Source organism: Flavobacterium rivuli WB 3.3-2 = DSM 21788, from assembly GCF_000378485.1.
In the GTDB taxonomy this organism is placed as follows: Bacteria; Bacteroidota; Bacteroidia; order Flavobacteriales; family Flavobacteriaceae; genus Flavobacterium; species Flavobacterium rivuli.
The window spans coordinates 1-115,343 of the sequence record NZ_KB899976.1; the positions used below are offsets into that span (position 1 = coordinate 1).

Here is a 115,343-nt window from a genome sequence, read left to right on the forward strand (position 1 = left end):
CTTTGGGGAACGTCGAATTTGTTCAGCAACCCAAGGTACATGAATGGTGCCTCTACCAACCCTAACTTTGATGTAGTGGCCTATGCCGGTGCACAGGCTAAGATTGCTATTGATGCTACTATCGCATTAGGTGGAGAGAACTACGTTTTTTGGGGTGGCCGTGAAGGGTATATGAGTTTATTGAATACTGATATTCAGCGTGAGCAGGACCATCTGGCACAATTTCTTACCATATGCAGGGATTACGCCCGCAGCCAGGGTTTTAAAGGAACATTCCTTATAGAGCCTAAGCCTATGGAGCCTATGAAACACCAGTATGATTTTGATGCTGCTACCTGTATTGGCTTCCTTAATAAATACGGATTACAAAACGACTTTAAATTAAACCTTGAGGTTAACCATGCTACCCTTGCAGGGCATACTTTTGAGCATGAAATGCAGCTTGCCGCTAATGCAGGTATGTTAGGCTCTCTTGATGCTAACCGTGGTGACTACCAGAACGGTTGGGATACCGACCAGTTCCCAATAGATATTTATGAGGTTACACAGGCTATGCTTGTTTTCCTTCAGGCAGGTGGCTTACAGGGCGGTGGTATTAACTTTGATGCCAAAGTCCGCAGGAATTCTACCGACCTTGAAGATAAATTTATAGCACACATAAGTGGTATGGATATTTTTGCACGCGGACTTATCAGCGCAGAACATATCCTTAAAAACACAAAATATACCGAACTTCGCAAAGAACGCTATGCCTCTTTTGATGGCGGTAAAGGTGCGGAATTTGAAAAAGGCGGCCTTACCCTTGAAGATCTTAATATTTATGCACGCCAAAACGGCGAGCCTAAACAAATAAGTGGCAGGCAGGAGCTGTTTGAGCAGATTATTGCTAACGCGTATTAATAGAAAAACAGGTTATATACAAATGCCCTTTCATTTCCGGAAGGGCATTTTGCTTTATATACTCTCGCGTACTTTTTTGGTCAGGCTGTTAAACACCAGTTCGTAGGAATGGGTTATTAGCTCGTGCAACAGTTTCAACGGCACATCGCTATTAATGGTTACAGTATTCCAATGTACTTTACTCATGTGGAAACCCGGCTGTATACCCTCATACTCTTCTCTTAACTCTATTGCCCTTTCCGGGTTGCATTTAAGGTTTACAGCTGCCTCGCCACTTTCCCATTTGCTAAGTGACGAAAGTGCAAAAACCTTACCGCCCACTTTAAACACAAGGGTATCTTCATCAAACGGAAAATGTTCTGTAACGCCATTTTTAGAAAGGCAGTATTCGTAAAAATCCTGTATTGTCATTTTAATAAAAAGTCTTAATGTTGAAATTCTAAAGAACCGGTCTATTATTTCTCATCTTTTGTCTGTATTCTGTTAGTCTACTTCCCTATTTCCCCTAAATGGGTAAACTTAAAACCTTTCTCATACTTAAGTCCGTAACCCAGCATCCTGTCCATACTGGAATGTGCAAAAAGGATAACTCCGGCAAGCTGAAATTGCGGTAGTGAAGTATAGTATCCTGCAATATACAGAGCAATTGCAATGGCTTTATGGTGTGCCAAATTATAAACCCACGCCCCTGCTTTATTACCAAATGCGTATCCTGTAAACGACAGGTCGGGTACGAGGATCAATGCCGGAAACCACCACCACGCATACGGCAGAAGGCTAAAGAGGTAAATACCTAACAGTAACATGGCGGCTTCTTCAAGTTTTATAAGTGTATTCATGTTTATTCATTAAAAATATATTACAATAGACGCTAAGTTGCAACACACCCCCAGCCCCTCTCAAGAGGGGAGCCAGCTACACTAAACCTTGACACTCTGAATTAAATAATTTAAATCTGAAATAATATAGGTTTAGACGGTGAAGCATCATTATCAAAACTGGCAATTTGTAAATTAAGCAGATACCTTCCGTCGGGCACTGCGTCGGGCACAAAAACCATTTCGGTAATGGTAGCATTATGGCGTGCATCGGCATTCAGGTTGTTTACATCTTTTACATTCCAGAATGCTTTGTGGGCCACTAATTTACCTTCATCTTTCTCCTTATCTACACTTGGCAGGTCTATCAATAAATGTTCTATTCCGCATTCGCGGATGTAAGCAGCCGCAGCCTCTTCTAAATAAGCCGGATTGCTGTTGCTGTAATTTTTAGATTGTTTAACCGTATCGTTAGGCAGCGTGCGCAGTACAATTGCTTCGGGAGTTTTACCGTTGAGCGCTGTTTCTATCTGCCCTTTAGTAATTACCAGGTCATCGCCCTGAACTTCGGGCGCAATAGAAACAACCTCTGCCACAAAGAAAAACTTCTTTAAAGCAACGTTAATACTATAAAAGTCTTTAGTAATATGCCCCAGGCATTCGGTATGTGTACCGTGTGCATGCGGGTTAAAAAATATGTTATTAAAATTGGTAGAAGATCCTTCACTAACCCTTCCTATCCAGTCTCCCATAGTTACAGGCTCTATAGTTGGCTGGTCTAAATACCATGCAATTGGGTTAAGTCCATCAGCGGTTAACGGCAGGGATATATCTATAGGTTTGGAAAGATCGACAGTAAATGATTGGGAATTGTGTTGTATTGTAGCTTTCATGTTTTAATCAAAAAAACGATTGGTGTTCCATTCCGACCTAAGCGTAGCGCAGTGGAGGAATCTCAAAATAACCCGAGATTTCTCCTTCGTCGAAATGGAAATGAGAATGATTTATTGTTTATTATTATTCCAAATCTACAAAAAACAAGTCGCTTGCAAGTCCATCCGCAAGGAATTTTCCTTCGCGCGTCGTAGTAAGGATGTTATCCTGCAATGCCAGTAGTCCCTGCTCTATATATTTATGCGCTTCTGCGAGAAGGTAATTTTTAAATTCGGCACCAAACTCAGTGGCTACCCTGCTCACGCTAACACCCCAAATGGTACGCAGTCCCGTCATAACATATTCGTTATAGCGGTCGGCTACGGTAAGTTCTTCTTTCCCGGCAGGTAATTTACCATCCTGAATATCTTTTAGATATAGTGCATTGTTAGCAATATTCCAGCTCCGGAAAGTTCCGTCATAACTGTGTGCCGACGGGCCTATCCCAATGTATTTTTTGCCCAGCCAGTACGCCGTATTATTTTTAGAAAAATAATTTTGCTTACCAAAGTTAGACAGCTCATAATGCACAAAACCGTTAGCCTCTAAAACATCTACCAGGAGTAAAAATTGTTCCTGTGCAGCTTCATCGCTGGGTTGCGCCACGGTACCATTCTTTACAAATTTATACAAGGCAGTTTTAGGCTCTACCGTAAGGGCGTAGCTGGAAATATGGGGCACGCCAAACGACAGCGCCTTATTAACATTATGCAGCCAGCGGTCGTTACCCATGCCGGGAGTGCCATAAATAAGGTCGATAGATATGTTATCGAAATACCTAACAGCTTCGGTAAGGCAGGCTTCGGCTTCAAGGGCATTATGCGCACGGTTCATCAGTTTAAGGTCTTCCTCAAAAAAAGATTGTATGCCAATGCTAAGGCGGTTAATGGGACTTTTAGACAGTTGGATTATTCTGTCTTTAGAAAGGTCATCCGGATTAGCTTCGAGGGTAATTTCAGGATTTTCGGTTACCGAATAATTTTGGTAAACAGCATCGATTAAAAATTGTATCTCTGTATTACTAAGCACCGATGGAGTACCGCCGCCAAAGTAAATGGTCTCTACAACTTCGTTAGCAAATTCAACTTTGCGCATTGAAATCTCTGTCGCAATAGCAGCCACCATATCCTCCTTTTTTTTCATGGAGGTAGAAAAATGAAAGTCGCAATAGGTGCACGCCTGTTTACAAAAAGGAATGTGGATGTAAATACCTGCCATGCGGCAAAGTTACGACCTTTTTATCCTATTTTAAAAAGTCTTCGCGTATAGGGCTAAAGGCATCTATAAGCATACCGGCTTCAAGGCATACCACGCCATGCAGCAGGTTAGGCATTGCAAAAAAGGTATCGCCGGCTTGTAGTGTTTTAGTAACGCCATCTACCTTAACTTCAAACTTTCCTGAAGCCACAAAGCTTGCCTGCGAATGATAATGCTGGTGCACAGCGCCAATGCTTCCTGTCTCAAAAGCTACTTTAACCAACATAAGTGTGGTATTATATGCGGTTATCTGGCGTTTTACGCCTTCACCTACCGTTTCCCATTCGTTATCACTTTCTATAAAAAATGCACCCGACTGTATGTTCATAATAAATAGTTTTTAAAAACAAATCTACAATTTACACAACAAAAAATGCCTGCAAATAGCAGGCATTTAATAGTAATATATGAAATTTAATAATTAGTGTAAACCGATTTAAATGTACCATCAGTAACTGTTACCGTAGTACCATTTGTAGGATGCCTTGCCGTTAAGCTAAAAGTTCCCTCTATAATAGTATACAGAATATTTGTTGTCTTAGCAGTAATTTTAATTGTTCCTGTCGTACTTGTATATTCTACATCTTCATGAGTAGTTGTATTGTATTCTGAAAGTATAACTTTATTAGACGATACGGCCGGGCCAAAACTGTGTGTACCTACAGTACTGTTATCATGGTTAGTTATAATACCAATAGTGTACTTACTATCGTTAGATTCGTTTAGTGTAATATCTGATCCCGGGAAAAACCCACCAGACTGGGTAATATCCGTAGTATACCAATTTTCATTATTAATTTTTGCAAATACGCCAAGGCCTGCAACTTCCGGAACTACATCCCTGTAAGTTACCTGAAAGCTACCCTCAACTGTAGAATAGTCGCTGGTTAGATCATATTCTTCGTCATATACTTTACCCGAAAATGTAACCTTAACCTTTTTAGCAGTTGCATCTATTGCAACCAGTTCAAAATTAATATAATTCGATTTAAAATAATGATATTCACTACGTGTAGGCACATCAAAGTTGCTTATAGAGTAAGCAGTAATATCTTTAAGGTTACCAAATTCATTAAACTCAACGGCAATGGCGGTTCCGTCAGCGGCATATCCTGCTACAGCAATTGTACTCCCGCTACGTTGGGCAATCGTGTTGTTTATAGCTACAGTACGGCCATCTATTTTATAAGTAAAATTATCGGCACCGGTTATGGGTGTTGTGCCATCGTTAACAGCGTCGGCATCTTCAGAAGAACAAGATGCCATAAGAGCAGCAAATAAAAAAATAAATACTTTTTTAAGGTGTTTCATAAATAAAGGTTGTTGGTTATGTTAATTAACACCAAATATATCTTTATTTTTTTACCCTTTCTTCGTTTTGTTTAACAAATGCATCCCAGCCACTGTAACTTTTTCCTTCTACAGTCGGCTTTCCTGTATTAAAAAAATGGCACACGGCAGCGGCAAGTCCATCGGTACTGTCAAGGTTTTTAGGTAACTCTTTAAGCCCCAGTAATTGTTGCAGCATTTTTGCCACCTGCTCTTTGCTGGCAGCCCCGTTACCGGTAATGGCCATCTTTATTTTTTTGGGTTCATATTCGGTAATGGGTATCTGGCGTGAAAGCCCGGCGGCCATAGCCACACCCTGTGCACGGCCCAGTTTTAGCATTGACTGCACATTTTTACCGAAAAATGGCGCCTCTATAGCAATTTCATCTGGGTGATGGGTTTCTATAAGCTCTATGGTACGCTCAAAAATAATGCGCAGCTTTACATAATGATCGTCATATTTGCTTAACTGAAGTTCGTTAAGCTGCAGGAACTCCATCTTTTTATTCACCACTTTTATAAGGCCAAAACCCATAATGGTGGTGCCGGGATCGATGCCTAATATAATACGTTCGTTTGCCAATTTTATTTACTTTTGCAAGGATGTTTACCCTATCACGCAAAGCTAAACAATTCCTCGTTCTTACGGCCAAAATTTTAATTGTGGGCGGGGCATTTTATTTTATATACGACCGTATAGCACAAAACGACAACCTGGACTGGAGCCGCCTGGAAGAGGCCATAACCCGCAAAAATTCGGGGTGGTTGGTTGCCGTTATACTGCTGCTAAGTTTTTTAAACCGTTTTATAGAAATACTAAAGTGGCAAAACCTCATCTCATCTTTCAAAAAAATATCGGTAGCCCAATCTACAGACCAGGTACTGGCATCGTTAACCGCGGGTATGTTTACACCAAATGGTGTAGGAGAATATGCCGCCAAAGCACTCTATTATAAAAAAGCACAGGCTAAAAACATTGTTTTTTTAAACCTTATATGTAATGGCGCACAACTTATTATAGCAGTACTGGCCGGGCTTGCAGGCTTACTGTTTTTTAACCTGCGCTATGGGGTTATTCCTAACGGCCTTTTTGTATTGCTCCTTTTTGGCATTGGCGCTATTACTATTGCTGTTTTCCTTTCCAGAAAAATAGACATAAAAGGATATTCACTGCACAAATTCTTTAAAATCATAAATGAAATATCCAGGCCTGTAAACCGTAAAAACCTGCTGCTTGCCTTAGCACGGTACCTAAGTATTATCCATCAGCATTATTTTATATTCCTGCTGTTTGGCGTGCACCTGCCCTACCCTGTTATGCTAAGCGCCATTACAGGAGTTTATTTTTTAGGGTCATCATTACCTACATTTCAGTTTTTAGATTTTGCGGTACGTGGCAGTGTGGCTGTATTCTTTTTTGGGCTGGCGGGGGTAAATGAATGGATCGTAGTATTTGCTGCTACGCTACAATGGCTGCTAAATATTGTTATACCCGTGGCATTAGGCAGCTATTATGTTTTCAGGTTCAGGACAGAGAGAAATGACGAAACACAGGATGTTACTTTACATCGAGAATAACAGGTAATATAAACTCTGTAGTAACGGGAATACCTTCTTTTTGTGCCGGTTCTATTTTAGGAAAATCTACCAGGCGGGCTTTTATGATACTGTCTATTTTTACCGAATCGTACTTAACACTATCCCGCGGAATTTGAGGTTCAAATTTCAGGGTAGCATCCGGGTATACCGTAACCTTAACCTGTATGGTATCAATTTCGGGGTACAGCATTGCAATGGTATCGGTATCCAGCTTTTCCTGCACAAGGCGCGTCATGGTGCTAAAAAAGCATTCCTTTTTAAGGTCCTTATCAGTTATGGCATCGCACTCTGCGAGTGACGGATAGCTGCTTACCTTTTTCCAGTCAATTTCTTTTAGCCGCTGCTGCAAAAACTCATCTTCATCAGGCACCTGCTTATCAAAGTACTGGCAGGAAGCTAATAGCAAAGGTAAAAGTAATAATGTAATTTTTTTCATCAACTGGGAATGCGTTATCAACTCCCAAAAATAAGGAAAATATATTTAGTGGGCTAAATCAAAAAAAGACCCTCTTTACAGAAGGCCTTTAAACTTAATTATATCAGGAAACTTATGGCATATTTACTAAAAGCCCTATTGTTTAATAAACTTTCCGGTTTTATTATCCATTTTTAAAATGTACATACCTGCCGGTAATGCGCTTACATTAATTGTATTATTATTCAGTTTACTGTAAAACACCTGCCTGCCTGTAAGGTCATACACCTCTACAACTGTATTATTTAAGGCATGAGAAGCAGTAATATTTAACAGCTCTTTTACCGGATTAGGATAAATTGCCCATGCTTTTTCTACAGGATTTGCCTCTACACCAAGTGTCGAAAATCGAAATACAGCACTAACCGGCAAATGGTTTGATGTAGTGTTGTAATAATTAAAAATATTTTGTGGCACTGTTACTTCCTGCGCAGTGCTGTTAACTACATAATTATCGGCCAGTTCATCAGATATTATAATATTCTCTATAATGGGATGGATTCCAAAACGCGTATCTACATCTGTAAGAGTGCTTGTAATACCGGTATAATTATCATCATCATCCATAAAATTTTGAAACGGCGATGTAGTACACTGGCAGCTGTTGCTTGATGTGCCAATAAGATAATCGTTAAAATCGCCTATAACAATTACATTCTTCGTATTGTATGTTGCACCGTCAAGAATTGTTTTTAATGACTCGGCACCGCCTAACCTTCGCGTGTAACTTTCTGCAACGCCGTCTTCTGCTTTGGCATGGATGTTTATAAGCGAAACAGGTATTAGTGCGTTGCCAGCGATAAGATTTATAGTGTAAACTGCAGGATAACGCCCACCCGACCAGTTGTAGCGGTACGTGTTGCCCTGAGCCGCATTACCGGTGCTCATCTCAGACGAATTTACAAGCTGCACCTTAGATTTTTTATAAATAATCCCCTGCCTCTGGTTACAGTCGCCGGTGTTTACAGGCACAATTGCCCCACCCCACTGCTCGCTCCCTAAAAGCGCCACAATACTTTCTATAGATGGGCTTAAAACCGTATTAGAAACTTCCTGAAGGCAGTAAACATCAGAATTCATTGATAGCATTGCTGCTACCACATTATCTATTTGCTGACTTTCATCTTCAGGGCCAAACTGTGTACAGCCCAGCCATTCGGTATTCCAGTTCGTGATTTTAAAATCGCTTTCGGTACCGGGGTTGGTATTCTGTGTCTCGCCAGTAACTCTTACATTTTTTATTTCCCAGGTGGCACTTACTGTCGCACCGCTTATGTAACGAAAAGCAATGCGCGAAGATACAGATCGTGCTGCATCCGGAATACTTAGCTGCCCCGAAGAAACATATTGCCATGCTGTAGTTATATCCTGATTTAAGCCTTCAAGTTCTACCCACTCTGTAGTAGTCGGGACACCCGTATAATATGCTGTGGCATACACTTTGTACCAGCCCTGCTCTACCCCTACATTCATTACTGGTGCACTGCCACGGGTGTGGCTAAAGGTTAGCAGCACATTATCTGCCTGAGACAAATCCATGACCGGGCCTATAAGCCAGTCTTCATTCTCGTAGCTTTGCCCTGCAGCATACCCGCTGCATACAGCACCATAAGTAGCGCTAAAATTCCAGCCTTGTGTACCCGTTACACTAACCGGGGTAAATGTATTAAAGCTTTGTTGTGTTAGTAATGTTTGGTCAAGTATTGTGGTTTGTGCCTGTAACATGCTTAGGCGAAACCCCATTACTATAAGCAGGATAATAATTTTATTTAATTTGTGCATTTTGATGTAATTTGTTGCAACTGTAGTTATTTCGCTAACATACAAATAAAACAGTTTATTTTGAAATGAAATTTAAGACTACGTTAACAATTTAGATTTTTAAAAAACAGGGAAATGCTGTAGGCTTTTTTAACCCGGGAATTTAAAGTTATACTGGCTATAAAGCATTACACATATAATATTCCTATTATTTTTCTAACTTTCGGCAGGCTTAAGATTGTAACACATTAGTTCTTAAAATTACACATGAAAAAACTCACATTAATAGTAATATACTCTTTTATAGCCATGTGCTTTTTAAACTGCGAGCTTCGTAGCCAGGAAATTGGAGTTCCGTTTAGAGTAGGTAAAAAATTTGGCGTGTCAGACTTTAACGGTAAAATGCTTATTCCTGCTAAATATGATAAAATTGTACCAAATACCTATAATGGCTACAATTATATGTGTGCCTTTATTTTAAATGAAAACCCAATTTTATCATCGCTCATTTATAATAATAAAGTTATAATAGATAATCAAACTTATAATGATTATTACCTAAAAGGCGGTCTCGTACAGGCTACACAATACACTGTACTTAAAAATTATAATTATGCTGTAAAAGGAGATCATACCCAGCTTGTACACCTGTATGACTTAAATGGAAAAAAAGTTTTAAAAGGCGATTTTAAAGCAATTGATATATGTGATGATATTGATGAACCACGTAAAATAAATGTATCCCTTATATATGCTTATGATTTAAATGATAAGCTGTCATTGTATTTATATGACAAAAGCTTAAATAGTATTTTAAAAACTTTTATAGATGCCGGTAAGCCTGTAAGCATAAACTTTAATTATCATCAAAATTATAAAGACAGAACGATTACACATGTCTATGCAGATAAAAATGGTGTAGGCAAAAAAATAATCTTAAAGTTGAGTGATAACACTATCGTTGCAGAACCAGAAACGATAGTTGATATTCCTGCAGAAAAAAAGAAGGAAGATGAAAGGGAGGATTACGGTAGCTTATCTATTAATATGCCAAATAACAGCAAGCCACTACCGCCTTTAAACTCTAAAGACGAAAAAAAGATAACAACAGTTAGAAAAATAGATATTAAAAGAGATTTATATTACCATCCCGAAAAACAGAAGAAATAGGAATATCCAACTTTAGGTTACAAAGTGGCCAGGTTGTAATAAGCAAAAATAACAAACAGGGTTTGTACGATACTGAAAACAAAAAGTTTATAGTACCCGCAATATATGATGAAATTATATTTGCAAACTTTGATGGTTTTAATGGAGGTTATGTTTTAAGGAATGGCAATAAGTATGGCGTTTTTATTTACGACAATCCTAATAATACAACAATAGCACCCGTATTTGATAAAACTTTACTATTAGTAAACTATAACTATTTTGGTAAAAAAATGCCTCTATTTAAATTGTATGACAATAATGGCCAACTATTTTGCTATGCCAACCAAACCGGAAAACAATACTTTAAGCCATAAACAGCAGTAAGCAAGCGCCTAATAAAAATGCGAAGCAAGTTATAAATATATTTTACAAGAAATAATTTATGAATTCCAGAAAAGCAAGGATTGTACCCGGCAATAATACACAAAGCTAAATCACTTAAAATTCTTTAAAAAATCTTCTTTATAGGTGGGAGATATTTCTACTTCAGCACCATCTTCAAGGGTAATATAGCCGCCTTTATTGTAAAGTTTTACATAGTTTAAGTTTACAATATGCGATTTATGCACCCTTAAAAAAGGAAGCGGCAACATCTCAGAAAAATGTTTAAGAAAGCGGCATGCCATTTTTTTACTTCCGTTGTTAAGGTATAGATCAGTAAAATTGCCATTTCCTTTCAGCCTTATTATCTCTTCCATTTTCACGATCTCAAAGCCCTCCATAGTAGGCAGTATAACCTGCTGCTTTTCGGGTTTTGGTTCCCTGTAGTTTTCTACAATAACCTTATTGCGGTTAAATAATTCTTTGTTCATTACTTCCTGGTGTACCTTGTTTACAGCCACAATAAGCTCTTCTATACTAATGGGCTTAAGCAGGTAATAAGCAGCACTGCGATTAAGTGCCTTTAACGAATATTCAGAAAAAGCGGTAACAAAAATAGTTTCAAATGCAAGGTCGCCACAGGCTTCCAGCACATCAAAGGCATTGCCAAATGGCATTTCCACATCAAGAAAAACGAGCTGTGGCTCAAGCTCATGCAGTAAGGGTATTGCTTCCCTGCTGTTTTGTGCTTCGCCCACTATCTCTACCTGCGGGCAGTATTTTGTAAGGTAACTGCGCAACACTTCCCTGGCTGCAGTTTCGTCTTCTACAATTACACTTCTTATTTTAGAATAACTCATTATGGTTTGTGTATTATTGGGAATGTAATCTCTACAATAGTACCCGTTTGGGGGCTTTCTTTTTCGGTTACTGTAAAGTCTATTTTTGTTTTATACAATTCGTTTAAAAGCGTCATACGCTCTTTAGTGTTTGTAAGGCCGCGCGACTGGTGCGCCTTTTGGTTATGTGTTTTTAGCTCACTGCTCCTTGTAGGCCCTATACCATTATCATCTATAGTTATGTTAATTATTTTACCTAAAAGTGTAACCTCCATTTTTAACAGCCCTTTGTCTTCCTTGTAACGAAGCCCGTGCCAAATAGCGTTTTCTAAATGTGGCTGAACGATCATGTTAGGCACCCATATTGTCTCAGGGTCGAGCCTTTCGTCTACATTAATTGCAAAATTAAACTTGTCTTTAAAACGAAGGTGCTCCAGCTCAAGATATTTTGTAAGGTTCTCTATCTCGTTGCCCAGTGTTACAAAATCTTTGTTAGAATTTTCCATGGTATTGCGCATAAGGTTAGAGTATGAGGTAAGGTATTTATTTGCCTCAAGCTCATTATTTTGCGCTATAAACTGGTTAACACTATTAAGACTGTTAAACAAAAAATGCGGGTTCATTTCGCGTCTTAAAGATTGCAGGGCTATTTCTTTATTTTTAGTCTTAATAGAGTATAACGCCTTGATAATAAAACCTAAAAGCAATAATAGCAACACCATAGAGCCCAGCAAAAAATAATTAAACGTGCTCTTACGTGTAATTAATTCTTCTTTAAACTGTTTTTCATTTTCCAGCCGGCGTATTCTTTCTTCGGTAACTTTAAACGTTTTAGCATCGGTTAAAGAGTTATCAGATAGTATTATGCGGTCCAGGTTTTTTACAAATTCTTCATAAGTTGCCATACCCGCCTGGTCATCCTGTATCGACTTATAATAATCTACCAGCAGCATCATACTCTCCCTTGCCTCAAAAGTTTTTCCGTTAACAGATGCTATTTTATACGATTCTTTTAGAGAGTTTACAGCATTTTCGGGATCATCCATTTGTAAATAAACGGTAGCAAGGTACTGTAACTGTACAATCTCTGTATTGTAATCTTTATTTTTTTTTGCCTCGGCCACTAATTCCTGCACTGTTGCAACCGCCTGGTCATATTGTTTACCAATAACATACAGGTTTGCAATTTCGCTATATATTTTAATAAGTTTTGAAGGAATGTTTTTAGCATAAGGCAATGCTTCCTTATACTTTTCTAATGCAGCAACAGTATCTGTATTAGTTAGGTTTAATTCGGCAAGTTGTATATACGTATCAGCTATTTCTCCTTTTTTATTATCTTTTTTAAGCAAAGTAATATTGGCATTAAGGTACTTTTCTTCAACGGCGGCGTTACCCTTATTTTTTAACCTATTGTAATCGTTTAAATTTATGGTTTTAAATGTTTTATTGGTAGATGTTTCTTCTGCAACTTTATAATTCCTGCCTGCTGCGTCTAATTTATTTTTGTACTCCTGTACCCTGGCAATATTTCGTATAACCCTGGCCCTGGCAGTAATATTATTTGCGGCAGTGTATATTTCGAGCGCTTTAAATAAATATTTTTCTGCATTTGCAAGGTCATCCTTATCAACAAATTCCTGCGCTAAAAGTTCGTAATTACGTACAATTTTAGAGTTATCATTCTCAATTAACGACTTTTCCAAATTGTTAGCTGCCTTTTTTAATTCGGCAGGAGTTTCTTTCTTTTTAGGTACGGCATACTGAGCCTGTACTGGTGCCGCAACCAGTAACATAGTAAGCAATAAGGATATTATAATTGTATAAAGGCGCATCTATTTGTATTAATACTGTAAAGTAAATCAAATTTATATGCTTTTCCTATTGCCTTTACCAAGTGAAAAGCCAGTTTCACCACGTTTGTAAAAAAGGAAGTGTGTAACTATGTACATTTGTACAAGATAAAACATCGAAATAATAATTATTAAAAATATAACCATGAAAAAATTAATCGTACTAAGCGCTCTTGTATTAACTGCAACTTTTTCTTTAACAAGCTGTGGTGACAAAAAAACTGAAACTGAAACAACTGAAACAACTGCAGTTGATACTACTGCAACTCCGGAAGTTGAAGCTCCTGCTGAAGTAGATTCAGTTAAAACTACTACAACTACTACAGTTGAAACTGATACAGTAAAAAAATAATTAAAACATAATTTTAAAAATATAATATCATGAAAAAATTAATCGTATTAACTGCTCTTGTATTAACTGCAACTTTTTCTTTAACAAGCTGTGGTAAAAAAGAAGAAACTACTGTAGAAACTACTGAAACTACAGCAGTTGACACTTCAGCTACTCCAGAAGTTGAAGCTCCTGCAACTACAGACTCTGTTAAAACTACAACTACTACTACAGTTGAGACTGATACAGTAAAAAAATAATTTGATCAGGAATTAATTCCTAAATCAGAAAACTCCTTAAGCAATTAAGGAGTTTTTTTGTTTTAAAAATGTTTCACCCACAATTTTTACAGAAAAATTAGTTTCGTTAACCAGTAAAGTTGAAATTTTAGCCCCTTATTTTATAATACACCCAAATATAATTTTTTATGTAAACAGCTGTATGCCCGACCCTTTACTATAAGAGAATAAAATGCCGGATTTTTTTAATATGTTTTAATAAAAAAACCTTGAAAAATTAAAAACAAACACTATATTTGCACTCGCAATAAGGCACTGGTTTGGTAGTTCAGTTGGTTAGAATACGTGCCTGTCACGCACGGGGTCGCGGGTTCGAGTCCCGTCCAGACCGCCAGTAAGGTAAAAAGCTCTTCAGTAAAATGAAGAGCTTTTTTGTTTTATAATATGTCCGTTATTCTAAAATAAAGCTTTACTATAAAACAACATCAGTAAATACCTAATTCATCGTGACTTTTTTGATTAAAGTATATAAGTCAAAATGAGTTCACGATATAGTTGGGTATATTTAATATTTTTCAGCGTTTTGTTTTCAATTTCTAAATAGAAACCAGAATCATTTTGAAGGTAATCCTGTAAAATGATTTCTGCTTCAAAATTACTATTTCCATCAATAGTTACCGATATATCAAAACATTTAATCCATCAAACCATTCCTGCCCCACATTATAAGTTTTGTAATCAAAATTAGAAGTGTTATAAAAAGTTAGTAATTCATTTTTAATTTTGCCTAACCACTCAATATATTCAATTAAAGATTGAAGTAATATTTCATCCGGTTCATTTTCTGAATAAAAATTGCAACCAGGAAATCCTGACTGAGCTTTCAAATTTTTATTAAGTATAACAATATGCTTTATTTCATCTGAAATTTGCATATAGTAAGTATCGTCTATATCTTTTAAACATATAAAATCTTCAAGTTTTAATAGTGTAGGCTCATTAATTAATTTCGATTCACGTAAGTCTCTGTATATCTTAGTGTTCCATACATCACGTTCATTAATTTTATTTTGAAGAGCTTTAAATTTTTCAATTTCAATATCCTTAGCCGTCAATAACGCATTGTCAATTATTTTTAAAGCAAATATATTTTCGCCTAACATATTATAGATTTTCGCAAGAATATAATTTTCTTCAAAATTTCTTTTTTCAATATCTCTTAATATATAAACTATGTCGCAAAGGTTTTCTATACTCTTTTCAGAACCATTTGAACTGATAAACTCAGCTTCATATTCAATAAATTTATACCTAAGATTTTCCATTCCTTTTAATTGCTGATAATTAGTTTACTTTTTTTTATATGACGATTCCTGATGCCTTGCCTATACATTCTATGTGCGCAATGCATTTTTTTGATTCTGCTTAAAGTACTCGGGGTAAATGCCAAGATAAGAAGCTATCATAACATAGCGGAAACGCGTAAGGATTCCCGGATAGGATTTTGAAAAAGCATTATATTTTTTCTCGGTACTAAGGCTAATGTAACAATAAATGCGTTAATTGAAGAAGCTTACCAAGTTGAGCCGCGAGACACTATTTCTGTTAATGCAGCAGGTGGCGTGGACTCCTTAGTGAGCAAATGGAAAACTTTAGGGGCGGCCCTAATTGGCACAGTAGACCCTAATTAAATTCAGGCACTTTTTGACTGTAAGTGCAATAGTTAAATATAATAAATATGCCTGCTGTAAATTTAGTAATTTACGATGTAAAGAATTTTTTCTCTTCAGTCTTACAAGTTATACGCATAAATTATAAATTCCACAGATTTTGATATTGACCCTTTAATTCATGTAAAAATAAACCAGCATTGCATAAAACAAAAAAACTCCTCAGTTTCCTGAAGAGTTCTAATAATTTGTGGGCGATGAGGGATTCGAACTTAAACAGTCAAACCCGCTTCAGTGCTATCTTATATAAAGTTCGTTCTGATTGTGCCACGAACTTTCTACCAGGGAAGTAAGAAATCATTACTTTGCGCTACCTGCTAATCTAATTTTAAAGAACGATATAACTGTTAGTTATGAGCAAATGTAGCTGTTTTTTATTGAACATTTTACATATGATTCTAAATATGAAGCATTTTAACTACTATCTTTACCTTTGACACTCTTCAAGGTACATTGCAGAAAAAATATTGTTCGAACATTTATTTAATGCAAAACTGAAATTCATACATTAAGCTCTTTTCAAGATTGGTTTCCAATTCATTATTTGCAGTAAGAGCTAGTAATTGCAGATTTAGCTTGTTCGCTATCTATTACACATAATTTTCAAATTATTATCGAAACTCTTATTGCCGCAGATCGAAATGTTTCTATTAAAAACATTTTCCCATATTGAACTTTTGTCGTCCTGCAATCTTAGTTTAGCGACAACCAATCCATTAGAGATACTACTTTTGCCATAGTTTTATTACGTTTTCAATGTTTGCATCGTTCCAAGCTTCTTTCCAAATTTCAAAATATTTAATGTCTGAAGATTTTGGCTCCGGAGTGCAAAGGTTAATCTTTACCAATGATGGTAATGCAATAGCCTCACCTATTATTAATGCTTCGCCGGACTGCAAAGTTGATAGGGAATCCGTTAAATTGCCTAATGTGTCAGGTAAAAGCCTTTTAACATAATTTTGATCTTCTGGATTTGTCAAACGCATTGTTACAAAATTATTACACTGGGAAAAAATGGTATCTGATATCTCGGAAGGTCTTTGACTTACGATAGCCAAAGTAACACCATATTTTCTTCCTTCTTTAGCTATCCTTTCGATGGCGTTTTTAGAAGCTCTAAATTTAACTAAATCAGATTTTGGCACATACTTATGTGCTTCTTCGTAAACTAATAGCAATGGAACCTCACATTCATCCTTTTGACGCGAAAGTTTGGTAGCCTGGTACCCATATTCAAAAAGAATTCTTGAAATTAATGATACTGTAATACTTAGCACTTCAAAAGGAATTCCTCCCAAATCGATTATTGTGACATTTGATTCTGTCTTGTCAATATTGGCACCATTATTTTCAAGTTTGCATGGATACCCAATAAACTGTTTGATTGTATCAAAAAAAGATATTTTTTTTGCTGCTTCGCCAAGTAAAAAGTCAAGCCTCCTGTCATTAAGTTTAATTTCTAGTCTGCTGATGAAATTTATGAATTTAGCATTTTGAGTTCCCGTTGAAGTTCCTTTTTCAAGAGGCTTTAAAATTCCTGTAAATAATTTATGATTTGTTTCTTCATTGAAGATAAAAGGAGAACCTTCTAGATCATTCCACTCAATATCGTTGGATTTATTTTTAACCTCGTTATTTCTGTTTTTAAAATATATTAAGATTTCACTTAAGTCAAAAAATGTAGGCGAATCGTAATTTAGCTTACCCTTTAATTCTGAATAAAGATTACTTTTAATCTTCTTATTCGAAGTTATCGATTCCTGAAAAGCACTTCGCTGATTATGATCATTAGTTTCAGTTTCTATAAAAAGTTCTTCAAGTTCTTCACTATTAAGCAACCAATATGGCAAAATTAAATTATTAATGTCAATATAATTTGCAGAAGGAAAAGCAGTCTTATATTCACCATGAATATCAAAGATTACCACATGCGAGTTATTTAGACCTTTAAAGTCTCCAGCTTTAGCATTGATAGCCTCTTGTAGTATTTTCGCGACTGTATGAGACTTTCCAGATCCAGTGGAGCCAACAATTGCAAAATGTTTGTTGAAAAATTTATTTCCATTGACTGGAACATCTATTTGAATATTTTGAACTAATTTGGAAAAGCAAAACTTATTATTGGGACTAATTTTGCCAGAATAAATATTATTTAATTCGCCTTCATTTAGCAACTCAATTCCGTTATTTGGGGGCAAAGGTATTCCATGTCCACCACGTTCAAAAATATCATTTATGCCATTTTTGGATATAGTGCCTATCAATTTCACTTCAAGTACAAAGGAGGGATCCGACGTTGGAGTATCCTCTTTACCACCATTTGATTCTGTAAAATTTTTATCTTTAATATTGTAATTCTCAATTATTCCAACTACATATTTAGTATTTATATTCTTGTATGGGATTTTGATATAACTTCCAATATTGAATTGATTTTCGAACAATGTGGGGTCAATTACCTCAATTTTAATAAAATTGGAGGATACGCTTATAATTTTAAAATTTTCAGAATTCATTTGTCAGAATTAAAAAGGTTGAGTATTTGTTTTGTACTGATGTTGTTTATTTGTATAGATTGGTTGTCCTTGAGTTTATTGTGAAAATCTTCAGCAAAATAATACGCACGATTGGGATTAATTTCCTTACAGTAGTATTTGTCGAATGAAGATTTGGAAATAATCCTAAACTTAAATGAGATGATTGCAAGACTATCAGAAACTCTACGATTGCTTTGCATTTTACGGTTAATTACGGGTCTTTGAAAAAATAATTCAGGATTAAATTCAAGTGATTCAAAACCATCATTAAAACAAATATTTGATTTCAGAATCTCTTTCTTGATTTCATTTATTTTGTCACTCTGAATTATAAAAGTTGGTGGTTTTATATCGTAAGTGGCTCTTTCGTAAAATTTGGCAGTGAAGCTGACAATTAATTGAGCGATAGTAAATTCATCATTAATAGTAACTGCGCCTATGAAAATAAAATTTTCTTGATTTTTTAACGGTTTTGTAAAGTGACTTTTTAAATATTTTATATATTCAATTTCTCCTTTGTATTCTAAAAAGGACGAAGTAAAAACTAGTTTTCGACCGCTTTTTACATAATTAACTAACTCCCTCCTTGAGCAATTCCTATCTTTAACGTTTGTGTTATTTATAACAATCTTTCTAAAGTAGTCGGCAATATTGGAATAGTAAAATACGGCCTCATCATCTGAATTACAAAATGAAAAATTTCTGATTCTTGAGATTGTTTTTTCAAATTGGTCTTGAAACTTCGGTGCAAACACCAGAAAGAAGTTGTCCAAAAAAGCCACTTTATTAGTTAAAGTATAAGAATTGATTTTTACAGCTTGCGTCACTAATTTCTTTGAAGAATTGCTCTTAATTGTAATTTGAAAAATTTCGTTTAACTCTGTTATCGTCAGTTTGGAAGTAAGCTCAGGTCTATCTTGGAAATGACAAAATAGATAGTAATTCGAAGATGGATTTTTCTTAAACTCTTCTAATAACTGAATAATAGGTTCTCTGATTTTACTCGGATTATATTTCTGCGTTTCCCTATACTTTATTTGCATAACATAATCGGCCGTATTAATATCCTGAATTTGTTCCAAATTTATTCTATCATCTTCATCAACTGCTTCTAATACTTCTAGTATGGTTTTGTCAATCTGAAATTCAAATCCTTTAATTGCATAATAACCTCCGTCCATTTGTGTTAAATTTTATTAAGACTTGAAATCCTATTTTTATTATTCCAATAAATTTAACAAAAATTATTATGAATATTACATTTAACTGCAATTAAGTTTAAACCATATAATTTTTAGAGATAAGAAACTTAAGTATTTTAAATTTTATACTATACTACTTAAAATACCTTCCACAATTGGAAATTTTAAAATACGTTTCTGTTTTTTTTAGTTCATAATTCATAAACATATGCCATGGATGAATTCTTGGCATAGTCGAAGGATAAGAATTAAAGTATAATTTTAGAGATAAATTAAAGCCCTTACTATAATCTACAGCCACACTTAGAAATTATAATTTTTCACTTAAGGAATGCGATTTTAGCCTTTACAACCTCATCTTCTATTACTGAAACGCATGCTTTCAGGTTTTTCTTTATAAAGTTACCCCAAAACCGGATTACTATCCATCCCGATTGTATTAAAAACTCATTAACTTCTTTATCGCGTTGAATGTTTCTTTCAATCTTTGGAATCCAATAATCTTGATTAGATTTGATCCGAAATTTTCTTTCTTCCCAGTTGTAGCCGTGAAAAAACTCACCATCAACAAATATTGCTATTTTATATCTTTTAAAAGTTATGTCAGGCCTTCCAAATACACTTTTATTATTCTTTCGGTAGCGTAACCCTTTATGCCACAACGCTTTGGCAAGCATCAATTCTTCTGTGGTGTCTTTGCTTTTAATTGCACGCATTATATTGCTGCGCTCCTCCTTAGTAAATTTGTCCATCGACCTTTATGCTACGCTGAAAACCTGAATCTTTTGTTGAATACTTCTTCTCTGTGAAATGCTAAGTACTCAATTCTTTTTTCGTTAAGAAATACATCGCCTAACGAATATCCTGAAATTGCCGTGGCAACATCCAATGACAATCTCTCGGAAATTATTAAACTTCCATCATCATTAAATGATATATAGCCCAAATCAAATAATGAATCGAAATTTTTACTAAGCAATATTCCATTATTTGCATCATATGCCTCGTAATCGTTTGATCGATAAAAAGGTTTGATATGGCTGGCAATCAAGACCGGATAAGATAGATTTTCTACCATGCACATAGTGCCATTTAATACTCGAATGCTTTCCTCTTGAAGTTGATTTTTATAGAGCCTATGCAAATATTGATCTCTAACTCGTCTTTCTTCAATCTCATGCCCAAAAATTTGATGTGCATCTTCCCTGAAATAAAGCACGTCCTCCACAAAAATCAAGTCATCCAACTTTGCTAACAAGTTGTATAAATATCCCACCTGATTATATTTGCGGGTTATAAATTGGATTTGTGTAGCTTCTTGCACATAGTAAAGCAATTCTTCAGAATTAAGAAACCCCTTTGTCACTTCTTCAATATCTACAAGCATCAATGCAATAATCTCGCTTTTACTCAATCTACCATTTTCAATAAGTGTCTTTATCAAAAAGTTTAATTGTTGTAGGTTAGATTCTCTATTGATTGACCGATTAAAACTTGAATTTGAATAAACTATCTTCGATAAAAGACTTTTACGTTTTCTATTCGTCCTGGCATTTAAGTACTCCAATGAATCGAGGTTGTATGAAATCAAGTATGAATTAATGAATCCCAATTTTACTAATTGATTTATAGCCTTTCTAACAGATATCAGGCCAATTTGCAATTCAACTTGAAGAAGGTTTTGCAGACGATTATACTTTTCATTGGTATAATCTTCGTGCGCATACTCATCAATAAATGAAATGCAAATCCTAAGAGTACTTAAAAAACTGGCTCCATTGTAGTCTGTGAATGCATTCGTCAAACGCCAATAATCTTCGTAATTTTGCTCAGCCATTATTCAAATATTTCTTTTGTAATCGGCTTGAATGCTGAAATGGGAACATCATAATATGATGCGCCCATATTTTTATCTATTGGGTATTCTCTGATATCGTCACGAGTCAAATAGCCTAATATGTCTATGCAATTTGGCTCGACTGTTTCATCATACTTTGCGCCAACATATATATCTTTTGGCTTGTCATTGATATCGTGTATTTTAGGCATTATCTTCTTGAAATAATTTTTTGTTGCAGATTTTATTTCTACCTTTTTACTCCCAATAATAAGATCATAGTCGTCTGCTACGCCTGACGTATCTAATCCCTTAGCATCGTGAGTAACTGTATATTGTTCCGCAAGCCATTTTGCGGTCAACATTTCACAAACAATGCCTCGCCAGGCTTCAACACCTTTATATCTCCATGAACCAGCATCAGTTTTCTCAAATTCTGTAATTTGTTTTTTAGCGAAATCAATATCTTCCTGTTTTACTTGAAGCCTCATACGAATCATTTTTTATTAAGAAAAGATATTCGGTATTAGTCTTCTTTTTTTCCTTTCCGGTAATTTTATATACGTGAGGTTTTTCGATGACTTGAATATTCCTTGAATACTTTCCAATTATTTCTATTAATTGTTCTTTAGTAGGGTAGGATGAGTTGTTATAACTTAACATCCAGTACTTAAAGTTCTGCAATTTAGAGAATAATTTATCAAATAAATCGATGGATGTAGACTTATCTACAAAATTATTTTGGAATGGTTCAATTTTTTTAGAATTTATATACTCATCTATTACACCGTAGAAACCAAAGTAGTTATTCATTGTTCCAGTGTAAGGTGGATCAAGATAAATTAGGTCAGCATGTACAGTAGTTGCGACATCAAAAATATCACCTTTGATTGAAATATTATCTTGACCGTTATCAAATACCGCATTATTGTAAGCAGGAAGATTACTTAAAAAGTGAGCCTTAAAGGAATCGTTGTGATATGCTCGTTTTCTTTTATATTTTAAGTAGCTATAATCTTCATCTCTCAGCTGAATAATTTTCTCCCAATTAATTGTAAATCTGGAGTATGGCATTTTCCTTACCATTGCCCTTCTGATTAATATAAATGCTAAAGCCTTCTTATTGTCTGACGAAAGCTTTTTTATATTTTCTCTATAAAGATCTAATTCTTTGCATTCTTCTGGGAAGAAATAAACATTTGAATAATGTTTATACATAAAACCTTTGGTTGGTGTTCCTTCAAAAATCGTATCTATATCTTCATCGGACAACACTTCGTTATTATTCTCAATTAAAGCTTTTGAAAGCATATGATTAATCTCCAAGATGTCATTAGATATAACTTTTAATCCAAGAGCCTTCGCATGGTAACTAACTGAACCTCCACCTGAGAAAGCATCAAAAATACTGTTTACATCCGTAGGTATGTGGTTGGCAATCCAACTAGAAATTTTTTCTTTATTTCCTATAAAATTGACTTTAGGAAATCGATTCATCATGTTTCTTTATTTTAAGTATGGTATTAGCAATTGCTTGCGCCATTAATGGTGGAACTGAATTCCCAACTTGTTGCTGTTGAGAAATTGTTGAACCTGTAAATACGAAATCATTTGGAAATGATTGAAGCTTTGCTAGCTCCCGCACAGTTAAAGCCCTATTTTGGGAATAGTGGAAAACTTTCCTCATATCACCGGTTATGCAAATTGCAGGTTGGCTGCTATTGTACCTTATATATTTTCGAACATCGCCAGTTAGAGGTCGCAATTTTTCAGGAATTTGATAACGGTCGCCACCATCATTTACAAAGCTCATTTTCGTCAGCATCTGCTCAGAATGCTTCATAGCTACATGGTTTTGAATATCAGATAACTGCCCAGACTCCAATTTGGGAAAATCATCTATGGCATCTTTTACTGTCTTATATTTATTAATGCTTTTTTCTGGGAACTTAATGTAATCGGATAATCTGCTGCCAATAAAAATCACTCTTTTACGAATTTGAGGAACTCCAAAATCAGCAGAATTAAGTATTTGGCATTGCACTTGATATCCTAACTCTTTAAAAACAGAAATAATTTCGTCGCGCGTCTCACCTTTATTGTGAGTGTATAGCCTGGCAACATTTTCCATCACAAAATACTTAGGCTTTACTATGGAAACCACTCTAGCAAACTCTTTAAACAAGTGATTTCTAGGATCATCGACAAATTTTCGTCCAATATTTCCTGCAATGCTAAACCCTTGGCAAGGCGGGCCTCCTATAACAACATCTACATCTTTACCATCTAGAATATATCTGATCTCATCATTTGCTAGATTAAAAATGTCTTTTTCTATCAGAGTGTGGCTTGGGAAGTTCGCTTTATAGGTATTGCAAAAACTTGGCTCAATATCCAGAGAAAATAAATTTTCAAATCCCATTTTTTCGAAACCAAGTGAGAATCCACCTGCGCCACAAAATAAGTCTATGTATGTTAGGTTTTGCTCCATAATTATTGGATTGTAGCTTAGATAAATTGATGAGATAATAAAACGTCAAATATACACAACAAAAACATCTTTCTCAACCTACGGTGGTGTTAAAGAACGAAAGTGTCAAAGTTATACAACTAAGAAATGTTGATATGGTTTCAAATATGATTAAAAATGCAGTCATATTTTGGTTAATCTTTGGCAGCTAATCAATTACCGAAATTAACAATCTTAAAATTATCAAGGTTAGCAAATGTGTTCTATTTTTCCATCTTCATAAATCCAAAAGTGCTCAATTTCTAATTTTTTTAAAAATGGAATAAGGTGTCCAATTGCTGAAATAATGTCATTGTCAAAGGGGTGCGCTATAGCTACTCTACAAGCTGGATTTTTATATTTGTCTTCCAAGATTTTTACAATCGCTCGGCCAAAATGCGTTTTTATTTGTCCTCTGTCAAAATATTTCCTTTTCCTTGTGGGCGAAAGATCTCCAGCCCTTGAACCTTTAACTTCAATCTTTATGTTTTCAAAATTTTTATTCGCTGTAATGTCGCATCCTTTGGTTTGTCCCAAGCAGTAACCATCAATTTTCCAACCACGATTTTCTAAATAGTTCACAAGTAGAAGCACAGCTTTGTCCTCTGTCATTTTTTGATCTCCCATAGTGATAATCCATTCAAATACATTTTAAATATAGTATTTTGTAGTTAGTACATAATGTTTTTCAATTAAAATATTTTACTCAATTTCAAAATAATGTTGAAACAGATAAGTTACTAATTTTTAATGTTCAATATATTGCACTCTGATGTTTTTTTCTTAATTTTGATTGTTATAAATTTTTTCATTATGAACCCGGACAAATCAGGTCAGATAGTAAAATTCCATTTACCAATAAAAGGTGAAAATCCTGAGCAAGTATATGTTATTTTAGAATTGCATAAAGACGTTGAAAGACCTCGTGCAAAAATTCAGGCACTTAACACCGGCTTGGCTTTTCCCCCGATTAATATAGTTCCTCTCGAAGATTTAGAAGTGATTGAAGTTAGTACAGCAGATTTAATCGGACACTTTGTAACAATCAATAAGTCTGATTATTCACAGGTTCGTGGTAAAGTCGTAAGCGTTAGCGAACAGAAAATTAATTTAGATTTATCTCAAGGAACTAAAGGCATAGAAACCAATGTTTATCTAACCATATCGGATAAACAAGGTGTAGAGCACATAGGTACACTATTTGTAAATTAAAGTATGAATAATTCTGAAAATATTGATCAAGAATTCATAAAGGAGAACCGTAGCAAAATAGGCAATACACTGAGGCTAATTCGTGAGGAAAAAGGCTATAGTCAAGATTACTTAGCGGAAATTATGGATATTGATCGTTCCACTATTTCGAAAATAGAAAATGGTAAATTTAATTGCAGCATAGACTATTTATCTAAATTTGCTTGGTCTTTAAAATTTGATTTTTCCTTAATTGTAAATGAACGAGAATAAAATTTCAATAATTTGCTCTTCAATTTTAAACAAGACATTTAATGATAAAGTTCATATGGTTTTGGACCGACGTGATTTAGATAAGTCAGATCCCGCGACGTCTCTTTTTTCGTCTTCTTTTATAGTCCTGCGCGATATACTCATAATTATTTTCTACCCTCATCAGCACATCTAAAAAGTTAGTCATATCAGAGATGCTCATTAAATCTTTATGATCATTTAGCAAATTAAAAAGCGATTCTTTGGAGAGAAATTTTTGCTCTTCATGAGTCAGCTTCTCCCTATTTAAATTGCATTTATCCTGAAGGCCCTTTGCACTGTATTCTTTGCCAATGGCGCTCCCGTTAAAAACAGATTTAGAGGTGTGGTCAACATAGGTAATACCATACACAATATTGCCAGCGTTTTGACGAAGTAGCATATCGATGCCCTGGCTTTTTAGCAGCTTCATTAATTGTGGCAGCATGATGATATTATTTCTTGCAAAGGCTAAATCAATCGCCATTTTGATCTTGCCTTTAGATTGCGTGCGTTGGACTTCATTTATTGCAAATTTTTTTTCGAGGTTTTTAATTGTTGGCTTGTTGTAAAAGCTACTGGCCTTGATGGGAACGCCTATGGGATTCCCTTGGGCATCAAGTGCGTGGAACAGTAGTCCGTTGTGTTTTGCAACCCTGGAATTCTCCGTACCTTTATCTGCAATTATATTGTATAGTTTCAGTACTGCATTAAGTTCCGGCAAACTTGCATAGCGGTAATTGTCCACTACGAAATTCAGGGCATTCTCAATAGCCTTTTTTGTCTCTGTTTTGCCATAGTCTACGCGTCCTTTAGATGGCTCAGGTTTGTATTCTTTTTTCTTTTGACCTTCCGCTTTTACAAGGTTGAAAGTTTGTTCAATTTCTTTACGCACTGGTTCCGACTTGTCCCTGCCTATATTTTGCATAGCGATACGCTTACCATTGGCCTGCACGTTGATGGTGGCGATATGCAAATGGGGATGCCCTGCATCGTGGTGTTGGTAGATCAGGCAGGGCTGTTCTTTAAATCCTATTTTATCCATGTACATCTCTGCAATCTCCAATAGTTTTTCTTTGGGCAGGTTAGTCTCACTAGGGTCAAAGTTCAGGGAGATGTGCACGGTATGGCGTTTTACATTTTCATTCAGCAAAGCTTGTCGTTCCAAGCGCGTTAGTTTCATTTGGTAAGTGAGCCTTTCCGCGTCTAAAGGATAGTTGTGCTGTCCAATAATCTTGGCAGCACCATCCTTTACCTTATTTTCATTATAGTTGAGCATTCCCCGAATGGAATGTCCGGTCTTAATTATCGCAACCATTTCTCAGCCATTTTTTGTATCTGCTCTTTTACTTCATCAATCTTGGAAACAAGTGCTTTCTTTTGATTTTCAACGAGCAAAAACAAACTTTTGGCATCGGTAAATTGCGGTGTGGAATTCACTTTTTTTACTAGTTGATTAAAGTTATTGCCAACGGCATTCAGCTCATAGTTTAGCTGGCTCATTTGGAGTATTAGATCATCGGTTGCGGCATCCCTTGTAATGGTAGTTATTGGCCTATTGAAAAGGCATCGGCGCACGTAATCACTTAGATTTTGGCAGGTGCTTGTTTTAAATCGATTTTCAAGGTTGGTAAATTCCTTGTCTGTCAGGCGCACATAAATGCGCCTTTTTCGGTTGTTGTTCTCAGTCTCCATAATATCATCCTCATTAGTGTCAGCATCCTTAAGACATTGCAGCAGTCCCCCGCCCACGACTTCGGAGTATGGGCGGCAAGATGCCGTTGTCCGACAACGGGACATCTTGCCGTTTGCTCCAAAGAGGCAAACTCCGGCAGACAATTAAATCTTTACCACTAATTTAGAACGTTCCAGAGGATAAAACAATCATGGCTAAATTTTAGCCATGAAAGGAAATAGGAAGGGCAGGCTAAATTGCCTGCCCGTTTTAATTAGCTGTTTTTTCCATTAGTTTAAAAGAAAAATACCACTTTCATTTTTTGCAAAGTCGGTACATAACTCAAATGCCTTTTGTGCTTTGGTTTGTGCTGTGCCACCCATTACAATAGACTGAAGTTTTGCTTCGTCATCTTTAAAATTTCGAACATTTTGATAGTATCCTGTAACAGCATTGTAAGCTCCAAACAATGTGCCTTTTGTAGTTTCCATTTGTTGGGAATCATTTATCATAGCATACGCAAAAGCATCCTCCACAATGTTTTTATAGGCGGTAGATAACTCATCTTCAGCACCTTTTTTTAGTAGGTCATAAGTTTCTTTATTAGGGCAAAGTGCAAGCTGTATAAGTTTTTTAATTTCCTTATCGCTTACCCTTACAGTTGCCCATTCATTAAAGATATTTTCTAACTGGCTGCTTAACGTGTTTGCTAATCCCATAACTTTATGTGCATCATCAAGGCGTTGCTTTGCTCCCGATGTATGCTTGATACGAACAACATTAGTCATGCTTTTTAATGATGCATTGAGGGTGTTTTGACACACGATACGTACAGGTGTAAACGCTGCAGTAATACTACCGCTGCCATCGTGTGAGGTAGTTAAAAATAAATATTTTTCGGTCACATCATCGCCGTTACCGACACGGATATAGCCAGGCAATTTAGCCGTAATAAAAATACGTTCGCCATTGCCCAAGGCTCCGGCTGTCTCGTATAAGATTCCATCTTTACCACCTACAATGGAATCAAAAAAATTGAATGCATCGCGGTTTTGAATAATGTGGTAGTCTTTACCTACCACACCTAATACGGCATTGTTATCACTGCGTACATTTGCAAAGTAATTAGGCACGGATACCTGCTCTGCTGCTGTTTCAAAACCCTTGGCAGTTATAACAATATCATTGCCCTTAGTATATAGTGGCGACTTTACCACTTGGTAATCCAGCCCCGCATATTTTATGGCTTCTGCGCTCGTCGGGTAATTTGTTACTACCTGCCCTAAATTGTGCCAAGCTTTTTCTTTTACGCTGAAAAAAGAATAATGGCCTGTGCTTTCGTTGAAATTAAGATTGTGTCCCATGATTTCTAAGATTTAAAAGTTTAAAAAGTACTTGTTATGAATTCATCACTTTTCTTTTAAAGCTATCTCCCGTCATAAAAAACAAAAGTTTTTCAAAACAAAAAACGAAAAAAAAGAAAGCCAGTTGAAAGCGTGCGGTAAGCAAAGCGGAGAGCTATAAGTCCCGAAGGGTGGGGCTGTGAGGAACGAGCAGAACCATTATGCGCGCGCAGCTGCGGCGCACGCTAACTTAGCTGCCTTTTTAGCCGTTTGGAGTGAAAAACATTAGCGATAAAAGTTTTCTTTATATCATTTCAGAATCAGTGGGAAATTGCTTTAAGCTAAAAGTGCATGCCTGAAAGAAAGCATGCTCTTGGAACAATGAAAAAACAAATCCTGACGGTGTGCCGGAAGGTTTTGATGCAGATTTTATTTCTTACTAGGATGAACTAAGATGATCTCTTCTGCCTTAAGTCCAGTTTTTATAAATAGTTGCGGAGTACTTTCTTCACTTATTCCTTCAAGCATTACAAATGCTTTTGCTTGTTGGAATGCTTTTCCCACAGAGTGTCCAAAGCCAATGGATGAATAAAATTGAGATGAGAATATTCTAGCTGCATCATCTCCAATTGAGGTGCTCATCCCAATTGTTGCCTCAACGAATTCTGCAACAGCTTCAGCTTGATTTTGAGAATAGCAAGTATTAAAAAAGACAAGCCTAATATTATCTGATGATGACATCATGGTTTGTACAATTGCTTCCTTGCTAACTAATTTGGCATTCCCATCTTTTGTCTGAAAAACAATTTCATCATTGTCTGACCCATGGCCACTAAAATGTACTATAGTGGGATCATGCTCATTTAAAGCTTGTAACAAATCAATTGTCTGAAGTGCCCAGTATGATTCTAGTTTTATGGAATCCCGATGTTTTGTTTTTCTAATCATTTCAGCAATTGCCCTAGCTTCCTCATCAAGTCGCAACTGGAGTTGATCAATAGGATTTGAGGCAAGAAAAAGGATGGTGATTTTCTCGGGGATTTTTTTTAGCTGTTGAATTTCGTCAATTATAGTGGTATGAAGCGTACTGTGGTGGGTCAACGTCTCATTTATAAAATTAACATTCCTTTGATGCTCTTTTTGTTTTTTATCTGTATCTGCTTTTTGTTTTTTGTCAATTAAGGCTTGTTCCTTATCAATTTTAATTTGATAATCAAAAATTTCTTTTTGCTTCTTAACCATCTTGGATTCTAAATCGGCAATTTTTTTGTTAGTATCGGCAATTGAATTTTGGTGCCGCGTAATTTCCCTTTGTTTGGAAAGTATGATACTCGCAATTTTTGTTCTATGAATTGCATCGGAAGCAGAATTAATTTTTTTATTAAAATCAGAAAGCTTGATTTGTTCCTTAGCTTTTGAAGAAGATAAAGTAGAAAGTTCTTTCTGTTTGTTGACGAACGTATTTCGATATGAGTCAATAAGTGCCATAATAAAATTAATTGAGTATTATCTGCTAGAGCTAGAGTCTACATTATTGACGTATTCTAGTTTCGCTTTCTAAAATCCATTGTGATTAATAACATAAAACCTTCCAACGTATAACGCCGATAAAATTTTACGAAAGCCATAAAACAGATTACAGATAATATAAATGCGCATCCGTAATAACAAAAGAAATTAGGCTCCTTAAATTTAAGCAAAATTAAAGAGCTGCCAAACATACCAAAGATAAGACACAGGGTTCTTAAAAGACCATAAAGAGATACATAATTCACCATTTTTTGTTGATGTTGTTTTGAGTTGTCGAATACATAATGTGTAATGACCCTATGAATGTCAACAGGATTGACACTATTCATAGTAGAATAGCTCTGATAATCTAATTTCAATATCCTTTTGAGCAGAACTTTAATTTTTCTTTCGATACTCTGCTTAAGAAAACCATCAACTTCCTTGTATAAAAATCTAAATCTAAAAAGTCGAAAAATAACAATAACTAAAAACGGAGGAAATAGGCAAGTAGAAACTATAATTTTAATTATTCTTTCTGCGCTGTAATTGATAGTTGTGCCTAAAATATATTTGGATGGATAACCAAATAACATGTTCGCAAACCATTCAATTGTTATAGATGATAAATAACTTAATATATGACCAGAAATGTATGCGGCAAGTATAAAAAAAAGAGCTCCACCAATATTAACTTCCGGTAAGCAATAAAGCACATTTCTTATTTCGAATGTTTTGCTCTCACTAATATCTAGAAAGTATATCATAAATATAAACACGGATCCGGGAACAAAGTATCCTAGAAAATCATATAATGAAAAAGGATTTTGCTCCAACATATTGCTGTCTTTAATTTAGATTCGAATAAAGCCTAAGGTTTATGTAATTTTAACACGGATATTATTTAATATGTACTGCTTTTAATTGTAAATCTAGTTGTACACTACTTATTATTAATTAGCTTTTCTAAGTAAGCAACTTTATCTTTCTCAGCCTGGACTAAACGCTCATAAAGTTCAACAACTTTATCTAATGGATTAAAGGTGCATTGTAGAGCACTAATAGCTCCATTATTTGAACTGTTATCATAAAAATTAGCAAACGAATTAATTGCAGCTTCCTCGGAGAAGTTTTTTATTGCTTCAGATGTTACCCCCAGAGCCTTTGCAACTTCTTCAAGTTTACTTTCTTCAATAGTTTCACTATTTTCAATATTAGAGACTGCCTGTTGGCTAATGCCAAGAGCAGCGGCTAATGCTTCTTGTTTCATATCACGCAGTTCACGTATTCGGCTAATTTTTCTTCCTATATGGTTTTTAGTTGCTGTGCTCATAACTCAAAGGTATTGAAAATTCTGTAAGAATTTTATAGTTGGTAAAAAACATGCGGTGACTGGTACTATACAACCTCTGATGGTTGGGTACGGCACTAGGTGTCACTTACTTGCTGTGGTATAACAAAAATACACAATTTCATTTATGTACCACTTCAAATTTCTAAATTATGAAACACGATGTTTTAATCCCTGAAGGACACCCACAGGCGCACCTTTTGGAAAAAATTGGCAACCAAATCCTCGACATTGTAAATCCTGACAGTATCTTTTTATCTGTCGATAACAATAGTTGCCCTGAAACTATCTTTACCCTTATCATTGACACGACTTACAGCCGTATTGATGACGATCTTTTACAGCCCTTAGAACGCATCTTTGCCAACCATCCCGATATTGCATTCAGGGTGTTTTCATGTGATTATGCTGACGATGGGTTACGTAAAGGGAATCTGTATTTTCTCAACCATTGCGCATTGGGCAAGATGGCACACCGTAATTCTGACGGCATACACCCAATTTTTCCTGAGACAACATTGGCAATGGATTTACTGGCGAGGACTAAAAAGCATTACAACCGTGCAATGTTAAAGATTGAGGGGAGGTATACCGACTTCCCCAAGTGCTTAATTTATGAGGAGTTCCAAAAAGCAGGCTATACCCTACACCAAATGCTGGAACAGCTTTTTAAAGCTGCCGAACTTTTCCTTATGGGCAAACAATTGTTTTCTAAAGACCTTGCAGAGCATCAGGATTATTTAAGGCAGTTTGCGCCTTCACTTGCAAACCTATTTAATGTCGCGGATTCAGAAGAAGACCGCCTGCTAAAACTACTCTATACCTGTTACGTTGCCTACCGTAAGAGCGACCGGTTTGAACCGCAGAGGAAAGATATTGAAGCATTGCTTTTTAAAACGCAATTAGCCAAGCAGGAGGTAGAAAAGCTTTTTAAAGAATCGATTCAAAATTGTGCCGATAAGGCACAAATAGCGGCTAAGCAGCTTATGGCTGATGATGATATCTTATTTGGCAGGATGGATTTTAAAGAAACAGCTGAAAAGGATGCAGAACCAAATACCTCTAATGCAGTTCATGAAAATACAATAGTGTCTGGTAACAAAATAACCTTGTATATGCCTGTAAGCCATAAACAGGTGATAACAGATGTTATCTGCAAGGCAGTAAAAACTGCGGCAATTTATTGCTTTGCAATGCGTGACATCATCGGTAATTATAATAATGTAGTATTCGAAAGTGAAGAAAAAGGCGGTAAAAGCGTGCATTATTATCTATTGGTATTTTGCTATAAGAGCAGTAAAAGCCCCGGCAACGATATCGCAGACACTATTAAAACAAAGACCAAAGGAGCGTGTACCGCTACCGTACTTGTCCATAAAGCTGTGAGGGAAAATAAATATACGGATCAAAACTGGTTCTATAATTCTGTTATGGTTAAAGGGCTATTGCTTTACACCGATGGTGCCATTAGCTTGGATTCAGTACTTACTGACCGAAATGATATAAATACAAGTAAGGCAGGATGGTATTATGAGGACAGGATGAGGATTGCAAGGACGTTGATCAGTAGCCTTCATGAAGACAGTTTTGAACGAAGCCATGATATTATGCCCATAATGCTGCATCAGGTTGTCGAACAAGCCTGCCTTGGGTTAATCCGTTTTATACTTGGGTACACGCCAAACCACTTTTCATTGAGCCATCTTTTTGAGATTTGCAGCCTGTTTACGACACTGACTTCTGAGTTTTTTCCACAAGCTTCAAAAGTAGAAAGAGAAATGTTCCGGTTGTTAAACACCCCTGTCTGGGAGTTGCGATATACCACCCATGACGATGTAGAAAAATTAGATGTGCAATTGCTCGACAGGCGTTGCCAGGAATTTCTAGCCCATGCAGATTTATTTGTGCGTCAAAGCAAAGGTGAAAAAGATGCTGTCCTTAATTACTATCACTTCTAAAAATCAAACATTATGTACCATACTATCATCATTCCTGATACTATCAACGAAAACAAATTGATTGCCGAAGCGCTTGATAAGACACTATGTTATGTAGCCATAGATTCAGTTTTTTTGAACTCAAATACGAATGAAAATCATATGCAAATATTGACCATCGTTCTAGCGAAAGATAGTTTACAGATACATTTTATCATTGAAGGCATAATCCTAAAGTTTTTTACGGTTATTCCCAATGTTACCTGCAAGCTTTATGACTATACTTCTACCGAGGAAGCACTGAAAGATGGCAACTTGTATCTTTTGATGCTTGTTAAGGGCATTCCACCGATATACATGCAAAAGGATAGTGGGCTACAGCAATATAGTAACCCTGTTATTTTAAAGAAGCTGACCCAGAAAGCTGAAAAACGTTACAATCGGTTTATCAACAATGCACTTGCCTTGTCAGACGGAATTCTATACTATTTGGAAAACAAGGAATTTCAACATGCCGCTGCTTTACTATTTCAGTATTTACATTTATTATTTCGGGTGTGCAGTGAAATTTTTACAGGCAGGCAACATTCGGAAGTCAGCATTATAGAATGGCAAGCCTGCATAAATTCCTACAGGCCGGGGTTCGTTAAACTTTTTGAACCCAACAATAAAAAAGATAGCATCCTTGCCAGTAAGCTTCTTAAATCGTATAAGGATACCTGCTTTAATTCTGAAATCCGCTTCACTTTTCCAGCACTTAATGATTTCTATATAAAAACAGAACAGTTTTATATGGATGTTTTTGATATGGTCAGGTCGCATTTTGTAATTGAATCATAGAACAGCCTATTCATAAGTTTTATTTAAACAATATTAATATCATGGAACACAATATAAACATACCTGTAACGCACCTGGAACGGGAAGCGTTACAAAAATTAGTAAATATACTATTAGAATTCCTGCCACTACATTCTATCTTTAGTTCTGTAGAGCGTACGGATATTGGCCCAAAAACTATAATCACAATACTTCTATCTAAAGAGTGTACAATTGACTCTGAAGATGTAGAGCCTCTTGTTAAGCGGGCATTTAAATCACACCCTCAATTTACATTTGCCCTTTTTGAGCTTTGGTGGGCTAAAGATTTGTGGAAGCAGGGAAGCCCATTTTTTATGCTTTATGCTACTGAAAACGAACTGATCTATAGTTCTGATAGTGAAAACTTGATTTTCAGTATGGAACATAATAATTCTAAAAAATTGATCCGCAATGCTAAAAAACAATATTTGGAAATTAATGCATGGTCTCACAATTCCTTTACCCATATAACATGGTATGAAAGATACGGAGACTATAAGCAGGCGGCATTCCACCTCCATCAGGCATTGAAATATACTTTCCAGATAGCATCGTGGATTCTTAGGGGCGAATACACCTCTTCGGAAAGCTTAGAAGAGCAACAGCTTTATATTGCAGATGTCGCTCCGGCATTTGGCAAAATGTTTGACCCTGAAAATTCAGAAGAGCAGGCGGTCCTTGAGCAGCTTGATAATTCCTGCAACGCGGTGCGCCGCAACGAAACCTTCGTGTTTACCGAGGATGCAGTATTGCTTGGTAATGACAAAGCAAAGCAGTTTAGCAATGATGTTGGTAAGCTATTCAAAACCCGGATAAAAGAATGCAAGAAGAAGATAAAAGCCGCTGGCAAAGCCACAGATTTTAAAACTATTGAAGGCAGTGGCGTTAACTTATGTTGTGATAGCGGTGTTGCTGAATTTATTGAAGAATTGCGGACAACAACATTTTTTAAGCTGTCGCACAAAAGGAAAGGCGGAATTACAAATGGTATAAATCTACAGTTCAGTAGCTATACGGAATTGCTTTTTACGATTCGCGACTTACTTAAAATTTCACTCCACACACTTTATAATGATGACCTTGAAAATTCAGGCCAGATCGCTGATCCCAGTTTCCACCTTCAACGCTTACTGGAAATTACTATACAGCTAATACCTCATAGCGAAGGAGAAATTCTTGACGAATGCCACCAATTGCACCTAAAGCTTAAAGAATAGAATAAGGCCAAACCATAGACGAAAATAAACCAACTTAACTTAGTATATCATGGAAACGGAAAAATTAAAGGATGTTGCAGATTTTGCAGCCAAGGTTGAAACTGCACAGCAGTTTAATATACTTACACCGAGCCGGTACGGCAAGGAATCATATAGCGCAGAACTGCAATTCGGAGGTTATAACCATCTTATGCTAACCATCATCGATATTATGAAAGTCTGTGTTGTCGCACTGGATGCCCAAGAAGACTTAGCACCGCAATTTCATTCTGCAAGCAATATTTCAGCCGTACTGGATATTGCCATACAGCTAATGCCAATGGAAGAATCACAGATTCTGGATGATTGTCACCAATTGCATCTAAAATTGAAACAGCTAAGAGGTTAAGTTGAGAGAAAGTAGTTATTTAATGAGGAGGCAGACCCAGGTGTTTCTTCATATCGTATTCAGACATATTATAGATGTCCCAGCGGCTAATTTCCCCTTTTAATATTGCTTCATCTTTCCGGGCATGCCAGTAACTGTTATAGAATCCTTCCTGAAGCCAAATAGTAATGTAATGTGAGACCCCTTCAAAATTGTGCGCAACTTTCTCCACATGAAAAAGTTCCGTGTTTAATCGGGCTTTTAAAAATGGAATCTGGACTTCTTCACCAACGCGCGGCAATTCCTGCAAATGGTCTAAAGTAAATTGACCTCGAAATTGCTCATTGCGTAGATAAAAAATGTACTCTGTATTTTTAAATGCCAGGCGTCGGGTGGATTCATAATGATATAACGTTTCATACATTTCGATTAAAAGTTTCCTGAGCCGCGATGTAGGCAGGCCTGTTGCTTTCTGGACTTCCGTTAAAGTGGGATAGGCTATATCCGGATCATTATAATAATCTTTGCTTGTGAGGAATTTTACCAATTCTTTGTAATCTTCATTATCACGAAAAAGCGCATCAAGTTGCGGTTGAATGGATAAAAGGTCTACGATAATCTGTTTCGGGGAAAGTGCAGGTTGTTCCATAATATATGAGTTTAAATCTGTACTGTCCGCAAATCACCTCAAGATCAGGAGGACAATGTAACTGGCTAAATTTTGATTAAGATAGTTTAAAAACTTTATCGTGCGAATATAAAAACCTGAAAACGAGCAGAAAATTAAACAAATCTGTACGTTTCCAGTTACTCGACAGTCAGATAAAACCATGTTTAACTAAAAAAGCGAAATCCTTAGTTAGAATTCCGCTTTTTTAGTTAATCTTTCAATATAGCTGTATCAATATATCCGCAGATATATTTAATCTCTCCTTTAAGGCACGTATCATCGAGAGGCTCAATTTCCTTTTGCCGGAAAGAATTTCCGATTTTCGCGAACGGGCACCTAAAATTTCCGACAGCTCCGCATCGGAGATTTTCATTTGTTCCATCTTATACTTTATAGCTTCCAGTGGCGTAGGTTCTGGGACTGGATAATGTTCTTCCTCATACTTTTTAACCAGCATAGAAAGGATTTCCAGTTCGTCCGATTCCTTCGTGTCGGGCTGCAAGTCCAATTGCATTAATTCATAAACCCTTGCAAGGGTATCCTCATACTGCACTTCAGTTTTTATCAGTTTTAACATAGCTTATCTCTTTTGCATTAATTTTATCATACTCTTTATGGGTGCCTATCCAGACTACAAATACAATTTTTAACCTGTACTTATATCCACCGGTAGGCGGTAGGTGTTGCCGTGGATATTAAAGACGACCCTTTTGTTAATTACTATTGATGCGTTGCCAAACTGGGCTTTCAGTTCATTAGGAGTGTTCCACTGGGCGGCAGCGGCTGCTTCATACCATATTAGCAGGGCTTCCTTACATGCTGCGTTGGCCTCCCAATATTGCTTCAATGTTTTAATCGCGATTATCCTCATTGCAAATATAATAAAATGTTACCAAATTGGTTACATTTGAATTGATTTAAGTGCATTCTTAAAGTTGATATTGAAATTGTGTCATTGCTGATGACACAATTTATTATCTTGATTTTCTAAATGTTGTAATTGTCTCGTCACTGACGAGACAATTACATACTATTGATTAACTGTTATTTATAATTGTCGCCTCACCGTGGCGACAATTAGTAACAAAGAATAAAAGTACCTTATCTACAGATCCGTAAAACACTTTTTACTTCAGGCTTTTTGTCATTGACTTCCACCAACTGATTTTTTAGTGAGGCAATTTCTTCCTGCATCTGTAAAACATATGCAGCCATCGAGTCATCAGGAAGATCAGGCTTTTTATCTAACCGTTCCCTTAGCTGTTTCATTTCCCTTCCTACGGATTGCTGTTCTGTAATGGCATATTCTTCAGTCTGCTTCACTGATTGATGACCTAACAACTCTTTTACCACATGGATAGGCACATCATTATTAAGCGTCACTGTGCTTCCAAAGGTTCGCCTGGCCTTATGGGTGTTTAGCGTGCTTTGGATGCCGCAGAGGTCAGCTATTTCTTTTAGATATGCATTCATTTTCTGGTTTGATGTTACCGGAAGTACAGAATTTCTCTGTAAACAAAGAGGATGGTCTTTGTAGTGCTCCATCACGGCTTTGGCTTTGGGCAATAACGGAATATTAATGCTACCTCCGGTTTTCTGCCTTTCACTGATAATCCACATTTCACCGTCGATGCCAATCTTAATATCCGTTTTCTTCAGGTTAAAGGCATCAATGTAGGCAAGGCCTGTATAGCATTGGAATACAAAAATATCACGTACCGTAGCAAGGCGCGGGGTGGAAAAGGTATGATGTTCCAGCAATGCCAATTCCTGACTGCTCAGTGGTTTTTTATGAATCTTGATTTTCTTTGCCTTAAAACGTTTAAATGGGTCAGCAACTATGATATCCTTATCAATGGCAAGCAATACAATTTTCTTGAAGTTGGTAATGTATTTAACTGCGGTGTTATGGCTTATGTTCTTAACCGTCTTTAGGTAAAATTCATAATCCTTAACGAACTCAAAATTGAGTTCAAGGAAATCCATATCATCCACGTTGTACTTAAAGCGTACGAATTCTTTCACATGCTTTTTAGCGATCTCAAAGCGCACATGCGTACCAATGGCATACTCGCCTCTTTTAACTAAGGCCAATAATTCATCATTGTGTTTTTGGAATTCTTCTACGATTTTTGCCTTTGAGACGGTCTTCCCTAGGACATGATCTATCAGCTTCTGGCTTGTAATGGTTTGACCATGTAATAATAAATCACCCTTGTACTGTTGGATTTTAGTCTGGAGTGTGTCAAGGAAAAAATTTACACTACGTGCATCTTCTTTATTACCTGTAGCACGTTCAGTTCTCTGGCTCCAACGGGTAACGTCCCAATGCTGCCTTGTGGAAGTTTCCTTTGGCACTCCGTCAACGGTAATCCTCAGATAGATTACCCTCACATTTGTTTCTTTTCGCGGGGTCTTCATAAAGAAGGTTAACCCAAAGCTTGCTGTTAGCATAATTCAATTGTTTTAAATTAATAAAATTAGAATTATAGCGTCTTTAAATCAAGTCGTTAAGCAGCTTTACATGTTGACATACAATATTTTAACCCCTATTCTGTGGCACATTTTTTAAAAAATGTTTTGTGCCACGAATTACCACCTAAACTTTGGGCATTTTTGCAAATTTTGATGGGTGCAGGGGTAAAATAAAAAAACCTGCAACTTCGTAAAGTGCAGGTTTTATGTGATTTAACTAACTTTATAGTGACATAAAGCTTACTTTTGGTGGGCGATGAGGGGTTCGAACCCCCGACCCCCTCGGTGTAAACGAGGTGCTCTGAACCAGCTGAGCTAATCGCCCCAATTTCGCAATCGTTGTGGTTACTTCCGTATTGCGAGTGCAAATATAACACTCTTTTTGTATTCTGCAAGCATAAACCTATAAAATTTCTGCAACCACAAAGGTGCTCCCACCTATATAAATAAAATCTTCAGGCGTAGATTGCGCTAAGGCTTCAGCATAAGCTTGTTTTACAGAATTATACACATTACCTACAAGACCATAATTAACTGCAGCCGCTTGTAATTTTTTTTCATCAAGCCCGCGAAAAATATCCGGTTTACAAAAATAATACACTGCATGTTTAGGTAATAGAGGTAAAATCTCGTTCAGGTCTTTGTCATTTACCACACCAAATACGATACGCAACGTTTCAAATTTTTGTTGTTGTACCTGTTCCATCACTAATTTTAGCCCATGGCTGTTGTGTGCAGTATCTGCAATTGCAGCGGGATTTGTATGTATTTGTTGCCAACGCCCCATAAAACCTGTATTAACAGCAACATTGAGTAATCCTTGCCTAAGCTGATTTTCTGCAACCGGCAATTGTTCCTGCAATAGTTTTATAGTTTGCAAAACTGTTTTTTTATTTTGTTGTTGGTAATTGCCTTTAAGATCTGATTCATATTCTTCATTAACACTATCCTGAGCAAAGTAAATGGGCGCATTTAATTCATTTGCCTTTGCTGTAAAAATAGTTTTAGTTTCAGGAATATACTCACCTATAACCACAGGCACACCGGGTTTAATAATACCCGCCTTCTCCCCTGCTATTGCTTGCAGTGTATTACCTAAAAACTGCGTGTGGTCCATACCTATATTAGTAATGACAGATACCAATGGTGTGATAATATTGGTAGCATCGAGCCTGCCGCCAAGACCCGTTTCTATAATAGCTACATCTACTTTTTCCTGAGCAAAACAATCAAGGGCCAAGCCTACGGTCATTTCAAAAAAGCTAAGATCATTCGCCTCAAAAAACGGCCTGTGCTTACCCATAAACTCCATGATAAAGTCTTTACCTATATCCTGCCCGTTTATTTTTATACGTTCCCTAAAGTCTTTTAAATGGGGGGAGGTATACAATCCGGTCTTATATCCGGCTTCCTGCAATACAGATGCCAGCATATTTGACACCGACCCCTTACCATTAGTACCGGCTATATGTACCATTTTTATTTTCTCTTCAGGATGCGTGAGATATTTTGCCAGGAGCAGCGTATTGGTAAGGTCTTTTTTAAATGCAGATGCTCCTTGTAGCTGGTACATGGGCAATTGCGCAAACATCCATTGTATGGTTTCGTCGTAAGTCATAATAAAAAAATGACAGAGGTTATCTGTCATTAAATTTAGTGTTTATTTTTATAAAGCCTGCTTAAATCGAGCCTGCCGCTTATTTTACTAATTGTTTAAGGGCAATTGTAAATGCTGTATTGCTTATCCCTGTTTTAGATGGATTTTGGGCATGTACATTTTGTATGGCTTTCTTAATGATCTCTGATGTGTCCTGAAAAATTGCCTCATCTGTCATAGATACTTTTTTCTCCATAAAGTAAGCAAATACACGCGCCATACCACAGTTAGATATAAAATCCGGAATAAGGCTTACCTTACTGTCTGTAGCTTCCATTATCGGCCCAAAGAATATTTCTTTATCAGCAAACGGTACATTAGCACCACAGGAAATAACTTCCAGCCCTGCGCCTACCATAGCATCTACCTGCTCTTTAGTAACAAGCCTTGATGCCGCACAAGGTGTAAATATTTCTGCACCAACACTCCAAACCTCAGCGTTAAGCTGTTCAAACCCAATCATGTTATCTGCAACAAGCTTATTACCATCTTTATTAAGGAACAACTTCGTTATTTCTTCAAAGCTAAACCCATCTTTATTAAGAAGGCCGCCATCGCGATCTATAATACCTACTATTTTTACACCCATTTTAGCAAGGTAAAATGCCGCTGCCGACCCTACATTGCCAAAACCCTGTACAATAGCTTTTTTACCCTCTACATTACCGCCATATATTTCGTAATAATTACGCACCGCTTCGGCAACGCCATAACCGGTTATCATATCGGCTACAGTATATTTACGAACAACATCAGGCGAGAACGATGGGTTTTCTATAACCTTAACCACACCCTGGCGCAACTGGCCTATACGGTTTATTTTATCAGCTTCGGTAGGTTTAAAATGCCCGTTAAAAACACCTTCCTGCGGATGCCACACCCCACATTCTTCGGTCATGGGTATAACCTCATGTATTTCGTCTACATTAAGGTCGCCGCCGGTACCATAGTAACTCTTTAACAATGGAGAAACCGCTTTATACCAACGCTGCAAAACCCCTTTTTTGCGAGGATCGTTAGGGTCAAAATTAATTCCCGATTTTGCTCCGCCAATGGCCGGGCCAGATACCGTAAATTTTACCTCCATGGTTTTAGCAAGAGATAACACCTCGTTCATATCAAGGCCTTTTCTCATGCGGGTACCACCACCGGCAGCACCACCACGAAGCGAGTTTATAACCGTCCACCCTTCTGCATCAGTTTCGGTGTCTTTCCAGTTAAAAACTATTTCAGGCTGTTTATTTTCGTATATACTCAGTAAATCTTTCATTTATTTGTGTTTTGTTCAGCGCAAAGATATAAAACATATATTTTACAAATTGATGTTTTTATGTTACAAAGCAAAGTGTACCCTTATTGATGTGCCTGCACCTATGGCTGATTCTATTTCTAAATTACCGTTTAGCGCTTCAGATCGTTTTTTCAGGTTTTTAAGTCCAATACCTTCTGCCGCCACCTGTGTATCAAAGCCCACGCCGTCATCTGCAACTGCTATTAATATTGTATTGACATTTTTTTTAACCTTAACCATCACATTTACAGCCTGAGAGTATTTATTCACATTTTGTAACGCCTCCTGTATTATCCTGTACACATTAACCTTATGGGTGTTAGGCATTGCCTCCCAATCTATATCCGGGTCTATATCGGCCTCAAAAACAGTATCAAACTTATTTTTTTGAGACGTAATCATAAAGCCAAGAATGTTCTCAAAATTTTTGTCCTGGTTAAATGCTATACTTCGGCTAAGGTCATGAGATACCGCCCTTATCTCTGTTTCTACATTTTGCAGTTCTTTTATAAAACCTTTCCTGTTCTCTATGGCCTGCTCATCGGTTTTCCTGTTGCTAAACTCAAGGTTTAGGCGCACAGCATATATATTATTTAAAATGCCGTCATGCAGCTCCATGGCAATACGGTTTTTTTCTTCAGATCGGGCACTGTCTATCTTACCCTGCTGCTCAAACATTAACTGATAGATCTCCTCGTTAGCTTTTTGCTGTTCCTGTATATGTAAAAGTTCTTTATTGCGCGAGTTAAGATAATATATAATAAATATGGCCGCCACAAATAATAATACAATTACAGAGACGCCAATAATAAAATTATTTTTACGATCCAGTGCCGCCTTTTCATCCTGCAGTTTCTCTGTTTCATATTCTATACGCGCAAATTTATTATGGTTACGCTTAGATACATCTTTAAGGCTGTCTGTAATACGAAAGTATTTTTTATTGTAGTAGCTACTGTTTGCCTTATCGGCATCGGCAAGTTTCCTTAGGCTTGTAAGCATATCGGTACTGCTCTTTATAATATTTGCATCCCTGTATGCAAGCTTTAAATACTCTATACCTTTTACAGTATCGCCGGTAGCAATATAATATTCCCCAATATTTATACGGCTTGCTACTTCTCCCGCTGCATTATCCAGACTGTCCCTTATCCTTAAAGACCTGAAAAACATTGTAGGCAGGCCGGAGTAATCCTTCTTTTTAAATTTAGCGTGGCCCAGGTTATTTATAAGTTTTGCATATAAGTTAGGACTGGTAGAACTTATATTTGTATAAGTTAATGCTTTATTATAAATACTAATAGCTTTGTCTAATTGGCCCATTTTTTCATACACAAGGCCCATGTTATTATAGCAAGACCCCTTTAAACTCTCGATATAGTCTTCTGTATAACCTTCTTCTTTAAATATTTCGAGCTTGTTAAGTGCCATTTCAAAATATTTAATTGCCTCTTCGCTATTATCCTGCCCATCGAGCGCAGTAGCGATAAGGTTGTAACAATCGTACACTTTTGTATTTAAATGTTGGCTTTGCAGTTTTTTAAGTGCCCTGAAAGCTTCACTTTCACACATTTCGTAGTCACCTATATCATAATAAATATAGGCCTTATATAATATTACGTCTCCTAATTGTATAGCATCGAGGGCCTGATATATTTTTTCGGCATTTTGGTAGGCTGTAAATGCACTATCCTTATCAGAGCGTAAGTAGTAGGATGCCCCGGATATATAAAATGCCCGGGCCATAGCTAAAGAATCATGAACATCTGATGCCAGATTTAAATTTTTTTTGCTTGTAGAGATTGCATTTTTATACCTGCCTATTTCATAATAACCTAACCCAACTTTATTATATAAATTTCTGGTTACCGAATCGTTAGATGCATCGGCTAATTCTACAAAGGCAGAATCAAGATATTTTCCGCGAATAGTGTTGTCAAGGTTATTATCTGCACTAACGTCCAGTAATTTTTGTATAGAATCTTTCATGTTTTTTTTCACAGAGGATCTTTCACAGGAGATCCCCAGGAGCATTAATGCTACGATTGAAAAGAAAAGATGAGATGTCTTCAAATTTTTTGAGGCAATAGTTTTTATACTATTGCCTCAAAAATATATAATTTTATGTTAAAATCCAATTATGGCTGGATATTATAATCTTGGTTTAGGAAGATCTCTGTCTCCATTACCAAGTACAATTGCTCCATCTGCAGATGTTTGTTTTGTTTCTAATGAGCTGTCGTCTGTTGAACAAGAAGTTGCTGTAAGGCTTAATAATGCGATAACTGCTAATGTAAGGATAGTTCTTTTCATGATAGTAAAGTTTTAGTAAAGGTGGTATTTTAATTATTTATTTTTTAGCTAATCCGGTTGCGTTGCCGGATGTTTCTGGAGCAAACTTAAGCATGAAAAACACATAAACCCCAATAATTACTGGCTGTTTAGTAATATACCCTCGCCTGCGAGTAACTCGACCTATCTGAGTGGTAAAATGCATATTTTAAATAATGATGATTTTTTTATTTCGTTTTTTGTCTAAAAACGATGCGAAAAATTGCATGTATATGCTAATTAAAAAGTAGATGGCTGTTAAATTAACTTAATTTAGAAACCCTTAACAATACTGCAAAGTTAACTTAAAGTTACTAATGCTTTATCTATAATTTATTTAAAAAAACATAATTTTTTAATATAAAATATAATAATTTTACTACAAAAGCACATTGTTACTATAAATATTCTGGTGCTATTTTTCTTATAATGGTATCTATATTATCTTTAAAAGTTTTTGAAAAGGACACAGAAACGTCGTTGTTATCTAAATAACACAACAATTTGCCTGTATTAATCCTGGAAACGTAATTACTATTTACAATATAACTATTGTGTATGCGATAAAAAAACGACGGAAGGTTGTTTTCATAGTGCTTTAAGGTCTTATATGCGGTTAATTTCTTGCCGTTTTGCATATAAAAGTCGGTTGTATTGTTATCTGCTTTTAGGTAAACAACGTCTTTAAGTGCTATAAACTGATAATCTCCATACGATTTTATACATATTTGTATATCTACTTCTGATTTTTGCACACCGGTAGGTGCCCTGTCAAATTCTGCTTCATTATCTAATGGCCTCATGCCTGTAGCAATAGTTTGCAATTGCTGAACCGCCGGTTTATCGTTATCATATTGCGGCCATAAAACCTGTTTTTTAAATTTAAAAAGGGTTTTTCTTAGCTCATATATATGGAGCGGTTTCTGCAGGTAATCAAATACGCCATGCTTAATAGCCTCAAATGCAAATTTCTCGCTATCAGCTAATACTATAAAATAAGGCAATACGTTAATATACCGATAAAGATCGGTAATTACAGTAAAAGATAAATTAGCTTTGCTTTTGGGATTAATTTCTAAGAAAACAAGTTGCGGCCTTAACTCAAGTATTTTGTTTACCGCGTCATCATTATTAACAGCAGTGCCAATACAATAAAATTCAGGAAATTCATCAAACCGGTTGAGCGTGTCCTTTGCATTTCCCTCGTCATCATCTACAACAAGATATGAATATTGCACAAATTACTATTAAAATAAAGTTTAGGCAATATAAACAATTAAATTCACTAATTTTACACTAATGCTTTAATTTTATCAAACCCCCAGATTATTGCACCTTACTATGATTCAAAATATAAATATTTTAATCGTCGATGATCACCCAATGACGGTTAATGGATATATCAATGTTTTATCCGACGAAAAGTTTGACGGATACGAATTAAATTTCACCAAGGCCCTTAACTGTAAAGAGGCTTATGACCTTATAACAGATACCAATAATACATTTAACATGGCTTATCTGGATCTTAGCCTGCCGCCGTACCCTGAAAAAAAAATAACATCGGGTATAGATATTGGCATGCTGCTAAGACAACATATACCAGACTGTACCATTGTTTTTCTTACCATGCACAGCGAAGCACCTTTAATAGAACGCCTTATTAAAGATATAAACCCGCAGGGTATTATGTGCAAAAGCGACATAGATATTGATGAGTTTTTAAACGCCTTTAAAATTGTATTCTCGGGAGATACTTACCTGAGCAGTAAAATTGTAAAATCGCTTAAAGACAGGGTTTTTGATAATTATAAACTTGACAATTATGACAAGCAAATACTTATGCGCCTAAGCGAAGGCATACAAACCAAAAATATACCTAACTATGTGCCTTTATCATTAAGTGATATAGAGAAACGTAAAGCCCACATGAAAAACATGCTATTGCAAGGCAAAGGAGGCGACGATTTTGAACTTATTGAAGCTATAAAAAAAATAGGAGTACTATAAAACGTTCTTTAAAACTTACATAAAAGCAAAACCATCTTATTAGTTTAAGATGGTTTTGCTTTTTTATACACTATTTTACACAGAATATATAACCCCGCTTATATGGTCTTTAGGCGCGCCTGTAACACTGCCCAAAACATTTACCTCGCCCCTAAGCTTTAGCACACCCAGCAATGCAAATATCAGGGCTTCCTTATATTGTATGGTTTTATCATCTGGCACTACAATGCTTAGCTGAGGCATGAGTTGCCGCATACGGTTTATAAGCGTTTTGTTATAAGCACCACCACCGGTAATAAACAGGCTGCCTGCAATACCTTTTTGCAGTATTACATTTGCTATTTGCACAGCAACATGCTCTGTAAATGTGGCAAGGTTATTTTGTGGTGTATCGTTATACTTTTCTACAAGCGGCAATACAGTTTGTTTTACAAATTCAAATCCTAACGATTTAGGATAAGGCGCCGTATAAAAGTTGAGTGAGTTAAGAGCGGTCAGCAACTCTTTATTTATAATGCCTCCAGCCGCAACGGCACCTGCATCATCATAATCTAAGCCAAGCTTATTGGCATAAAAATTAAGTACCGTGTTTACAGGGCAAATATCAAAGGCAAGCCGAATACCATTTTCTTCAAAAGATATATTGCTAAACCCACCCAGGTTAAGGCAATAATTATAATTAGCAAACAACAGCCTGTCGCCTATGGGTACAAGTGGGGCACCCTGCCCTCCCAGTGCTACATCTGCCACCCTAAAATCGCACACTATCTTCTGTCCTGTTAAAGCAGCTATCTGTGGCAGGTTACCTATTTGCAGTGTTACACCATCCTGAGGTCGGTGTAGTATAGTATGGCCATGCGAGCAAACGGCATCAAGATCTGTAAGATCATGGCGCACTATAAAATCGTTTATAAAACTACTTAGCAGTATTGTATAGTCATTATTTAAGGCTTTAAGCTCCTCTTCATTATAATCTATGGCAGTTTTAAGTTTATTAACCCACTCATTAGTGTATGCAATGGTTTCTGCGCCATAAATATGGTACTGCCATACACCGTTTGCAACGGTTAATTTTATATGTGCTAAATCGGCCCCGTCAAGCGAAGTTCCCGACATAACACCTACAACGTTATAGCTTTGTGTAATCATAGGATAAAATTAATCATGTTTTTTAAATTATTAGCATTAAATAACTACATTTGGACATAATAAAACAAAAAAGTAATTTATTAATTATGGATTTTAAACTTACCGAAGAGCACCTGATGATACAGCAGGCGGCCAGAGATTTTGCACAGGCAGAACTGCTGCCGGGAGTTATAGAGCGCGACGAGAAACAAATTTTTCCGACAGAGCAAATTAAAAAAATGGGCGAACTTGGCTTTCTTGGCATGATGGTAGACCCTAAATATGGTGGCAGCGGCCTCGACACCGTGTCTTATGTACTTGCTATGGAAGAGATCTCTAAAGTAGATGCATCCGCTTCGGTAGTAATGTCTGTAAACAACTCTTTAGTATGTTGGGGGCTTCAGGCTTTTGGCACCGAAGAACAAAAACAAAAATACCTTACCCGTCTTGCCACCGGCGAAATTATAGGTGCTTTTTGCCTTAGCGAGCCAGAGGCTGGCAGCGATGCCACGTCTCAAAAAACTACTGCTATAGACATGGGCGACCATTACCTGGTAAATGGCACCAAGAACTGGATAACTAACGGCAGCACAGCCGATGTTTACCTTGTTATTGCCCAAACGCATACAGAGAAAAGGCACCATGGCATTAATGCTTTAATATTAGAGAAAGGCATGCCGGGCTTTGAAACAGGCCCCAAAGAACAAAAACTGGGCATACGCGGCAGCGACACACACTCGCTTATGTTTACCGATGTAAAAGTACCAAAAGAAAACCGTATAGGCGAAGATGGCTTTGGTTTTAAATTTGCCATGAAAACCCTTGCCGGCGGCCGCATAGGTATAGCATCTCAGGCACTGGGAATAGCATCCGGCGCTTACGAGCTCGCATTAAAATACAGTAAAGAGCGTAAAGCCTTTGGTACAGAAATTTGCAACCATCAGGCTATTGCTTTTAAACTGGCAGACATGTATGTAAGTATAGAAGCTGCACGCCACCTGTGCCTAAAAGCAGCATGGGACAAAGACAATTATTTAAATTATGACATTAGCGGCGCTGTAGCTAAGTTATTTGCATCGCAAACTGCTATGGATGTATCTATAGAGGCTGTGCAAATACATGGCGGTAACGGTTATGTTAAAGAATATCACGTAGAGCGTTTTATGCGCGATGCCAAGATTACCCAGATATATGAAGGTACTTCAGAAATTCAGAAAATAGTAATTTCACGATCCCTTATTAATTCATAAAAAAATGCCCTGTAAACGTTTACAGGGCATTTTTTTTTACAATTGTCCGGGTTATGCAATTACCCCAAACACTTCTTTAAACTCCCGCTCTATACCATCTTTGGTAAGATTTAGATCTACAGTATACATATTAGCCTCGTCGATTAGGCCATTGTTACTTTTTTTAGATGATCCCAGTACAAATGGCATTTCGGGGTTGTACAATTTTGCCAGATCTAAAAATTCGATCTCATCGTGCAGAAAAAATACTACTGCATCGTAACCGTCTTTGTAATCTTTCCTGTTATTAAATAACTGGAAATCGTAGCTTTCGCTGTTTAGCGTTTCATTCAATAACTCATAATAACCCAACTGGTTATCATAGACTAACACTTTCTTCTTCATTATATATTTATTTGTAGGGGGCTTGTAATATTTAAATAGTAATTATTAAAAAATAACTATATATCTATATTTTATTTGTTTTTTAACGGTTAAACCAAGCATTATATCGAAAAAGTACTACAACTGTTTTGTTAAGATTATATGTTTAATACATTTATCAAAAATAACAGCAGCGTAAGCGTTTACTACCACTCAAAGTACTTAGCAATAACAACTAAGAGTGTGCATACAAAGGCAATGTTGAATGAGTGTTTTAGTAAGGAGACGTAAAATAAATATTTATTAAAATTTGTAATACTAATTTAAACAGAAAGTACTTAAACAATAGTTATAGATAAACTAATTAAAACACAATATTGAGCATCATCCCAGCAACTATAAAAAAAACTAACCATGAACGTAATTGGACAAAGAATTAAAAAATTAAGAGAAGAGAAAGGTATTACACAGGAAAATATGGCTTTACAGCTTGATGTTACACAAAGTAACTACGGCCGCCTTGAAAAAGACGACAGAAGGCTTAACGTGGTAAAATTGTTGAAAATTGTAAGAATACTTGATGTAAACATTATGTACCTTTTTAACGAGGTTCTTGGCGAGCAAAACACTGAGAACAGCGGCCTTAGCCATACTAATAAAGAAGTGTATGACATTCTTGTAGAAAGCCTTAGATCTGAAATACAACACTTAAAAGACGAAGTGAATTTTTTAAGGGTAATAGTAAGAAGCTAAAACCCAAATGCCCGCTTGCCCCCAAGCCCCCAGGAGTACCTAATACTTTAATACTGTTTACAGCGTTTTTAATACCATAAATAATTATGTACTTTTATAGTTATGGTACAAAGACCTAAAGCATTAAAATTTAAAGTTGTAGCCGGCTATTTGCTGCTGTTTGCAACTGCTGTAATATCGGTATGGTTCGTGTATACCGAAATATTAAAAATTGCACGCCCGGTACAAAATGCCGGCGATAATAATAAAATAGTCCGCATAAGCAATACTATTGCGAGCCTTTACGCATCTGAGGCTATAGGCCGTAACTCTATTCTTACAGGAGATGCTAAAGATTTAAGGCACTATAACCGCCTTACAGATAGTATTAGCAGAGAGATAGACTCTATAAAAAAAGAGGTAGACCCGGCGCAGGTTCAAAAACTGGATTCTGTACAAATGCTGCTTTCCCGAAAAAAGAACAGCATTGCAGAGATTATACAATACCGTAAAACCTATACGGCAGATAATACTTTTACTAAAGCCATTTACGGCATTAACATTGCGCGCGATTCTATATGGACCGCCATTAAGCCTGTTAAAATGACCAAGGTGTACGAGTGGCGCAAAGTTGCAAATGCACTGCTTACCCCAAAACAATTAGACTCGCTTAGCAAACTCCCCGTTAGCAATGATTCTCTTGTAATGGCTTTCGAAAATGTAATTAACCGTCTTGCCATTAAAGACAATAAACTGAAAGACCAGCTGTACCGCAGGGAACAAAAAATGCTGGAAGAAAACAGGTTAATATCAGACCAGTTACGGTTTACCCTTGCATCTGTAGAAAATGAGTTTGTACAAAAAACGTATAAAAACATTTATGCCTCACAGTCTGCATTAGCAAATACGGTTAAGACTATGGCATGGGTAGGCGCGGTTACCTTATTCTTTCTAATTGTTTTCGCCTACATTATTATTTCCGACTTAACCACGCAACAAAACTACCGTAAAAAACTTGAGGTTTTAAACTTAGAGAACGAAGAGCTTTTGCGCAGTAAAAGCATGCTTATGGCTACTGTTACCCACGACCTGCAAACGCCGCTGGGAAGCATAATAGGTTTTCATGACCTTATTAAAAAGCTTGGTGTTACTCCCAAACAAAGTCACTATCTGGCTAACATAAAAGAAAGCGCCAATTACATTTTAAAACTTGTTAATGACCTGCTCGATTTTTCGCGATTAGAAAATAACCGTATTACTATAGAAAAATCAGGTTTTAATATGAAACATGTCATAGAGGCCGCCTGCCGATCGCTGGAACCTATGGCTTTTGATAAAAATGTAGAACTTACCTGGGATATTGAAGAAGAACTTAATGCAAATTTCACATCCGACCCTTACCGTATTAAACAGGTGCTTACTAACCTTATAAGCAATGCACTAAAATTTACCCATGAAGGATCTGTAGAAATAACTGCAAAAATAGAAGGCAATACCATTATTATATCTGTACTCGATACGGGTATAGGGATTGCAAAAGAAAACCATAGTGCTGTTTTTAAAGAATTTACACAGGCACATCACGGCATAGAGAAAAAATTTGGAGGCACAGGGCTTGGCCTTACTATCTCTAAAAAAATTATAGAATTGCTGGATGGCACCATATCATTAGAAAGCCAGGAAGGACAGGGTTCTATATTTACAATAACCCTACCCGCTATTCCGGCAAAAAATGATGAGATTGCCTCCAACACAACATTAGCAAAACCAAACATGTACAATTTGCTTAAAGGCAAAAAGATATTGATGGTAGATGATGATAATGTACAGCTATTACTTATGAAGGAACTGTTTATGCATTATCCTGTTACTGTTGTAACTGAAATCAATTCGGCATCGGCATTGCATTTAATCGAAAATGAACATTTTGATGTCTTACTTACCGATATACAAATGCCTATTATGGATGGTTTCGAGCTTGTTAAACAAATTAGGCAGCACTCAAATACTGCTATTGCAAATATGCCGGCCATAGCACTATCCGGCAAGCGCGACCTTGTTCCACAGGATTATATAGTAAGGGGGTTTACCGCCCACCATCCTAAGCCTATACAAATTGAACAATTGTTAGAACTCGTTGCAGGCATTTTTAGCGAAAATGGTGTTTTTGATAGTAATTTACTACATCTAAGTGGTAACGATACACTTTACAGTTTAAAAAGCCTGTTGCAATTTACTCATAATGACCCCGAATCTTTAAACACCATATTAGAAACATTTATAGAAAGTGCACGGGATAATTGTGAGGTACTGCAGGATGCTGCAATTGCAGATGATATGGATATGGTAGCACAAACTGCCCATAAGATGATACCTATGCTGCGACAAATGGAGGTATATTCTATCGTCGAAAAATTATTACCTCTTGAAGACAGGACAATTACTTTTAATACAGGAGAACTTAAACTGTATACAGATGATATATGTTTAAGGATTGATGAACTTTGTACTAAGCTTGAAACAGAAATGGTGAAATAACAAAAAGAATTATTATAAAAAAGTCATGAAACTCAATGAGTTTCATGACTTTTTTATGAGACTTATAATCGTTTACAAATCTAAATTATATAATTTAAGTTTGTTATATAGTGTTTTACGGTCTATATCTAACAGTTTTGCCGCCTTAGATTTGTTATAGTTAGCTTTTTCAAGTGCTTTTTTTATAGCCTCCTCTTCGTTGTCTTTAGTATACCCAAAAGACTCATCATTTACAACAGGCTCGCGCATTTCGGCAGGCAAAACATCAAGATGAATAATATCTGATTTTTCGAGTAGTACAGATCGTTTAATAATGTTTTTCATTTCGCGAAGGTTGCCCGGCCAGTCATAATTGCGAAAAAGCTGTGTCACATCCTGATCGAAGCCTTCAATTTCTTTTTCAAGGTCGGCGTTGGCCTGTGCCAAAAAATGATTGGCAAAAACCATAATATCCTGCTTCCTTTCAGCGAGTCGGGGTACTTTAATTAAAAACTCATTGAGCCTGTGGTATAAATCCTCCCTAAAATCGCCGCGTTTTACAGCATCCTGCAAATCTTCGTTGGTAGCCGCAATTACGCGTATATCTACATTAATTTCGTTATTGCTGCCTACAGGCTTTACCTTGCGTTCCTGCAAGGCACGCAAAAGCTGTACCTGCACTTCATAAGAAAGATTGCCTACTTCGTCCAGAAATAAGGTCCCGCCATTGGCAGCCTCAAAATGACCTGTTTTATCATTAACCGCACCTGTAAAAGATCCTTTTAAATGCCCGAAAAACTCGCTTGATGCAAGCTCTTTGGGTATAGCACCACAATCTACAGCTATGTAAGGCTTATTAGCCCTTTTGCTTTGCAAATGTATAGAGTGTGCAATGTATTCTTTACCGGTACCACTATCGCCTATAATAAGTACCGACATATTTGTGGGTGCAACAAGGCTGATGTGTTCATGCAATTCGGCAGAATTATTACTAATTCCTTTTACAAAGGGTACGGGTATTTTATTAGTGGTAGTTTTTTTTGTTGCAGGTATATTATTGGCAACTTGTTTCTCCGGCTTTTTGTTTATGGCCAGTCCTATTATATGTAGTATTTCATCTGGGTTAATGGGTTTACCCACATAATCAAAAGCCCCCAGTTTCATAGCGTTTACCGCGGTTTTAATATCGGTATACCCAGTCATTAATATTACACGCGCATCCAGTGATGCTTCTTTAATATACTTAAGTATCTGCAAGCCGTCGCTGTCCGGCAGCCTGATATCGGTTAATACCACATCAAATGTATAGCTCTTTAGTGCTTCTTTAGCCTGTTCCCCATTAAAAGCATTTTCTACCTCAAATCCTTTTTTTTGCAAAAATGTTTTCAGCATTACGCAAAAGGCAGTATCATCATCAATAATCAGGATTTTCGAACTCATTTGGCATAAATAGATATCTGCAAAGGTAAGGTTTTTGCAAGTTACTATGTGTTAACAAAAACAAAAGGAGACGCTCCCGTCTCCTTTCATCGAAGAATTAAATTCTTCAAATCACCTTACTATATGTTGTTATATTACTTTTCTTCCTTAACAAATTCTCCCGTACCGGTAAAGTACACTTTTGTAGATTTGGAATCTTTAGTAACAGTTATTCTGTATTCGTTATCTATAGATACTGCTGCATCACTTATGGTATAACCTTCATATTTTGTTGCTATTTCTTTAAGTATTAATGCAGGAACTTTAGACTCCTCAATTTTTTTATATTCTTTATCCTGCTTTTCTATAGCAACACCGTTCTTTGCTACAAATGATGTTGATGCATTAGCACTAAGCGTTAAAACTACAGCCGCCGCCATAAGTAGATTTTTCATGATTCATTTCGTTGTGGTTACGTTTAAAGTAATTGAAATAATCATACCAAAGTAAACAACATAAATCAAAACCCAATTAAACACCTAACAATCAGTTGTTTGGTTTTAATTTAATGAAACTTATTGCATAAAAAAAGTGGGGGAATTCCCCACTTTAATTGTAGAAATACACACTATTTTATCGCACTAAAGAGAAATGTCCTTTAAACACCCTTCCATCCTGCCTGTTAACAACAAACCAATAATCTGTTGCAGGTAATGGGCTGCCGTTAAATGTGCCATCCCATCCTCCGCTAAGTGCATCAAAGTTTGATATTAATTTACCATATTTATCGTAAACATAAACAATCATCCCGGGTTCTCGCATTGAATATTTTATATGCCAGGTTTCATTAACACCATCACCGTTAGGCGTAAAATATTTTGGATAGTTAAGCAATACAACTTCATGAGGACTTGTAGAGCATAGTGCCCTGTCCCTTACATATACTCTATAGATACCCGTATCAAGATTTGTAAAAACAGGACTTAGCTGATAATTAATATCATCAAGAGAATACTCGTACCTCTCGGGATTATCTAAATTCACTTTAATAACATTGTCATGCTCTGTCCAGTCTTCCGTGCGTATAACCACATTTTCAGGAGGGCCCGCAGCCGTTACAGTCACTGTTACAGTACTCTCGCACGCCTGTGCCGGACTACCATAATAATTTTTTACAACAACAGTATATTCACCGGGATCATGTATTTGTATCGCAGCATCAGAAATTTGAGTAAAAGGCTGCGTACTTGTCCAGGTATACTCATCAAAGCCTGCATCTGCCTGTAGTACAAGATTGCCATTATTTAAGCATATAAATTGCTGGTCTTCTATAGTAAGCCGGGGAATTTGAGAAACCCATACCTTAAAACTTACAATCTTGGGGCACACATTAATAAAATTATTAATTACCCGTGCATAAATAGTTTGCTCATTAGCAGCTGTTATGTAAGGCGCCGGCAGTTCATTAATGGCGGCATCGGCATCACTTGCAGACCCATAATATGTAACATTATAAACATCCGGACTTTGGGTGCCTAATATTTGTGCCGTTCTTGTAGACAGGTCAACTTCCTGTGCTATACTACTACCCTGGTCAATGCATACCACAATATCATCGGGCTGGTTTGTAGTTACAATATCCGGCAGTGTAGATATGTCTCTGGTAACAATATTATTTTGCCCACATGGATTTTCTACTTTAAAAGTATAAATACCCGGGCGCAAATTAGAAAAAACATTACTGGTTCCATTACTGGTAAAAGCAGCATCACCATCCCTCATTACAAAATAGGTAAGAGGCTCAGTACCTTCGGCATCTATATAAACATCATCAGGATGTGCGCCACATGACAGCCTAAAAACATTATCAATAGATACGCTGTCGTTGTATTCAAAAGGATCACTTAATGGTACGATACAATTTTGCACTGCTGTTCCATTGCCTATGCTTACGAAAGCTTTTAAAATCCTGAAATTACCCGAAAAGGCCAGGTTTATATTGGTTTGATTATTTACAAGTGCTATACCTGTTGTATTATCCGGCAATGTACCTTCTGTATACACAATCCCCGTTAACGGATGTAGCCATTGTCCCGGCACAGCAGGATTTTCAACCTGGAGCCAGTATGTAGGAGAATCAGAAGTTGCATCGCTGTCAGATAATGTGAGGTCGAAAGAATTACAATTTGCATGCAATGTATATAACGGCTCGGCACCAGGTACATAAATAAGTGCCGTAATAGTAACTTCTTTTTCTATACCACAGGTATCTGTACCTTTAAAAGTATAATCGCCCGCAATAAAATTATTCATGTACAAAATTCCTCTGCTTAAAAATGCCGTAACATCTATAGGTAAAATGTCATTATTATAACCAGCGGGGGCATCTACGATAGAAATCGAGGTTAAAGGCCCATTAGGGCTCATAACACTTATCCCGGCCATACCGGGAGAACAATCTGCCTTAGATGATGCTACAAAATCTAAAGATACAAAAGGCGGAATTTCTGCATTTACGGGATTATATATTTGCCCGCAATCATCTGTAAGCCGCAACACATAATTACCTATAGGTAAATCAATAACAACTAAAACATCTCCATTAATTATAAATGAAGTAACATCATAAGGTAGCGGTTGCGGAAAAGCAACACCTGTAGGGCTTGTAAAGCTTATAATAGATGCAGAAACAAGCCTTCGGTTAGGTATCCTTACAGTAATACTGCCAAACCCCGAAAAACATCCATTGTTCCTGCCCATAGCAACAGGATTTGGCACATCATTGCTAATCGTTATATTGCCGGTTGCTGTTCTTCCGCAAGCATCTGTAAGCTGTACATTATAGGTCCCTTCAGGAACAGGCTGTCCTGTGCCTCCATAGCTAACCACATTTTCTGTAAACGGCCCGGGATGATTCGCATTAAATGTCTGAGGGTTAAAACCATTAGGCAATACACCTGTAAACGTTAAATTATAAGGAGGCTTGTATTGAGCAGACTGCACATCTATATAAAACATACCGCAGGGCAGTGGTACCTTAGTCATATTAACAGTGGGTACAGGAGTAACAGCCATCCCTGCTTTAACAGGAGATGTTGTTCCACAGCCGTTGGTAACAGTTATATCATAGGTATCGGTACGGCCGGGAACTAATATAAATACATGGCTAAATGATAAACTTGAGGCAGAGCCCGAGGTATACGTTTGGGTATTCACAATATCAGCAGAACCATCGCCGGGATGTATAGTATATGTTATGGTAATAGGGTACTGGATCACTACCCCCTCGGGATTTGTAAATGTATTGGTTATAGTTACAGAGTTGCAGTCTCCGGTTATAACCTCGTCAAATATAGGGTTAGATATTACTGGGGGAGAGTTGTTCGCTTCTACCGTAAACGTTCTTGGCACGTTTTGCCCGCAGGCATCATACGCTCTTATGATATATACACCATCGGGCACGTTTGTAAAAACATTAGAAGCCTGCGGAGGTACGCTATAATTAGCAGATGATATTTCATACAATACCGCAGTACCTGATATAACATTTACTGTTATAACATTAGACCCGTCACACGAACTTGTAGACTGTACAATATCTAAAACAAGAGAAACATCTGTATTATCATTTATTACAATATCATTCTGTTGCTGTATGTTCGTTTCTCCGTTTAAAGTTTCTACAGCCACTACATTATAAGTACCTGCAGCAGTGGCAAAGGTTGTTGATGAGCCCGAGTAAACCGGATTATTGGTGTCCGGCTGTAAGTAAACCGAAAATAAAATAGTAGATCCGGGTAAGGTGCCGGTTGTGGTAAATGTAAGCTGCCCATTGCCTGCACAAGTTTCATCAGTTGCTGCTACTGTAAGGGTAAAATCCGGTAACTGTGCAGAAACAGAAAAAGTGGTAAATAGCAGAACCCAAAAACCTGTCCAAAATGTGGGTTTCATATTTAACAATTTAATAAATAATTATAATATTTGATACGAGCAGAATCAAACAGTTAAGAACGCAAAAAGTGTAATCTTAAATGTTAATATTATACTAAAATTTAACAACAGTTTAAGATTTAATTAATTTTTAAATAAAACTGCTATAAATAAGATAAATGCAATTTTGTAGTCGGATTATTATAAATTACCAAAGTATTTTAAATAATAGTCAAAAAAAAGAGGCTAATCTTTTCAGATAAGCCTCTTTTAGAGAAATATAATTTTAATAATTCCACATGTCCTGCTCGAAGTTGCGTATTTTATCTCTTACACGCTCCGATTCAAGCAATTGCATCTGTGCATTATCTTTTAAATATGCATCGATAGACCTGTCACCATATACATTCTCTTCTTTGGTAACAACACCAGAGAAACGTCTTGCATTTAAAAGGTGGTCAAAATCTATTGGTATAGCAGAGTTCCTGTCGTTAAATGCTTTCGCCTGGTGAAGGACATCCCTCGCAGCCGGGAAATATACCCAGAAACTTGGGTTATATTCCTGCTCCTTAGACTGGTCTTTCTTAGAAAAAACATCAACTACTACAGGAGCAATACCTAATAAACGGTATTTAAGTTCGCCCTGTCTTTTATCAAAATACCAGAAACCAACGATATCATAAGCCGAAACATCCGAAGCATCAATCTCAGTTGTTATAATATACTCAGGAGATATTGTTTTCTTTCCTTTTCTGTAAGAAACAACATCAGAGTTATACTCTTCAATACCCGCATCAGAAGTATCAGTACTCCTTAAAGAAGCTTCAATATCTTTTAGCGTCTTTTTTGTAGTAAAATAAGAACTATCATATACTTCGGTAATTTTACCTGCACGTATTGCAGTCATTAAAACCTGATAAAGTGGCCTCCTGTCAGCACTTAATTCTTCGATAGGATAATATAAAGGGTAGTTAATCCTTTGGTTAAGATCTATAGTCTCCCATATTTTTCTTCCAAACAACACATCCCTGTCGCCCACATAACCGTAAGGTAGTGGTTTATCATTATCTAACGAATCTTGTGCCGCAGTTCTTTTACCTATCTGGTCTGGAGTTTTTGCATTCAATAAATTTGATTGCGCAAAACCGGTATTAGCCACAAGGCAAAATAAAACGGTTAATGAAAAAATGGTCTTACTCATCATCTATACTTTTTAATATTTATGGCAATGCTTACTGAACTTCAAAAGTACAAGCCGAAACAGCTTTAGCCCTTTGATCTATACCTGTAAAACTTGCTTTAATTTCAGATATTACAACTACATCACCTTTTTGCGCTTTAGCAATGGCAGATTTAGCTCTTCCATCCATTTTGTTACCACTTACTACAATTGTAGGCTGGCCAGGAACTTTAACGTTAAACTGTGTCACGTTAACTGTTACAGGGAAATCGAAATCTTCCATAGTAGCTGTAATCGTAACAACTTCAAGGTTAGATTTTGGTCCTTTAGCAGCAACTTCACCTCTAACTTTACCTGTTGGAGCAGGAAGTCCCTTAATACGGAATTCTTTTTTGTCAGAAACTTTATCACCGTTAGGTAGCGTACCTGTTACGTTAACCATAACCGTATTACCACCACCCGGATTAAGCACATAATTACCTGCTTTACCAGCTGAACTCATACCCGGAGCAGAAGCACTAACTTTATCAGCCGCTATACCAGCAAATGATACAGAGATTGGGTTAGCAACGCCACGGTATACAACATTCATTTTATCGGCAGATATTGTAGCCGAGTTAGGCCTTGGTACAACAACATATTTACTTTCAAATGCTAATGGAATTTCTTTACCATCTTCAAGGAATGTAAATTTACCTTTAATAGATTGCTCACCAACTGCACCGGCAGTCATGTTGATCACAGCCTGACCGTTTTCTATTTTACCAGGACCCTGGAAAGATGTTGGCTTAGTGTTCTCATCATACTTACCTAATACTACTTTACCAGTAACTTTTTCTCCCTGGAAGTAAGCATTTTTATCTAATACTACAAGAGCAGTATAGTTTTTCATTGAAGATGCATCTACTGCAGCTTTTCCTAAAGCAGAAGCATAAACGTTAGCCTCAACTACTTCTACACTATTTTGAAGAGCAGATAATTTAGTTAAAGATGCAATAGCCGGGAAACCTTTGTAATGGTAATCAAGAAATTTTTTCTTTACACCTTCACGGTCTACAACGTCATCAGTATTAAATTTATTATCTAAATCAGAAATAATACTCTGATACTTTTTATCAGCACCAACAGCAGCTTTCATATCAGTTTTATATTTATTGATAGCATCAACTATTTCCTGACCTCTTTTAGAGTAACCATCACCGTTAAACCAAAGTTCGTCGATTTTGTCACCCTTATCCATTGCCTCGTAAGGAAGTTTACCTTTTTCGGTTTTTTCAATATCCTTAGTAACATCAGATTTTAAACCTTCTAAAAAGCCTGAAAATTTAGCAGAAATACCTTGTACTTTTTCAGCTATATTTTTAGCTTCAACAAAGTGAGAATCTTCACCGGCTTTGGTAACCAGCTGATCATAACTCATTTTATTGTTTTTTACAGCTTCGCTATTAGAAGACTCAAACTGTTCGTTCATTAAACCAAAGGCCGTCAGAACTTCTTTAGACATATTTAATGCCATCATTGCGATGAAAACCAGGTACATTAGGTTTACCATCTTTTGCCTTGGGGTTTGTTTTCCTCCTGCCATTTTACTTTAAGTAGTTTTTTCTTGTTAGTTATAAGTTATTATCTACTAATTAAGCTTTGTTGCCCATTGCAGAAAGCATACCACCATATACATTGTTTAATGAAGCAATGTTTTTAGTCATAGCTGACATTTCTTGCTGTAGTTTAGTTGCGTTTTCAGCAATTACCCTGTTAGCTTCAGCATTACGTGAAGCACTGTCTAATTGTACTTTGTAAAGGCTGTTTAATGATTCCATTTGTGCAGCAGCAGTAGACATTTCTTCGCTGTATTTTTTCTGAGAAGAAATTGAGTCAACTGTAGGAGCGATTCCTTTAGCAGCAGATTCGAAATTTTTGATGCTGCTACCAAGGCTTGCCATAAGTTCGCCGTCGATTTTAGCTTCTTTTAATAAATTGTCAAGTTTTTGAGAAAGTAAGCCCTGAGCTTCTGTAGGGTTTTCTTTTTTGATCTCTTTTTTCTTAGCTTCTCCGCCTGCAAGTTCAGGGTAAACTAATGACCAGTCAAGGTCTTTGTGGATAGGTTCAAAAGCAGACATAGCAAAGATGAAAGCCTCAGTTCCAAGACCTGCAATAAGCATTTCACTTGCAAAAGGCCAGTGCATTAGTTTGAAAAGTGCTCCGATGATTACAACCGCTGCTCCAAGACCATAGGCCATGTTCATAACTCTTTGTGGTAGTGCCATAATAAAATAAATTTAGTTTTTTAGTTAAGTTAATTAATTTAAATATTCAAAAAATTCGAGTTGGTTAAAATTTTATTGATTACCTGTACTTTGTGTACCCATGTAATCCTGAACGGTCCTGAAACCTATGTAGCTCCTTGCAGAATCTGCATACTCCCAATCCCTTGTACTTGTTTGAAGGAAATAAGCAACATCCTTCCAAGATCCGCCACGTATAACTTTACGTTTGTTTTTCTGGTCAGATACGTTAGGGTTCATTGTAGAAACATATTCGTATGAGTTGGCATCATAAGAAGAATCTGTCCACTCCGCAACGTTACCTGCCATATTATATAGGTTAAAATCATTAGGGTCAAAAGAGTCAGCCTCTACTGTATATAAAGCACCGTCTGCCGCATAATCTCCCCTGTCCGGCTTAAAGTTAGCAAGGAAACAACCCCTGTCGTTCTTAGCATAAGGACCACCCCACGGGAAAGTACCTGATTGTATACCGCCTCTTGCAGCATACTCCCACTCTGCCTCTGTAGGTAAACGGAATGCATTTGCAAACTCTTGTTTTTTAGCCTTTTGGTAAGCACGCTTGTACAATGTTCTCCATGCACAAAACGCTTTTGCCTGTTTCCAGTTAACACCTACCACAGGATAAGTACCGTATGCCTGGTGCCAAAAGTAATCGTTATGCATAGGCTCGTTGTAAGAATACGAAAAGTCTTTTATCCAAACTGTTGTATCAGGATATACCTGTACTTTTTCAGATATAAGGTATTTACTTCTTTTCTCCCTGCTGTTGCCGGTAGATTTATCTTTTGCCGCCGCCTGGATATCCATCCATTTAAAGGCAAACTGAAGTTTAGAAACATCTACAGTCCTTTGCCCGTTGTATGATTCAGATTCAGGAAGGTACATAGAGTCCATTACCTCAACGTAAAATTCATCCGGATATTTTTGCGGGTCCTGGATAAGTTTCGCTTTATGGTTTATCTTTCTTCCTGCATAAGGATCGTCACTAACACTATAGTAGTTGTCTTCCATATATTGATCATAAGCTGACTTTTCTTCTTTTTCCTGATCTTTAAATGCATACTCGCCTATACCGCCACTGCCGGGTGTAAGACCCTGCTCGTCTGCAAGTACAGCAAGCCTTGTCCTGATAGTAGAATCTTTAACCCACTCCACAAACTGCCTGTACTCACTGTTTGTAATCTCTGTTTCGTCCATATAGAAAGAACGAACAGTCACTGTCTTTGTAGGAGCATCCTGAACATTAGCCATGTCATCGTCAGACTTACCCATAATGTAAGCGCCACCGGGAACTAAAGTCATGCCATAAGGCTTTTCAGGCTTCCACTTCTTTCCTCTAACACCTACCAGCTCACCGCGGTCACTCGAACCACAGCTGATTAGTAATGATAAAGTTGCTGTTAATGCAATGAACTTCTTCATAAATTTGGGTTATTAATGTAATCTATTTTTAAGGGCGTAAACCTATTTATTTATTTTGAAAAAAACAATTTTTTTTAGCAAAAATCCTAAGCCAATCATAAACATTTGATAACTTAATGCTAAAGCACCGTAATTAGTAGCGATAATGTTAAATTATGTTTTTTCTTTGCGCTTTCCATAATCTTTCAGGAACCTCATTATTACAGGTACTTAAGTAATCTTTGTAACTACATGGTAATAACGTAGTATTTTTTACTTTATTATTTCCCACAGAGCCCTTTGGCACCTCTATCCACCATCTTTCTGTCCTGTCGCTCTTAAAAAACACCAGCTCTTCATCTTCCATGGGCACAATATACTTAATATAATGCTCCCTGCTACCAAAAGGGTATTCCTGCGAACGATAATGTACTCCTTCTATAAAATACCACAGCACCTGCGCTATTAGTACTGACTCCTGCCTGGTATCGTCATGGTTAAAGATCCCAAAGGAACTTACCTTGTCACTTATCCCGGCGTAGCGCGCTAAAGTACAAATTTCTTTTCCATCAAAACCATTTGGCACGAATTTAACAATATTTCCTGAATCGCTGGATTTTACAGCCGTCATATCAATGCTCACAAAATCGGCATCTCTAAACACGGGCTCAGCAATAGTAATGTCGTTACACACCTCGCCCAGGCGGTAGGCATCAAAATATAACTTCTCTACCAGGTCTATTTCTTCCTGCGCGTTATAGTATGTTTGATAACCTATATTACTGTAATTAAAAAGGTTATGAGGTTCTTCTACAATCATTCGCGTTAAAAATGAACGCGATGATATAGCCTCGTCCTCTTTACCAAAGTCGAAACGGCTATCTATAGATACATAGTTAACCATTTGTTCTAAACGGTCGTAGCCCCTGTATATTGCATAAGCAAGGTCGTGGCCACCACCCAGTATTACCGGTATAATTTTACTTTTAACAAGCTCTCCAACTATACTTTTTAAAGCATAATAGGTATCCTGAAGCGACTCTCCGGCAGTAATATTACCCAGATCGGCAATTGTTTTATGCCAGTTGCCCGGATAAAGGCCATAAAATTCTTTACGAATGTAGTTAAGATGTATGCTTGGCTTATTATCATGTTGCCCCCTGTTATCTAAAACCCCAATTATAGCTATAGATGCCGTTTCCAGATCGGGAAAATCTCCTTTAGTATGGCACAACACCTTTTTACCCAGTGTTTGGGAGTTAAGCGCATCTACATACTCGGCAAAACTTTCGTCTAACGGTTGTAAAAATTCAAAAGCCATAATTTATTATTTCTTTTTTGCTACTGTTTTTTTTGCAGCCGCAGGTTTCTTAGCGGCTGTTTTTTTAACCGGGGTTTTCTTTACCGGTGTTTTCTCGGCTATCATCGCCTTAGCCTTATCAAGCGTTAAGCCTGCAGCGTCAAAATCTTTACTAAGCTCTATTTTTATCTTGCCTTTTGTAAGCACAGACCTCCCCCAACGGGCTTTCTCTACCTTAATACCCTCATCTTCCCAGTTATGCAAAACCTTATCTATGTCTTTTTGCATCTTGGTTTCTATAAGCTCAACCAGGTCGGCCTGAGAAAGGTTATCAAAATTATATTTTTTGCTAACATTTATAAATGTACCATTCCACTTTATGAACGGCCCAAAACGCCCTACCCCTTTTTGCACAGGTTCATTTTTGTAAATACCTATAGGTGCATCTGCCTGTTGCTTTTCTGCAATAAGTTCCTGCGCCCTTGCTAAAGTAACATCAAGCGGATCTTCTCCCTTTGGCAATGATATGAATAATTTTCCAAAACGCACATACGGGCCAAAGCGCCCATTATTAACCTCTACCTCTTCGCCATCGTGTGTACCCAGGTTTTTAGGCAGTAAAAACAGTCCTAAAACCTCATCAAGAGTAATGGTACCTATATTTTGTTCCGGCAATAAGCTGGCAAATGTTTTATTTTCGTCGTCCGGCTCGCCTATTTGCGCCATAGGGCCAAATTTACCAAGGCGTACGCTTACAGGTTTCCCTGTTTTAGGGTCGGTACCTAATATCCTTTCGCCAGATTCCCTTTCGGCATTTTGCTCAACATCTTTTACCTTAGGGTGAAAGTGGTCGTAAAAAGTACCCATCATTTTAGTCCAGTCTTCGTTACCGGATGCTATTTCATCAAAATCATGCTCTACCTTAGCGGTAAAGTTATAATCAAGGATGGTATCAAAATGGTTTACAAGAAAATCGTTTACAATAGTACCAATATCTGTAGGCACAAGCTTCCCTTTATCAGACCCTACATTTTCGGCAAGTACCTGTTCGGCAATGTTGCTGTTCTTTAAAGTTAACTGCGCATATTTACGCTGTTGCCCTTCAAAATTACCTTTCTCTACATAATTCCTGCTAATAATGGTAGATATTGTAGGCGCATACGTAGACGGACGGCCTATACCCAGCTCTTCGAGCTTTTTAACCAGTGCAGCCTCTGTATAACGTGCCGGTGGCCTCGAAAAACGTTCTGTAGCAGTAATGTAATTATTTATAAGCTTTTCGTTTACACGCAATGCAGGCAACATCCCTTCCTGCTCATCTTCATCATCGTCATGCCCTTCAAGGTATACTTTAAGAAAACCTTCAAACATAAGCACTTCGCCTGCTGCTGTAAAAATTTCTTTATGGTTGTTTGCTTCAATCTTAACATTGGTACGCTCCAGCTGGGCATCGCTCATTTGCGAAGCCAGTGTACGTTTCCATATAAGGTCGTATACTCTTGCCTGGTCACGGTCTATATCTACCGTGTGGCGTGTCATATCTGTAGGGCGAATGGCTTCGTGAGCCTCCTGTGCGCCTTTGCTCTTAGTATTATAGGTACGTGGTTTGCTAAATTCTTTACCATAAGAACGTGTAATTTCAGCCTCGGCAGCCAGCATAGCTTCCTGCGAAAGGTTTACACTATCGGTTCTCATATAGGTAATAAGCCCCGCTTCATACAGCCTTTGTGCCAGCATCATGGTAACACCCACCGGCAGGTACAGCTTGCGGGCTGCCTCCTGTTGTAGCGTAGATGTGGTAAAGGGTGCCGCCGGAGATTTTTTTGCCGGCTTGGTTTCAAGGTCGGCTACTTTGTAAGCTGAGCCAATGTTTTTATTTAAAAACTCCTGTGCCTGCTCTTTAGTGGCAAAGTTTTTAGGCAGTTTTGCCTTAAATGTTTTACCGGCCTCATTAGTAAACTCAGCAGTAATACTATAAGAACCTTCGGCTTTAAAATTTTGTATTTCTCTTTCGCGCTCTACTATCAAACGTACTGACACCGATTGTACCCTTCCTGCCGATAATCCGCTTTTTACTTTTTTCCATAACACGGGCGATAGTTCATACCCCACAAGCCTGTCTAAAACCCTGCGTGCCTGTTGTGCATTTACCAGGTCATAATTAATATCCCTTGGGTTATCTATGGCTTTTAATATAGCAGTCTTAGTAATTTCATGAAAAACAATACGTTTGGTCTTTGCTTTATCCAGTTTTAATTCTTCCGCCAGGTGCCACGCAATTGCCTCACCCTCGCGGTCCTCATCGCTCGCTAACCAAACCATGTCGGCATTTTTAGAAAGATCCCTGAGTTTTTTAACCAAAGCTTTTTTATCGGGCGAAACTTCATAAGAAGGTTTAAAGCCATTTAACACATCCACCCCTATTTCTTTAGACGGAAGGTCGGCAATGTGCCCATAGCTACTCTCTACCTGGTAGTCTTTCCCTAAAAACTTTTCTATGGTTTTTGCCTTTGCAGGCGACTCAACAATCACTAAATTCTTTGCCATCATACATTTCTTTGGTCGCAAAAGTATATGATTTTTTTAAATATCAACTTTTCCTTAATCTTATTTCTGCATATTTTACAAAAGTTTATCGATAAACAGCATATCTGCACCTATTATATATATAGGTGTAAACATAAAAAATCCACACAATGATTAGCTGTCAACTTGGCAGGGTATTATTTTTATAGTTATCTTTGCCCATTCAAAAAAGCATGTGCAGTAGTGTAGTATGGAAAAGATAATTGAAGAAAACAAACAGGGACAAAGCCTTGTTTTAGAGCAAAAAACAGGCAACACAAAAAAACTGTTTATAGAGAGTTATGGCTGTGCCATGAATTTTGCCGACAGCGAGGTGGTAGCATCTATACTTGCTAACGAAGGGTATAACACTACGCAGTTGCTTGAAGAAGCCGACCTTGTACTGGTTAATACCTGTTCTATTAGAGATAAGGCAGAGCAAACTGTGCGCAAAAGGCTGGAAAAATATAATGCCGTAAAACGCATAAACCCCGGAATGAAGGTGGGCGTGCTGGGCTGTATGGCCGAGAGGTTGAAAAGTCAGTTTTTAGAAGAAGAAAAAATTGTAGATATGGTTATAGGCCCCGATGCCTATAAAGACCTGCCTAATTTATTAAAAGAAGTTGAAGAAGGCCGCGATGCCATAAACGTTATACTCTCTAAAGATGAAACGTATGGCGATATATCTCCTGTGCGCCTTAACAGCAATGGTGTTACCGCATTTGTATCTATAACCCGCGGGTGCGACAATATGTGTACTTTTTGCGTGGTGCCCTTTACCCGTGGCCGCGAGCGAAGCCGTGAGCCGCAAAGTATTATGGAGGAAATTGCCGACCTGTACAGCAAAGGATTTAAAGAAGTTACCCTGCTTGGCCAGAATGTAGACAGCTACCTGTGGTATGGCGGCGGACTTAAAAAAGACTACGTTAAGGCATCTGAAATGCAAAAGGCTACTGCTACAGATTTTGCACAGCTGCTGGGCATGGTTGCAGAGGCGTACCCTAAAATGCGTTTCCGTTTTAGTACATCAAACCCGCAGGATATGCACGAGAGCGTACTGCATGTTATTGCTAAATACCACAACGTGTGCAACTACATTCACCTGCCGGTGCAAAGCGGCAGCACCCGTATACTTAAAGAGATGAACCGCCAGCATACCCGCGAGGAGTATATGGCACTTATAGATAAGGTAAAAGCTATTATACCAGATTGTGCCATCTCTCAGGATATGATAAGCGGTTTCCCTACAGAAACCGAAGAAGACCATAAAGACACACTTACTCTTATGGAGTATGTAAAATATGATTTTGGTTATATGTTTGCCTACAGCGAAAGGCCGGGAACACTGGCTGCCCGTAAAATGGAGGATGATGTACCCGAAGAAGTTAAAAAACGCCGCCTGCAGGAGGTGGTAGACCTGCAACAGGAAATAAGCATGGAGCGTACTGCCCGTTTTGTAGGCCAGGTGGTAGAAGTGCTTATAGAAAAACCGTCTAAAAAATCAGATGCGCACTGGAGCGGCCGCAACTCGCAAAACACAACCGTGGTTTTCCCTAAGGGAGATTATAAACCCGGCGATTTTGTAAATGTACTGGTTAGCGACTGTACATCGGCTACACTTATTGGTGAAGCTGTGGGATATAGTGCAATGCAGTAAATGTTTTTTTTGCCACGAATTGCACTAATTTCACTAATTTTTATCATTCTCATTTAGAGAGAAAAGATGAAAGAAGTAGTAACAAAAGTAGCCATGAATTTCACTAATTTTTAGATGGATCTAATTCAGAAAGACGAATATTATAAAATAGTGGGTATTTGCATGGAAGTCCATCGCCATTTGGGCGGCGGGCTTTTGGAGATTGTTTATAAGGATGCACTGGAATATGAATTTCGAAAAAACAATATTCCGTTTGAACGTGAAAAAGAATATTTCATAGAATATAAGGACATCATTTTACCACATAAATTCTATGCAGATTTTGTGGTTTATGACAATATTATTCTGGAGGTAAAAGCCGTTACAGGCATTATTGATGTTCATGTGGCTCAAACGTTAAATTACATCCGTCTTATAAACGGTCAAATTGGAATCATTGCTAATTTCAGCAGGTCCCTTGAGCATAAACGAGTTATACGATAAAATAAAGGAATGCATGAAAATCAAAATTTGCGAAATTTGTGTAATTCGTGGCAAAATATAAAGAATGGAAAGCGTACAAGCCATAAAACAACGATTTGAGATTATAGGGAACGACCCCAAACTAAACCGCGCTATAGAGAAAGCCATACAGGTAGCTCCTACAGATATATCTGTACTGGTAACCGGCGAAAGCGGCGTGGGTAAAGAAAGCATCCCTAAAATAATACATGCCCTCTCCCACCGCAAGCATGGTAAATACATTGCCGTAAACTGTGGCGCCATACCGGAGGGTACTATAGACAGCGAACTCTTTGGCCATGAAAAAGGATCGTTTACCGGTGCTACATCTACCCGCGAGGGTTACTTTGAAGTAGCCGATGGCGGTACTATCTTTCTGGATGAAGTAGGCGAACTGCCACTTACCACACAGGTAAGGCTGCTTAGGGTTTTAGAGAACGGCGAGTTTATAAAAGTAGGCTCCTCGCAAACACAAAAAACAAATGTGCGCATTGTAGCCGCTACAAACGTTAATATGTTTGAAGCTATAGAGAAAGGCAAATTTAGGGAAGACCTTTATTACCGCCTTAGCACTGTAGATATTACATTGCCTGCCCTGCGCGAACGCAAAGACGACATACACTTACTGTTCAGGAAATTCTCGTCAGACTTTGCACAGAAATACAAAATGCCCCCTATAAAGCTTGATGATGATGCCGTGGCACTGTTGCAAAAATACCGTTGGGGCGGAAACATACGCCAGCTGCGGAATGTTGCCGAGCAAATTTCTGTTTTAGAGACAAACAGGAACATATCGTTGGGGACATTAACCGGATACCTGCCGCAGGAAGGCAGCAACCTGCCGGCCGTAGTGCGCGACAAAAAGCCCGAAAGCGATTTTAGCACAGAGAGGGAGATATTATATAAGGTGTTGTTTGACATGAAGAGCGACCTTAACGACCTTAAAAAGCTTACCATGGAGCTTATGCAAAATGGCAACACGAGCAAGGTACAGGAAACTAACCAGGGACTTATAAAGCGCATATACGGACAGGAAGAAAACCACCGTGAGTTTGAAGAACTACCCCGTACAGAGGTGTATGCCCCTCAAAAAACCGTTCGGCCGGAGCCTGCCGTTGTAGAGCAGCACCATGACGAAGAGGAAGATGATGACGACAATTACCTTTTTGCCGAAGCCGTTGAAGAAGAAGAAACACTAAGGCTGGACGAGCGTGAAATAGAGCTTATAAAAAAAGCACTGGAACGTAATAAAGGCAAACGCAAAGCTGCCGCTGACGAACTGGGTATAAGCGAGCGCACGCTGTATAGAAAAATAAAACAATATGATCTTTAATCATACAATGAAAAAGACAATAACCATATTTGCAGCACTTCTAATTTTGATAAGCTTTAGCGGTTGCAGTGTTTACAACTTTACCGGTACCGGAAAAATTGATGCTGAGACGTTTCAGGTTAATTATTTTCAGAATACTGCCGAGGTGGTAGAGCCCGGTATAGAGCGTACCTTTACATTAAGGCTTCAGGACCTTATACAAAACCAGACTAACCTTAGCCTTACTAACTCTAATGGCGATTTGTTGTATGAGGGCGAGATAACCCAGTTCAGGATAACACCCATGACAGCTACTGCAAACCAGCTGGCTGCACAAAACAGGCTTACCATAACTGTTAACGTAAGATTTGTAAATAGAAAGAAAGAAGACGATAATTTTGAAAAGCCTTTTAGCTTTTACTACGATTACCCCGGAGATGAACTCCTTACAGGACCTGTACTAACGGCAGCCCTTGAAGAAATTTACGAAAGGATAACACAGGATATATTTAATGCCTCGCTGGCTAAATGGTAATTTATTAAGTCGCAGTTTACAGTAACGGCATTGATTGTAAACTATGATTGAGATTGAGACTGAAACTAAACTTAAATGCGTAGATTATCAATAATAAAATCCATAATATTACTACTTACCTTAGCAGGTTGTAGTAGTAATTATACCTTTACAGGAAGCATCATTAGCAATGATGTAAAAACCTTTCAGGTTACTATGTTTCAAAATAAGGCAGAGGTAGTAGAACCAGGCATAGAGCGTACCTTTACCCGAAAATTGCAGGATTTAATACAAAACCAGACTAAATTAAGCCTTACCAATAAGGGTGGCGATTTACTTTATGAAGGTGAGATAACACAGTTTAGGATAACACCCATGACAGCTACGGCAAATCAGCTGGCTGCACAAAACAGGCTCACTATAACGGTTAATGTAAGGTTTGTAAACAAAAATAAAGAAGACGATAATTTTGAAAAGCCGTTTAGCTTTTATTACGATTACCCCGGAGATGAACTCCTTACGGGATCTGCACTAACGGCAGCCCTCGAAGAAATTTTCGAAAGGATAACACAGGATATATTTAACGCCTCATTGGCTAAATGGTAATTTTAAGTCGCAGTATACAGTAACACTTAGCAGTAGCTGCACTGGCTGGAAACTGGGACTGGGACTGAAAACTAAATTTGAACACAAAAGACTATACATACCTGCTTAACAAGCCTTATTCTATAAATGAAAGGCAGACTACGGACCTGGAAAGCATCCTCACGGAATTTCCGTACCTGCAAAGTGCCCGTGCTATTTATTTAAAAGGGCTGTATAACCGCGATAGCTTTAGGTACAATACTGAACTTAAAAAAACGGCTGCATACACCACCGACAGATCGGTACTGTTTGACTTTATAATTTCGGAAGATTTCAGGAGTATTGATAAGGCATTGCTGGAAGAACGCGAAAAAGCAGTGTCTGACATTGTGGTGACAGCCAGCCATGTTATTGCTCCCCCTGCCGCTCCTGTAGATAAACTTGAAGAATCTATTAAGTTTATAATTAAGGAAGCTGATACCGAAATTGCTGCTCCTGCTATAAACGAAACAGCAAATGAAGTTATAAATGAGCCGGAAACTATTGAACCGGCAGCTACTGAAACCTCTGAAATTGAAATAACCAACGAACCGGTTGAAGAAAACACTACAGGGACATTACAGATAGGCAGCCCCTTAGAATTTAAAGAAAGTGAAACCCACTCATTTGCCGAATGGCTTCAGCTATCTAAACTTGCTCCCATTGAGCGTGATATACCTGTTGCCGCCCCTGTTATAAACGAAGAGCTCGACAAAAAATACAGTCTTATAGATAAATTTATTGAGGCAAACCCAAAGATAGCTCCGGTTAAAAAAGACTCTCCAACACCAGCAAACACAGGCAAAACAACGACTGAAAGCCCCGGCCTTATGACCGAAACTCTGGCAAGGGTATACCTGGAACAAAAAAAATATACAAAAGCAATACAGGCTTATGAAATTTTAATTTTGAAATATCCGGAAAAAATTACTTTCTTTGCAGACCGTATTTTAGAAATAAAGAATTTACAACAAAATAATAATTAAAGAACAATGATCAATTTTACGATTTTTTTGGTACTTATAACAATCGTTAGCTTTTTACTGGTTGTGGTAATCATGGTGCAAAACCCTAAAGGAGGCGGCCTTTCATCTGCAATAGGTGGCCCACAGGTTATGGGTGGTGTACAAAAAACAACCGATTTTCTTGATAAAAGTACGTGGACACTTGCAACAATATTAGTAGCCCTTATATTATTTTCAAGCTTAAGCTTTTCTACAAGCTACTCTGGAGAAGATTCTTTAACAGATGATTCTGCAGTACCTGCAAAACAGGCTGCTCCTGCTAACGGTGCTGCTACAACACCAGCTGCTCCTGCCGCACAACCGGTAACTCCGGCTCCTGCTACGCCAGCTGTACCTGCACAATAGTTAAGACTCTCTTAAAATAAAATAGTAAAAATGCCAGCCTGTCAGTAGCTGGCATTTTTTATGCGCTTAAATTGTCATATTTGTAAAATGGCATAATTTTCGACCAAAAATAAGCGTCACTTAAAATAACAAACATAAAATTAAAAAATATGGCTTTAAACATTAAACCGCTTTCAGACCGCGTTCTAATAGAGCCGGTTGCTGCAGAAACCCAGACTGCTTCCGGAATTTTTATTCCTGACACTGCTAAAGAAAAACCTCAAAAAGGTATTGTGGTAGCCGTAGGTAACGGTAATAAAGACTATGATATGACTGTAAAGGTGGGCGATACTGTATTGTATGGCAAATATGCAGGTACCGAATTAAAATTTGAAGGTAAGGATTACCTTATCATGAAAGAGGAAGAAATTTTTGCAGTAATCTAATCAGTTTAATAGTTAAAAAAAATATACCATTATCATGGCAAAAGAGATAAAATTTGATATTGAAGCACGCGACGGCCTAAAACGCGGTGTAGATGCATTGGCAAATGCAGTAAAAGTAACCCTTGGCCCTAAAGGCCGTAATGTAATCATCAGCAAATCTTTTGGCGGCCCTACCGTTACTAAAGACGGTGTATCTGTAGCTAAAGAAATTGAGCTTAAAGACACTCTTGAAAACATGGGTGCACAAATGGTTAAAGAAGTAGCCTCTAAAACCAACGACCTTGCCGGAGACGGTACTACAACAGCTACCGTGCTTGCACAGGCTATTGTAAAAGAAGGCCTTAAAAACGTTGCTGCAGGTGCTAACCCTATGGACCTTAAGCGCGGTATAGACAAAGCTGTTGAGGCTATTGTTGCCGACCTTTCTAAACAAGCAAAAGTTGTAGGATCTGACAGCGAAAAAATAAAACAAATAGCATCTATATCTGCTAATAACGACGAAACTATTGGCGAACTTATCGCTACTGCTTTTGGCAAAGTAGGTAAAGAAGGTGTTATTACTGTAGAAGAAGCTAAAGGAACAGATACTTATGTAGATGTTGTAGAGGGTATGCAGTTTGACCGCGGTTACCTATCTGCTTACTTTGTTACAAACTCTGAAAAAATGGAGGCCGAACTTGAGAGGCCTTACATTTTGTTATACGACAAAAAAGTATCGTCTATGAAAGACCTGCTTCCTGTTCTTGAACCGGTTGCACAGTCTGGAAAACCATTACTTATTATTGCCGAAGATGTGGATGGCGAAGCCCTTGCTACTCTTGTGGTAAACAAATTAAGGGGTGCCCTTAAAATTGCTGCTGTTAAAGCTCCAGGCTTTGGCGACAGGAGAAAAGCACTTCTTGAAGATATTGCTATCCTTACAGGTGGTACTGTAATTGCTGAAGAAAGAGGTTACACACTTGAAAACACTACGCTTGATATGCTTGGTACGTGCGAGAAAGTTGTGATAGATAAAGACAACACTACTCTTGTAAACGGCGCAGGCGATCCTGAAGCTATAAAAATACGCATCAGCCAGATTAAAGCACAGATGGAAACTACAACATCTGACTATGATAAAGAAAAATTACAGGAGCGCCTTGCTAAACTTGCAGGTGGCGTTGCCGTTCTTTATGTAGGTGCTGCATCTGAAGTTGAAATGAAAGAGAAAAAAGACCGCGTAGATGATGCATTGCACGCTACAAGGGCTGCTGTAGAAGAAGGTATTGTTGCAGGTGGTGGTGTCGCACTACTTAGGGCTAAAGGTGCTCTTGCAGCCCTTACACCAGAAAATGCAGATGAGGCTACAGGTATCCAGATAATATCACGTGCTGTAGAGTCTCCATTAAGGACGATCGTAGAGAATGCAGGCCTTGAAGGATCTGTAGTAGTTGCAAAAGTTGCTGAAGGTACTGGCGATTTTGGTTACAATGCTAAAACAGACGAGTATGTAGATATGCTTGCTGCAGGTATTATAGACCCTAAAAAAGTTACCCGTGTAGCTTTAGAGAATGCAGCATCTGTAGCAGGTATGATATTAACTACAGAATGTGCACTTATAGAAATTAAAGAAGACAATGCCGGCGGCGGTATGCCAATGGGCGGCGGTATGCCGGGTATGATGTAATTTACATTTTACAATATATTTTTACTAAGGAGCGTTTTATACGCTCCTTTTTTAATGAACCCGTCTTGACTTTTTTGATTGAAGCGAAAAACAGAGATTTTTGTTTCAGATTTTGGCTTTTTTGCAGTGCATAGCAGTGCTACGGAATAATAAAACAGGTAAAATATGGAGCGAAAAGATCATTTTGCAGCCAATTGAAAAAAGTCAAGATGAGTTCAATTAATAGTGTATAAAAAAAGGGGTTTTAAAACCCCTTTTTTTATACACTATTAAAGATAACACCTTTACCATATAACAACCCGTAAGCTATCAGGCTGATACATTTTGTTACCGGGCTTAACATTAAAGGCATTATAAAATTCAGGCATGTTAGCCACAGGCCCGTTAATGCGGTATTTTGCCGGCGCATGCACATCGGTCATTATTTGCTGTGCCAGCGATTCGTTTTTAATATTAACCATCCAGGCATAAGCATATCCTAAAAAGTAACGCTGCAATGGTGTAAGTCCACTTATCTTTTCTCCTGATTTATATTGCTCCGTCTTTTTAAATGCTTCCAGCCCCATAACCACACCGCCTAAATCGGCAATGTTTTCTCCCTGCGTGGCATCGCCGTTTACAAATTTACCGGGCAAGGCTTCAAACGAGTTAAACTGCGCCACTATACGTTTTGTTTTCTCTGTAAATTTAGTAAGGTCTTCGGCAGTCCACCAGTTATTAAGGTTACCGTTTTCGTCATACTGGCTGCCCTGGTCGTCGAACCCGTGGGTAATCTCATGCCCAAAAACAGACCCTCCTATTATGCCATACAAAATAGCATCATCCGGCAGGCGGCCTTCAAACCCGGGAACAAGGATGTTGCAGGCAGGCACTACGATCTCGTTATTACTTGGGTTGTAATAAGCGTTATAGGTTTGCGGCGTCATGCTCCACTCTGTACGGTCTACAGGCTTACCAAATTTAGATACCATGTAGTTGTACTTCCATTTATCTACTTCTAATACATTAGCACAATATGAAGAGCCTATGCTTACGCTGCTCATGTCTTTCCACTTGTCAGGATAACCCACCTTCATAATAATCTTACTCAGCTTAAGCAGGGCTTTTTTCTTGGTAGCCTCGCTCATCCAGTCCAGTTTTTTAATATGGTCTGCATAAACAGCATTAATGTTTTTGCCTATTTCTATTAGTTTCTCTTTAGAACCTTTAGGCAAATAATCCTTAACATACACCTCACCTATGAGCTCGCCAAGAGAGCCGTTAGTTTGCTCCACAACTTTTTTCCAGCGCGGCTTTTGTTTAGCAACACCGCTCATAACCGTAGCATAAAAGTGGAAATTTTGGTCACCAATGCTTTTATTAAGGTAAGAAGCATTGGTATTTATAAGATTAAACTTTAAATATTTTTTCCAGCTTTCTATGGGATAACTCTTAACCATATCATTTAAAGCAGCAAAAAATTCGGGCTGACCAACTATTAAGGTATCTGCCTTAGCAATACCTAACGATGGCAATACCTGCACCCAGTTAATATTAGGAGTAGCAACACTAAACTGTGCCACACTCATTTTGTTGTAATTTTTAATGGGGTCGCGCAGTGCTTCAAGCTTACGCGATGCTTTTGCAAGGCCTGTTTCCAGTTGCATTATGGCAGCAGCATCTTGCGAGGCGGTAGCGCTTCCGCTAAGTTTAGCCAGCTCCTCTATGTACTTTAAATATTCTGTGCGAATTGTAACTGTTTCCTTATCGGTATTAAAATAGTAATCGCGGTTACCCATACCTAAACCACCCTGATAAAAAATGAGCGCATACTTAGTACTTATTTTATCATCCTGATTTACACCAAATGCAAATGAGGGGTTAGCGCCCAGCGTATGCAGGTAACCTATGGTTGTCATTAACGAAGATGCATCGGTTATAGCATCTATACGCTTTAGAGGGTCGGCAAGTGGTGTAAGCCCGGCTTTCTCAATAGCGATGGTATCCATGCCGGACGCATAGAAGCTGCCTATTTTTTGTTGGTTACTGCCTTTTGGGGCTTTACTGTCTTTCGCAGCGTTTTCGCAGATGCTTTTTACCTGGGCATTTATAGTATCCTGAATGGTGCGGAATATCCCATTACTGCGCTCGCTATCGGGTATCGGGTTCTTTTTAAACCAGCCGCCATTAGCATACAGGAAAAAATCATCAGATGGGTTAACGGTTGTATCGCGGTTTGTTGCCAGCGGATCGCTAAATGTTGTTTCTTTTTTTGTACAGCTTGTTATAAAAGCTGCAGATAGCGCTATTAGCGACAATTTATGTATGGTGCGCATAAGTATATATTAGGAGTTACAAAATCAAAGGTATTATTTTATTTTGGATTGGCAGGATCGTGTGCTTTGCGACTCTTTTATAATATATAAAGACGCAAAACATTACTTCGTTGCATAAAACCGTTGCGTTACCGGCAATTTATAACTATTTTTACCCCACTGCACTACAAAAAATTACCCTGTTAAGAATAATTTTTATAGTTATTTGAATTTCTAATAAATAATTGTACTTTTGCATCCCCTTTATTGGGGATGGAATGTTTAATTAAAATTATTTATTGTGAACACATTAAGCTACAAAACAGTTTCGGCTAACAAAGCCACTGCTCGCAAAGAGTGGGTTGTTGTTGATGCTGAAGGTCATAATCTGGGCCGTTTTGCTTCTAAAGTTGCGATGCTTTTAAGAGGTAAATACAAAACAAATTATACCCCGCACGTTGACTGTGGAGATAACGTTGTTGTTATCAACGCAGAAAAGATTAACCTAACAGGTAACAAACTGGATGACAAAACGTACATTCGCCACACAGGTTACCCAGGAGGACAAAGGACTCTTACTGCTAAAGTATTACAGGCAAAAAACCCTGCAATCTTAGTAGAGAAAGCCGTAAAAGGTATGCTACCTAAAAACAAATTAGGCGCGCAACTTTTCCGCAATTTAAATGTATATGTAGGATCTGAGCACAAACATGATGCACAGGCTCCTAAAACCGTTAACTTAAACGACTTAAAGTAAGATGGCAACTATCCACAAAATTGGCAGGAGAAAAACTGCTGTTGCCCGTATTTACCTGAGCGAAGGTTCTGGTGTTATTACGGTTAACAAAAAAGACATTGCAGTTTATTTTCCTACTGCAACTTTACAGTACAAAGTAAGGCAACCACTTAGCATGACAAGCAACGTTGAAAATTTTGACGTTAAAGTTAATGTTTACGGTGGGGGTATTACAGGACAGGCAGAAGCTGTGAGAATGGCTATTGCACGTGCTATGTGCGAAGTTGATGCTGAAAACAGAGGCATCCTTAAACCAGAAGGATTACTAACAAGGGATCCACGTATGGTAGAACGTAAGAAATTTGGCCAGAAAAAAGCCCGTAAGAGATTCCAGTTCTCTAAACGTTAATATTTCGATTGTCCTGAGCTATGCGACGGATTTATTATTATTACAATTAAAAAACCAAGTTGTTGTTGCCCCGCCGAGGCGTGGGGTTAGTTTAGCATCTAAATGGTTAGGGCCAGCCACTGTGCGCCACCTAAACATTGATCTTACTCAACAGAACGTAAACTATTACAAAGATGGCAAATAAAGTAGAAGTTAAAGACTTACTGGAAGCAGGTGTACACTTTGGACACATGACCAGAAAATGGGACCCAAACATGGCCCCTTACATATACATGGAGCGTAATGGTATACACATTATCAACCTGTATAAAACTGCAGCTAAAATAGAAGAGGCTAACGAAGCCCTTAAAAAAATTGCTGCTTCAGGCAGGAAAATACTATTTGTTGCTACTAAAAAACAAGCAAAAGATATCGTTGCAGAAAAAGCAGCGGCAGCTAATATGCCATACATTACCGAAAGGTGGCCTGGTGGTATGCTTACTAACTTCGTTACTATCCGTAAAGCCGTTAAAAAAATGGCTTCTATTGATAAAATGAAGAAAGACGGTACATTTATGACACTTTCTAAGAAAGAGCGTCTTCAGGTAGATCGTCTTCGTGCTAAGCTTGAAAAAAACCTTGGTTCTATTGCTGACATGACAAGGCTTCCGGCTGCGTTATTCATCGTAGATATCAAGGCAGAACACATCGCAGTAAAAGAAGCTCAAAAATTAAACATTCCGGTTTTCGCAATGGTAGATACAAACTCTGACCCAAGAGAGGTGGATTATGTAATACCTGCAAATGATGATGCTTCTAAATCAATAGACAAAATTTTATCTTTAGTTACAGGTGCCGTTATTGATGGCCTTGCTGACAGGAAATCTGACAAAGATGACTTTCAGGACCAGCCAGCTGGCGAAGAAGATGCTGTAGAAGCAACTCCTGCCGCTCCAGTTGCAGCTGTAGAAGCTCCGGCTGCTACAGAGGCTCCGGCTACTGAAGAATAAAGATAACATTACATTAAAGCCGTTGTGCCGGGTGATGTTTACTTTTGTGGCATTATCTACATAACGGCTTTACTTTTTTTTACAAACTATATAAAAACAACTTAAGATGGCAAATATTACTGCTGCAGACGTAAATAAACTAAGAACCATTACCGGTGCCGGTATGATGGATTGCAAAAAAGCGCTTGTTGAAGCCGAAGGCGATTTTGACAAAGCTATTGAAAACCTACGTAAAAAAGGACAAAAAGTAGCTGCTAACAGAGCTGACCGTGAATCATCTGAAGGTGCGGTTCTTGCTGTTGTTAACGCTGACAAAACAGAAGGTGTTGTAATCTCTGTTAACTGTGAGACTGACTTTGTTGCTAAAAACGAATCTTACGTTAAACTTGCTACAGATATCGCTAACCTTGCCCTTAACTACAAAACTAAAGAAGAACTTCTTGCTGCTGATTACAACGGCATCACTGTAGAAGAGAAACTTATTGAGCAGACGGGTGTTATTGGTGAAAAAATCGAGATTGGCGCTTTTGAAAGACTTGAAGGTGCTTTTGTAGGTTCTTACATTCACGCCGGTAACAGGATAGCTACTCTTGTAGCTCTTTCTGCTAACGTAGAAGGTGCTGAAGAAGCTGCACGTAACGTTGCTATGCAGGCTGCTGCAATGGCTCCTATTGCTCTTAACGAGGAAGGTGTAGACTCTGCAGTTATCGAAAAAGAAATCGAGATCGCTAAAGATTTACTTCGTCAGGAAGGCAAACCAGAGGCTATGCTTGATAATATTGCTAAAGGTAAATTAGGCCGTTTCTTTAAAGACAATACTCTTGTTAACCAGGATTATATTAAAGATGGTAAACTTAGCGTAAGCGAGTACATAAAATCAGTAGATTCTGCTTTAACTGTTACAGGTTTTAAAAGGGTTGCTCTTGCATAAGTAAACGCAAACACATATATAAGAAAACCCCGTACCTTTTAGGTTACGGGGTTTTTTATTGCTTAATAATTTCGGGAATCATGTAAATCTATACCTAATCAATGTCCGGCAAACCCTCTTCATAATCGTCGCTACCTTTACCAAAGGTTGCCCTGTAGTTGCCGGCATTAACCGTGGCATCTATCATTTCATTTTTATATTTCTCAATATTTTCATTTCCAAGGAGCCACCTGTTGCCTACACTTTTATAAGCTGCCGGCATAATTCTGTCTCCTTTATTTATAAATGCCATAGCAGCCAGCCTTTCGCGGTTAAAGCTGTCATAGTTACCTTCGCTTTTTCTTACAATCTTATAAAAGTAAAAGCTTACAGTGTTGCCATGTAGTTGCGCCGTGCGCTTTTCTAAAAAAGTAACCATTTCTTTTTTTGCATCAATATTAGTAACCGTTATAAGCGCCGATGTAGCCAGTTGCTCATCAGTTACATCTTTGAGTATTCCTGTTTCGTTTATCTCTGTAAGAAGCTTTTGTATGTTAAACAAAGTTTTAGGGTCAGCCAAAAGCTTTTTAATCTCTTCATCATTGGCACTGCCTCTCTTTATATCCAGTGTTGCTAACTCAAGATTGGTATCAGCCTGGTCTAACGCTTTTATTGTTTCAAACACCTTAGCTACTTCCCTGTCACTTTTAAACGGATATAAAAGCTCCATGTAGTTTATAAGGTATTCGTTGCCATACATACGGGAGCGTGTGTAATCTTCCTGCCCTGTTTCGGCATTTGCCTTGCGGCTTTTAGTGCGCTTAATCTCAAGGCGGGTATTGGTAAGCAGCATTTTTTTATAACTCTTAAGCTTATTAGGCTTAATGGCATCTTTTTCTAAAAGCCTTGCAGTAAAATCTACAATAGGCTCATGATACTCCGGTACGCTATAGTACTGCAATATATCCGGGAACAATAATGCGCTGTGCTCTGTATCTAACCCAAAATCCCTGAAAAGACCGGCTACTTCATAGTTGCTGTCAGACACCGGCAGGTCATATTCCAACAGTTCTTTAATCTTTTTATACGCCGCATCGCTCTTAAAAGTGGTGAGGGCTTCAAGCACCGCAAACTGTATTATGGTATTGCTGCCCTCGCGCTTGTACTGCTGCTCAAAAAAAGGTATTACAGCAGGATCTTTAAGTCCGCCAAGCTTAGTGTATAAATCGGTAAGTGCATTCGTTTCTTCGGCAGTAAAATCAAAACTGCTTATAAAATCCTGTAAAGCAATGCGGTCATTCTTGGTTATTTTAAGCTGGTGTATAGATTGCAGCGCGCTATAGCGAATACTGTCGTGCTCGCTACGGGCATCCTCTATAAACAACTGCAGGCGATTATCTGGCAGCCTAACAGCTTTTGGGTTATCCTGTATTTTAAAAGAAGTAAAGAGTTTCTCAATGGCAGGGCTTTCACCCTTATAATCTTTATCTACAAGGGTACTTACCATATAACTTATACCGTCCTTATACATTGCCTTAAATTTTATAGCCTGTATACTATTATCGGCAACAGCCATACCCTCATAACTTTCTATGCCGTTATCATTGCCCTTCTTTTCGTTAACAATCTTTATTTTTCGCGATTTTTTATTAAGTAATTTGTCCCACAACAAAGAGCCCGATCCTGAATTATCTTCGTAATCATCAGCGTCTACTACTGTTGTAACAGCATCATCACTATAACTATGACCGGCATCAGAATCGTCTTCTTCGGTTATGTACTTTTTAAAATCGTTCCATAACGAATCGACACTCACTATAGAATGGTACCTGTGATAATTGTGGTGAAACACATCTGCCTGTTGGCCCGATGGTAAAGTAAACTGTCGTGTACCATAAGTATCTTTAAAATTATTTACTTTTTCTTCATCATCATAAAATCGCTCCGAAAACTCATTATTTCTTTCAAAATCCAGTTTTTCATTAGCCGCTTTAGGTATAGCAATGCTGTAATGCGCAACAGTATCTGTAAAAGTGCGGTATTCGGTATTCTCATTAGCAGGTGCAAAAGTAAATGATGCAAAGAATTTATTGGCATCACTATCAGTGGCTCCAACTGTACCTAACAGGTAATATTTAACCCCTTTAATAACCGATTTTAGTTGTATTTTTTTACTGCCTATTTTTGATTCAGATGTAAATGCTGCCGGATTAGACAATAGTTTTGTTTGCGTAGAATCGATATCAAGCTGTTTATAAAACTCGTACTGAATACGTTTCATTTCAAAATTAGTATCCTCCAGGTTTTCATTTTCGGTAAGCGTATTCTCTAACACAAAATAAGCCGATTTACCTGCGGGATCGTAGGCGTAAACTGCGGCATCCTGAACAGTTTTAGCTTTTTTGTCTTCGCCATATACAACCCGGTATGCCGGCATTTGCACATTAAATCCGCCTTTGGCTGGTAAAAATGTATTATATGCCGTTGTTACCGGTTTTACACTGATGTTATTAAACACCTCATTCTCAAAACGACTTACGTAGTTTTTTTCACCCGCCATGCTTACCGCAATAACCTCCAGCGGAGAAACGTAATAACGGTAACGCTGCAGGTTACCTGTTTTGGTTATATTTTTAATATCGTATACATAATAGCCATCCTGTGCATATTGCTTTTTATCTGTAATCTTGCCCGGAATGTTCTCATAAAAAAGGCTGTCGAGTGTCCGATGGTCAAACGCCCTGTTGTTTTTATTAAGGAAGTCTTTTAGCAATAGTCTTTTCACATTAATATATCCACCATTGGCAAGGTCTGGCGACTGTATATTTTGCTGGTTTTCTATAACTGCATTACTAAACAGCGGCAGCGATATCACCCCGTCTGCGGTAGTATATTTGGTAAATCCGGGTTTTATAAAAAATGCCTCTATCATTTCTTTTTTAGCTTTGCCGGCATTAGTATAACTGTCTTTTACAGGCTGTACGTTATAGCCTTTAGCACGAAGCATTTCTATAATACCGTTTTTACCCGGTAGGTGGGCCGCACCCACTGCAGCAAAAAGACTGCCTGTTTTAACAAGCGAATCTATAGAGTGTACCATTACCACATTACGGTCATACAACAATGTTTTAAGGTACGTTCCGGATGATGCCAGCGAGGTAAGCGAATCGAGCATATCAAGGTCCTTATCGCGGTAATAGTTCATTAACGCCTCCTGATAGCTGGTGTTTTTAATTATTTTTTGCAGGGCTGCTATGTTTTCCTCACGCGGTTTCATGGCCCTGTAATCTATATTCATAACATTAAGCAGGGATGTTTTTGTGTCTTCCAGCCCAACGGTCTTTTTTTGGTATTTGCGGCCGGTACGGTAAATGAACATATCCAGATACGTTTCCTCCTGATACTCCTTTTGGGTTTCATCTGTACGGAAAAGCAGGTTGTTTATGGTAAAATTACCGGTGCGGAACAGCGGGTATAAATTTTCTTTGGCAGCCGGTTCCATATAAAACCGCGCGTACAGCTTATTACTATTTCTGTAAGAGTTCCTGCTGCCCATAACACCCATAAGATCTATCCAGGTGCTGGGTTCGCTCTCATTGGCCACAATATCTGCAGCAAGGAGGCGCGTAAAAAATGCATCAGATAAATGATACGAAACCTTATCGCTTACATGCATAGAACCATACAGGTAAGAGCTTTTTTTAAGGCCATTGCCCGAAACCTCCCACAGCAGGCCCTGATATTTTTTTTCCTGCGAAAAAAGTGATGTAAACGTAACGAAAAACAGTAATGCCGAAATTTTTAAAATACGCATATTGAATGGTGTATATTCCAAATATAAGCTTTCTTTTGGGTATACAACCGCGTAATAAACTGTTTTTATTCTCGAAAAACACTATGCTATACCCTTTACATACTAATGCAGGAAAGAGATGTAATGTTTCAGCAAACGCTTATTTTTCGTGTATGTATTTTTCTATAAGGCCGTGGCCAAGGTAAATAACAGGTGTCATAACGATGGCAATAACAAGCTTAACACCATAACTTACCAAGGCAGATGCGATATAGGTATTAAAATCTATCTTTCCGGTGGCATAAAATGCGATGCCCCAAACAATAAATGTATCAAAAAACTGAGAAATTACCGTAGACCCTGTACTGCGCAGCCATATCATTTTTGCCCCGGTCTTGTTGCGCAAAAAATGAAATATGGTAACATCTATAGCCTGAGATGCTATAAAGGCAACAATACTGCCTATAATTATCCAGAGGCTTTGCCCAAACACGGCGTTAAACTGCCCGTCGGTTACAAAGCCCTTACCCTTAACAGCAGGTATTTGCAGTGCCAAATATAGTATTACAAAACAATACGTTATTAAGCCCGCGGTTATGAACGAAAGTTTATGTACTCCTTTTTGGCCAAAGTATTCGTTTATAAGATCAGTAGTAATAAAAACCACCGGCCATAACAAAACACTGATACTCATAATATAGGGGCCTATGTATATAAGCTTGCCACCGGTAAGTTCGGCAACGACGGCGTTAGTAATAAAAATTCCGGCAAGTATAAGGAACAGCGTGCTTTTACGGGTTTCGAACATGGTAATGGGAGTAAAAAGCAAAGGTAACAGATTTCATAAAAGACTATCTTATGAATGAAATTAACCTTTCAAATTTGCAAATGGATACTGATTATGTAATGCTTTAAATTTTTTTATGAGATCACTTTCAACTTTTGATGGATCAGAAATTTTATCTGGAAGTACTTTCCAACAAATTATTAAGTTTTGATTATTCGCTATTTGCCAAATATATCGTCCTCCTTTATGCGCCACAGCCTTGCTTTGTCCAAAATTGATGTATGTTTTTAACCTCTTTCTTAGCGTAGAATCACTCCATTTTTCCTTCCTAATCCCTCCGGCTTGGCCTATATATATAACAGATGATGTTTCAATCCACTTCTGAAGCAATATTTCGACACTAACATTTGGGTCTTCATGCTTAAAATATCCACCGCTGCCTCTTACTAAAAATGACACAATAGCTTCTGACTTCAAAACAAGATATACACCTCTTTCATTTGGTATCTGTGTGTAATCTTTTATTAAATCTGATATTTTTACAAAACCTTTAAATCCAAAAACCTTGAGTCCTTTAATTGTCCAGTCTTCCATTACTGAATTTTCTGTTTTCCTTAATTTCAGAAACTATCTCTTCAGCAGATTTTTCAGATGCAAAAGCACCAAAACTTTTATAAAAGTTATTTTCTTTTGATTTTGTGCCAACTGTTTTTAGGGATTTAGTAAGCCTTTCAATCAATTCAATTTTATTTAAATAGCTTAAGCCTTGAAATAAATTTGAATATGCTTCAAGTATATTTTTATCTGTGGCAGTCATTTCTTTTTTTATTTCAAATATAATCAAAAAACTATCTCTTATTACCTAAACATCCTCTGGTCGAAGGTAAACCTTTCTGTGCTTATAATTTTTATGCGCTTAAAGTCGGCATGGTTAGGGTTTATCAGTAAATTAAAATCCCCCTGCGTTACGGCCGATGGTATTTGCAGCACACAGTATTCATTCTCATAAATAAATGCATCGCCTATTGCCTGCGTCTCTACGGGGTGCGGAAAAGTATTCCAATTAAGCGGGAGTGCAGTTGTATTAATTTTTTGCAGTGAAACATCATCAGGGATATGCAATTGCATGATAACATAATCAGATGGCAACGTAGCAATTGACAGGTGAACAGCAACTTCTGCCATGGCAAGCGACCTGTTTGTAGCCGTATAAATAAGCTCTACCCCTATAGAATTCCATCGTGCGCCCTTAAGTGCAGCACCTTTACCAGATAGTACGTCAGCAAATTTTTCTCTTGATAACCTGTAGGCCTCCATTAAACTAAAATACCGTAATTTATCCGGGTTAACTCACTTATCACCATTTCCTTACCGTAAGAATCCATAAGCAGCTCCATAGGTTTAATACTGCCCAGGGCAAAACTTGGGGTATCAAGCCAAAGCTTAAATTTTTCCATATCGCCAAAAACATCCAGCCCCACATTTGTAACCTCTGCCATTTCTATAATCTTCTCAGAATGAATGGGTTTAAAATTTTTAGGACCTACTTTATAGCGTTGCAGCGTTTTAGTAGATATATCTAAAAAATGGGACCAGTTCTCTTCGCTAAACGGGGTAAAAGTCTGGATAAGCGAAAACAATGAGTAAGGCACACCCTCACGGATAACCTGTATCATTAATAATTTATTATTCAAAAAATCAGAATAAGTTACTCCCGTTGCAGGCACATGATAGTTATTAATACCAGAATGTTTAATAACATTAGATATTTCTTTATCAAGCTCCTGCCTTATATTGCGTTTAAGGGTTTTCATAATATTTACCTTTTAGACATTTGTCTGTAAATATAAGACAAATTTATTTTTCCTGAATTTTTATACTGTTAAATATTAGAAACAAAAAATCCCGTAAAGCCTAAGCCCACGGGAATATATTTTTTGAGATTTCACACTGCATTGCAAATCTGAAATCATCACTCTTAAATCTGAAATTTCTTAGAAAGGAAGATCGTCGTGCTCTTCTTCTTTATAGTTTGTAGCCGGCTCAAAAGCATCGCGTGCCTGTGGCGCTTGTGGCTGCTGCTGGTAACCACCGCCCTGAGGCTGTTGCTGGTAACCCTGAGGAGCCTGCTGCTGATAGCCCTGTTGTGGTGCATCTCCGGCTTTCTCTATTCTCCACCCCTGTATAGAGTTAAAGTATTTTGTTTCGCCTTGTGGGTTAACCCACTCCCTGCCTCTAAGGTTTATGGAAACTTTAACAGGCTCGCCCACACCGTAGTTGTTTAGCAGGTCGCATTTGTCCTGGGTAAACTCTATCATAATGTGTTGTGGGTACTGCTCATCGGTAGTAACTACCAATTCTCTCTTTCTAAAACCATTAGCACCAAAAGCTTTGGTTTCGTCAATCATCTTAATTCTTCCTGAAACTTCCATAATCGTATCTTTATTTATATTTTCTGCCGGTTAGTGGCAGCGATCGTTTACACTTTTATTTAAAATCTTTCTTTGCCAGCAATATCTTCCATGCATCGTTTACACGGTTAGCATCAAGATATTCTTTGGCTTTTTGTAGTTTTATATCTTCGTCATCAGCGCTTAAAACACCTTTCACCTCAAAACTCTGTTTTACAAATATATCAATTTCTTCGGTAGTAGGCAACGTTTGCGTGTTACCAAGTTTGCCAAGGTCGTTACCGTTAAATATCTTGCTTTCCTTTACAAATTTAGGTATAGCATCTACCCCAACGCCTAATGTGGTTAAAGGTTTTTCAACCTCAAATAACCCGTCTGCCGATCGTGAATACCAGTTGCCGCCAAGCCTCGATACCAGGTCTATTTTATGCTGGTCTATATTTCCGTTTGCATCCAGCACACTTTCATCAATATGCATTTTAAGCACTTCGCACAGCACAAGGTTTCCGGCACCGCCCTCTGCCCCAAGCGGAATAATATCGTTAACGCGGCACTCAAACTGTACCGGCGCTTCCTTTACCCTGAAGGGTTTTACAATATCGCTGGGCTGCATGGTAAAACCGGCCTTTTCAAACTCGTTTACCCCTAAGCCATACTCTGTACTGCTTAACGATGTTTGCTGTACCATGTTATAATTTACCACATTTATAACCACCTCGCGGTTAAGGTCGGCATTTAGCAGGGTGTGTTTTACCGTATTATCGCGTACCCTTCGCGAAGGCGAAAAAATAAGTATGGGCGGGTTACTGCTAAACAGGTTAAAAAAACTAAACGGCGAGAGGTTAGGCACTCCATTAGCATCTATAGTACTTGCTAAGGCTATAGGGCGCGGGCCTACGGCACTTTGCAGGTAGCCATGCAGTTGTGGTGTGGTAAGTTCTTTAGGGTCTATAGTAAGCATGCATGTGCTGGTTTAGGAGTACAAAGATACTTTTATACTTTATGCAGCAATACATTTTAACGAGGTTGTTAATAAATAAGCTATCAGGTTTAATTACAGTATAAAACGCTTTACATTTTTAACTTTTAAAGAGCCAATAAGTACCGTCGCTGCTGCGTTACTATAGCCACATGTTGTTATTATAAACTTTAGTATCTTTAAGCCTCAAATTATAGTGCATGCAAATTACAGATAAAAGGGCATTTACCCGTACAGTACTTATAGCAATCTCTTTCTCTATTGTAATATTTATTGTTTGGAACACGTACTACCTTTTCCAGATTTTTAAGACTGAGGAGCGTAACAAAATGGAGCTTTGGGCCAATGCCACAGAAGCAATGGGCAGCGATGAAAAAGTATGGGTAACCCTTAGCCAGATCATTAATAATAATAACACTATCCCTCTTATATTAACAGATTCTGAAGGAGTTATAAAGAAAGGAAGAAATATAGACGAGGATATAATAAAGGACGATGTTGTAAAAGACTCTATTAAGGCATACAAAATGCTAAAAGAGCTGGAAGTGGCAAATAACCGCATTGCTATTGAATATTTACCGGGCGAGTTTCAGTATGTTTATTACGGTAACTCTACCCTTCTTAATGTTTTAAAGTATTACCCTATAGCACTGGCACTTGTTATACTGCTCTTTGGCACCGTTATATATAACTTTTACCGCGCTACAAAAATGGGTGCGCAAAACAGGCTCTGGGCAGGTATGGCTAAGGAAACCGCACACCAGATAGGCACACCACTATCGTCTTTATTGGGGTGGATAGAAATTATGCGGGTAGACGACGTAGACCCCGTAACGATTGCCGAGGTTGAAAAAGATGTTATGCGCCTGCAAACCATTGCCGAACGCTTCTCTAAAATAGGATCTGAACCGGTGCTGGAAGAAAGGGATATCGTGGCCGAAACCGAGCGTTCGTTTGAATATTTAAAATCGAGGGCTTCTAAACAGGTAGAGTTTAGCTTTACCGCCCCCACCCATGTCATACCCATTATGCTTAACCCCGAGCTGCACAGCTGGACCATAGAAAACCTTGTAAAAAACGCCATAGACGCCATGAAAGGCAAAGGTAAGCTTGATGTGGTTATAGAAGAGAGAGAAAACATAGTGCGCATAAAGGTTTCAGATAGTGGTAAGGGAATCCCTAAAGCCCAATTCCGTAAAGTATTTGAGCCCGGCTTTACCACAAAAAAACGCGGTTGGGGCCTTGGCCTCTCGCTTACCCGCCGTATTGTAGAAGAATACCACAAGGGCAAAATAAAGGTTTTAACATCAGAAATTGGCAAGGGCACTACCATGCAGGCCAGTTTTAAAAGGGCATAAAAAAAGCGGGAAAGTGATTATCACGCTTTTTTATCTGTAAAATGTGCTTATTTCTTTATAACCTTTTTAGTAAATGTACCATTATCTGTAGTGGCTTTAACCATATATATACCGGCAGCAAGGCTATTCATGTTAACCTGTACCTCGCTGGTATTAAAGTCATTGTTAAACACTAACCTGCCATTAAGATCATATGCCTTAATATTGTGAATAATATCATTTGCAGATTTTACCTGAAAATTATCTTCAAAAGGGTTAGGATATATCGAAACATCTGCATTGTAAATGGGGTTATTTACAGATAAGTTATTTGTAAATGTCACCGCATAATCTTCTATTTGCCCGTATAAAGGTGGATTACACGAATTTATAGCGAAAAAAAAGTCTGAAATTACTCTCATACGCAAAGGGACATTTAACACAGCACTTCTTATCGGGGTAACATATTGCTCTGCAATAGAATAAGCAGGCTGATTGCTCACATTCATTACCAGCTCATTACCTTCATTAAACACACCATTATTATTAAAATCGATGTAGACTTTTATATTTTGCGCATTAGTACCAATACCTACAGACAGCAATGTTGCCGCGGTATTAGGAATAATCGTCGATATATTATATGAAATACAAGAATAATAATTGTAATCTATATAAAAATTATTCTGGCTTACTGTTCTTGCACCCGTATCATTACTAATTGACCCATAGTGTACTGAGCGTGGCCCAACACCATAATCATCTTCTAACTCTCCTGGATAAAAAGGGATGCACGCCTCTATAGGGCTTACAGGCGCAATGCTGTCATCGAGCGCTAAACCTCCTTTAGAATTAATTAAGGACCCTCTAAATCTTAATAATTGAGCGATAGCCCGTTCTGACTGTCCAGTGGTAAACTTATTTAACACATACCCATAATTCATTATGTTATTTTGTTCTCCATTATAGTTTGTACCAGAGCATTCATTAATGTCATTTGAGGTAGGCGCAGGATATGTATTAAGCATACTGCCAATAGCAGCTGTATCGCAAACCAGGTCATTATCTAATGTACAATCATCGTTAACAGGGCATTCACCGCCCTGCGCATCTGATCCATCAAAAACGTGGCGTAATCCTAAAGCATGGCCTATCTCATGTGCAGCTGTAATGCTTTGTGTATTTACACTCCTAACCGCTATATATGCACCGTCTATACTAAGTGATGTACCCGCATAATAAGCAAAGCCATCGGTAGGGCTGCCATTGTCTATAGTATTTACAATATAAATGTTATAAAAATATTCAGGGTTCCATCTCCTGTATGCCCTTAACTGATCTTGTGTAGCACCTTCGGTTAACTCACGCTGCAGGCCGTATTGCTGATACCCTGCAATGCCGGAACCATTTACTCTGGTAATACCATTAGTAGCATTACAATTAGCGTCTCTTTGTGCAAGTACTAAACGCACAGGTATTACAGCACTATCACTAAAGCCATTAACTGTAGACGCATATATATCATTAGTAAAATTTATCCAGTCCTGAATTTGTCCGTCCGATGGGTTATTTAAAGTACCCTCTTCTTCACCGTTATGAAATACATGCACAACTACAGGAATTTCATAAATGCCATTAACAAGACTTCTTTGCACGGCAGTGTTACCACTTTTAATATCTTCAGACAGTTGCTTATTAAAATCATTTATTTTAGCAGCAACGTCCGGATGCTCTAAAAGGTATTTACGGTTTACTTCGTCCGAAGCACAAAAGTTTGTCTGGGCGTTTAGCAAATTACACAATAGCACACAGGCAGGTATAATCAGTTTCTTTAATTGTAAATACATTTTTGTTGATGTTCTTAAATTCCAGCCAAAAGTATACTAACCGCAAACGATATACAATACCTATAGTTAGTGATTTTAACATCCTTACAATAATTTAATGTATAAAAAAGCCGGAAGTAAATTCCGGCTTTTTTATATTTTATAAATTAGCAGCTATTGCTTTTGCCAGCTCTTCAAACTCTCCTTTTTCAAGCTTTACCTTGTTTACAAACCTCATCTCGTCCATATCGTTAAGTGGAATAAGATGTACGTGTGCGTGCGGCACTTCCAGCCCTACAACGGCAACACCTACCCTTTTGCAGGGCACGGTTTTTTCTAATCCAATAGCCACTTTACGCGAAAACTGCATAAGCGCAAGATATTGGTCTTCGGGCATATCAAACAGTTTGTTTATTTCCTGCTTGGGTATGCAAAGCGTATGCCCCTTAGCATTAGGGTTTACATCTAAAAACGCCAGAAAATTGTCGTCTTCGGTTATTTTGTAAGCTGGTATTTCGCCGTTTATAATTTTTGTGAAGATAGTGCTCATAAAAAATTGATTAAAATTATGCCCTCGAAAGTTCTAAAACCTCAAATTTAAGCACACCGTTAGGCACATTAATTTCGGCAATCTCCCCAACAGATTTACCTAACAAACCTTTACCTATAGGCGATGTAACCGATATTTTACCTGTTTTAAGGTCGGCTTCGCTTTCGGCAACAAGCGTATAGGTCATTTCCATACCGTTTGCCTGGTTTTTTATTTTTACAGTAGAGAGTACCAGTGCTTTAGAGGTATCTAATTGCGACTCATCTATAAGGCGCGCGTTAGATACTACCTCTTCCATCTTAGATATTTTTAACTCTAAAAGGCCTTGTGCTTCCTTAGCTGCATCATATTCTGCATTTTCACTAAGATCTCCCTTATCCCTTGCTTCTGCAATAGCCTGGCTGGCTTTAGGGCGTTCTATACTCTTTAGCTGATCCAGCTCATCCCTTAATTTTTTTAACCCTTCTGCTGTGTAGTAAGATACTGTACTCATAACTTCATCGTTTATATAAATAGAAAAAATCCCATCAGGACGGGATTTCTTTGTATGCAAAGATACATGTTTTTGTTAAATCAATTTTTAATAGTGCTTTTGCACATACCAAAGTTAATTAAATTAAATTTGTTTCATAATTTTTAGGTAAAAATTTAACCGCCATGAAAAAATATCTGACTCTCCTTTTAGCCCTTCCGTTTCTTTTATGCTGCAGTAAAGAAGAAGTGCGCAATAACAATCCTTATTTGCCCAACTATAATTTTGATTTCCCAATAGATATTAGTTTCCCAACGTATGATAACCTTCGGTACCCTACTAACCCTGTAGTAATTACTGCTGCCGGTGCCGGTATTAATGGCATTATTGTAATGTACACCGGAAGCGGATACGTAGCTTTCGAGAATACATGCCCCAATCATGAAATTAGCACCTGTTCTGTATTACAGCGAAACGGCATCCTTACGAAGTGTACCTGCGATGATATAGAGTACAGCCTTTTTGACGGGTCGCCTACCACCCCGGCAAGGTTTGGCCTTAAAGCATACCGTGTTCAGGTATTAAACAGCACCAACATAAGGGTGTATAATTAATATGCCTGTAATAAAATTGGTCACAACTATCAAGGCACCTATTGATGTGGTGTTTAACCTGTCCCGTAGCATAGACCTTCATAAAATATCTACTGCACAAACTAACGAAGAAGCTATTGCCGGTGTTACAAGCGGACTTATAAGCATGGGTGAAAGTGTAACCTGGCGGGCTAAACATTTGGGTATTACACAAAAGTTAACAAGCAAAATTACGGCATATAACTTTCCTTATTATTTTACCGATGAAATGGTTGCAGGCCCTTTTAAAAGCTTTAAGCACGAACACATTTTTAAAGAGGAAAACGATGTTGTAATAATGACCGATGTTTTTAGCTACAAAAGCCCGTTAGGTGTATTAGGCCACATTGCCGATGTGCTTTTTCTTGAAAAATATATGACAGCCCTATTAACTGAACGTAACCGCGTGGTAAAGCAATTTGCCGAGAACCCGGAGTTATATAAAAATTTAAACATCTGATAGTCCAAATATTTTTGTCACGCAAAGGCGCAGAGACGTAAAGTTTATATCTTAAATCAGTATTCCTTTCCAGGGGTACACCTGCATATTCATTCTCACTTTGCGCTTCTGCGTCTTTGCGTGACATTCTTCAACACATTGCACTATAATATTTCTAAAAATGGTATTACATAAAAGGTCCTGCCACAATAACGCGGCAGGACCCAATTAGAAAAACTAACTATATTAAAATTTAAGGGTAGCCCCTACAAGAAAGTTAATACCTGCCTGCGGAAAATAATAAGGATCCGGCCCGCCATACATGGTACCGTTTGATACATACTTAGTATCAAAAATATTATTTACTAATCCCGTAAAAACTATCGATTTAAATACCGGCAATTTTTTAAGTTCATACGTAATATTAAGGTCGTTTACAAAATAGCTCTTTAGCTTATCGTTACCCATCTCAAGGTTATCCATATATTGCTCGCCTACATATTTAGAAAGCAATGCCACCTGCAAATCTTTAAACGGAAGTACTATTAACTGGTTACCTGCAATAACATTAGGCGAATATGCAATAGAAGTATTGCCTAAGTTTTGTGTACCCGTTTCGATTTCATTATAAAAATCGATGTTCTTGCTGCTGCTTACCGCAATATTAGGTCGTATAACAAAAGAATTTGTTACATATATGGTAGCATCTGCCTCTATACCTGCCCTATAGCTATCGCCACTGTTAGCATATATTGCCGAGCCCACATCGTTAAGGTCGCCCGTTAAAACCAGTTGGTCTTTATAACGCATGTAATAACCGTTTACGTTTAGTGTTGTCCTGCCCTGTTTAAACCTCCAGCCCAGCTCAAAATCGTTCAGGCTTTCCGGCTTAGGGTTATTGTCTTCATAATCGGTACGGCGTGGCTCTTTGTTAGCCCGTGCATACGAAAAGTAAATACTGTTATTAGTATTTACGGTATACGTAAGGCCCGCTTTAGGGTTAAAAAAGTTAAAGGTATCATCTACGGGTTTCGGGCTGCTGTTACTTTCTAAAACATCATCGGCATTATAATGCACGGTACGGTACTGCATATCGCCAAAAAGGCTCAGGCTGTTTGTTAACTGGTAATTAGCCTTGGCAAAAATATTAAAGTCGGTCTTGGTGGCATCATTATCATAGTAACGGTCGTTAGGGCGCACGTTACCCGAATTTTGCGCCCATATTACTTCGCCAAAGTGCGCTCCTGTATATTTATTCCAGGCACCGCCCAGCGTTGCGTTAACTTTGCCTTCTTTATAATTCGTAGAAAATGTAGTACCATAAAAATCGTTATCCAGCCATTTGCGCGTTATAAGATCAGATACCGGGGTAAGCTCGCCATAATAATCAATTTCTTTTGTGGCAATTATACCGGGAAACTTGCTAACCGGGGTGTCATCGCGGTAATTTTCATAATATCCTTTACCTTTAGTGTAATGTGCAGCAATGTTAGTGCTCCAGGCATCGCTTAGCCTTTCATTCCAATGCAGCTGGTAATGGTCCTGCTGGTAATTATCGGTTTCATTTTTATAATAATGAATATTACCCTCATCATCATAATACACGCCGGATGTATTGAATCGTCTGTTAGTATTTAGAGTTTGGGTATCTATACCGTTCCATGCCTGGTACGTTTTTTCGGTTCCGCCAAAAGCCATTGCCTTAATAAGCGTGGTTTTACCTACATAAGTTCCCTGTAAAAAGTACGACCTAAGGTTAGATGCTGCCCTGTCTATATACCCATCTGAAGCTATATTAGACACGCGGCCTGCAAGCTCAAAGTTGTTGTTTAAAAGCCCGGTGCTAAACTTCACAGTATGTTTGCGCGATGCATAACTGCCAAAAGAGTTAGATATCTCTCCGCTCGATTCTTTTTTGTAAGCATCTGTAAGCAGGTTAAGGCTGGCGCCAAAAGCCCCGGCACCATTTGTAGAGGTTCCTACCCCGCGCTGCAGCTGGATATTTTCTACAGAGGATGCAAAATCGCCCATGTTAACCCAAAAAGTTCCCTGAGATTCGGCATCATTAAGCGGGATACCGTTAAGTGTAACGTTTACGCGGCTCGCATCTGACCCACGCACACGTATGCCTGTGTAGCCTATACCGTTACCGGCATCGGTAGTGGTTACTACAGATGGTAAAAAGTTAAGTAAAATAGGAATGTCCTGCCCTAAATTGCGTTTGGCAATTTCTTCTTTGCCAATGTTGCTAAAGGTTACCGGTGTGTTGTTGTTTACACGCACGGCCTGCACCAGTACTTCGTCAAGCTTATTTACGGTATCCTGCGTTGCAGGCTGCTGTGCATAAGCGGCAATGCCAATAAAAGAAAACAGGAGGGTCTTAGAATCTAAGGGCCTAAGCGACTTAGATTCTTTTAAGAAAGTGAATAAATTTTTCATTCGTAAAAATTGTTTTACAAATAAAAGGGGCAATTATTCTTTGCGTTAGTTATACATGATTTTGGCAACAGTTGCGGTGTGCACTCCGCTTGTTGGCCATTATTCCCTTGGCGGCATTACCCGCCCAGGTTCTTTGGGTATGATCTCAGCCCGATTGTTTAGGGCACCCCTTTGAGACGGCGCAAATGTAGTATTTTTTTTTATTATTGGATAATTAGATTTAAGATTATTGAATTTTTAGATAACCTGAATTACCGAAACCTCACAAAACACTTAACAAAGAGGTAATAATTTAAAAATACTTAAGGTACAATGCACTGCATTAAAACTTTTAATTTGCCATAGTCGCGACACCGTTTTGTAATTACAAACCAAATAATTTAATTTTTAATTACTGATTATCAACCAACAACTACAAAATGAAAAATTATGCTTTATCTATGCTGGTGCTTTTTGGCTCCCTGTTTTTTGTTCAATGTTCTACCTCATCGTTAGTGGATGATAGCGACGAGATCGTTACAAAAAGCACAGCTACTTCCCGAATTGCGGCTACAAATGTAAATCCGTTTTTAAACTGCGGCTGTACAGAGAGTGCTACAAAAATTACTACCGGCGATGCCGCTACATGGGCTGTAAGGTTTGCACCGCTTGTAAAATTTGACCGCGCCGCACCAGATTATCCTACATCTGTAGAGGATATATGGGCAAGCACAAACCCCGCAAGCATAGTGTGTAACGGCCAGCTGGCTCTTACTAACAGCACAGCACCTACAAGCCTTAACTTTCCTACATATTATGATGTGCAACAACATCCTACAGATAGCGATAAGGTGTTTATAGATTACTGGTTTACCTACAAAAAACAGGAACCATGCTCTGTAGGGCAGGGAGGCCATGATTATGACTGGGAGCATGTAGTAATACAGTTTAAAAAATCTACACAGCGCATTGTTACGGTTACATACTACCAGCACGGTGGCTGGTACACTAAAGACTGGAGAAACGTTGCCGCCGGCACAAGGCTTGTGGCTTATGTGGGTAAATATGCCCACGGCATGTACAACAACAGCAATACTATAAGCTTTATAGGCTACGCGTGTACTTACTTTGGCGATTACCGTAACCCGGCAGATGCCAGCGATGAAGCAAGTACATGGAACAACCTTATACAAATGAGCTGCGCCAAATCAGAGTTTAACTTTAACGGGGGCTGGGGCACAACAGGTAAAGGCCCTTTACACCGCGACCGCCAGTACTGGAACTTTGCAGCCTGCAACGGCAGCGATACCTTTGGCACTAACGGCTGCAGCGGATCTGACTTTGCTGTAGGCACAATAATAGGAAGTATTAATTAATTATTTTATTCAGAATTTAAATCGAGGGAGGGCTGTCATTTATTTGGCAGCCTTTTTTCTTTTCAGGCATGTGTGCATTTAATGCCATCAACCGTTAACCTATAGGAAACAATTAACTGTATGTTATGCAATAGTAAAAAGGAAACCCTGCCAAAAGCAGGGCTTATATCTTATGCGAATCTAAAAATCTAATTGTCCAATAATCTACAAATCCGGCTTTCGCCTGTTTTGTTTTTTATCTGATAAGCGGCGTTTGCCTTCTATCCTTTTCTTAATTACAGATCGCGGTATTTTAGTAGGCTTCCTTATTTTATCTACCTTAAGGGCAGCATCCATAACCAGGAAAAAGCGTTTAATTACAATATCTTTATTACGCAACTGGCTGCGGTCTTCGTCGCATTGCAGTATAAGCACACCCTCATCTGTAAGGCGGCTGGAAAGACGGGTTTCGGCAAGCAATTTTTCTTCATCGCTTAGCGATTGCGATGTGGGTACATTAAACCCAAGCACCACTTTGCTCGATACCTTGTTTACATTTTGCCCGCCGGCACCACTACTGCGCACAGCCTTAAAGGTAAGCTCTGTAATAATTTTCTCCCTGTCCACAGTTAATAATTACGGTTTTTGGTGCGCCGGTTTAAGCAGGTCGTTTACCGTTTTAACCGGGTTAAAGGTTTTAAGCGGCACCTCTACAAAAACGGTTATCCATCCGGCCATGGCACCGTTCCATAATCCCGGCAATTCATACGATTTTACATCTTTACCCATCCTGTTTTTATAAACAATAAAACCGGTGTTAGGGTCTACAAATTCGGTAAGGTCAAATTTATTGCCTTTGTAATCTTTAAGTCCGCACACAAGGTCTACCGGGTTAAAGTGCGTAGACTGTGAGAATATATGGCTTTGTATTTTGTTATCGAGGTCTATTTGCGAGCTCTCTACAATTTGTAAAGAAACCCTGCCCCTTTTTCCTTTAACCCAGAAAGGGCCACCACCGGGCTCACCCTCATTCTTAACCATACCGCAAATACGGATAGGCCTGTTAAGGCACTCCTTAACATACTGAAATTTATTCTCTAAGGTAAATTTATCAAAATCGGGCGATATATCCTGAGATAGCTGGATAGCCGCAAAATCTACAATTTCGTCAAGCTCCTGCTCATCTACCTCATGGTTCTCTATATGCTCCAGATAATGGTTTACTTTTTCCTGAAGTTTTATAAGCATACCACCAAGCGCTTTTTTATAAGTCGCAATGGTATCCATCTTGGTATGCCTTACGTTATCTATATTTTTTACAAATACAATATCGGCATCCAGGCGGTTAAGGTTTTCTATAAGCGCACCGTGGCCTCCCGGCCTAAAAAGCAACGTGCCTTTTTCGTCCCTGAATGGTTTATTATCCATATCTACCGCAAGAGTATCTGTTTCCTGGTGCTGGTAGGTAAAATTAAAACTTATTTTTATGCCAGACTCCTCTTCTACCTTAGCTCTTACCTCATTTATAGAATCAAGGAAACCATTAAGATGATTTTCTGATATTGTAAAATGAATGTGCGTCTGGCCCTGAGAACCTGCATAGGCAACACTCTCCCTTAAATGCTCATATATAGGCGTAGCACTAAATTCGTCATAACAATGAAAAGGTATTATACCCTTAGGTTTATTGGCATAATCAAAAAATTGCTCGCTCATCATGGTTTTAATAAAACTGTAACTACGGGCATCTTCCCTCACATTTTCATCATCTCCGGCAGGGTAAACAATATGTTTTTCGGCTTCGGCGGCAATTTCAGCATAAAAAGGAAATTTTTCCAACCCTAATAAAAATACCTCAAGCGAATTGTCTTTTTTACGGTTTATATATCCATTTATGGTTTCTTTCTCAGGGTTATAATTAGAGATAAAATCATGCAAAAACTTAAACATACGTGTAGCAGCGCCAGATGCAGGCACAAACTTTTTAAGCTTATAACTTTCCTTTTTACTGTCAAAATAAGTAGCAGACTCTGCTGCCTCTTCTTTGCTTAATCCCACAACCCCATCTGCAAGTACCGCAGGACGCTCTAAGTTAATTTTTGCAATCCCGTTCCTGAATATATCAAGCTGTTTTTCTATTTTGTCTAAATGAATATTACGGTTGTATACCTGCACAAAATCTGTTACAGAAAGGCCAAGCGATAAGGCTTTTTCTAACTGGCTTACTAAGCAGGATACTTTACCAAAAACATTATCTGTACCCTCGGTAACCCTTAGGCGTGTATTATTTTGCCTTCTTAGCATCTCGGCTAATTCATTGGCTTTCTTTTTCTCTTCAGGAGCTATAACAATGGCAAGGTCAGATGATTTTGGAGTATTTACAGTATCAATATCCTTAGCCTTAAAATAAAGTTGCTGGTTATTTTTTTCTGCCGCAAATGGCTCCAGGTTTAGTAAGGCCGCTGTAGCTTTACTATCTTTTTCTGCATATATAGTTATTGTTATAGTATTGATTTTTTGACGTGTAAAGTTCTCTTCCATGCTACATAGCCATAAATGGCAATTATTGTTAAAAATAAATTTAAAATACTGGTAAGCGTGTAACCTTTAAGGTAAAAAAGCGGTATGGCAATTATATCTCCGGCTATTAAGAACAGCCAGTTTTCAAGTTTTCTTTTTGCAAGCAGCCATGTTCCCACAAACAATAGCCCCGTCATAAATATGTCGGCATACGCCCACCATTTATCAAACCTGTTTAACCAGATATAAATACCTGACACAAATATAATGGAAAAAAGAAAAATAAGAGCACAGGCTATAGAATCCTTGTATGAAATTATTGTTATTTTTAGAGAATCGTTGCTGTTTTCATACCGTTTGCCCCACAATATCCATCCATACACACTCATATAAAAGTAGTATAAATTAATAAGAAGGTCGCCGTATAACTCCCAGTCTAACAATAAATATATATAAATTATTGTGCTTGCTAACCCTGTAGGATACAATAATATACTGTTATTTTTAGAATAAACCACGCTGGCTATACCTAAAACCACAGCAATAAACTCCAGCCATATTTGCAGGGTAGTATAGCCTGCATACTGGCTAAAAAGTACTTCATAAATGTTTTGCATAATATTACTACATTTTTTTAGCTGCCAAGGCAGTAAACAAGGGTAAAGCCTTCAATTTCTTCAAAAAAGAAAGGGTATTGGGCATCTATTTCTTCAAATTTTACATTGGCTTTACCCGTAGCCTCTTCCATCTTAAAGGGAAGAACCTCTATATTTTGCTTAAAGCTAAGCCCGCTGCGCGATATCATTTTGTAAACTGCCTCTTTAACACCCCATATTACAATAAGGTTTTGCATATAGGTCTCTAAATGTGTAGGGTCGAGATAGGCAAATTCCGGCAGTAAAAATTTCTCGGCAATGGTAATTACTTTCTCGCGTTGCATTTCCATATCTATGCCTATATTCTGGCTGCTTACAATAATGGCCGAAAAAGCGTAAGAATGTGTTATAGATATATTATTGCCATCGGTAAGGTGCGGTTTTCCATCGGCACTATAATAAAGGTCAAAATCAGTATAACCTATTTCCTGCATAAGCATGCGCACTCCTAAAAAGGCTTTGCGATGTGATTCTGACTTCATTTTATCCATTTTATTAACGCACACATCTTTAAGCGTAACCGCAGCAGATAGTTCTTCCATGCTCTCTGTATTTTTCCATACAAGGAGCCTGGTATTGGCATTAATAGTAACAGATTTGTATAAAGGCATTTATTAGGGTTAAATAAGGTTTGATTAAAACCAATTCATTAAATTTGCAAAAACTTTTGCTAATACAAATATACAATATTCATGAGTACTACAACAACGCCATTTGTGGCTTATAAGGTAAAGGATATTTCGCTTGCGGAATGGGGAAGAAAAGAGATTCAACTTGCTGAAGCAGAAATGCCGGGACTTATGGCACTTCGTGCTGAGTTTGGTGCGCAACAACCGCTTAAGGGTGCGCGTATTGCAGGCTGCCTGCACATGACCATACAAACTGCGGTACTTATAGAAACCCTTGTTGCACTTGGTGCAGATGTTACATGGAGCTCATGTAATATTTTCTCTACGCAGGACCATGCTGCTGCTGCTATTGCTGCTGCCGGTATACAGGTTTATGCATGGAAAGGCCTTAACGAGGAAGACTTTGACTGGTGTATTGAGCAAACTTTGTTTTTTGGCGAAGACCGCCAGCCGCTTAACATGATCCTTGACGATGGTGGTGACCTTACCAATATGGTGTTTGACCGTTTTCCGGAGCTTGTTGCCGAAATTAAAGGATTAAGCGAAGAGACTACTACCGGTGTACACCGCCTTTATGAAAGAATGAAAAACGGTACATTACTTGTTCCTGCTATTAATGTGAACGACAGTGTTACTAAATCTAAATTTGATAACAAATACGGTTGTAAAGAAAGTGCTGTAGATGCAGTTCGCCGTGCTACCGACCTTATGCTTGCAGGTAAACGCGTTATAGTATGCGGTTATGGCGATGTGGGTAAAGGTACTGCTGCTTCTTTCCGTGGTGCAGGATCTATTGTTACTGTAACAGAAATAGACCCTATTTGTGCACTACAGGCTGCTATGGACGGTTATGAAGTTAAAAGGCTTGATACTGTTATTGCCACTGCCGATATTATTATTACCACTACCGGTAATAAAGACATTGTTGTAGGTAGCCATTTCGAGAAAATGAAAGACAAAACCGTTGTTTGTAACATAGGCCACTTTGATAACGAAATTGATATGGCATGGCTTAACAAAAACCATGGTGCAAGCAAAATTGAGATTAAACCACAGGTTGATAAATATACTATTGCAGGTAAAGATATCCTTATCCTTGCCGAAGGCCGTCTTGTAAACCTTGGCTGTGCTACAGGCCACCCAAGCTTTGTAATGAGTAACTCATTTACTAACCAAACACTTGCTCAATTAGAACTTTGGGCTAACAGCGCAAACTATGCTAATGAAGTATATATGCTGCCTAAACATCTTGATGAGAAAGTTGCTTCCCTGCACCTTGCTAAACTGGGTGTAGAGCTGGAAACACTTAACAACGAGCAGGCTGCTTACATAGGCGTTGCAGTTGAAGGTCCTTACAAACCAGAGTACTACCGTTACTAATAATTTCAGAATTGAGATTTTAGATTTCAGATTGAACTTCACATGAGTGAAGCTGTTCCCCTCTTAAGAGGGGTTAGGGGTGTGTTAAACAATAATGCAACTCTTGTTATTTAAAATTAAATTTTGCAATTTAAATATACTGCCCTCACGTTTGTGGGGGCTTTTTTTATGACATATCCCGGTTTGCAATTTGGATTTTGTGTTTTGGATTTTTAAATTTGCCTTATGTATTTTTTATCGCGCGAACTTTTCTTCCCGTCTGTTAGCTATGCCTCACCCGAAGGTATAATAGCCATAGGTGGCGACCTTTCGCCCGAACGCCTCATGCTGGCATACAGCAACGGTATTTTTCCGTGGTTTGAAGATGATGAGCCTATACTGTGGTGGAGTCCGCCGGAACGTATGGTGCTCTTTTTTTGCGACCTTAAAATATCTAAAAGCATGCGCAACATACTTAACCGTGGTATGTTTACCGTTACCTTTAATACTGCTTTCAGAGAAGTTATAACCAACTGTCGCGATATAAAACGCGACGGCCAGCCGGGCACCTGGATTACCGATGATATGACCGAAGCTTATTGTAAACTGCACGAAATGGGCAAGGCAAAATCAGTAGAAGTTTGGCATGAGGGCAAACTTGTGGGAGGCTTGTATGGTGTAGACCTGGGCCATATTTTTTGTGGCGAAAGCATGTTCTCCTTAATGCCTAATGCCAGCAAAGTGGCTTTTATAGCCCTTGCCAAAAAATTGGAACAGGAAAATTATAAGGTGCTCGACTGCCAGGTACACAACAACCATTTGGAAAGCCTTGGCGCACGCGAAATTTTAAGGGTAGATTTTTTAGCATTGCTAAAGGGGTGATTATTCGCGAATAGATGTTATAAATGTTGCTAATTTATTTAAAATATCTACCTTACACTCTACCACTTCAAGTTGTTAAGCAATGAAAGATACATTAGTTAAAAGAACCAATATAATAATATCGTTAGAAGCAATCACCTTTGTATCAATCATCTTTTTTCAGGTTAGAAATATAGGTGTATTATTTTGTTGTTTTTTCTTATGCACAGTAGTTCATCTCGTCTTAGCTGTAATGCATGTTGTTTACAGGCCTAAAATGTTTTATTTATACATATTATTTTTGTTAGGAGCCATATTTGTAGTAGTACATATCGTAATAAACATAATAAGTTTTATGCCTTAAAGAACATTTGACTATACCTTTTGTTAGTCTTAAATTGGTATTAATAACTACAGTACGCATACTATGCTTACGTACCTTTAAGCATAACTTTTAGTTTAAATAAAATGAATAAATTGTATACTGCAAAAGCTACCGCTACCGGCGGAAGGAACGGCAACGTAAAAAGCTCTGACGGAATATTAGACCTTGAATTAAGGACACCCAAAGCTATGGGTGGTGCAAATGATGACTACACTAATCCGGAACAATTATTTGCCGCGGGTTATGCTGCCTGTTTTGACAGCGCATTAAACCTGATAGCAAAAGCAAACAATGCCGCTGCCGGAACAGCAACCGTTACTGCCGAAGTAAGCATAGGTAAAAATGATAAAGGAGGCTACGGATTAGGCGTGGTATTAAACATTAATATTGCCGGCGTAGAACTTTCCGTGGCGCAGGACCTGGCTGCAAAAGCCCATGAAATATGCCCCTACTCTAACGCTATACGTGGTAATGTAGCGGTAGAGCTCGTGGTTACTAACGAGGTTTAGTCTATAATTATAAAAGCCATCGTACTACGATGGCTTTTGCTATATACAACGATGTTGTGCTTTATACTTTGCTATTCGTAAAATTCTTTTAATGTAAAATTCACTTTTTCTTTTGCCTTATTCAATTGTTCTAATAAATAATACCGATGAAAATAACCAGTTAGCACCATAATTTTTTTACCGGGATTATTACGCACTACAGTTACTATATTCTTCGCCATGGTTTGGTTTCTCAAGTCCCAAAAATCGCAAAAACGGTTATACCCTTCGGCATAGCTTACCCTCTCATTAGTTGTTGTAATCACAAATCGTTTGGCAAATTCTTTGCGCTCATTTATTACCTGCCTTATTTTATAATGCTGGTAATACTGTCGCAGTTTAGAGATGCTATCGGTACGTTTGTTATTAAACTCCTTTGCACTTTTGTAACCAAAAGAATTAAGCTGTTCAGTGAGCCTTTTATATTCGGCAACAATATCCGCCTGTTTTTTAGTAAGGCTACCCGCGGTATAAAGGCTGTCGAGTAAATCCATTGTAGGATTTTCAGATTGTTTTATTCCTTTTGCACGACGATATTCATTCCTGCCTTCAAACTCAAAAGGGCGCAATAGTGCAGCAGGATGCTTAGCCACATATTTCTCAGAAGCATTTTGTTCGTTTTCTTTAGAAGGCTCTTTAAACTTAAAATCATCGGTAAAATACGAGCCATCTATTTCATGTAATATAATGTCAGGCTTTATTCGCTCCATGATTTTAAAAAGGCTGTCGGCATTATAGTTTGGCATAGGCGTGTGCACATTGCCTATTACAATAACATCGCTATTTTGTGCGAAGCAGGTAATGCTTAGCCCAATAAGCACAAACAGTAATATCTTTTTCATAGATGGTAGTTTGATTACTAACCTTAGGTTAAAGCCGTAAAAATACCATTTTGAAAGTACAGCGCAAATTAATAATTTACAAACTGCTTTTTAAACTCATTAGGGCTAAACCCTGTTTCTTTTTTAAAGAGGCGCGAAAAATATGGAGGGTTTTCGAATCCCAGTACATAGGCCGTTTCCGACACTGTATTTTGAGATGCCTGCAACAGGTTCTTCGCTTCGGCAATAAGAAAGATATGGATAAGCTCTAACGCCGTCTTGCCGGTTTCCTGCCGTAACAGGTCGCTTAAATAGCGTGGCGATGTATTAAGCTGCACGGCCATTTGCTTTACATTAGGCATTCCGTTTAGTTTAAGCAGGCCGCTATCATAATATGACCCCAGCAATGCATTAAATTTAGATACCGTTTTACCCGAAAGCTCTGTCCTGTTTATAAACTGCCGCTTGTAATACCGCTGCGAATATTTAAGTATAGAATCTATATGCGTTAATATAATATCACGGCTGTACTCGTCCTGGTTGTTGTAATATTCCTGTTCTATTTTATGATACAGCTCCCACATTAATTCTTCCTCGCGCAACGAAAGGTGCAGTGCCTCGTTGGTTTCATAATCAAAGTAGCCGTACTTATTAATTTCCTGATGCAGCGGGTGCCCGTTTAAATAATCTTCATGTATAAAAAGTATAAAACCTTTTTCTTCGAGCTCTACATCTTTAATTTCTATTATCTGGCGTGGCTTTATAAACATCATAGAGCCGTTGTCATGATCATAACGGGTACGCCCGTACATAACCAGCCCAGCCTGCATTTTCTTGAAACCTATCATGTAAAAATCGCCGGTAAAAGCACTTTGGGTAATAGAGCATGGGTCTATACCTTCGCACAACACCAGCCCCAGTAATGGATTTTCCGGTGGCGGAAAGCCTGTCGCACGGTTAAGGTCGCTAATGGTTTTATAATGTTTCATGAGCTTAAAATATAATTACACCTGCATACCAATAAGCAGCAGGTGTAAATTTACAAAAAATACCGATTGGTTTTATATTCCGTGTGCAGCCGTTGCTACGTCGTTCCATTCTTCCCAACTTGCAATGCGCTCCTCATATACATTTTTAGCCCATGGTAAAGCGTGCTTACCTAAAAACAGGCGAAGCGGAGGGTTTTCGGCATCTACTAACTTAAGTACTGCTGCGGCTGTAGCATCAGGATCTCCAAAAACACCTTCTGCGCTGTTAGCCTCGTTAAAAGCACTTCTTACATCGCTATACACTTCCAATGGTTGGGTTTGGGCAGCACTTGCGCCGGCCCAGTCGGTCGCAAAACCATTTGGCTCTATTAGCGAAATGTTTATACCAAACTGTTTAACCTCCTGCGAAAGGGTTTCGCTAAGTCCTTCTACAGCAAATTTAGAGGCGTTGTACATACCAAGCAACGGAAGCGTAGCAATACCTAATATGCTTGATACTTGTATAATATGGCCATGTTTTTGTTCGCGGAATATAGGGAGCGCAGCCTGTGTAACCCATAGCAGGCCAAACACGTTAGTTTCTATCTGGCTGCGGGCTTCTTCTTCAGATGTTTCTTCTATGGTACCAAACAAACCGTAACCGGCATTGTTGATAACCACATCGAGGCCGCCAAAATGTTCTTTTGCTTTATTAATGGCAGCAAAGCTTTCGGCACGGCTGTTTACATCAAGTTGTATGGGTAAAATAGCGTCGCCGTAAGTAGCAACGAGGTCATTAAGGGCATCTGTATTACGGGCAGTAGCCGCCACCTTATCGCCACGTTTTAAAAATGCTTCGGCCCAAAGTTTCCCAAAACCGCGGGATGCTCCTGTTATAAAAATTGTTTTAGACATTATTTTGTATCTTTTAGATTATGATACAAAGTTATACCGGCGACCCGCCTCCCTACTTATACAAACGAGCGGAAAGCAGATACAAATTACGGTCTATAGTTTATAGTTGCCTCATACAGAAAAATGCCTGCACTATTTTACAGCACAGGCATTTAATAAATTATTTGCTGTAAGGGCAGCTGTTAAAACAGCTGTACTTTAAGCCCCAGTGATAATACAAGGTAATCTTTAGGTTTAAGGTAACTGTTGTTAACGGCACTTAACAGGTACAGGTCGTTAGTGCTTACCTCATAAAAGAAAGTCGCCGATTTAAAAATTTCCCGGTCTTCTTTAAACTTATAAGTTATACGCTGACCCACAAATACGTTAATCCTTATTTTAGATGAAAACGCGTAATAGCTGTTTGGGTATTTTTCCAGTTCTTTAACCCAGAAATCGCGGCCCCATATAGTGTTTAAATATAAACCGGTAGTTAGCGGCTCAATCATAAACTTTGAGCCTATATCAAGTTTCCAGGGTATATAGTTTTGCTTTAAGGTAAAAGTAATCTTGTTTTTAGAGGTAGAATAATGCGGCAGGAAGCCAATAAAAAGATCGGTCTCCCACTGTTTTCGTTTACCATAATCCCATCCACCGCCAAGAGACAGGAAACCCATAGACCCGGCATATTGCAGCTTGGCATATTCGGGAATTAAAATACCCCAACCGGCACGGTAATTTTTCTCGCCATTAGGTTTAATAGAGTCGGTAATAATTAGCACAGTGTCTTTAACCACTTTTTGTGCCTGTACTGTAGTGTTATTTACTAAAAAAACAAAAACAGCTAAAAGGGTTATTTTCGTTTTAAAAGTAAACAACTTCATAAGTATATTGATTATCTGGTGTAATAGTGTAAACTAAATAGGATTTTTTGTCGATACTGGCCGACCCGTAGTACATAATACCATCATTAAAAAGATCGTTTGCCTGCAGATGGTGGTCATGCCCGTTAATACAAAATTGCAAATCAGGAAAGCCTTTAATAATGTTCTGGAAAACCCTTGCCACATTATTATCAAACTGTTCAGAGTACGGGCGGGCGTGCATGGCAACAACTGTTTTATTCTGTTCGGGCTGTTGTTTGTCAATCTCATTCTGAATAAACTCAAAATCAGGCACCGGGCGCGAGTAGTCAAACTCCAGGGCGTTAGTGTTAAGGCATATAAAATTTACATTACCAGCCTTAAATGAGAAATTTTCGGGGCCAAAAATAGTCCGGAAAATATCTTCGCCATTAGCAAGGCAGTCATGGTTGCCCAGCAAACCCACATAAGGCACATTAAGGCCATTCATAATATCGCGCATCCACATAAATTCTTCGGTAGCACCAAAATCGGTAAAGTCGCCATCGTGAATTACAAAGTCAATATCATTGCGTTTATTAAGTGCCTTTACAAATTCTTCGGTTTCGTCATACCAGCGCTGGGTGTCGCCCATAGACACAAACTTGATAGATGTTTTGCCGGCACAGGCAGCCTCTATACGTGCAATGTTTTTTGCATTAACGCCCTTATCTCCTGTAATTTGTCCATCGTAAGGATGGTAATCGAACATATCGCAGCCTGCAAAAAGAAACAGCAGCGCGAAACTGAGTAGTAGTTTTCTTATCATGAAATAAATAGTAAAGTATAATCTTAAGCAAATCTTAAGAATTGCAAAGATACCACTACCTCTTTATTTTAGCATAAACGCATAGCGTTAAAGAAAACACAAACAACTATAATGGGGTATAGCACTTTTGGGTTAATAACTGAAATCAACCTTAAAGGGGTGCATGCAATACATACAAAAAGGAGTTGTCTCAAAAGTACTTACAAGCATTTTTTGTCATTCTGACGAAGGAAGAATCTTTTACTATCAAGCAATTGAGATTCTTCACTTCATTGCATTACGTTCAGAATGACACTTTTGAGACAGCCTGCTAAAAGTTAAATGCAGATAATTAATTCCTGCTAAACTGCATGTGAGGCCCGTCGCCACTCCCCTGAGTATCACGAAGTGTAAGCGCACCATCGGCAAAATCGTACTCATACTCCGACTCAAAACCATCTGCAATTATAAATAATGCATCAGCTGTAAGAGTTACATTATAAGTACCCGATGCCAGCATATAAGGATAAACATCCTGAACGGTATTGTTTACAACAAGGCTTGTACCCGCTTCGTTAAAAGTCCAGGTAATATCGCCCTGTTCCAGCACCGGTAAAACCGCCACAAAAGCCGTGTAGCTGTTCAGGTTCCAACGGCCTTGTAAACTACCGTTGCCCGGATTAACATTGTTATTACTGTCGTCGTTAGAGCATGCGCACAGTACTACCGTGCACAATAAAAGTGTAAGGATTTTTTTCATAGCTTTTCTTTTTTAGTAAATTTAAGAAAAACCTTAGAGAATTTGAACGCTTAAAAGTATTTTTTTTAACTAAATAACTGACAGTTAAGCATAAGTATGAGTTTTTAGAATAAAACACAAACCTCATCAAACAAAAAAACCGCCCTTATCAACGATAAGAGCGGTTTCTGTTATTCTGCGATAGCGTTTCCTTTGCTATCAAAAAAGTGGTATTCTAAATACGTGTAAGCGTCACGTGGTATAACGGTTACCCATTTTTTATGCTCTAAATACCATTTAGTGCGTATAGACGGGAACCCTTTAGTTAGGTATGCGGCCACAAAAGGGTGTGCACTTAGCACAACTTTTTTATGGCTCTTTAATATTCTTTCAAGGTCGGCCGCTATTCGGTCAATTACTAAAATTGGGGCTTCAATTTCCGAATTTTCATTATTCGGGTCTTCTTCCCTTGTTTTAATGTTTACCTCAGGCCGTACCCTTTGCCGTGTAATTTGTACTAAGCCAAATTTACTCGGGGGCAGGATCTTGTGTTTTGCTTTATCGTCGCTCATTTCTTCCCTCAGGAAGTCAAAAAGCTTCTTACGGTTGTCGGGGTTAGACATGTCTATAAAATCGACAACAATAATTCCTCCCATATCCCTTAAACGTAGCTGGCGCGCAATCTCTGCGGCAGCAATAAGGTTTACCTCCAGTGCAGTATCTTCCTGGCTAAGGGCCTTGTTAGAGCGGTTACCACTGTTTACGTCTATAACGTGCAGGGCTTCTGTATGCTCTATAATTAGGTAGGCACCTTTGCTCATGGATACCGTTTTGCCAAAAGAGGTTTTAATCTGCCTTTCTATATTATATTTTTCAAATAAGGGCAGTTCTTTGCTTTGGTAGTTTTTCACGATATTCGCTTTATGGGGAGCTATCTCCTGCAGATAGTCCTTGGTTTGGTAGTACAGGTCCTCGTCATCTACGTAGATACCTGTAAAGGTATCATTAAATACGTCGCGCAGTATAGAGGAAGCCTTGTTAACTTCGCCCAATACTTTGCTGGGATGGTGGGCACTGGGTATGCGTTTGCACATTGCTGTCCATTTGTCCAGCAGGTTTTGCAGGTCGCGGTCCAGTTCTGCTACTTTTTTTCCTTCGGCTACTGTTCTCACAATAACGCCAAAACCTTTTGGCCTGATAGATTGCACCAGGCGTTTTAGGCGGTCTTTTTCTTCTTTCGATTCTATTTTCTGTGAAATAGATATCCTGTCAGAAAAAGGCACCAGCACCACATAACGTCCGGCCAGCGAAAGCTCTGAGCTTATGCGTGGGCCCTTGGTACTTATGGGCTCTTTTACCACCTGAACGAGTATAGACTGGTTAGAGCTTAGCACATCGGCTATAGCACCATCTTTATCTATCTCTTTTTCAAACGGAAAGGTTTTTAAGGAGTAATCTTTTAATTTACCTGCGCTTACAAGTTTCATGAATTTCAGCAGGGTAGGAAGATTAGGGCCCAGGTCGTGATAATGCAAAAATGCATCTTTCTCGAAGCCCACATTTACGAAGGCGGCGTTAAGGCCGGCCACAGGTTTACGAATTTTGGCAATATAAATATCGCCCACGCTAAACTTGTTTTTGTCTTCCTGTTCCTTGTGTAATTCTATTAGTTTTCCATCTTTTAATAAGGCAAAATCTACGGCGTCAGAACCAGATCTGATAATCAATTCTTTGTTCACACTGTACATTTTTATCCGTATGCAGTTTTAAGTTTACGGTTTACAGTTAACAGTTTAAGGAACGCCCTCAAACTGTAAACTGTTAACTGTCCTACTGTTAACTAATACAGATGGATTAAATAATAATTTACAGGTAGCTTTTTTGTGTACCCGATACTTTAGACAGATTTTTAGGATAATAGATTTAAGATAAAAGACCTTAACCGAAGCTTAGTCTATCATCTGATGTCTAAAATCTCTTAGTCTGCTAAAGACAATTTCAATGAACTTTTCACATTAAAAAAGAAAAAAGTAGTTTGCACTACTTTTTCTTTTTGTGACGGTTAGCTCTTGCACGTTTTTTACGTTTGTGCGTTGCTACCTTATGTCTTTTTCTTTTTTTACCACTTGGCATAATTAGATAAGGGATTGGTGGTTAATAATTAGTTCTCTTTTACTTCAGTGTTGGTTTTTACACCGTCTACAAATATTTTTGCAGGCTTAAATGCCGGAATATTATGAGCAGGTATTTTGATGGTAGTATTTTTAGAAATATTCCTTCCTGTCTTTTCAGCACGCGTTTTGATGATAAAACTTCCGAAACCTCTTAGGTATACGTTGTCTCCGGTTTCTAATGATGTCTTCACTTCTTCCATGAAAGACTCAACTGTTGCTTGTACATCTCCTTTTTCAAGACCAAGTTTCTCCGAAATTTTCGCTACGATGTCTGCTTTCGTCATTTTCTTATTAAATTAATGATTGTGTATTTTTTTTGAGTGTGCAAATATAACAATTAAAAAAACAATAATTCAAGGTAATCTATTAAAATTTAATAACATAAACTTTTACTTTTGCAAACCACAGCATAACAATGATATTCTCTAAGTCTTTAATTCAATGGTATTTGCAGCACAAACGCGATTTACCATGGCGCAAAACACCGCAACCCTACCCCGTTTGGCTGTCAGAAATAATGCTGCAGCAAACCCGTGTGGCACAGGGATTACCCTACTTTTTACGTTTTATAGAGGCCTTCCCTACCGTGCAGGATATGGCCGCTGCGCCAGAGGAACAGGTGCTTAAATTATGGCAGGGCCTGGGCTATTACAGCCGCGCCCGTAACCTGCATGCCACGGCAAAACACATAGCTTATGATTTAGGCGGCAGCTTCCCGCCCAGCTATGCCGGCCTGCTAAAACTCAAAGGCGTAGGCGATTACACTGCTGCAGCCATTGCCTCTATAAGTTATGGCGAGGCCGTGCCCGTGGTAGATGGTAATGTGTACCGTGTACTGGCACGTTATTTTGGCATAGATACAGATATTTCTCACAGCAGTGCCAGGAAACAGTTTACAGAGCTTGCCGCATCACTATTGCCTAAAGACGATGCATCTGCCTTTAACCAGGCCATGATGGAGTTTGGTGCCCTGCAATGCGTACCTAAAAATCCTAATTGCGGTAGTTGTATCTTTAACAAGGAGTGTGTGGCTTTTTTAACCGGCCGTGTAAACCAGCTGCCTGTTAAGCTGAAAAAGACTAAAGTAACCAACCGTTATTTTAACTATATTATCGTTAAAGACGGTGCCGGCAAAACCATTGTTAACCGCCGCGGCGATAAAGGTATTTGGTTTGGCCTGTACGAATTTCCGCTTGTGGAAACCGAAACATTAACCGATAAGGCCGCTACAACACAACTTATAGAAAATTTTGAAGGGCTTGGCTTCGTGCCAAAAAGTATACGATTGCTGCACCCGGATGTTATTATACACAAGCTGTCGCACCAAAAGCTGCACATACGTTTTTGGGAAGCGGGCACTGATTTGCTTCTGACTGAAGCTATTGATAATGAGCAGGTAAAATTACTGCCTTACCCTATAGTAATTCATAATTTTATGGAGAAGCATTGGGAATGATGATTAATTTTACTAAATTTGATAGAACACTAAAAACAAAGCCATGAACGGGACCTTAAATAAAGTGATGCTTATAGGGCATCTGGGCGATGATGTAAAGATCCATTATTTTGAGGGAGGCAACTGCATAGGGCGGTTTCCGCTGGCTACTAATGAGGTGTATATTAACAAGCAAACTAACGAGAAAATAACCAGCACAGAGTGGCACAATCTTGTAGTGCGCAACAAAGCTGCCGAAATTTGCGAAAAATACCTTACTAAAGGCGATAAGATATATATAGAAGGCCGCATAAAATCGCGCCAGTGGCAGGGCGAGGATGGCCAAACCAAGTATACTACAGAAATTCAGGTTACAGAGTTTACCTTTCTTACTGTAAAAAAAGAGGTAGAGAGCCACAAGCAGCCTTTTGCCCAGACTATGGGCGAACCTGCAAAAACTAATTACGATATGCCAAGCGTGCCGGCCAATGACGACCTGCCGTTTTAATACTAACTAACACACCACATTTTGGACCCCGGCCCCGCGAGTTACATTTCTATAGATTATAACCTTACAGCAGGTTTTGCAGGTATTATATTCCTGCTTTTATGTTCTGCATTTATATCGGGCACAGAGGTAGCTATTTTTTCGCTGTCTTCACAGGATATCGACAGGATAAATGCTAAAACCCCACGCCAGGGCAGCCTTATTACACAATTGCTGCAAAAGCCTAAAAAGCTGCTCGCCACTATTGTAATTACCAACACCTTTATTAATATAGCCATCATCATCTTTTTCTTTAAGATGAATGCGTTTTCTGCCGTCCATATTCCGTGGCTGCGTTTTGGCATCGAGGTAGCCATTATAACATTCCTCATACTACTCTTTGGCGAAGTAATACCAAAGGTGTATGCAGGCCGCAACAACCGCCTTTTTTCGCGCACCGTTGCCTACCCTCTTTTCATATTAAACAAAGCACTGTCGCCGCTTAGCATCCCTATGCGCGAAGTAACCTTGTGGCTCAATAAGAAATTTGGACTGGAAAAGTCAGAATTATCTGTAGATCGCCTTTCGCAGGCACTGGAATTAACTGATTATGGTGATGCTACTGTAGAAGAACAAAAATTGCTTGAGGGTATAGTTACCTTCGGCAATACCGAGGCACGGCAGGTTATGAGCCCACGTATAGATATTTTTGCGTTAGACGTTACAGAGCCTTTTTGCGACATACTCCCTAAAATTGTAAAGACCGGCTACTCCCGCATACCCGTTTACCGCGATAATATAGACCAGATTGAGGGGGTGCTTTTTCTTAAAGACCTTATACCTTATATAGATGCTACCGAATTTGAATGGCAGGACATACTGCGCCAGCCATTTTTTGTACCCGAAAACAAAAAGCTGGACGATTTACTAAAGGAATTTCAGGAAAAGAAAAACCACCTTGCCGTTGTGGTAGATGAATATGGAGGCACGTCGGGCATAATATCGCTTGAAGATATACTCGAAGAAATTGTAGGCGATATTAGCGATGAATTTGACGATGAAGACATTATATACTCTAAAATAGACGACCGCAATTACCTGTTTGACGGCAAGATAGGGCTTAAAGATTTTTATCGCATTACAGATATTGACGAAGGATCTTTTGATGAAGCCAAAGGCGAAGCCGAAACCCTTGCAGGGCTGGTGCTGGAGCTAACCGGTAATTTCCCTAAAAAAGGACAAAAAATTAGCTTTAATGGCAATATCTTTACGGTCGAATCTGTTGATAAGAGAAGGATAAAACAAATTAAGGTTACACTGGTATGAAAATGATATATAAATTATGGTGTTTGGTACTACTTGTTGCAATAGGCGGTCTTACTACAAGCTGCCATGAAGAAACCGTACCCAAGCCCAAAGCTTTTTTAAGACTGGATTACACCATAGGCGATTATAAACCTTACAACAGTGATTGCCCGTATACTTTTGCCTATAATGAACTGGCAAAAGTTAAAAGCAAGGGCCAATGCAACTTTACCATAGAATACCCTAAAATGAAGGCCACCATTTACCTTACCTATAAACCGGTAAATAACAACATCGAAAAGCTTTTGCATGACGCCGAGGAACTTACTTACAAACACGTAATTAAGGCCGACAACATAAATGCACAGCCGTTTATAAACGCCAACAACAAAGTGTACGGCATGTTTTCGCAGGTGGGTGGCGATGCCGCTACCAACGCCCAGTTTTATGTAACCGACAGTACCAGGCATTTCCTTACAGGCTCTATGTATTTTTACGCAAAGCCCAATTACGACTCTGTAATGCCGGCCGCTGCCTACATAAAAGAAGACATGAAAAACCTTATGGAAACCATCATCTGGAAATAATTTTTTGATTTACGATTTAGTAATTATAAATTACGAATGATTACGCTTTTCATTCTGAGTGAAGTGCAACGAAGTTGAAGAATCTCAAATTCTAAGATTACTTCGTGCCTCGGCGATGACAGCATATAAAGAAATCCGCATTAATCTAATATTTTGCAACATCAACACAAATCCGCGTCACCTTAATTTATTATAACTGACTCCTTAGAACATAAAGTTTTGTCATTCTGAGCGAAGTGCAACGAAGCCGAAGAATCTCGAAATTTTAAAATCACTTCGTGCCTCGCGATTACAGCACGTGAAAAAAATCTGAGTTAATCTGTGATTGCGAAGCATCTGTGGCATCCGCGTTTCTTTCACTATAATTCGTGGCTAAAAAACACAAAAAAAGCAGCCGTAAAGCTGCTTCAATATATATTATAAAAAGATTACAAACTTCCGCCTTTAGCTTCATGGCACGATGCCTTTTTAGCATCAGCACCTTTAGCACAACATCCGCCTTTTTTAGCATCGGCAGATGAGCATGCTTTAGCATCTTTCTTATCCGTTTTAGCTGTAGTAGTTTTAGCTTCTTTTTTCTTTTTCTTTTTATCCTTATCATGTCTGGCAGCATCAAAGAATGCTTTATCGCCAGATGATTTTACATCAGATACTTTGTAAGCACCATCGGCAATTTTCTCAACTGTTTCTACAAAGCTTTCTGTAGTTTGCTTAGCCGGGTCGAATGATATAGTAGCTGTTTTGCTGTCAAAATCAACTTTAGCTTTTTCTACACCATCCATTTTAGACAGTTTTTGCTCTATTGTAGCGGCACACCCCATTGGGCATGTCATACCGTCAATTTTAAAACTGGCAGTTTCCAGGTTGGCAGCCGTATGTTTGTTTTGTGCGCTGTCTGTTACAACATCTTTAGCAGGAGTTTCTAAGTTACCATCTTTAGAGGTGTCTTTACAACTTGCAAAAAGTAATGCCGCAACGGCTATAAGGG

Annotated in this window: 111 protein-coding genes and 2 tRNA genes (1 of these 113 running past the window's edge); 41 read left to right on the top strand and 72 right to left on the bottom strand. The window is 38.1% G+C overall.

What is annotated here, in order from left to right:
- The coding region (locus F565_RS0118295) for a xylose isomerase (protein WP_026300166.1) at positions 1 to 900 on the top strand (900 nt) is incomplete at its 5' end.
- Positions 901 to 954: 54 nt separating this feature from the next.
- Here the strand turns inward: F565_RS0118295 and F565_RS0118300 are convergent.
- The 7 genes from F565_RS0118300 to ruvC form a co-directional block, all read right to left on the bottom strand.
- Complete coding sequence (locus tag F565_RS0118300; protein ID WP_020214696.1) at positions 955 to 1,311, bottom strand: MmcQ/YjbR family DNA-binding protein; 357 nt, start codon at positions 1,309 to 1,311, stop codon at positions 955 to 957.
- Positions 1,312 to 1,388: 77 nt separating this feature from the next.
- Positions 1,389 to 1,739, bottom strand: coding sequence for a DUF4260 domain-containing protein (locus F565_RS0118305; RefSeq protein WP_020214697.1), 351 nt, complete (start codon positions 1,737 to 1,739; stop codon positions 1,389 to 1,391).
- A gap of 110 nt (positions 1,740 to 1,849) precedes the next feature.
- Positions 1,850 to 2,611, bottom strand: a complete 762-nt coding sequence (locus tag F565_RS0118310) for a cyclase family protein (protein WP_020214698.1) — start codon at positions 2,609 to 2,611, stop codon at positions 1,850 to 1,852.
- A 124-nt stretch (positions 2,612 to 2,735) separates the two neighbouring features.
- Positions 2,736 to 3,869, bottom strand: coding sequence for a radical SAM family heme chaperone HemW (gene hemW / locus F565_RS0118315; RefSeq protein ID WP_081621364.1), 1,134 nt, complete (start codon positions 3,867 to 3,869; stop codon positions 2,736 to 2,738).
- Between the two features lie 25 nt (positions 3,870 to 3,894).
- Positions 3,895 to 4,236 (bottom strand): cupin domain-containing protein, encoded by a 342-nt coding sequence (locus tag F565_RS0118320; protein ID WP_020214700.1) that lies wholly within the window; start codon positions 4,234 to 4,236, stop codon positions 3,895 to 3,897.
- Positions 4,237 to 4,322: 86 nt separating this feature from the next.
- Complete coding sequence (locus tag F565_RS0118325; RefSeq protein WP_020214701.1) at positions 4,323 to 5,219, bottom strand: hypothetical protein; 897 nt, start codon at positions 5,217 to 5,219, stop codon at positions 4,323 to 4,325.
- 43 nt (positions 5,220 to 5,262) lie between these two features.
- The gene (ruvC, locus tag F565_RS0118330; RefSeq protein ID WP_020214702.1) at positions 5,263 to 5,820 is read right to left on the bottom strand and encodes a crossover junction endodeoxyribonuclease RuvC; all 558 of its coding nucleotides are present in this window, start codon (positions 5,818 to 5,820) and stop codon (positions 5,263 to 5,265) included.
- A 20-nt stretch (positions 5,821 to 5,840) separates the two neighbouring features.
- Here ruvC and F565_RS21980 point away from each other — a divergent pair, with 20 nt between their 5' ends.
- Positions 5,841 to 6,815: a lysylphosphatidylglycerol synthase domain-containing protein gene (locus F565_RS21980; protein ID WP_020214703.1), complete on the top strand. Its 975-nt coding sequence runs from the start codon at positions 5,841 to 5,843 to the stop codon at positions 6,813 to 6,815.
- Here F565_RS21980 and F565_RS0118340 read toward each other — a convergent pair.
- Together F565_RS0118340 and F565_RS0118345 are read right to left on the bottom strand one after the other, a co-directional pair.
- Positions 6,796 to 7,272 carry a hypothetical protein gene (locus F565_RS0118340; protein WP_020214704.1) on the bottom strand — a complete coding sequence of 159 codons (477 nt, stop codon included), beginning with the start codon at positions 7,270 to 7,272 and terminating at the stop codon, positions 6,796 to 6,798. The genes F565_RS21980 and F565_RS0118340 overlap by 20 nt on opposite strands.
- 135 nt (positions 7,273 to 7,407) lie before the next feature.
- Positions 7,408 to 9,093: a T9SS-dependent choice-of-anchor J family protein gene (locus F565_RS0118345; RefSeq protein ID WP_020214705.1), complete on the bottom strand. Its 1,686-nt coding sequence runs from the start codon at positions 9,091 to 9,093 to the stop codon at positions 7,408 to 7,410.
- 246 nt (positions 9,094 to 9,339) lie between these two features.
- On the opposite strand from F565_RS0118345, the gene F565_RS0118350 reads away from it, so the two are divergent.
- Both F565_RS0118350 and F565_RS0118355 read left to right on the top strand, forming a co-directional pair.
- Positions 9,340 to 10,242: a hypothetical protein gene (locus F565_RS0118350; RefSeq protein WP_020214706.1), complete on the top strand. Its 903-nt coding sequence runs from the start codon at positions 9,340 to 9,342 to the stop codon at positions 10,240 to 10,242.
- Between the two features lie 62 nt (positions 10,243 to 10,304).
- On the top strand, positions 10,305 to 10,598 hold the full coding sequence (locus F565_RS0118355; protein ID WP_020214707.1) for a hypothetical protein: 294 nt from the start codon (positions 10,305 to 10,307) through the stop codon (positions 10,596 to 10,598).
- A 120-nt stretch (positions 10,599 to 10,718) separates the two neighbouring features.
- Here the strand turns inward: F565_RS0118355 and F565_RS0118360 are convergent, their stop codons facing one another.
- Together F565_RS0118360 and F565_RS0118365 are read right to left on the bottom strand one after the other, a co-directional pair.
- The gene (locus tag F565_RS0118360; RefSeq protein ID WP_020214708.1) at positions 10,719 to 11,465 is read right to left on the bottom strand and encodes a LytR/AlgR family response regulator transcription factor; all 747 of its coding nucleotides are present in this window, start codon (positions 11,463 to 11,465) and stop codon (positions 10,719 to 10,721) included.
- The gene (locus tag F565_RS0118365; RefSeq protein WP_020214709.1) at positions 11,465 to 13,279 is read right to left on the bottom strand and encodes a tetratricopeptide repeat-containing sensor histidine kinase; all 1,815 of its coding nucleotides are present in this window, start codon (positions 13,277 to 13,279) and stop codon (positions 11,465 to 11,467) included. Before F565_RS0118365 ends, F565_RS0118360 begins: the two co-directional genes overlap by 1 nt.
- A 163-nt stretch (positions 13,280 to 13,442) precedes the next feature.
- Between F565_RS0118365 and F565_RS21985 the strand changes: the two genes are divergently transcribed.
- From F565_RS21985 to F565_RS0118385, 3 genes are all read left to right on the top strand, one after another.
- Positions 13,443 to 13,649 carry a hypothetical protein gene (locus F565_RS21985; RefSeq protein ID WP_020214711.1) on the top strand — a complete coding sequence of 69 codons (207 nt, stop codon included), beginning with the start codon at positions 13,443 to 13,445 and terminating at the stop codon, positions 13,647 to 13,649.
- 29 nt (positions 13,650 to 13,678) lie between these two features.
- Entirely contained in the window at positions 13,679 to 13,888 is a 210-nt protein-coding gene (locus tag F565_RS0118380; protein ID WP_020214712.1) for a hypothetical protein, read from the top strand.
- Positions 13,889 to 14,184: 296 nt separating this feature from the next.
- Positions 14,185 to 14,261, top strand: a tRNA-Asp gene (locus F565_RS0118385).
- Between the two features lie 280 nt (positions 14,262 to 14,541).
- On the opposite strand, the gene F565_RS0118390 is transcribed toward F565_RS0118385, so the two are convergent.
- The 9 genes from F565_RS0118390 to F565_RS0118430 all read right to left on the bottom strand — a co-directional run bounded on the left by F565_RS0118390 (position 14,542) and on the right by F565_RS0118430 (position 24,294).
- Positions 14,542 to 15,192, bottom strand: a complete 651-nt coding sequence (locus tag F565_RS0118390; protein ID WP_020214713.1) for a hypothetical protein — start codon at positions 15,190 to 15,192, stop codon at positions 14,542 to 14,544.
- A gap of 1,130 nt (positions 15,193 to 16,322) precedes the next feature.
- Positions 16,323 to 18,113, bottom strand: a complete 1,791-nt coding sequence (locus F565_RS0118395; protein WP_020214714.1) for an ATP-binding protein — start codon at positions 18,111 to 18,113, stop codon at positions 16,323 to 16,325.
- On the bottom strand, positions 18,110 to 19,315 hold the full coding sequence (locus F565_RS0118400; RefSeq protein ID WP_020214715.1) for a hypothetical protein: 1,206 nt from the start codon (positions 19,313 to 19,315) through the stop codon (positions 18,110 to 18,112). Before F565_RS0118400 ends, F565_RS0118395 begins: the two co-directional genes overlap by 4 nt.
- A 341-nt stretch (positions 19,316 to 19,656) precedes the next feature.
- Positions 19,657 to 20,088, bottom strand: coding sequence for a very short patch repair endonuclease (locus tag F565_RS0118405; RefSeq protein WP_020214716.1), 432 nt, complete (start codon positions 20,086 to 20,088; stop codon positions 19,657 to 19,659).
- An 11-nt stretch (positions 20,089 to 20,099) separates the two neighbouring features.
- A complete protein-coding gene (locus F565_RS0118410) occupies positions 20,100 to 21,173 on the bottom strand; it encodes an HNH endonuclease (RefSeq protein WP_020214717.1) in 1,074 nt (357 codons plus the stop codon).
- Positions 21,173 to 21,664, bottom strand: a complete 492-nt coding sequence (locus F565_RS0118415; RefSeq protein ID WP_020214718.1) for a hypothetical protein — start codon at positions 21,662 to 21,664, stop codon at positions 21,173 to 21,175. Before F565_RS0118415 ends, F565_RS0118410 begins: the two co-directional genes overlap by 1 nt.
- Positions 21,633 to 22,673 carry a DNA adenine methylase gene (locus F565_RS21990; RefSeq protein WP_020214719.1) on the bottom strand — a complete coding sequence of 347 codons (1,041 nt, stop codon included), beginning with the start codon at positions 22,671 to 22,673 and terminating at the stop codon, positions 21,633 to 21,635. Before F565_RS21990 ends, F565_RS0118415 begins: the two co-directional genes overlap by 32 nt.
- On the bottom strand, positions 22,654 to 23,664 hold the full coding sequence (locus F565_RS0118425; protein ID WP_020214720.1) for a DNA cytosine methyltransferase: 1,011 nt from the start codon (positions 23,662 to 23,664) through the stop codon (positions 22,654 to 22,656). Before F565_RS0118425 ends, F565_RS21990 begins: the two co-directional genes overlap by 20 nt.
- A 228-nt stretch (positions 23,665 to 23,892) precedes the next feature.
- The gene (locus F565_RS0118430) at positions 23,893 to 24,294 is read right to left on the bottom strand and encodes a hypothetical protein (protein ID WP_231559629.1); all 402 of its coding nucleotides are present in this window, start codon (positions 24,292 to 24,294) and stop codon (positions 23,893 to 23,895) included.
- Positions 24,295 to 24,495: 201 nt separating this feature from the next.
- Here F565_RS0118430 and F565_RS0118435 point away from each other — a divergent pair, with 201 nt between their 5' ends.
- Both F565_RS0118435 and F565_RS21995 read left to right on the top strand, forming a co-directional pair.
- Positions 24,496 to 24,894: a hypothetical protein gene (locus tag F565_RS0118435; RefSeq protein ID WP_020214722.1), complete on the top strand. Its 399-nt coding sequence runs from the start codon at positions 24,496 to 24,498 to the stop codon at positions 24,892 to 24,894.
- A 3-nt stretch (positions 24,895 to 24,897) separates the two neighbouring features.
- Positions 24,898 to 25,146, top strand: coding sequence for a helix-turn-helix transcriptional regulator (locus F565_RS21995; RefSeq protein WP_020214723.1), 249 nt, complete (start codon positions 24,898 to 24,900; stop codon positions 25,144 to 25,146).
- An 85-nt stretch (positions 25,147 to 25,231) separates the two neighbouring features.
- Here F565_RS21995 and F565_RS0118445 read toward each other — a convergent pair whose 3' ends face one another.
- From F565_RS0118445 to F565_RS0118470, 5 genes are all read right to left on the bottom strand, one after another.
- On the bottom strand, positions 25,232 to 26,482 hold the full coding sequence (locus F565_RS0118445) for a relaxase/mobilization nuclease domain-containing protein (protein WP_026300168.1): 1,251 nt from the start codon (positions 26,480 to 26,482) through the stop codon (positions 25,232 to 25,234).
- On the bottom strand, positions 26,470 to 26,916 hold the full coding sequence (locus tag F565_RS0118450) for a plasmid mobilization protein (RefSeq protein ID WP_231559630.1): 447 nt from the start codon (positions 26,914 to 26,916) through the stop codon (positions 26,470 to 26,472). The genes F565_RS0118445 and F565_RS0118450 overlap by 13 nt, the downstream gene beginning before the upstream one ends.
- A 213-nt stretch (positions 26,917 to 27,129) precedes the next feature.
- Positions 27,130 to 28,203, bottom strand: coding sequence for a DUF932 domain-containing protein (locus tag F565_RS0118455; RefSeq protein ID WP_020214726.1), 1,074 nt, complete (start codon positions 28,201 to 28,203; stop codon positions 27,130 to 27,132).
- A gap of 408 nt (positions 28,204 to 28,611) precedes the next feature.
- Positions 28,612 to 29,670 carry a CHAT domain-containing protein gene (locus F565_RS0118460; RefSeq protein WP_020214727.1) on the bottom strand — a complete coding sequence of 353 codons (1,059 nt, stop codon included), beginning with the start codon at positions 29,668 to 29,670 and terminating at the stop codon, positions 28,612 to 28,614.
- A gap of 964 nt (positions 29,671 to 30,634) precedes the next feature.
- Entirely contained in the window at positions 30,635 to 31,024 is a 390-nt protein-coding gene (locus F565_RS0118470; RefSeq protein WP_020214729.1) for a helix-turn-helix domain-containing protein, read from the bottom strand.
- A 170-nt stretch (positions 31,025 to 31,194) separates the two neighbouring features.
- Here F565_RS0118470 and F565_RS0118475 point away from each other — a divergent pair, with 170 nt between their 5' ends.
- From F565_RS0118475 to F565_RS0118490, 4 genes are read left to right on the top strand one after another with little or no spacing between them, the layout of a single operon-like run.
- The gene (locus tag F565_RS0118475; protein WP_020214730.1) at positions 31,195 to 33,000 is read left to right on the top strand and encodes a hypothetical protein; all 1,806 of its coding nucleotides are present in this window, start codon (positions 31,195 to 31,197) and stop codon (positions 32,998 to 33,000) included.
- Positions 33,001 to 33,012: 12 nt separating this feature from the next.
- Positions 33,013 to 33,819 (top strand): hypothetical protein, encoded by an 807-nt coding sequence (locus F565_RS0118480; protein ID WP_020214731.1) that lies wholly within the window; start codon positions 33,013 to 33,015, stop codon positions 33,817 to 33,819.
- Positions 33,820 to 33,860: 41 nt separating this feature from the next.
- The gene (locus F565_RS0118485; protein WP_020214732.1) at positions 33,861 to 35,057 is read left to right on the top strand and encodes a hypothetical protein; all 1,197 of its coding nucleotides are present in this window, start codon (positions 33,861 to 33,863) and stop codon (positions 35,055 to 35,057) included.
- Positions 35,058 to 35,106: 49 nt separating this feature from the next.
- Positions 35,107 to 35,445 (top strand): hypothetical protein, encoded by a 339-nt coding sequence (locus tag F565_RS0118490; protein WP_020214733.1) that lies wholly within the window; start codon positions 35,107 to 35,109, stop codon positions 35,443 to 35,445.
- 19 nt (positions 35,446 to 35,464) lie between these two features.
- On the opposite strand, the gene F565_RS0118495 is transcribed toward F565_RS0118490, so the two are convergent.
- The 10 genes from F565_RS0118495 to F565_RS0118540 all read right to left on the bottom strand — a co-directional run bounded on the left by F565_RS0118495 (position 35,465) and on the right by F565_RS0118540 (position 45,086).
- Positions 35,465 to 36,073, bottom strand: a complete 609-nt coding sequence (locus F565_RS0118495; RefSeq protein ID WP_020214734.1) for a hypothetical protein — start codon at positions 36,071 to 36,073, stop codon at positions 35,465 to 35,467.
- A 238-nt stretch (positions 36,074 to 36,311) separates the two neighbouring features.
- Positions 36,312 to 36,671 (bottom strand): helix-turn-helix domain-containing protein, encoded by a 360-nt coding sequence (locus F565_RS0118500; protein ID WP_020214735.1) that lies wholly within the window; start codon positions 36,669 to 36,671, stop codon positions 36,312 to 36,314.
- A 69-nt stretch (positions 36,672 to 36,740) separates the two neighbouring features.
- The gene (locus tag F565_RS23370; protein WP_316931048.1) at positions 36,741 to 36,941 is read right to left on the bottom strand and encodes a type II toxin-antitoxin system HigB family toxin; all 201 of its coding nucleotides are present in this window, start codon (positions 36,939 to 36,941) and stop codon (positions 36,741 to 36,743) included.
- Between the two features lie 254 nt (positions 36,942 to 37,195).
- Positions 37,196 to 38,548 carry a site-specific integrase gene (locus F565_RS0118510; protein ID WP_020214736.1) on the bottom strand — a complete coding sequence of 451 codons (1,353 nt, stop codon included), beginning with the start codon at positions 38,546 to 38,548 and terminating at the stop codon, positions 37,196 to 37,198.
- Between the two features lie 268 nt (positions 38,549 to 38,816).
- Positions 38,817 to 38,894: transfer RNA gene (locus tag F565_RS0118515), tRNA-Val, on the bottom strand.
- A gap of 78 nt (positions 38,895 to 38,972) precedes the next feature.
- Positions 38,973 to 40,217 (bottom strand): bifunctional folylpolyglutamate synthase/dihydrofolate synthase, encoded by a 1,245-nt coding sequence (locus tag F565_RS0118520; protein ID WP_020214737.1) that lies wholly within the window; start codon positions 40,215 to 40,217, stop codon positions 38,973 to 38,975.
- 49 nt (positions 40,218 to 40,266) lie between these two features.
- Positions 40,267 to 41,496, bottom strand: coding sequence for a Glu/Leu/Phe/Val dehydrogenase dimerization domain-containing protein (locus F565_RS0118525; protein ID WP_020214738.1), 1,230 nt, complete (start codon positions 41,494 to 41,496; stop codon positions 40,267 to 40,269).
- Positions 41,497 to 41,559: 63 nt separating this feature from the next.
- A complete protein-coding gene (locus F565_RS22005) occupies positions 41,560 to 43,506 on the bottom strand; it encodes a tetratricopeptide repeat-containing sensor histidine kinase (RefSeq protein ID WP_020214739.1) in 1,947 nt (648 codons plus the stop codon).
- 162 nt (positions 43,507 to 43,668) lie between these two features.
- On the bottom strand, positions 43,669 to 43,830 hold the full coding sequence (locus F565_RS22975) for a hypothetical protein (protein ID WP_154652669.1): 162 nt from the start codon (positions 43,828 to 43,830) through the stop codon (positions 43,669 to 43,671).
- A gap of 416 nt (positions 43,831 to 44,246) precedes the next feature.
- Positions 44,247 to 45,086 (bottom strand): LytR/AlgR family response regulator transcription factor, encoded by an 840-nt coding sequence (locus tag F565_RS0118540; RefSeq protein WP_020214741.1) that lies wholly within the window; start codon positions 45,084 to 45,086, stop codon positions 44,247 to 44,249.
- A gap of 103 nt (positions 45,087 to 45,189) precedes the next feature.
- Between F565_RS0118540 and F565_RS0118545 the strand changes: the two genes are divergently transcribed.
- The gene (locus F565_RS0118545; protein ID WP_035642580.1) at positions 45,190 to 45,858 is read left to right on the top strand and encodes a response regulator; all 669 of its coding nucleotides are present in this window, start codon (positions 45,190 to 45,192) and stop codon (positions 45,856 to 45,858) included.
- Positions 45,859 to 45,933: 75 nt separating this feature from the next.
- On the opposite strand, the gene F565_RS0118550 is transcribed toward F565_RS0118545, so the two are convergent.
- Positions 45,934 to 47,007, bottom strand: coding sequence for an anhydro-N-acetylmuramic acid kinase (locus F565_RS0118550; protein WP_020214743.1), 1,074 nt, complete (start codon positions 47,005 to 47,007; stop codon positions 45,934 to 45,936).
- An 86-nt stretch (positions 47,008 to 47,093) separates the two neighbouring features.
- Between F565_RS0118550 and F565_RS0118555 the strand changes: the two genes are divergently transcribed.
- Positions 47,094 to 48,236: an acyl-CoA dehydrogenase gene (locus tag F565_RS0118555; protein ID WP_020214744.1), complete on the top strand. Its 1,143-nt coding sequence runs from the start codon at positions 47,094 to 47,096 to the stop codon at positions 48,234 to 48,236.
- Between the two features lie 51 nt (positions 48,237 to 48,287).
- Here the strand turns inward: F565_RS0118555 and F565_RS0118560 are convergent, their stop codons facing one another.
- A complete protein-coding gene (locus tag F565_RS0118560) occupies positions 48,288 to 48,620 on the bottom strand; it encodes a hypothetical protein (protein WP_020214745.1) in 333 nt (110 codons plus the stop codon).
- A gap of 393 nt (positions 48,621 to 49,013) precedes the next feature.
- Between F565_RS0118560 and F565_RS0118565 the strand changes: the two genes are divergently transcribed.
- The gene (locus F565_RS0118565; RefSeq protein ID WP_020214746.1) at positions 49,014 to 49,352 is read left to right on the top strand and encodes a helix-turn-helix domain-containing protein; all 339 of its coding nucleotides are present in this window, start codon (positions 49,014 to 49,016) and stop codon (positions 49,350 to 49,352) included.
- Between the two features lie 102 nt (positions 49,353 to 49,454).
- Positions 49,455 to 51,869 (top strand): ATP-binding protein, encoded by a 2,415-nt coding sequence (locus F565_RS0118570; protein WP_020214747.1) that lies wholly within the window; start codon positions 49,455 to 49,457, stop codon positions 51,867 to 51,869.
- A gap of 72 nt (positions 51,870 to 51,941) precedes the next feature.
- On the opposite strand, the gene F565_RS0118575 is transcribed toward F565_RS0118570, so the two are convergent.
- The 9 genes from F565_RS0118575 to topA all read right to left on the bottom strand — a co-directional run bounded on the left by F565_RS0118575 (position 51,942) and on the right by topA (position 65,913).
- Positions 51,942 to 53,288, bottom strand: a complete 1,347-nt coding sequence (locus F565_RS0118575) for a sigma-54-dependent transcriptional regulator (RefSeq protein ID WP_020214748.1) — start codon at positions 53,286 to 53,288, stop codon at positions 51,942 to 51,944.
- 134 nt (positions 53,289 to 53,422) lie between these two features.
- The gene (locus F565_RS0118580; RefSeq protein WP_020214749.1) at positions 53,423 to 53,722 is read right to left on the bottom strand and encodes a hypothetical protein; all 300 of its coding nucleotides are present in this window, start codon (positions 53,720 to 53,722) and stop codon (positions 53,423 to 53,425) included.
- A gap of 178 nt (positions 53,723 to 53,900) precedes the next feature.
- Positions 53,901 to 57,218, bottom strand: coding sequence for a T9SS type B sorting domain-containing protein (locus F565_RS0118585; protein WP_020214750.1), 3,318 nt, complete (start codon positions 57,216 to 57,218; stop codon positions 53,901 to 53,903).
- A 265-nt stretch (positions 57,219 to 57,483) separates the two neighbouring features.
- A complete protein-coding gene (gene porN, locus F565_RS0118590; protein WP_020214751.1) occupies positions 57,484 to 58,398 on the bottom strand; it encodes a type IX secretion system ring subunit PorN/GldN in 915 nt (304 codons plus the stop codon).
- A 31-nt stretch (positions 58,399 to 58,429) separates the two neighbouring features.
- Positions 58,430 to 59,962, bottom strand: a complete 1,533-nt coding sequence (gene porM / locus F565_RS0118595) for a type IX secretion system motor protein PorM/GldM (RefSeq protein WP_026300173.1) — start codon at positions 59,960 to 59,962, stop codon at positions 58,430 to 58,432.
- 49 nt (positions 59,963 to 60,011) lie between these two features.
- Positions 60,012 to 60,644, bottom strand: coding sequence for a type IX secretion system motor protein PorL/GldL (gene porL, locus F565_RS0118600; protein ID WP_026300174.1), 633 nt, complete (start codon positions 60,642 to 60,644; stop codon positions 60,012 to 60,014).
- Positions 60,645 to 60,716: 72 nt separating this feature from the next.
- The gene (porK, locus tag F565_RS0118605) at positions 60,717 to 62,087 is read right to left on the bottom strand and encodes a T9SS ring complex lipoprotein PorK/GldK (RefSeq protein ID WP_020214754.1); all 1,371 of its coding nucleotides are present in this window, start codon (positions 62,085 to 62,087) and stop codon (positions 60,717 to 60,719) included.
- Positions 62,088 to 62,235: 148 nt separating this feature from the next.
- The gene (locus F565_RS0118610) at positions 62,236 to 63,387 is read right to left on the bottom strand and encodes a formimidoylglutamase (RefSeq protein WP_020214755.1); all 1,152 of its coding nucleotides are present in this window, start codon (positions 63,385 to 63,387) and stop codon (positions 62,236 to 62,238) included.
- Between the two features lie 6 nt (positions 63,388 to 63,393).
- The gene (topA, locus tag F565_RS0118615) at positions 63,394 to 65,913 is read right to left on the bottom strand and encodes a type I DNA topoisomerase (protein ID WP_020214756.1); all 2,520 of its coding nucleotides are present in this window, start codon (positions 65,911 to 65,913) and stop codon (positions 63,394 to 63,396) included.
- Positions 65,914 to 66,142: 229 nt separating this feature from the next.
- Between topA and miaB the strand changes: the two genes are divergently transcribed.
- The 9 genes from miaB (at position 66,143) to groL (ending at position 74,000) form a co-directional block, all read left to right on the top strand.
- On the top strand, positions 66,143 to 67,588 hold the full coding sequence (gene miaB / locus F565_RS0118620; protein WP_020214757.1) for a tRNA (N6-isopentenyl adenosine(37)-C2)-methylthiotransferase MiaB: 1,446 nt from the start codon (positions 66,143 to 66,145) through the stop codon (positions 67,586 to 67,588).
- 114 nt (positions 67,589 to 67,702) lie between these two features.
- Positions 67,703 to 68,071, top strand: coding sequence for a GxxExxY protein (locus tag F565_RS0118625; protein ID WP_020214758.1), 369 nt, complete (start codon positions 67,703 to 67,705; stop codon positions 68,069 to 68,071).
- A 64-nt stretch (positions 68,072 to 68,135) separates the two neighbouring features.
- Positions 68,136 to 69,422: a sigma-54 interaction domain-containing protein gene (locus F565_RS0118630; RefSeq protein WP_020214759.1), complete on the top strand. Its 1,287-nt coding sequence runs from the start codon at positions 68,136 to 68,138 to the stop codon at positions 69,420 to 69,422.
- Between the two features lie 7 nt (positions 69,423 to 69,429).
- On the top strand, positions 69,430 to 69,936 hold the full coding sequence (locus tag F565_RS0118635; RefSeq protein WP_020214760.1) for an LptE family protein: 507 nt from the start codon (positions 69,430 to 69,432) through the stop codon (positions 69,934 to 69,936).
- A gap of 75 nt (positions 69,937 to 70,011) precedes the next feature.
- On the top strand, positions 70,012 to 70,521 hold the full coding sequence (locus tag F565_RS0118640; RefSeq protein ID WP_026300175.1) for an LptE family protein: 510 nt from the start codon (positions 70,012 to 70,014) through the stop codon (positions 70,519 to 70,521).
- A 77-nt stretch (positions 70,522 to 70,598) separates the two neighbouring features.
- The gene (locus tag F565_RS0118645) at positions 70,599 to 71,525 is read left to right on the top strand and encodes a tetratricopeptide repeat protein (RefSeq protein WP_020214762.1); all 927 of its coding nucleotides are present in this window, start codon (positions 70,599 to 70,601) and stop codon (positions 71,523 to 71,525) included.
- A gap of 6 nt (positions 71,526 to 71,531) precedes the next feature.
- Entirely contained in the window at positions 71,532 to 71,909 is a 378-nt protein-coding gene (gene secG / locus F565_RS0118650; protein ID WP_020214763.1) for a preprotein translocase subunit SecG, read from the top strand.
- A gap of 149 nt (positions 71,910 to 72,058) precedes the next feature.
- Positions 72,059 to 72,334 carry a co-chaperone GroES gene (locus F565_RS0118655; protein WP_020214764.1) on the top strand — a complete coding sequence of 92 codons (276 nt, stop codon included), beginning with the start codon at positions 72,059 to 72,061 and terminating at the stop codon, positions 72,332 to 72,334.
- Between the two features lie 34 nt (positions 72,335 to 72,368).
- Positions 72,369 to 74,000 carry a chaperonin GroEL gene (gene groL, locus F565_RS0118660; RefSeq protein ID WP_020214765.1) on the top strand — a complete coding sequence of 544 codons (1,632 nt, stop codon included), beginning with the start codon at positions 72,369 to 72,371 and terminating at the stop codon, positions 73,998 to 74,000.
- Positions 74,001 to 74,284: 284 nt separating this feature from the next.
- Here the strand turns inward: groL and F565_RS0118665 are convergent, their stop codons facing one another.
- Positions 74,285 to 76,315 carry a M13 family metallopeptidase gene (locus F565_RS0118665; protein ID WP_020214766.1) on the bottom strand — a complete coding sequence of 677 codons (2,031 nt, stop codon included), beginning with the start codon at positions 76,313 to 76,315 and terminating at the stop codon, positions 74,285 to 74,287.
- 280 nt (positions 76,316 to 76,595) lie between these two features.
- Here F565_RS0118665 and rplM point away from each other — a divergent pair, with 280 nt between their 5' ends.
- The 4 genes from rplM (at position 76,596) to tsf (ending at position 79,359) form a co-directional block, all read left to right on the top strand.
- Complete coding sequence (rplM, locus tag F565_RS0118670; protein WP_020214767.1) at positions 76,596 to 77,051, top strand: 50S ribosomal protein L13; 456 nt, start codon at positions 76,596 to 76,598, stop codon at positions 77,049 to 77,051.
- A 1-nt stretch (position 77,052) separates the two neighbouring features.
- Positions 77,053 to 77,439, top strand: coding sequence for a 30S ribosomal protein S9 (gene rpsI, locus F565_RS0118675; RefSeq protein WP_020214768.1), 387 nt, complete (start codon positions 77,053 to 77,055; stop codon positions 77,437 to 77,439).
- Between the two features lie 173 nt (positions 77,440 to 77,612).
- Positions 77,613 to 78,428, top strand: a complete 816-nt coding sequence (rpsB, locus tag F565_RS0118680) for a 30S ribosomal protein S2 (RefSeq protein WP_020214769.1) — start codon at positions 77,613 to 77,615, stop codon at positions 78,426 to 78,428.
- 106 nt (positions 78,429 to 78,534) lie between these two features.
- Positions 78,535 to 79,359, top strand: a complete 825-nt coding sequence (gene tsf / locus F565_RS0118685) for a translation elongation factor Ts (protein WP_020214770.1) — start codon at positions 78,535 to 78,537, stop codon at positions 79,357 to 79,359.
- 94 nt (positions 79,360 to 79,453) lie between these two features.
- Here the strand turns inward: tsf and F565_RS0118690 are convergent, their stop codons facing one another.
- The 8 genes from F565_RS0118690 to F565_RS0118725 form a co-directional block, all read right to left on the bottom strand.
- Positions 79,454 to 83,152: a TraB/GumN family protein gene (locus F565_RS0118690; protein ID WP_020214771.1), complete on the bottom strand. Its 3,699-nt coding sequence runs from the start codon at positions 83,150 to 83,152 to the stop codon at positions 79,454 to 79,456.
- A gap of 139 nt (positions 83,153 to 83,291) precedes the next feature.
- The gene (locus tag F565_RS0118695; RefSeq protein WP_020214772.1) at positions 83,292 to 83,939 is read right to left on the bottom strand and encodes a queuosine precursor transporter; all 648 of its coding nucleotides are present in this window, start codon (positions 83,937 to 83,939) and stop codon (positions 83,292 to 83,294) included.
- Between the two features lie 60 nt (positions 83,940 to 83,999).
- Positions 84,000 to 84,512, bottom strand: a complete 513-nt coding sequence (locus F565_RS0118700; protein WP_020214773.1) for a hypothetical protein — start codon at positions 84,510 to 84,512, stop codon at positions 84,000 to 84,002.
- Positions 84,493 to 84,735 carry a hypothetical protein gene (locus tag F565_RS0118705; RefSeq protein ID WP_035642598.1) on the bottom strand — a complete coding sequence of 81 codons (243 nt, stop codon included), beginning with the start codon at positions 84,733 to 84,735 and terminating at the stop codon, positions 84,493 to 84,495. The genes F565_RS0118700 and F565_RS0118705 overlap by 20 nt, the downstream gene beginning before the upstream one ends.
- A gap of 41 nt (positions 84,736 to 84,776) precedes the next feature.
- The gene (locus F565_RS0118710) at positions 84,777 to 85,235 is read right to left on the bottom strand and encodes an RES family NAD+ phosphorylase (RefSeq protein ID WP_020214775.1); all 459 of its coding nucleotides are present in this window, start codon (positions 85,233 to 85,235) and stop codon (positions 84,777 to 84,779) included.
- Positions 85,235 to 85,732 (bottom strand): type II RES/Xre toxin-antitoxin system antitoxin, encoded by a 498-nt coding sequence (gene parS, locus F565_RS0118715; protein WP_020214776.1) that lies wholly within the window; start codon positions 85,730 to 85,732, stop codon positions 85,235 to 85,237. Before parS ends, F565_RS0118710 begins: the two co-directional genes overlap by 1 nt.
- Positions 85,733 to 85,912: 180 nt before the next feature.
- A complete protein-coding gene (locus tag F565_RS0118720; protein ID WP_020214777.1) occupies positions 85,913 to 86,350 on the bottom strand; it encodes a DUF3127 domain-containing protein in 438 nt (145 codons plus the stop codon).
- A gap of 55 nt (positions 86,351 to 86,405) precedes the next feature.
- Positions 86,406 to 87,290 (bottom strand): flavin reductase family protein, encoded by an 885-nt coding sequence (locus F565_RS0118725; RefSeq protein WP_020214778.1) that lies wholly within the window; start codon positions 87,288 to 87,290, stop codon positions 86,406 to 86,408.
- A gap of 218 nt (positions 87,291 to 87,508) precedes the next feature.
- On the opposite strand from F565_RS0118725, the gene F565_RS0118730 reads away from it, so the two are divergent.
- Positions 87,509 to 88,666, top strand: coding sequence for a sensor histidine kinase (locus F565_RS0118730; RefSeq protein ID WP_020214779.1), 1,158 nt, complete (start codon positions 87,509 to 87,511; stop codon positions 88,664 to 88,666).
- 47 nt (positions 88,667 to 88,713) lie between these two features.
- Here F565_RS0118730 and F565_RS0118735 read toward each other — a convergent pair whose 3' ends face one another.
- From F565_RS0118735 to greA, 3 genes are all read right to left on the bottom strand, one after another.
- Positions 88,714 to 90,492 carry a zinc-dependent metalloprotease gene (locus tag F565_RS0118735; protein ID WP_020214780.1) on the bottom strand — a complete coding sequence of 593 codons (1,779 nt, stop codon included), beginning with the start codon at positions 90,490 to 90,492 and terminating at the stop codon, positions 88,714 to 88,716.
- A 139-nt stretch (positions 90,493 to 90,631) separates the two neighbouring features.
- Positions 90,632 to 91,021, bottom strand: a complete 390-nt coding sequence (locus F565_RS0118740) for an HIT family protein (protein WP_020214781.1) — start codon at positions 91,019 to 91,021, stop codon at positions 90,632 to 90,634.
- A 16-nt stretch (positions 91,022 to 91,037) separates the two neighbouring features.
- Entirely contained in the window at positions 91,038 to 91,514 is a 477-nt protein-coding gene (greA, locus tag F565_RS0118745) for a transcription elongation factor GreA (RefSeq protein ID WP_020214782.1), read from the bottom strand.
- Between the two features lie 164 nt (positions 91,515 to 91,678).
- Between greA and F565_RS0118750 the strand changes: the two genes are divergently transcribed.
- Positions 91,679 to 92,107 carry a Rieske (2Fe-2S) protein gene (locus F565_RS0118750; RefSeq protein ID WP_020214783.1) on the top strand — a complete coding sequence of 143 codons (429 nt, stop codon included), beginning with the start codon at positions 91,679 to 91,681 and terminating at the stop codon, positions 92,105 to 92,107.
- A gap of 1 nt (position 92,108) precedes the next feature.
- Positions 92,109 to 92,585, top strand: a complete 477-nt coding sequence (locus F565_RS0118755; RefSeq protein ID WP_020214784.1) for an SRPBCC family protein — start codon at positions 92,109 to 92,111, stop codon at positions 92,583 to 92,585.
- Between the two features lie 225 nt (positions 92,586 to 92,810).
- Here the strand turns inward: F565_RS0118755 and F565_RS0118760 are convergent, their stop codons facing one another.
- Positions 92,811 to 95,003, bottom strand: coding sequence for a TonB-dependent receptor (locus F565_RS0118760; protein WP_020214785.1), 2,193 nt, complete (start codon positions 95,001 to 95,003; stop codon positions 92,811 to 92,813).
- A 419-nt stretch (positions 95,004 to 95,422) separates the two neighbouring features.
- Between F565_RS0118760 and F565_RS0118765 the strand changes: the two genes are divergently transcribed.
- Positions 95,423 to 96,358 (top strand): NPP1 family protein, encoded by a 936-nt coding sequence (locus F565_RS0118765; protein WP_020214786.1) that lies wholly within the window; start codon positions 95,423 to 95,425, stop codon positions 96,356 to 96,358.
- Between the two features lie 204 nt (positions 96,359 to 96,562).
- On the opposite strand, the gene arfB is transcribed toward F565_RS0118765, so the two are convergent.
- From arfB to F565_RS0118785, 4 genes are read right to left on the bottom strand one after another with little or no spacing between them, the layout of a single operon-like run.
- Positions 96,563 to 96,964 (bottom strand): alternative ribosome rescue aminoacyl-tRNA hydrolase ArfB, encoded by a 402-nt coding sequence (gene arfB / locus F565_RS0118770; protein WP_020214787.1) that lies wholly within the window; start codon positions 96,962 to 96,964, stop codon positions 96,563 to 96,565.
- Between the two features lie 9 nt (positions 96,965 to 96,973).
- Positions 96,974 to 98,878: a DUF4301 family protein gene (locus F565_RS0118775; RefSeq protein WP_020214788.1), complete on the bottom strand. Its 1,905-nt coding sequence runs from the start codon at positions 98,876 to 98,878 to the stop codon at positions 96,974 to 96,976.
- Complete coding sequence (gene pnuC / locus F565_RS0118780; RefSeq protein WP_020214789.1) at positions 98,839 to 99,474, bottom strand: nicotinamide riboside transporter PnuC; 636 nt, start codon at positions 99,472 to 99,474, stop codon at positions 98,839 to 98,841. The genes F565_RS0118775 and pnuC overlap by 40 nt, the downstream gene beginning before the upstream one ends.
- Before the next feature lie 17 nt (positions 99,475 to 99,491).
- Positions 99,492 to 100,124 (bottom strand): 4'-phosphopantetheinyl transferase family protein, encoded by a 633-nt coding sequence (locus tag F565_RS0118785; RefSeq protein WP_020214790.1) that lies wholly within the window; start codon positions 100,122 to 100,124, stop codon positions 99,492 to 99,494.
- A gap of 81 nt (positions 100,125 to 100,205) precedes the next feature.
- On the opposite strand from F565_RS0118785, the gene ahcY reads away from it, so the two are divergent.
- The 3 genes from ahcY (at position 100,206) to F565_RS0118800 (ending at position 103,256) form a co-directional block, all read left to right on the top strand.
- Entirely contained in the window at positions 100,206 to 101,522 is a 1,317-nt protein-coding gene (ahcY, locus tag F565_RS0118790) for an adenosylhomocysteinase (protein WP_020214791.1), read from the top strand.
- Between the two features lie 225 nt (positions 101,523 to 101,747).
- Positions 101,748 to 102,383 (top strand): leucyl/phenylalanyl-tRNA--protein transferase, encoded by a 636-nt coding sequence (aat, locus tag F565_RS0118795; protein WP_020214792.1) that lies wholly within the window; start codon positions 101,748 to 101,750, stop codon positions 102,381 to 102,383.
- Between the two features lie 447 nt (positions 102,384 to 102,830).
- On the top strand, positions 102,831 to 103,256 hold the full coding sequence (locus F565_RS0118800; protein WP_020214793.1) for an organic hydroperoxide resistance protein: 426 nt from the start codon (positions 102,831 to 102,833) through the stop codon (positions 103,254 to 103,256).
- Between the two features lie 71 nt (positions 103,257 to 103,327).
- Here the strand turns inward: F565_RS0118800 and F565_RS0118805 are convergent, their stop codons facing one another.
- From F565_RS0118805 to F565_RS0118845, 8 genes are all read right to left on the bottom strand, one after another.
- The gene (locus tag F565_RS0118805) at positions 103,328 to 104,137 is read right to left on the bottom strand and encodes a TraB/GumN family protein (RefSeq protein WP_020214794.1); all 810 of its coding nucleotides are present in this window, start codon (positions 104,135 to 104,137) and stop codon (positions 103,328 to 103,330) included.
- Between the two features lie 68 nt (positions 104,138 to 104,205).
- Positions 104,206 to 105,105 (bottom strand): helix-turn-helix domain-containing protein, encoded by a 900-nt coding sequence (locus F565_RS0118810; RefSeq protein WP_020214795.1) that lies wholly within the window; start codon positions 105,103 to 105,105, stop codon positions 104,206 to 104,208.
- A gap of 72 nt (positions 105,106 to 105,177) precedes the next feature.
- Entirely contained in the window at positions 105,178 to 105,999 is an 822-nt protein-coding gene (locus tag F565_RS0118815; protein WP_020214796.1) for an SDR family NAD(P)-dependent oxidoreductase, read from the bottom strand.
- Positions 106,000 to 106,181: 182 nt separating this feature from the next.
- Positions 106,182 to 106,862, bottom strand: a complete 681-nt coding sequence (locus F565_RS0118825) for a hypothetical protein (protein WP_020214798.1) — start codon at positions 106,860 to 106,862, stop codon at positions 106,182 to 106,184.
- Positions 106,843 to 107,649 carry a metallophosphoesterase family protein gene (locus F565_RS0118830; RefSeq protein WP_020214799.1) on the bottom strand — a complete coding sequence of 269 codons (807 nt, stop codon included), beginning with the start codon at positions 107,647 to 107,649 and terminating at the stop codon, positions 106,843 to 106,845. Before F565_RS0118830 ends, F565_RS0118825 begins: the two co-directional genes overlap by 20 nt.
- A 331-nt stretch (positions 107,650 to 107,980) precedes the next feature.
- Positions 107,981 to 108,388, bottom strand: a complete 408-nt coding sequence (locus F565_RS0118835) for a hypothetical protein (protein WP_020214800.1) — start codon at positions 108,386 to 108,388, stop codon at positions 107,981 to 107,983.
- A gap of 170 nt (positions 108,389 to 108,558) precedes the next feature.
- On the bottom strand, positions 108,559 to 110,115 hold the full coding sequence (locus tag F565_RS0118840; protein ID WP_020214801.1) for an Rne/Rng family ribonuclease: 1,557 nt from the start codon (positions 110,113 to 110,115) through the stop codon (positions 108,559 to 108,561).
- Positions 110,116 to 110,528: 413 nt separating this feature from the next.
- The gene (locus tag F565_RS0118845; protein ID WP_020214802.1) at positions 110,529 to 110,825 is read right to left on the bottom strand and encodes an HU family DNA-binding protein; all 297 of its coding nucleotides are present in this window, start codon (positions 110,823 to 110,825) and stop codon (positions 110,529 to 110,531) included.
- Positions 110,826 to 110,956: 131 nt separating this feature from the next.
- On the opposite strand from F565_RS0118845, the gene mutY reads away from it, so the two are divergent.
- The 4 genes from mutY to gldD are packed head-to-tail and all read left to right on the top strand — an operon-like array spanning position 110,957 to position 114,355.
- Positions 110,957 to 111,997, top strand: coding sequence for an A/G-specific adenine glycosylase (gene mutY, locus F565_RS0118850; RefSeq protein ID WP_020214803.1), 1,041 nt, complete (start codon positions 110,957 to 110,959; stop codon positions 111,995 to 111,997).
- Between the two features lie 43 nt (positions 111,998 to 112,040).
- Positions 112,041 to 112,484, top strand: a complete 444-nt coding sequence (locus F565_RS0118855; protein ID WP_020214804.1) for a single-stranded DNA-binding protein — start codon at positions 112,041 to 112,043, stop codon at positions 112,482 to 112,484.
- Between the two features lie 21 nt (positions 112,485 to 112,505).
- Entirely contained in the window at positions 112,506 to 113,789 is a 1,284-nt protein-coding gene (gldE, locus tag F565_RS0118860) for a gliding motility-associated protein GldE (RefSeq protein ID WP_020214805.1), read from the top strand.
- Positions 113,786 to 114,355, top strand: coding sequence for a gliding motility lipoprotein GldD (gene gldD, locus F565_RS0118865; RefSeq protein ID WP_020214806.1), 570 nt, complete (start codon positions 113,786 to 113,788; stop codon positions 114,353 to 114,355). The genes gldE and gldD overlap by 4 nt, the downstream gene beginning before the upstream one ends.
- Positions 114,356 to 114,783: 428 nt before the next feature.
- On the opposite strand, the gene F565_RS22765 is transcribed toward gldD, so the two are convergent.
- Positions 114,784 to 115,343, bottom strand: the 3' portion of a protein-coding gene (locus F565_RS22765) for a heavy-metal-associated domain-containing protein (protein WP_020214807.1). 22 nt of this gene lie beyond the right edge of the window; the window shows 560 of its 582 coding nt (coding positions 23-582); the start codon falls outside the window, past its right edge; its stop codon occupies positions 114,784 to 114,786.

Excerpts from the sequence above, each read along its gene's own strand:
- F565_RS0118300 (WP_020214696.1), bottom strand. The coding sequence starts at position 1,311 with ATGACAATACAGGATTTTTACGAATACTGCCTTTCTAAAAATGGCGTT.
- F565_RS0118305 (WP_020214697.1), bottom strand. The coding sequence starts at position 1,739 with ATGAATACACTTATAAAACTTGAAGAAGCCGCCATGTTACTGTTAGGT.
- F565_RS0118310 (WP_020214698.1), bottom strand. The coding sequence starts at position 2,611 with ATGAAAGCTACAATACAACACAATTCCCAATCATTTACTGTCGATCTT.
- hemW (WP_081621364.1), bottom strand. The coding sequence starts at position 3,869 with ATGGCAGGTATTTACATCCACATTCCTTTTTGTAAACAGGCGTGCACC.
- F565_RS0118320 (WP_020214700.1), bottom strand. The coding sequence starts at position 4,236 with ATGAACATACAGTCGGGTGCATTTTTTATAGAAAGTGATAACGAATGG.
- F565_RS0118325 (WP_020214701.1), bottom strand. The coding sequence starts at position 5,219 with ATGAAACACCTTAAAAAAGTATTTATTTTTTTATTTGCTGCTCTTATG.
- F565_RS21980 (WP_020214703.1), top strand. The coding sequence starts at position 5,841 with ATGTTTACCCTATCACGCAAAGCTAAACAATTCCTCGTTCTTACGGCC.
- F565_RS0118340 (WP_020214704.1), bottom strand. The coding sequence starts at position 7,272 with ATGAAAAAAATTACATTATTACTTTTACCTTTGCTATTAGCTTCCTGC.
- F565_RS0118345 (WP_020214705.1), bottom strand. The coding sequence starts at position 9,093 with ATGCACAAATTAAATAAAATTATTATCCTGCTTATAGTAATGGGGTTT.
- F565_RS0118350 (WP_020214706.1), top strand. The coding sequence starts at position 9,340 with ATGAAAAAACTCACATTAATAGTAATATACTCTTTTATAGCCATGTGC.
- F565_RS0118360 (WP_020214708.1), bottom strand. The coding sequence starts at position 11,465 with ATGAGTTATTCTAAAATAAGAAGTGTAATTGTAGAAGACGAAACTGCA.
- F565_RS0118365 (WP_020214709.1), bottom strand. The coding sequence starts at position 13,279 with ATGCGCCTTTATACAATTATAATATCCTTATTGCTTACTATGTTACTG.
- F565_RS21985 (WP_020214711.1), top strand. The coding sequence starts at position 13,443 with ATGAAAAAATTAATCGTACTAAGCGCTCTTGTATTAACTGCAACTTTT.
- F565_RS0118380 (WP_020214712.1), top strand. The coding sequence starts at position 13,679 with ATGAAAAAATTAATCGTATTAACTGCTCTTGTATTAACTGCAACTTTT.
- F565_RS0118390 (WP_020214713.1), bottom strand. The coding sequence starts at position 15,192 with ATGGAAAATCTTAGGTATAAATTTATTGAATATGAAGCTGAGTTTATC.
- F565_RS0118395 (WP_020214714.1), bottom strand. The coding sequence starts at position 18,113 with ATGAATTCTGAAAATTTTAAAATTATAAGCGTATCCTCCAATTTTATT.
- F565_RS0118400 (WP_020214715.1), bottom strand. The coding sequence starts at position 19,315 with ATGGACGGAGGTTATTATGCAATTAAAGGATTTGAATTTCAGATTGAC.
- F565_RS0118405 (WP_020214716.1), bottom strand. The coding sequence starts at position 20,088 with ATGGACAAATTTACTAAGGAGGAGCGCAGCAATATAATGCGTGCAATT.
- F565_RS0118410 (WP_020214717.1), bottom strand. The coding sequence starts at position 21,173 with ATGGCTGAGCAAAATTACGAAGATTATTGGCGTTTGACGAATGCATTC.
- F565_RS0118415 (WP_020214718.1), bottom strand. The coding sequence starts at position 21,664 with ATGAGGCTTCAAGTAAAACAGGAAGATATTGATTTCGCTAAAAAACAA.
- F565_RS21990 (WP_020214719.1), bottom strand. The coding sequence starts at position 22,673 with ATGATGAATCGATTTCCTAAAGTCAATTTTATAGGAAATAAAGAAAAA.
- F565_RS0118425 (WP_020214720.1), bottom strand. The coding sequence starts at position 23,664 with ATGGAGCAAAACCTAACATACATAGACTTATTTTGTGGCGCAGGTGGA.
- F565_RS0118430 (WP_231559629.1), bottom strand. The coding sequence starts at position 24,294 with ATGACAGAGGACAAAGCTGTGCTTCTACTTGTGAACTATTTAGAAAAT.
- F565_RS0118435 (WP_020214722.1), top strand. The coding sequence starts at position 24,496 with ATGAACCCGGACAAATCAGGTCAGATAGTAAAATTCCATTTACCAATA.
- F565_RS21995 (WP_020214723.1), top strand. The coding sequence starts at position 24,898 with ATGAATAATTCTGAAAATATTGATCAAGAATTCATAAAGGAGAACCGT.
- F565_RS0118445 (WP_026300168.1), bottom strand. The coding sequence starts at position 26,482 with ATGGTTGCGATAATTAAGACCGGACATTCCATTCGGGGAATGCTCAAC.
- F565_RS0118455 (WP_020214726.1), bottom strand. The coding sequence starts at position 28,203 with ATGGGACACAATCTTAATTTCAACGAAAGCACAGGCCATTATTCTTTT.
- F565_RS0118460 (WP_020214727.1), bottom strand. The coding sequence starts at position 29,670 with ATGGCACTTATTGACTCATATCGAAATACGTTCGTCAACAAACAGAAA.
- F565_RS0118470 (WP_020214729.1), bottom strand. The coding sequence starts at position 31,024 with ATGAGCACAGCAACTAAAAACCATATAGGAAGAAAAATTAGCCGAATA.
- F565_RS0118475 (WP_020214730.1), top strand. The coding sequence starts at position 31,195 with ATGAAACACGATGTTTTAATCCCTGAAGGACACCCACAGGCGCACCTT.
- F565_RS0118480 (WP_020214731.1), top strand. The coding sequence starts at position 33,013 with ATGTACCATACTATCATCATTCCTGATACTATCAACGAAAACAAATTG.
- F565_RS0118485 (WP_020214732.1), top strand. The coding sequence starts at position 33,861 with ATGGAACACAATATAAACATACCTGTAACGCACCTGGAACGGGAAGCG.
- F565_RS0118490 (WP_020214733.1), top strand. The coding sequence starts at position 35,107 with ATGGAAACGGAAAAATTAAAGGATGTTGCAGATTTTGCAGCCAAGGTT.
- F565_RS0118495 (WP_020214734.1), bottom strand. The coding sequence starts at position 36,073 with ATGGAACAACCTGCACTTTCCCCGAAACAGATTATCGTAGACCTTTTA.
- F565_RS0118500 (WP_020214735.1), bottom strand. The coding sequence starts at position 36,671 with ATGTTAAAACTGATAAAAACTGAAGTGCAGTATGAGGATACCCTTGCA.
- F565_RS0118510 (WP_020214736.1), bottom strand. The coding sequence starts at position 38,548 with ATGCTAACAGCAAGCTTTGGGTTAACCTTCTTTATGAAGACCCCGCGA.
- F565_RS0118520 (WP_020214737.1), bottom strand. The coding sequence starts at position 40,217 with ATGACAGATAACCTCTGTCATTTTTTTATTATGACTTACGACGAAACC.
- F565_RS0118525 (WP_020214738.1), bottom strand. The coding sequence starts at position 41,496 with ATGAAAGATTTACTGAGTATATACGAAAATAAACAGCCTGAAATAGTT.
- F565_RS22005 (WP_020214739.1), bottom strand. The coding sequence starts at position 43,506 with ATGAAAGATTCTATACAAAAATTACTGGACGTTAGTGCAGATAATAAC.
- F565_RS22975 (WP_154652669.1), bottom strand. The coding sequence starts at position 43,830 with ATGAAAAGAACTATCCTTACATTAGCAGTTATCGCATTATTAAGCCTT.
- F565_RS0118545 (WP_035642580.1), top strand. The coding sequence starts at position 45,190 with ATGATTCAAAATATAAATATTTTAATCGTCGATGATCACCCAATGACG.
- F565_RS0118550 (WP_020214743.1), bottom strand. The coding sequence starts at position 47,007 with ATGATTACACAAAGCTATAACGTTGTAGGTGTTATGTCGGGAACTTCG.
- F565_RS0118555 (WP_020214744.1), top strand. The coding sequence starts at position 47,094 with ATGGATTTTAAACTTACCGAAGAGCACCTGATGATACAGCAGGCGGCC.
- F565_RS0118560 (WP_020214745.1), bottom strand. The coding sequence starts at position 48,620 with ATGAAGAAGAAAGTGTTAGTCTATGATAACCAGTTGGGTTATTATGAG.
- F565_RS0118565 (WP_020214746.1), top strand. The coding sequence starts at position 49,014 with ATGAACGTAATTGGACAAAGAATTAAAAAATTAAGAGAAGAGAAAGGT.
- F565_RS0118570 (WP_020214747.1), top strand. The coding sequence starts at position 49,455 with ATGGTACAAAGACCTAAAGCATTAAAATTTAAAGTTGTAGCCGGCTAT.
- F565_RS0118575 (WP_020214748.1), bottom strand. The coding sequence starts at position 53,288 with ATGAGTTCGAAAATCCTGATTATTGATGATGATACTGCCTTTTGCGTA.
- F565_RS0118580 (WP_020214749.1), bottom strand. The coding sequence starts at position 53,722 with ATGAAAAATCTACTTATGGCGGCGGCTGTAGTTTTAACGCTTAGTGCT.
- F565_RS0118585 (WP_020214750.1), bottom strand. The coding sequence starts at position 57,218 with ATGAAACCCACATTTTGGACAGGTTTTTGGGTTCTGCTATTTACCACT.
- porN (WP_020214751.1), bottom strand. The coding sequence starts at position 58,398 with ATGAGTAAGACCATTTTTTCATTAACCGTTTTATTTTGCCTTGTGGCT.
- porM (WP_026300173.1), bottom strand. The coding sequence starts at position 59,962 with ATGGCAGGAGGAAAACAAACCCCAAGGCAAAAGATGGTAAACCTAATG.
- porL (WP_026300174.1), bottom strand. The coding sequence starts at position 60,644 with ATGGCACTACCACAAAGAGTTATGAACATGGCCTATGGTCTTGGAGCA.
- porK (WP_020214754.1), bottom strand. The coding sequence starts at position 62,087 with ATGAAGAAGTTCATTGCATTAACAGCAACTTTATCATTACTAATCAGC.
- F565_RS0118610 (WP_020214755.1), bottom strand. The coding sequence starts at position 63,387 with ATGGCTTTTGAATTTTTACAACCGTTAGACGAAAGTTTTGCCGAGTAT.
- topA (WP_020214756.1), bottom strand. The coding sequence starts at position 65,913 with ATGGCAAAGAATTTAGTGATTGTTGAGTCGCCTGCAAAGGCAAAAACC.
- miaB (WP_020214757.1), top strand. The coding sequence starts at position 66,143 with ATGGAAAAGATAATTGAAGAAAACAAACAGGGACAAAGCCTTGTTTTA.
- F565_RS0118625 (WP_020214758.1), top strand. The coding sequence starts at position 67,703 with ATGGATCTAATTCAGAAAGACGAATATTATAAAATAGTGGGTATTTGC.
- F565_RS0118630 (WP_020214759.1), top strand. The coding sequence starts at position 68,136 with ATGGAAAGCGTACAAGCCATAAAACAACGATTTGAGATTATAGGGAAC.
- F565_RS0118635 (WP_020214760.1), top strand. The coding sequence starts at position 69,430 with ATGAAAAAGACAATAACCATATTTGCAGCACTTCTAATTTTGATAAGC.
- F565_RS0118640 (WP_026300175.1), top strand. The coding sequence starts at position 70,012 with ATGCGTAGATTATCAATAATAAAATCCATAATATTACTACTTACCTTA.
- secG (WP_020214763.1), top strand. The coding sequence starts at position 71,532 with ATGATCAATTTTACGATTTTTTTGGTACTTATAACAATCGTTAGCTTT.
- F565_RS0118655 (WP_020214764.1), top strand. The coding sequence starts at position 72,059 with ATGGCTTTAAACATTAAACCGCTTTCAGACCGCGTTCTAATAGAGCCG.
- groL (WP_020214765.1), top strand. The coding sequence starts at position 72,369 with ATGGCAAAAGAGATAAAATTTGATATTGAAGCACGCGACGGCCTAAAA.
- F565_RS0118665 (WP_020214766.1), bottom strand. The coding sequence starts at position 76,315 with ATGCGCACCATACATAAATTGTCGCTAATAGCGCTATCTGCAGCTTTT.
- rpsI (WP_020214768.1), top strand. The coding sequence starts at position 77,053 with ATGGCAACTATCCACAAAATTGGCAGGAGAAAAACTGCTGTTGCCCGT.
- rpsB (WP_020214769.1), top strand. The coding sequence starts at position 77,613 with ATGGCAAATAAAGTAGAAGTTAAAGACTTACTGGAAGCAGGTGTACAC.
- tsf (WP_020214770.1), top strand. The coding sequence starts at position 78,535 with ATGGCAAATATTACTGCTGCAGACGTAAATAAACTAAGAACCATTACC.
- F565_RS0118690 (WP_020214771.1), bottom strand. The coding sequence starts at position 83,152 with ATGCGTATTTTAAAAATTTCGGCATTACTGTTTTTCGTTACGTTTACA.
- F565_RS0118695 (WP_020214772.1), bottom strand. The coding sequence starts at position 83,939 with ATGTTCGAAACCCGTAAAAGCACGCTGTTCCTTATACTTGCCGGAATT.
- F565_RS0118700 (WP_020214773.1), bottom strand. The coding sequence starts at position 84,512 with ATGGAAGACTGGACAATTAAAGGACTCAAGGTTTTTGGATTTAAAGGT.
- F565_RS0118705 (WP_035642598.1), bottom strand. The coding sequence starts at position 84,735 with ATGACTGCCACAGATAAAAATATACTTGAAGCATATTCAAATTTATTT.
- F565_RS0118710 (WP_020214775.1), bottom strand. The coding sequence starts at position 85,235 with ATGGAGGCCTACAGGTTATCAAGAGAAAAATTTGCTGACGTACTATCT.
- parS (WP_020214776.1), bottom strand. The coding sequence starts at position 85,732 with ATGAAAACCCTTAAACGCAATATAAGGCAGGAGCTTGATAAAGAAATA.
- F565_RS0118720 (WP_020214777.1), bottom strand. The coding sequence starts at position 86,350 with ATGGAAGTTTCAGGAAGAATTAAGATGATTGACGAAACCAAAGCTTTT.
- F565_RS0118725 (WP_020214778.1), bottom strand. The coding sequence starts at position 87,290 with ATGCTTACTATAGACCCTAAAGAACTTACCACACCACAACTGCATGGC.
- F565_RS0118730 (WP_020214779.1), top strand. The coding sequence starts at position 87,509 with ATGCAAATTACAGATAAAAGGGCATTTACCCGTACAGTACTTATAGCA.
- F565_RS0118735 (WP_020214780.1), bottom strand. The coding sequence starts at position 90,492 with ATGTATTTACAATTAAAGAAACTGATTATACCTGCCTGTGTGCTATTG.
- F565_RS0118740 (WP_020214781.1), bottom strand. The coding sequence starts at position 91,021 with ATGAGCACTATCTTCACAAAAATTATAAACGGCGAAATACCAGCTTAC.
- greA (WP_020214782.1), bottom strand. The coding sequence starts at position 91,514 with ATGAGTACAGTATCTTACTACACAGCAGAAGGGTTAAAAAAATTAAGG.
- F565_RS0118750 (WP_020214783.1), top strand. The coding sequence starts at position 91,679 with ATGAAAAAATATCTGACTCTCCTTTTAGCCCTTCCGTTTCTTTTATGC.
- F565_RS0118755 (WP_020214784.1), top strand. The coding sequence starts at position 92,109 with ATGCCTGTAATAAAATTGGTCACAACTATCAAGGCACCTATTGATGTG.
- F565_RS0118760 (WP_020214785.1), bottom strand. The coding sequence starts at position 95,003 with ATGAAAAATTTATTCACTTTCTTAAAAGAATCTAAGTCGCTTAGGCCC.
- F565_RS0118765 (WP_020214786.1), top strand. The coding sequence starts at position 95,423 with ATGAAAAATTATGCTTTATCTATGCTGGTGCTTTTTGGCTCCCTGTTT.
- F565_RS0118775 (WP_020214788.1), bottom strand. The coding sequence starts at position 98,878 with ATGGAAGAGAACTTTACACGTCAAAAAATCAATACTATAACAATAACT.
- pnuC (WP_020214789.1), bottom strand. The coding sequence starts at position 99,474 with ATGCAAAACATTTATGAAGTACTTTTTAGCCAGTATGCAGGCTATACT.
- F565_RS0118785 (WP_020214790.1), bottom strand. The coding sequence starts at position 100,124 with ATGCCTTTATACAAATCTGTTACTATTAATGCCAATACCAGGCTCCTT.
- ahcY (WP_020214791.1), top strand. The coding sequence starts at position 100,206 with ATGAGTACTACAACAACGCCATTTGTGGCTTATAAGGTAAAGGATATT.
- aat (WP_020214792.1), top strand. The coding sequence starts at position 101,748 with ATGTATTTTTTATCGCGCGAACTTTTCTTCCCGTCTGTTAGCTATGCC.
- F565_RS0118800 (WP_020214793.1), top strand. The coding sequence starts at position 102,831 with ATGAATAAATTGTATACTGCAAAAGCTACCGCTACCGGCGGAAGGAAC.
- F565_RS0118805 (WP_020214794.1), bottom strand. The coding sequence starts at position 104,137 with ATGAAAAAGATATTACTGTTTGTGCTTATTGGGCTAAGCATTACCTGC.
- F565_RS0118810 (WP_020214795.1), bottom strand. The coding sequence starts at position 105,105 with ATGAAACATTATAAAACCATTAGCGACCTTAACCGTGCGACAGGCTTT.
- F565_RS0118815 (WP_020214796.1), bottom strand. The coding sequence starts at position 105,999 with ATGTCTAAAACAATTTTTATAACAGGAGCATCCCGCGGTTTTGGGAAA.
- F565_RS0118825 (WP_020214798.1), bottom strand. The coding sequence starts at position 106,862 with ATGAAGTTGTTTACTTTTAAAACGAAAATAACCCTTTTAGCTGTTTTT.
- F565_RS0118830 (WP_020214799.1), bottom strand. The coding sequence starts at position 107,649 with ATGATAAGAAAACTACTACTCAGTTTCGCGCTGCTGTTTCTTTTTGCA.
- F565_RS0118835 (WP_020214800.1), bottom strand. The coding sequence starts at position 108,388 with ATGAAAAAAATCCTTACACTTTTATTGTGCACGGTAGTACTGTGCGCA.
- F565_RS0118840 (WP_020214801.1), bottom strand. The coding sequence starts at position 110,115 with ATGTACAGTGTGAACAAAGAATTGATTATCAGATCTGGTTCTGACGCC.
- F565_RS0118845 (WP_020214802.1), bottom strand. The coding sequence starts at position 110,825 with ATGACGAAAGCAGACATCGTAGCGAAAATTTCGGAGAAACTTGGTCTT.
- mutY (WP_020214803.1), top strand. The coding sequence starts at position 110,957 with ATGATATTCTCTAAGTCTTTAATTCAATGGTATTTGCAGCACAAACGC.
- F565_RS0118855 (WP_020214804.1), top strand. The coding sequence starts at position 112,041 with ATGAACGGGACCTTAAATAAAGTGATGCTTATAGGGCATCTGGGCGAT.
- gldD (WP_020214806.1), top strand. The coding sequence starts at position 113,786 with ATGAAAATGATATATAAATTATGGTGTTTGGTACTACTTGTTGCAATA.